102 protein-coding genes and 1 other RNA gene (2 of these 103 running past the window's edge) are annotated in these 115343 nt (G+C 40.1%); 41 read left to right on the top strand and 62 right to left on the bottom strand.

Going from position 1 to position 115343, the window contains the following annotated elements; all coding sequences use genetic code 11:
* The 3 genes in view from cysW to M1F26_RS07215 are tightly spaced (each overlapping or abutting the next) and all read right to left on the bottom strand, a layout consistent with a single transcriptional unit that may run on beyond the window.
* Nucleotides 1-341, bottom strand: partial view of a sulfate/thiosulfate ABC transporter permease CysW gene (gene cysW / locus M1F26_RS07225; RefSeq protein WP_140172327.1) — the 5' end (the start) only. Its footprint begins 520 nt before the window's first position; the window shows 341 of its 861 coding nt (coding positions 1-341); the start codon lies at nt 339-341; the stop codon falls past the left edge of the window.
* Complete coding sequence (cysT, locus tag M1F26_RS07220) at nt 341-1171, bottom strand: sulfate/thiosulfate ABC transporter permease CysT (RefSeq protein WP_004264883.1); 831 nt, start codon at nt 1169-1171, stop codon at nt 341-343. Before cysT ends, cysW begins: the two co-directional genes overlap by 1 nt.
* Nucleotides 1171-2193, bottom strand: a complete 1023-nt coding sequence (locus M1F26_RS07215; protein ID WP_140172326.1) for a sulfate ABC transporter substrate-binding protein — start codon at nt 2191-2193, stop codon at nt 1171-1173. Before M1F26_RS07215 ends, cysT begins: the two co-directional genes overlap by 1 nt.
* Before the next feature lie 322 nt (nt 2194-2515).
* Between M1F26_RS07215 and M1F26_RS07210 the strand changes: the two genes are divergently transcribed.
* Nucleotides 2516-2701, top strand: a complete 186-nt coding sequence (locus M1F26_RS07210; protein WP_094961724.1) for a type II toxin-antitoxin system HicA family toxin — start codon at nt 2516-2518, stop codon at nt 2699-2701.
* A gap of 49 nt (nt 2702-2750) precedes the next feature.
* Nucleotides 2751-3164, top strand: a complete 414-nt coding sequence (locus M1F26_RS07205; RefSeq protein ID WP_094961723.1) for a type II toxin-antitoxin system HicB family antitoxin — start codon at nt 2751-2753, stop codon at nt 3162-3164.
* Between the two features lie 65 nt (nt 3165-3229).
* Here M1F26_RS07205 and M1F26_RS07200 read toward each other — a convergent pair whose 3' ends face one another.
* From M1F26_RS07200 to M1F26_RS07190, 3 genes are all read right to left on the bottom strand, one after another.
* Complete coding sequence (locus M1F26_RS07200) at nt 3230-4129, bottom strand: Dyp-type peroxidase (protein WP_094961722.1); 900 nt, start codon at nt 4127-4129, stop codon at nt 3230-3232.
* A gap of 242 nt (nt 4130-4371) precedes the next feature.
* The gene (locus M1F26_RS07195) at nt 4372-4977 is read right to left on the bottom strand and encodes an RpoE-regulated lipoprotein (protein ID WP_140172325.1); all 606 of its coding nucleotides are present in this window, start codon (nt 4975-4977) and stop codon (nt 4372-4374) included.
* A 91-nt stretch (nt 4978-5068) separates the two neighbouring features.
* A complete protein-coding gene (locus tag M1F26_RS07190; RefSeq protein WP_109911483.1) occupies nt 5069-5500 on the bottom strand; it encodes a GNAT family acetyltransferase in 432 nt (143 codons plus the stop codon).
* Nucleotides 5501-5636: 136 nt separating this feature from the next.
* Here M1F26_RS07190 and hemF point away from each other — a divergent pair, with 136 nt between their 5' ends.
* Complete coding sequence (gene hemF, locus M1F26_RS07185; RefSeq protein WP_140172324.1) at nt 5637-6554, top strand: oxygen-dependent coproporphyrinogen oxidase; 918 nt, start codon at nt 5637-5639, stop codon at nt 6552-6554.
* 158 nt (nt 6555-6712) lie between these two features.
* Nucleotides 6713-7849, top strand: coding sequence for a M4 family metallopeptidase (locus tag M1F26_RS07180; RefSeq protein ID WP_180359534.1), 1137 nt, complete (start codon nt 6713-6715; stop codon nt 7847-7849).
* Between the two features lie 121 nt (nt 7850-7970).
* Here the strand turns inward: M1F26_RS07180 and rluF are convergent, their stop codons facing one another.
* The 24 genes from rluF to trmJ all read right to left on the bottom strand — a co-directional run bounded on the left by rluF (nt 7971) and on the right by trmJ (nt 37826).
* The gene (rluF, locus tag M1F26_RS07175; RefSeq protein ID WP_140172323.1) at nt 7971-8840 is read right to left on the bottom strand and encodes a 23S rRNA pseudouridine(2604) synthase RluF; all 870 of its coding nucleotides are present in this window, start codon (nt 8838-8840) and stop codon (nt 7971-7973) included.
* 181 nt (nt 8841-9021) lie between these two features.
* A complete protein-coding gene (gene der / locus M1F26_RS07170; protein WP_094961719.1) occupies nt 9022-10500 on the bottom strand; it encodes a ribosome biogenesis GTPase Der in 1479 nt (492 codons plus the stop codon).
* Nucleotides 10501-10629: 129 nt separating this feature from the next.
* The gene (gene bamB, locus M1F26_RS07165; RefSeq protein ID WP_094961718.1) at nt 10630-11802 is read right to left on the bottom strand and encodes an outer membrane protein assembly factor BamB; all 1173 of its coding nucleotides are present in this window, start codon (nt 11800-11802) and stop codon (nt 10630-10632) included.
* A 20-nt stretch (nt 11803-11822) separates the two neighbouring features.
* Nucleotides 11823-12446 (bottom strand): YfgM family protein, encoded by a 624-nt coding sequence (locus M1F26_RS07160; protein WP_004264893.1) that lies wholly within the window; start codon nt 12444-12446, stop codon nt 11823-11825.
* A 10-nt stretch (nt 12447-12456) separates the two neighbouring features.
* Nucleotides 12457-13734, bottom strand: coding sequence for a histidine--tRNA ligase (gene hisS, locus M1F26_RS07155; RefSeq protein ID WP_318837665.1), 1278 nt, complete (start codon nt 13732-13734; stop codon nt 12457-12459).
* Between the two features lie 219 nt (nt 13735-13953).
* The gene (ispG, locus tag M1F26_RS07150) at nt 13954-15072 is read right to left on the bottom strand and encodes a flavodoxin-dependent (E)-4-hydroxy-3-methylbut-2-enyl-diphosphate synthase (protein WP_140172321.1); all 1119 of its coding nucleotides are present in this window, start codon (nt 15070-15072) and stop codon (nt 13954-13956) included.
* Nucleotides 15073-15264: 192 nt separating this feature from the next.
* Nucleotides 15265-16209, bottom strand: a complete 945-nt coding sequence (gene rodZ / locus M1F26_RS07145; protein ID WP_140172320.1) for a cytoskeleton protein RodZ — start codon at nt 16207-16209, stop codon at nt 15265-15267.
* A 202-nt stretch (nt 16210-16411) separates the two neighbouring features.
* On the bottom strand, nt 16412-17593 hold the full coding sequence (locus M1F26_RS07140) for a bifunctional tRNA (adenosine(37)-C2)-methyltransferase TrmG/ribosomal RNA large subunit methyltransferase RlmN (protein ID WP_004912645.1): 1182 nt from the start codon (nt 17591-17593) through the stop codon (nt 16412-16414).
* A gap of 161 nt (nt 17594-17754) precedes the next feature.
* Nucleotides 17755-18180: a nucleoside-diphosphate kinase gene (gene ndk / locus M1F26_RS07135; protein WP_004264899.1), complete on the bottom strand. Its 426-nt coding sequence runs from the start codon at nt 18178-18180 to the stop codon at nt 17755-17757.
* A gap of 277 nt (nt 18181-18457) precedes the next feature.
* Entirely contained in the window at nt 18458-20779 is a 2322-nt protein-coding gene (gene pbpC / locus M1F26_RS07130) for a peptidoglycan glycosyltransferase PbpC (RefSeq protein ID WP_140172319.1), read from the bottom strand.
* Nucleotides 20780-20857: 78 nt separating this feature from the next.
* Nucleotides 20858-25897, bottom strand: coding sequence for an alpha-2-macroglobulin family protein (locus tag M1F26_RS07125; RefSeq protein ID WP_140172318.1), 5040 nt, complete (start codon nt 25895-25897; stop codon nt 20858-20860).
* A 316-nt stretch (nt 25898-26213) separates the two neighbouring features.
* Entirely contained in the window at nt 26214-26666 is a 453-nt protein-coding gene (locus M1F26_RS07120; protein WP_004264902.1) for an enhanced serine sensitivity protein SseB C-terminal domain-containing protein, read from the bottom strand.
* Between the two features lie 112 nt (nt 26667-26778).
* Nucleotides 26779-28074, bottom strand: coding sequence for an aminopeptidase PepB (pepB, locus tag M1F26_RS07115; RefSeq protein WP_036959049.1), 1296 nt, complete (start codon nt 28072-28074; stop codon nt 26779-26781).
* Between the two features lie 173 nt (nt 28075-28247).
* Complete coding sequence (iscX, locus tag M1F26_RS07110; RefSeq protein ID WP_004912658.1) at nt 28248-28448, bottom strand: Fe-S cluster assembly protein IscX; 201 nt, start codon at nt 28446-28448, stop codon at nt 28248-28250.
* Between the two features lie 70 nt (nt 28449-28518).
* Nucleotides 28519-29322: a helix-turn-helix transcriptional regulator gene (locus M1F26_RS07105; protein WP_140172317.1), complete on the bottom strand. Its 804-nt coding sequence runs from the start codon at nt 29320-29322 to the stop codon at nt 28519-28521.
* A 19-nt stretch (nt 29323-29341) separates the two neighbouring features.
* Entirely contained in the window at nt 29342-30547 is a 1206-nt protein-coding gene (locus M1F26_RS07100) for an MFS transporter (protein ID WP_140172316.1), read from the bottom strand.
* A gap of 847 nt (nt 30548-31394) precedes the next feature.
* Nucleotides 31395-31730, bottom strand: coding sequence for an ISC system 2Fe-2S type ferredoxin (gene fdx, locus M1F26_RS07095; RefSeq protein WP_004912660.1), 336 nt, complete (start codon nt 31728-31730; stop codon nt 31395-31397).
* Between the two features lie 2 nt (nt 31731-31732).
* Nucleotides 31733-33583, bottom strand: a complete 1851-nt coding sequence (gene hscA, locus M1F26_RS07090; RefSeq protein WP_140172315.1) for a Fe-S protein assembly chaperone HscA — start codon at nt 33581-33583, stop codon at nt 31733-31735.
* 12 nt (nt 33584-33595) lie between these two features.
* On the bottom strand, nt 33596-34117 hold the full coding sequence (hscB, locus tag M1F26_RS07085) for a co-chaperone HscB (RefSeq protein ID WP_094961711.1): 522 nt from the start codon (nt 34115-34117) through the stop codon (nt 33596-33598).
* 88 nt (nt 34118-34205) lie between these two features.
* Complete coding sequence (iscA, locus tag M1F26_RS07080; RefSeq protein ID WP_004264913.1) at nt 34206-34529, bottom strand: iron-sulfur cluster assembly protein IscA; 324 nt, start codon at nt 34527-34529, stop codon at nt 34206-34208.
* 201 nt (nt 34530-34730) lie between these two features.
* Nucleotides 34731-35117 (bottom strand): Fe-S cluster assembly scaffold IscU, encoded by a 387-nt coding sequence (gene iscU, locus M1F26_RS07075; protein ID WP_004264914.1) that lies wholly within the window; start codon nt 35115-35117, stop codon nt 34731-34733.
* Nucleotides 35118-35141: 24 nt separating this feature from the next.
* Nucleotides 35142-36356, bottom strand: a complete 1215-nt coding sequence (locus M1F26_RS07070; RefSeq protein ID WP_004264915.1) for an IscS subfamily cysteine desulfurase — start codon at nt 36354-36356, stop codon at nt 35142-35144.
* A 121-nt stretch (nt 36357-36477) separates the two neighbouring features.
* Nucleotides 36478-36975, bottom strand: a complete 498-nt coding sequence (gene iscR, locus M1F26_RS07065) for a Fe-S cluster assembly transcriptional regulator IscR (RefSeq protein WP_004264917.1) — start codon at nt 36973-36975, stop codon at nt 36478-36480.
* Nucleotides 36976-37094: 119 nt separating this feature from the next.
* Nucleotides 37095-37826, bottom strand: coding sequence for a tRNA (cytosine(32)/uridine(32)-2'-O)-methyltransferase TrmJ (gene trmJ / locus M1F26_RS07060; RefSeq protein WP_004264918.1), 732 nt, complete (start codon nt 37824-37826; stop codon nt 37095-37097).
* 123 nt (nt 37827-37949) lie between these two features.
* Here trmJ and suhB point away from each other — a divergent pair, with 123 nt between their 5' ends.
* Nucleotides 37950-38753 (top strand): inositol-1-monophosphatase, encoded by an 804-nt coding sequence (gene suhB / locus M1F26_RS07055; protein ID WP_004264919.1) that lies wholly within the window; start codon nt 37950-37952, stop codon nt 38751-38753.
* A gap of 102 nt (nt 38754-38855) precedes the next feature.
* Here suhB and M1F26_RS07050 read toward each other — a convergent pair whose 3' ends face one another.
* Complete coding sequence (locus M1F26_RS07050; protein ID WP_004264920.1) at nt 38856-39884, bottom strand: zinc-binding alcohol dehydrogenase family protein; 1029 nt, start codon at nt 39882-39884, stop codon at nt 38856-38858.
* A 132-nt stretch (nt 39885-40016) separates the two neighbouring features.
* On the opposite strand from M1F26_RS07050, the gene M1F26_RS07045 reads away from it, so the two are divergent.
* From M1F26_RS07045 to M1F26_RS07000, 10 genes are all read left to right on the top strand, one after another.
* On the top strand, nt 40017-40922 hold the full coding sequence (locus tag M1F26_RS07045) for a GntR family transcriptional regulator (RefSeq protein WP_004264921.1): 906 nt from the start codon (nt 40017-40019) through the stop codon (nt 40920-40922).
* Nucleotides 40923-41286: 364 nt separating this feature from the next.
* Nucleotides 41287-42732, top strand: a complete 1446-nt coding sequence (locus tag M1F26_RS07040; protein WP_180359533.1) for a tagaturonate reductase — start codon at nt 41287-41289, stop codon at nt 42730-42732.
* Nucleotides 42733-42783: 51 nt separating this feature from the next.
* A complete protein-coding gene (locus M1F26_RS07035; protein WP_004264923.1) occupies nt 42784-43788 on the top strand; it encodes a C4-dicarboxylate TRAP transporter substrate-binding protein in 1005 nt (334 codons plus the stop codon).
* A gap of 77 nt (nt 43789-43865) precedes the next feature.
* A complete protein-coding gene (locus M1F26_RS07030) occupies nt 43866-44345 on the top strand; it encodes a TRAP transporter small permease (RefSeq protein WP_140172313.1) in 480 nt (159 codons plus the stop codon).
* Nucleotides 44336-45613 (top strand): TRAP transporter large permease, encoded by a 1278-nt coding sequence (locus M1F26_RS07025; protein ID WP_004264925.1) that lies wholly within the window; start codon nt 44336-44338, stop codon nt 45611-45613. Before M1F26_RS07030 ends, M1F26_RS07025 begins: the two co-directional genes overlap by 10 nt.
* A 418-nt stretch (nt 45614-46031) precedes the next feature.
* Complete coding sequence (locus tag M1F26_RS07020) at nt 46032-46622, top strand: fimbrial protein (RefSeq protein WP_096863445.1); 591 nt, start codon at nt 46032-46034, stop codon at nt 46620-46622.
* Between the two features lie 49 nt (nt 46623-46671).
* Nucleotides 46672-47361, top strand: coding sequence for a molecular chaperone (locus M1F26_RS07015; protein WP_165119682.1), 690 nt, complete (start codon nt 46672-46674; stop codon nt 47359-47361).
* A gap of 107 nt (nt 47362-47468) precedes the next feature.
* Nucleotides 47469-49880, top strand: a complete 2412-nt coding sequence (locus M1F26_RS07010; protein ID WP_233618393.1) for a fimbria/pilus outer membrane usher protein — start codon at nt 47469-47471, stop codon at nt 49878-49880.
* A gap of 8 nt (nt 49881-49888) precedes the next feature.
* Nucleotides 49889-50971, top strand: coding sequence for a fimbrial protein (locus M1F26_RS07005; protein WP_180359532.1), 1083 nt, complete (start codon nt 49889-49891; stop codon nt 50969-50971).
* Between the two features lie 13 nt (nt 50972-50984).
* Nucleotides 50985-51689 carry a molecular chaperone gene (locus M1F26_RS07000; RefSeq protein WP_140172310.1) on the top strand — a complete coding sequence of 235 codons (705 nt, stop codon included), beginning with the start codon at nt 50985-50987 and terminating at the stop codon, nt 51687-51689.
* Between the two features lie 38 nt (nt 51690-51727).
* On the opposite strand, the gene M1F26_RS06995 is transcribed toward M1F26_RS07000, so the two are convergent.
* Nucleotides 51728-52879, bottom strand: a complete 1152-nt coding sequence (locus M1F26_RS06995) for a 3-phenylpropionate MFS transporter (protein WP_094961706.1) — start codon at nt 52877-52879, stop codon at nt 51728-51730.
* Nucleotides 52880-52960: 81 nt separating this feature from the next.
* Entirely contained in the window at nt 52961-54214 is a 1254-nt protein-coding gene (glyA, locus tag M1F26_RS06990; protein WP_140172309.1) for a serine hydroxymethyltransferase, read from the bottom strand.
* A 461-nt stretch (nt 54215-54675) separates the two neighbouring features.
* Here glyA and hmpA point away from each other — a divergent pair, with 461 nt between their 5' ends.
* The gene (hmpA, locus tag M1F26_RS06985) at nt 54676-55875 is read left to right on the top strand and encodes an NO-inducible flavohemoprotein (protein WP_140172308.1); all 1200 of its coding nucleotides are present in this window, start codon (nt 54676-54678) and stop codon (nt 55873-55875) included.
* A gap of 188 nt (nt 55876-56063) precedes the next feature.
* Here hmpA and glnB read toward each other — a convergent pair whose 3' ends face one another.
* The 5 genes from glnB to M1F26_RS06960 form a co-directional block, all read right to left on the bottom strand.
* Nucleotides 56064-56402 carry a nitrogen regulatory protein P-II gene (gene glnB / locus M1F26_RS06980; protein ID WP_004912721.1) on the bottom strand — a complete coding sequence of 113 codons (339 nt, stop codon included), beginning with the start codon at nt 56400-56402 and terminating at the stop codon, nt 56064-56066.
* Between the two features lie 12 nt (nt 56403-56414).
* On the bottom strand, nt 56415-58037 hold the full coding sequence (locus M1F26_RS06975) for an NAD+ synthase (protein ID WP_318837664.1): 1623 nt from the start codon (nt 58035-58037) through the stop codon (nt 56415-56417).
* An 88-nt stretch (nt 58038-58125) separates the two neighbouring features.
* Nucleotides 58126-59466 carry a two-component system response regulator GlrR gene (glrR, locus tag M1F26_RS06970; RefSeq protein WP_140172306.1) on the bottom strand — a complete coding sequence of 447 codons (1341 nt, stop codon included), beginning with the start codon at nt 59464-59466 and terminating at the stop codon, nt 58126-58128.
* Nucleotides 59463-60293, bottom strand: coding sequence for a two-component system QseEF-associated lipoprotein QseG (gene qseG / locus M1F26_RS06965; protein WP_140172305.1), 831 nt, complete (start codon nt 60291-60293; stop codon nt 59463-59465). Before qseG ends, glrR begins: the two co-directional genes overlap by 4 nt.
* On the bottom strand, nt 60293-61732 hold the full coding sequence (locus M1F26_RS06960; RefSeq protein ID WP_036959006.1) for a sensor histidine kinase: 1440 nt from the start codon (nt 61730-61732) through the stop codon (nt 60293-60295). The genes qseG and M1F26_RS06960 overlap by 1 nt, the downstream gene beginning before the upstream one ends.
* Before the next feature lie 1224 nt (nt 61733-62956).
* Between M1F26_RS06960 and M1F26_RS06955 the strand changes: the two genes are divergently transcribed.
* The 7 genes from M1F26_RS06955 (at nt 62957) to fbpC (ending at nt 72116) form a co-directional block, all read left to right on the top strand.
* Complete coding sequence (locus tag M1F26_RS06955) at nt 62957-63982, top strand: methyltransferase (RefSeq protein WP_004264946.1); 1026 nt, start codon at nt 62957-62959, stop codon at nt 63980-63982.
* Between the two features lie 157 nt (nt 63983-64139).
* A complete protein-coding gene (locus tag M1F26_RS06950) occupies nt 64140-64766 on the top strand; it encodes a response regulator transcription factor (RefSeq protein WP_004264947.1) in 627 nt (208 codons plus the stop codon).
* A gap of 7 nt (nt 64767-64773) precedes the next feature.
* On the top strand, nt 64774-66300 hold the full coding sequence (locus M1F26_RS06945) for an MASE1 domain-containing protein (RefSeq protein WP_140172304.1): 1527 nt from the start codon (nt 64774-64776) through the stop codon (nt 66298-66300).
* A 106-nt stretch (nt 66301-66406) separates the two neighbouring features.
* The gene (uhpC, locus tag M1F26_RS06940) at nt 66407-67732 is read left to right on the top strand and encodes an MFS transporter family glucose-6-phosphate receptor UhpC (RefSeq protein WP_036959008.1); all 1326 of its coding nucleotides are present in this window, start codon (nt 66407-66409) and stop codon (nt 67730-67732) included.
* 14 nt (nt 67733-67746) lie between these two features.
* Nucleotides 67747-68778: an ABC transporter substrate-binding protein gene (locus M1F26_RS06935; protein WP_140172303.1), complete on the top strand. Its 1032-nt coding sequence runs from the start codon at nt 67747-67749 to the stop codon at nt 68776-68778.
* A 202-nt stretch (nt 68779-68980) separates the two neighbouring features.
* A complete protein-coding gene (locus tag M1F26_RS06930; RefSeq protein WP_094961701.1) occupies nt 68981-71059 on the top strand; it encodes an ABC transporter permease in 2079 nt (692 codons plus the stop codon).
* Nucleotides 71060-71075: 16 nt separating this feature from the next.
* Nucleotides 71076-72116, top strand: coding sequence for a ferric ABC transporter ATP-binding protein (fbpC, locus tag M1F26_RS06925; protein WP_140172302.1), 1041 nt, complete (start codon nt 71076-71078; stop codon nt 72114-72116).
* A 153-nt stretch (nt 72117-72269) separates the two neighbouring features.
* Here the strand turns inward: fbpC and M1F26_RS06920 are convergent, their stop codons facing one another.
* The 4 genes from M1F26_RS06920 to ulaR all read right to left on the bottom strand — a co-directional run bounded on the left by M1F26_RS06920 (nt 72270) and on the right by ulaR (nt 75669).
* On the bottom strand, nt 72270-73142 hold the full coding sequence (locus M1F26_RS06920; RefSeq protein ID WP_196731758.1) for a DMT family transporter: 873 nt from the start codon (nt 73140-73142) through the stop codon (nt 72270-72272).
* Nucleotides 73129-73422 (bottom strand): 2OG-Fe(II) oxygenase family protein, encoded by a 294-nt coding sequence (locus tag M1F26_RS06915; RefSeq protein ID WP_140172301.1) that lies wholly within the window; start codon nt 73420-73422, stop codon nt 73129-73131. The genes M1F26_RS06920 and M1F26_RS06915 overlap by 14 nt, the downstream gene beginning before the upstream one ends.
* A 310-nt stretch (nt 73423-73732) precedes the next feature.
* Nucleotides 73733-74800: an L-ascorbate 6-phosphate lactonase gene (gene ulaG / locus M1F26_RS06910; RefSeq protein WP_140172300.1), complete on the bottom strand. Its 1068-nt coding sequence runs from the start codon at nt 74798-74800 to the stop codon at nt 73733-73735.
* A gap of 113 nt (nt 74801-74913) precedes the next feature.
* Nucleotides 74914-75669 carry an HTH-type transcriptional regulator UlaR gene (gene ulaR, locus M1F26_RS06905; RefSeq protein WP_164455448.1) on the bottom strand — a complete coding sequence of 252 codons (756 nt, stop codon included), beginning with the start codon at nt 75667-75669 and terminating at the stop codon, nt 74914-74916.
* A gap of 402 nt (nt 75670-76071) precedes the next feature.
* Between ulaR and M1F26_RS06900 the strand changes: the two genes are divergently transcribed.
* From M1F26_RS06900 to M1F26_RS06885, 4 genes are all read left to right on the top strand, one after another.
* The gene (locus tag M1F26_RS06900) at nt 76072-77826 is read left to right on the top strand and encodes a PTS ascorbate-specific subunit IIBC (RefSeq protein ID WP_140172298.1); all 1755 of its coding nucleotides are present in this window, start codon (nt 76072-76074) and stop codon (nt 77824-77826) included.
* Between the two features lie 72 nt (nt 77827-77898).
* Nucleotides 77899-78366 carry a PTS sugar transporter subunit IIA gene (locus tag M1F26_RS06895; protein WP_094961694.1) on the top strand — a complete coding sequence of 156 codons (468 nt, stop codon included), beginning with the start codon at nt 77899-77901 and terminating at the stop codon, nt 78364-78366.
* A gap of 50 nt (nt 78367-78416) precedes the next feature.
* Nucleotides 78417-79247 carry a Cof-type HAD-IIB family hydrolase gene (locus tag M1F26_RS06890; protein ID WP_140172297.1) on the top strand — a complete coding sequence of 277 codons (831 nt, stop codon included), beginning with the start codon at nt 78417-78419 and terminating at the stop codon, nt 79245-79247.
* Nucleotides 79244-79891: a 3-keto-L-gulonate-6-phosphate decarboxylase UlaD gene (locus M1F26_RS06885; protein ID WP_110591972.1), complete on the top strand. Its 648-nt coding sequence runs from the start codon at nt 79244-79246 to the stop codon at nt 79889-79891. Before M1F26_RS06890 ends, M1F26_RS06885 begins: the two co-directional genes overlap by 4 nt.
* A 115-nt stretch (nt 79892-80006) precedes the next feature.
* Here M1F26_RS06885 and purL read toward each other — a convergent pair whose 3' ends face one another.
* Nucleotides 80007-83894, bottom strand: coding sequence for a phosphoribosylformylglycinamidine synthase (gene purL, locus M1F26_RS06880; RefSeq protein ID WP_140172296.1), 3888 nt, complete (start codon nt 83892-83894; stop codon nt 80007-80009).
* Nucleotides 83895-84164: 270 nt separating this feature from the next.
* On the opposite strand from purL, the gene mltF reads away from it, so the two are divergent.
* The gene (gene mltF, locus M1F26_RS06875) at nt 84165-85829 is read left to right on the top strand and encodes a membrane-bound lytic murein transglycosylase MltF (protein WP_140172295.1); all 1665 of its coding nucleotides are present in this window, start codon (nt 84165-84167) and stop codon (nt 85827-85829) included.
* 40 nt (nt 85830-85869) lie between these two features.
* Here the strand turns inward: mltF and tadA are convergent, their stop codons facing one another.
* Together tadA and leuE are read right to left on the bottom strand one after the other, a co-directional pair.
* The gene (gene tadA, locus M1F26_RS06870; protein WP_004264969.1) at nt 85870-86352 is read right to left on the bottom strand and encodes a tRNA adenosine(34) deaminase TadA; all 483 of its coding nucleotides are present in this window, start codon (nt 86350-86352) and stop codon (nt 85870-85872) included.
* A 95-nt stretch (nt 86353-86447) separates the two neighbouring features.
* The gene (gene leuE / locus M1F26_RS06865; protein WP_140172294.1) at nt 86448-87101 is read right to left on the bottom strand and encodes a leucine efflux protein LeuE; all 654 of its coding nucleotides are present in this window, start codon (nt 87099-87101) and stop codon (nt 86448-86450) included.
* A gap of 184 nt (nt 87102-87285) precedes the next feature.
* Between leuE and M1F26_RS06860 the strand changes: the two genes are divergently transcribed.
* Entirely contained in the window at nt 87286-87735 is a 450-nt protein-coding gene (locus M1F26_RS06860) for a hypothetical protein (RefSeq protein ID WP_004264971.1), read from the top strand.
* 541 nt (nt 87736-88276) lie between these two features.
* Entirely contained in the window at nt 88277-88537 is a 261-nt protein-coding gene (locus M1F26_RS06855) for a YfhL family 4Fe-4S dicluster ferredoxin (RefSeq protein ID WP_036959019.1), read from the top strand.
* A gap of 87 nt (nt 88538-88624) precedes the next feature.
* Here the strand turns inward: M1F26_RS06855 and acpS are convergent, their stop codons facing one another.
* From acpS to rpoE, 11 genes are all read right to left on the bottom strand, one after another.
* Nucleotides 88625-89011 carry a holo-ACP synthase gene (gene acpS, locus M1F26_RS06850; protein WP_140172293.1) on the bottom strand — a complete coding sequence of 129 codons (387 nt, stop codon included), beginning with the start codon at nt 89009-89011 and terminating at the stop codon, nt 88625-88627.
* The gene (gene pdxJ, locus M1F26_RS06845) at nt 89011-89742 is read right to left on the bottom strand and encodes a pyridoxine 5'-phosphate synthase (RefSeq protein WP_140172292.1); all 732 of its coding nucleotides are present in this window, start codon (nt 89740-89742) and stop codon (nt 89011-89013) included. Before pdxJ ends, acpS begins: the two co-directional genes overlap by 1 nt.
* Before the next feature lie 288 nt (nt 89743-90030).
* Nucleotides 90031-90759, bottom strand: coding sequence for a DNA repair protein RecO (gene recO / locus M1F26_RS06840; protein WP_140172291.1), 729 nt, complete (start codon nt 90757-90759; stop codon nt 90031-90033).
* Nucleotides 90760-90770: 11 nt separating this feature from the next.
* Entirely contained in the window at nt 90771-91679 is a 909-nt protein-coding gene (gene era / locus M1F26_RS06835) for a GTPase Era (protein ID WP_004264976.1), read from the bottom strand.
* Entirely contained in the window at nt 91676-92356 is a 681-nt protein-coding gene (rnc, locus tag M1F26_RS06830; protein WP_004264978.1) for a ribonuclease III, read from the bottom strand. The genes era and rnc overlap by 4 nt, the downstream gene beginning before the upstream one ends.
* 302 nt (nt 92357-92658) lie before the next feature.
* Complete coding sequence (gene lepB, locus M1F26_RS06825) at nt 92659-93624, bottom strand: signal peptidase I (protein WP_140172290.1); 966 nt, start codon at nt 93622-93624, stop codon at nt 92659-92661.
* Nucleotides 93625-93641: 17 nt separating this feature from the next.
* Nucleotides 93642-95435: a translation elongation factor 4 gene (gene lepA / locus M1F26_RS06820; protein ID WP_036959062.1), complete on the bottom strand. Its 1794-nt coding sequence runs from the start codon at nt 95433-95435 to the stop codon at nt 93642-93644.
* 403 nt (nt 95436-95838) lie between these two features.
* Nucleotides 95839-96303, bottom strand: coding sequence for a SoxR-reducing system protein RseC (rseC, locus tag M1F26_RS06815; protein WP_004264981.1), 465 nt, complete (start codon nt 96301-96303; stop codon nt 95839-95841).
* Between the two features lie 3 nt (nt 96304-96306).
* Nucleotides 96307-97257: a sigma-E factor regulatory protein RseB gene (gene rseB / locus M1F26_RS06810; protein ID WP_004264982.1), complete on the bottom strand. Its 951-nt coding sequence runs from the start codon at nt 97255-97257 to the stop codon at nt 96307-96309.
* Nucleotides 97257-97880, bottom strand: a complete 624-nt coding sequence (gene rseA / locus M1F26_RS06805) for an anti-sigma-E factor RseA (RefSeq protein WP_004264983.1) — start codon at nt 97878-97880, stop codon at nt 97257-97259. Before rseA ends, rseB begins: the two co-directional genes overlap by 1 nt.
* 58 nt (nt 97881-97938) lie before the next feature.
* Complete coding sequence (gene rpoE, locus M1F26_RS06800) at nt 97939-98517, bottom strand: RNA polymerase sigma factor RpoE (protein WP_004912810.1); 579 nt, start codon at nt 98515-98517, stop codon at nt 97939-97941.
* A gap of 394 nt (nt 98518-98911) precedes the next feature.
* Between rpoE and nadB the strand changes: the two genes are divergently transcribed.
* Nucleotides 98912-100507 carry an L-aspartate oxidase gene (gene nadB / locus M1F26_RS06795; RefSeq protein ID WP_180359531.1) on the top strand — a complete coding sequence of 532 codons (1596 nt, stop codon included), beginning with the start codon at nt 98912-98914 and terminating at the stop codon, nt 100505-100507.
* Between the two features lie 30 nt (nt 100508-100537).
* Here nadB and trmN read toward each other — a convergent pair whose 3' ends face one another.
* Nucleotides 100538-101272, bottom strand: coding sequence for a tRNA(1)(Val) (adenine(37)-N(6))-methyltransferase TrmN (gene trmN, locus M1F26_RS06790; protein ID WP_140172288.1), 735 nt, complete (start codon nt 101270-101272; stop codon nt 100538-100540).
* A gap of 158 nt (nt 101273-101430) precedes the next feature.
* On the opposite strand from trmN, the gene M1F26_RS06785 reads away from it, so the two are divergent.
* The 4 genes from M1F26_RS06785 to srmB all read left to right on the top strand — a co-directional run bounded on the left by M1F26_RS06785 (nt 101431) and on the right by srmB (nt 106462).
* Entirely contained in the window at nt 101431-102162 is a 732-nt protein-coding gene (locus M1F26_RS06785) for an IclR family transcriptional regulator (protein ID WP_004912819.1), read from the top strand.
* Nucleotides 102163-102164: 2 nt separating this feature from the next.
* Nucleotides 102165-103082 carry a formimidoylglutamase gene (hutG, locus tag M1F26_RS06780; RefSeq protein WP_140172287.1) on the top strand — a complete coding sequence of 306 codons (918 nt, stop codon included), beginning with the start codon at nt 102165-102167 and terminating at the stop codon, nt 103080-103082.
* 643 nt (nt 103083-103725) lie between these two features.
* Nucleotides 103726-104931, top strand: coding sequence for a sodium/glutamate symporter (gene gltS / locus M1F26_RS06775; protein ID WP_036959023.1), 1206 nt, complete (start codon nt 103726-103728; stop codon nt 104929-104931).
* A 193-nt stretch (nt 104932-105124) separates the two neighbouring features.
* Complete coding sequence (gene srmB / locus M1F26_RS06770; protein ID WP_140172286.1) at nt 105125-106462, top strand: ATP-dependent RNA helicase SrmB; 1338 nt, start codon at nt 105125-105127, stop codon at nt 106460-106462.
* Nucleotides 106463-106494: 32 nt separating this feature from the next.
* Here srmB and M1F26_RS06765 read toward each other — a convergent pair whose 3' ends face one another.
* Nucleotides 106495-107940, bottom strand: a complete 1446-nt coding sequence (locus tag M1F26_RS06765) for an ankyrin repeat domain-containing protein (protein ID WP_140172285.1) — start codon at nt 107938-107940, stop codon at nt 106495-106497.
* A gap of 158 nt (nt 107941-108098) precedes the next feature.
* Entirely contained in the window at nt 108099-108482 is a 384-nt protein-coding gene (grcA, locus tag M1F26_RS06760; protein WP_036959024.1) for an autonomous glycyl radical cofactor GrcA, read from the bottom strand.
* Nucleotides 108483-108862: 380 nt separating this feature from the next.
* Between grcA and ung the strand changes: the two genes are divergently transcribed.
* The gene (gene ung, locus M1F26_RS06755; RefSeq protein ID WP_140172284.1) at nt 108863-109543 is read left to right on the top strand and encodes a uracil-DNA glycosylase; all 681 of its coding nucleotides are present in this window, start codon (nt 108863-108865) and stop codon (nt 109541-109543) included.
* A gap of 53 nt (nt 109544-109596) precedes the next feature.
* Here ung and grpE read toward each other — a convergent pair whose 3' ends face one another.
* The gene (grpE, locus tag M1F26_RS06750; RefSeq protein ID WP_004264998.1) at nt 109597-110190 is read right to left on the bottom strand and encodes a nucleotide exchange factor GrpE; all 594 of its coding nucleotides are present in this window, start codon (nt 110188-110190) and stop codon (nt 109597-109599) included.
* A 101-nt stretch (nt 110191-110291) separates the two neighbouring features.
* On the opposite strand from grpE, the gene nadK reads away from it, so the two are divergent.
* From nadK to bamE, 3 genes are all read left to right on the top strand, one after another.
* Entirely contained in the window at nt 110292-111191 is a 900-nt protein-coding gene (gene nadK / locus M1F26_RS06745; protein WP_140172283.1) for an NAD(+) kinase, read from the top strand.
* Between the two features lie 86 nt (nt 111192-111277).
* Nucleotides 111278-112939, top strand: coding sequence for a DNA repair protein RecN (gene recN / locus M1F26_RS06740; RefSeq protein ID WP_318837663.1), 1662 nt, complete (start codon nt 111278-111280; stop codon nt 112937-112939).
* 112 nt (nt 112940-113051) lie between these two features.
* Nucleotides 113052-113444 (top strand): outer membrane protein assembly factor BamE, encoded by a 393-nt coding sequence (bamE, locus tag M1F26_RS06735; RefSeq protein ID WP_004265001.1) that lies wholly within the window; start codon nt 113052-113054, stop codon nt 113442-113444.
* A 173-nt stretch (nt 113445-113617) separates the two neighbouring features.
* On the opposite strand, the gene M1F26_RS06730 is transcribed toward bamE, so the two are convergent.
* Both M1F26_RS06730 and M1F26_RS06725 read right to left on the bottom strand, forming a co-directional pair.
* Entirely contained in the window at nt 113618-113923 is a 306-nt protein-coding gene (locus tag M1F26_RS06730) for an RnfH family protein (protein ID WP_180359530.1), read from the bottom strand.
* Nucleotides 113907-114341, bottom strand: a complete 435-nt coding sequence (locus M1F26_RS06725; protein WP_036959027.1) for a type II toxin-antitoxin system RatA family toxin — start codon at nt 114339-114341, stop codon at nt 113907-113909. Before M1F26_RS06725 ends, M1F26_RS06730 begins: the two co-directional genes overlap by 17 nt.
* Before the next feature lie 153 nt (nt 114342-114494).
* Here M1F26_RS06725 and smpB point away from each other — a divergent pair, with 153 nt between their 5' ends.
* A complete protein-coding gene (gene smpB, locus M1F26_RS06720) occupies nt 114495-114977 on the top strand; it encodes an SsrA-binding protein SmpB (protein WP_004265004.1) in 483 nt (160 codons plus the stop codon).
* 48 nt (nt 114978-115025) lie between these two features.
* Nucleotides 115026-115343, top strand: a transfer-messenger RNA (tmRNA) gene (ssrA, locus tag M1F26_RS06715) (it continues 46 nt past the right edge of the window).

Genomic DNA, 115343 nt, shown 5'->3' with positions numbered 1-115343 from the left:
GGTGAAACCGCAAACGGGATATCTACCAAGGTGAGTAATAATTGGCGACCAGGAAATTGAAATCGTGTCACTAACCACGCCATCATGGTGCCAAAAACTAAATTTACAGGAACGGTAATTAAAGCAATTAATACTGTTAAACCAATAGCGTGTAGCATATCTGGGTCTGCCAAATTCAGTAAAACGGCATCTAACCCTTTTTGAAATGCAGTAATAAATATCCAAACAATTGGAATCACTAATAGTAAAAACGAAAACAATAAACCTATCGCAATTCGTAGCCATTTCCCCCAGTTAATTTGGATACGGCTAGTAGTGTGAATTGGTGTAATTTGCGCCATTACTTGCCCCCCAACCGTTTACCAAAGCGGCTTTGTACTAAATTAACACTAAATAGAAGTAACAATGAAACCGCTAAAATAACTGAGGCCACAGCACTGGCTGCCGGGTAATCAAATTGCTGTAGCTGACTAAAAATCATTAATGAGACAACTTCGGTTTGCCACGCAATATTACCCGCAATAAATATAATGGCACCAAACTCGCCTAAACTCCGCGTAAAGGACAAAACCGTTCCGGCTAATAAGGCCGGTGAAAGCTCTGGCAGTATCACTCGACGAAAAGTTTGCCAACGGCTCGCACCTAGGGTTTGAGCAGCTTCTTCGTATTCAGGGCCTAGCTCTTCCAACACAGGTTGAACCGTACGCACAACAAACGGAATACTGGTAAAAGCCATCGCAACCGCAATTCCCAGCCAAGTATTAACAACTTTAATGTCAAACTGGTGCAGATATTGCCCATACCAGCCCGAGGTTGCAAACAGGGTTGCCAATGTCAGCCCCGCTACCGCAGTAGGTAATGCAAAGGGTAAATCTACTAAACCATCTAAAAACAAACGCCCAGGAAAGCGATAACGCGTTAAAATCCACGCTAATAACATGCCAAACACCGCATTAAACAAACTTGCGACTAATGCAGACAGTAACGTCACTTTGTACGCGGCAACCACTTGCGGGTAACTAATGACAGCCCAATATTGCTGCCATGTCATTTCCGATAATTGGATCACCAAAGCGCTCATGGGTAATAGCAAAATCAAGCAGGTATAAAAAAGGCTGCTACCTAGCGTTAGCCCAAAGCCTGGCAAAAAACGCTTTCCTGAACGATTCATTAACGGCGCCCTTCAGCCATTAATTGGTCAAATTCCCCACCGGTGGCAAAATGAACGTCCATTACTTTTGGCCAGCTCTCAAATTGTGATTCAACCGTAAACAACTGAGTTTCTGGGAATTTTTCCTTATTCGCACTCATCACCGCTTTGTCATTCACTCGGTAATTGTACTGAGTGATGATTTCTTGGGCCTGTGGGCTATAGAGATAATTTAAGTAAGCTTTAGCGACATCTTCAGTACCATTTTTTTGTACATTTTTATCGACCCAAGCGACGGGAAACTCCGCTAAGATATCCACCGGCGGTACAATAACTTCGTAGTCTGATTCACCATACTGAGAGCGAATATTATTCACTTCTGATTCAAAACTAATAAGGACGTCACCGAGCCCCCGTTCAATAAATGACGTCGTCGCGCCACGCCCACCGGTATCAAATACTTCTACATTTTTCAGAAACTGTTTCATTTGCTCACGGGTTTGTGCTTTATCATCTTTATTTTCTTGATTAAAAGCGCCCCATGCCGCAAGGTAGGTATAACGGCCATTTCCTGAAGTTTTTGGGTTCGGGAAGATTAATTTAACATCTTCACGGACTAAATCATCCCACGTTTTAATCCCTTTAGGGTTTCCTTTACGAACTAAAAACGCCATTGTTGAATAATAAGGCGAGCTATTATTTGGTAAGCGAGCTTGCCAGTCTGCAGGGATCAAATTCCCTTTGTCATGCAAAATTTGCACGTCCGTGACTTGGTTATAGGTCACCACATCCGCTTTCAGCCCTTGTAAAATAGCCAGAGCTTGCTTTGATGAGCCGGCGTGTGATTGTTTAATTGTGAGTTTGTCGTCAGGGTGGGCTTCATTCCATTGTTTTTCAAATGAAGGGTTCAACGCCACAAATAATTCACGGGCAATATCATAAGAGCTATTAAGCAGTTCAGCTGCAACTAATGGTGAGCTTCCGAGTAATGATACCGTTGCCAAACTCGCTAGTGCTGTTTTTTTCAAAAATGATTTTTTCATTCCACACCTATTCGTAACTAAACCCAAATGGCTGACATTGGAACCACTGTATATGTTTTGGTTATAACTGTGTAGCTATCAATCACCTTTTTATATATCAAATTAGAATAACAAAGAAACGAACGTCATAAGCAGGAAAATTAACTGATTTTTTAATTAGTTAGTGATATGAATGCGTTTCATTTTTAAGTTTAGCGAAGCAAAGACACCTTAAACATTTTCCCCCTCTCTCTTTTTTATACACATAACACACACTTTAAATATTGTAAGCGCTCTTCAGAGTGTGTATTATGTGTATATCAGTTAACGAAATGGAGGGATCGTGCAAAGTTCGGAACTGATAAACATACTGCAAAAAAACGGTTGGAAACTTGAAAGAATAAAAGGAAGTCACCATCAGTTTTCCCACCCACATTTTTCAATTGTAATTACTGTTCCGCATCCACAAAAAGATTTAAAGATAGGCACACTAAATCACATTTTGAAGGCTGCGAAACTAAAACATTAAATAAGAAAAGCGTTCACGCATGAGCGCTATCTTTAATGGAGATAACCTAATGCTTTATACCGCCTTTATTGAAATTGATAATGATGGCAGCGCAAGTGGCTGGTTTCCTGATATTGAAGGATGTACATTCGCGGGCAGCAATATAGAAGAGGCTTACGCAGAAGCAAAATCAGCAATTGATGCTCATTTTGAATTATTGAGTGAAAAAGGCTTTGAGATCCCATTATCGAAATCTCAGCAAACGCTATTGAACCCAATACAACCTGAATATGCGCATGGGATATGGTTATTTGTGGATGTCGATATGGATAAATACGATGGCCGTACTGAGCGTATTAATATCACCTTGCCGCATCGTTTATTACATCGTATTGATGCTTTAGTGAAGGTTAATCCTGAATATGGTAGCCGTAGTGGTTTTATTGCTGCTGCAGCTCGTAAAGAATTAAAAAAAACCGATTAATACATTGAAAATAATAGATTACATAAATAATTATCAATCGCCGCATCCTTGCGGCAACTTATTGATCAAAGAGACGTCAATGTCTCAATCGACGGAGCATAGTAATAACTCCCCGAAACGGCTTTCGTCATACGCAGCAAATCATCGTATTTGCCGTCTTTTTCACCAAACATGCTGAGTAACTGCTGTTCAATATTGTGTAACCTTGCACAATAAGCGATAAAGAATAAGCCATGTTTGCCGCTTGCTGTACCATATGGCAAGCTGTGACGCATGACTGAAAGCTCTTCTCCCTCTTCTTCTATCACCACGCGTGAGACATGAGAGGTGACATTGCGCGCATCTTCATCTAATTCAACGCTATCTTTTTTAGTACGGCCAATCATTTTTTCTTGTTCATGTTCCGAAAAACGATCCCATTTTCGTAAATCGTGTTCATAGCGTTGGACTAAAACATAGCTTCCGCCTTTATCTTCACCGTCTTCGATTAATGTGACCTCTGCAATTTCTTCCCCTTGCGGGTTCTCTGTTCCATCAATAAAACCACTTAAATCTCTGTCATCTACCCAACGAAATCCATGAATTTCTTCAACCACAGAGATAGATTTACCAAATGCTTTTAAAGCAGCTTGTGCTAAAGAAAAATTAATATCGTGGCGCAGTGATTGAATATGAATAAACATATCCCGTTGAGTGGCGGGAGCAAGCCCTTTACCCAGAGTGCGAAATGGTTTCAATTCAGGAGCAGTATTTGCCTTACCGAGCTGTTTCCAGATATCAGAGCCAAACGCGATAACTGCACCAAGGCGATCATCTGGGTATTGCGCTTGTAATTTGGTTAAAGCCTCGACAAAGCTTTTACATCCAGACTTAACTTCATCCAGAGATCCCTCTTGCACTTGCGCTTCAATAAAAATACCAAAACGGCTATGTTCTTTCAAAATACCACTTTGAGAATGAGACATACGGTAAACCTCGTAAAATTAATATGTTATATAACCTATTTTTTATATAAGCGATTTTAATATCTTATCTTATCGCTATGATGTTCACCTTGTTTTAACGCAAGGGAATATAGGTTTCCGGTCTATTATAAGAAAGAAAATTTAAGAAAGGGTAAATTTCTTTGAAAACAAGGAAAAAGAAACACTAATGGAAAGATATCGCCAGTATAGATAGCCCTGACGATATTATTAACGAAATGAGATTATTTATGCCAAATAATTTGCGAGATTTTCCATGTTTTCAGGTCATCATCTGAAGGCATTAAATCTTCTGGCCCTTGCCACTTACCTGTAAAACGGTAAACCACTTTACTTGATTGCGGTGAATTACATTCAATGGTTGGAACGTCATTGACTCGCTCGCCTAGACCGCAAATACCGAATGCTTTTTGATAAATTTCACTAAATTCAGTACCCACTGTCGGCCCCCATTCAGTTGCAATATCCGGGTCACTCACTATAATTCGTGATACATAGCCGTGCTCTGGGCCAACTATTTCTAATTTTACTTCATTATCATCCATTCCTTGGAAAATTGTGACCACATCCCCATTTTCCATTTGCATACCGCTGCGTAATGTATAGCGGTCATCAAGTTGTTTCTTAATGATATCCGCTTGCATTGGTGTAAAACTAGTCACTTGACCAAGTCCTGAGCTAGAAACCACCAGTGGGCTGCTAAACCAAGTCGATGGCGAAAAGAATTTCACACCCGCACACCCTGATAACAGAACTGTTCCACAGAGTAGAGAAGCCTTCAACAACGGCGATAATCCATTATTACTGTTCAACTTTGCATGTTGGGACATATCATCCTCTTTTATGAGTCGCATAATGCATATTGTGACAATCTATTTACTAAAACATTCCCATAGAAAGTTAAATAAATAGTCAATTAACTTAAAAATCCGTTTCGTGCGTTAATTTTTTCGAATAAATTAAACGTTCAGGTTGTTCTTCTTCATACAACATTTTTTCAAACATACAAATAGCCGCATCAGACTCTTCACTCACTAATAACTCTATTCTTCCGCAGCCTCTGGCTATCAGTTTTTTTTCTAGTCGACTCACTAATGCATTAGCAATACCACGGCCACGGTATTCCGGGTGAACAGCAAGATAAACAGCTGTGCCACGAATGCCATCGTAGCCCCCCATAATAGTACCGACAATTTCACCGGCAACTTCAGCCACTAAAAATAAGTCGGCCCCACACTGTAATTTGCGTTCAATATCGAGTTCAGGATCACCTGAAAATTCATTGAGAGCACAACGCTCCCATAAGGTCAGGACGTCTTCATAATCACTTTGCCGAAAGACTCGTATTTCCATCTCATTTGCCTACTTAAGCTAATCTTTCTGCCATTATCTCTGCTTTTGCAACACAATCAATATTCAATATGCCTTTCTTCGAGTAAAAGGGTATACTTTAACCATTATTTTTTTGCTATGGTTCTATTATAAAACAATGAATTACCCAGATATTGATCGCGTAAAAGCCTATTTGCAGAACTTGCAAGAGACTATTTGCCAAAAAATTACTGAGCTAGATGGTAAGCAAACTTTTCTAGAACAAACATGGGAACGAACTGAAGGTGGTGGCGGTCGTAGCCGAGTACTAACCAAAGGGGCACTATTTGAACAAGCTGGGGTTAACTTCTCACATATTAAAGGAGAAAAGTTGCCAGCATCAGCCTCTGCACATCGGCCCGAGCTTGCTGGCCGTAGCTACCAAGCAATGGGCGTCTCTCTTGTTATTCACCCTCTGAATCCTTACATTCCAACTACCCATGCTAATGTTCGTTTCTTTATCGCTGAAAAAGAAGGTTGCGAGCCTGTTTGGTGGTTTGGTGGCGGTTTTGATTTAACCCCTTTTTATGGCTTTCATGAAGATGTCATCCACTGGCACACTGTTGCTCGTGATTTATGCCGCCCTTATGGTACTGATGTTTATCCTAAATATAAAAATTGGTGTGATGAATACTTTTTCCTGAAGCATAGAAATGAACCTCGTGGTGTGGGTGGGCTATTTTATGATGACCTTAACCAAGGGGGTTTTGAATCCTGTTTTAACTTCACTCAAGCCGTTGGTAATGGCTTTTTAGATGCCTATGTGCCGATTGTTGAAAAACGCAAAGATCATTCATGGGGTGAACGAGAGCGTCAATTCCAATTATATCGTCGTGGTCGTTATGTCGAATTCAATTTGGTATGGGACAGAGGTACATTATTTGGCTTACAAAGTGGAGGCCGAACAGAATCAATTTTAATGTCAATGCCACCACTTGTCCGCTGGGAATACGACTATCATCCTGAACCTAATAGCCAAGAAGCTGCTCTCTATACTGAATTTTTAATTCTAAATAAAGAGTGGGTTTCGCCATAATTAATAACATTAGTTTATAAATTAAGGTAGAAAGATAACCGTTCTACCTTTCTAATATAAAATAACAGAAATTGATTTTAAAGCTTATATATCAACTAGTTACAAAATTATCACAACAGATTATGATTCCATTTCACCCAACTGAATGGAGTTATAATATGAATCAAATTTTAGGCCGTTCTTTACTCTCACCTTGCTTATTAGCCAATTTAGTGACTAAAGCAGGTCATACTAACTTAAAATCAACGCTCACTCATATCAATGATATTATGAGCCGAACCTATTCACATGAAGATGCATTATTTCATCGCAATAATCTTTCATCTTGCCCTATAGATACGACAGGAAAGCGCTATAACCGTTTTATTCGTGATGCTCAGCGCCCTATTCCACATAAACATCACTGGCATTCTGACCTGCCAATTTGTGAACGTTCAGGGCTTTCTCCAGATAGTCATATGCCACATGATGACTATGCGGTAATTATGTGCGAAGAAGACACTCAAGCACCATCAAAACCCGCTGGGCAAGTATTTAATTCAATTGGTGTTATTCGTACCTTTTTCAAGGAAAAATTAAATATTGACCAAATTTTTGGCTGTTCTGCTGATATTAATGCGGTTATTCATTATGGAACAAACTACGCTAACGCATTTTGGAATTCTCAAGCTATTTTCTTTGGTGACGGGGATGGAATCGTTTTTGGCCCATTCTATAACGACATTGATATAATTGCTCACGAACTTGCTCATGGTTTTATTAGTTCAAAAGCTAATTTTAGATATTCTTTCCAGTCTGGTGCTCTTAATGAGTCTGTCGCAGATGTACTTGGGATTATGGTCAAGCAATATTTAAATAATGAAACAGCCAATACCTCTAATTGGCTACTTGGGGAAAATTTATTTATTGACCAAATAAATGCACCTGCCCTACGTTCGATGATAAATCCAGGCGACGCTTATTATCTTTCTGATGAGGTCAGAGATCCACAAGTTGGCCATATGTCTCAATATCAAGATTTACCTATTTTTGTTGATAATGGCGGCGTACATATTAATTCAGGCATTCCAAATAGAGCCTTTTACCTATTAGCTAAGAGCCTTGGTGGCTATACGTGGGATATCGCCGGTAAAATTTGGCTGGAAGCAGTGTCTGACAATAGAGTGACAAAAAAAGCGACATTTATCGAATTTGCTGATGCCACGATCCGTGCAGCTAAGAAACTGTTTGATGATAATATTGCGCAAAAAACACAGCAAAGTTGGTTAGATGTTGGGCTGATAGTAAACCTGTAAAAAAATATATTGCTAGATAGCATTAAACCATTTGAAATTAATTTTTCTGTAAAATACAAAGGCCGATACTAAAGAGCATTAATCAACTCTTTTATTCAGCCTTATTCATTAAACCTGCACGTTAACGTTTTTTCTTTTTTCTGCCTGGTTGTGTAAACTTTTTGCGTGTCGGGTTTTCTGGTTTTACTTTGGGTTTACTTGGCGAAGTCTGCTTTGTATTACTTTTGTTAGCAGAAGCTGACTTCTGTGGCTTTTTCGATTTTACGTCTGATTCAGATTTTTCCATCATATCAAATAATTCAATCAATTCATCATCGGTTAAATCACGCCACTCCCCGACAGGAATGCCTGTCAATTTAACATTCATGATGCGAACGCGTTCAAGTTTGGTGACCTCAAAGCCAAAATGCTCACACATACGACGAATTTGACGGTTTAGTCCCTGCACAAGCGTAATTCTAAAAACAAAAGGAGCCTCTTTCTTAACCTTACATTTTTTCGTCATTGTTCCAAGAATGGGTACTCCAGCACCCATTCCACGGATAAATTCATCCGTTACGGGTTTATTGACCGTGACTAAATACTCTTTTTCATGAGAATTGCCTGCCCGTAAAATTTTATTCACCAAATCCCCATGGTTGGTGAGAAAAATTAGCCCTTGAGAGTCTTTATCTAAGCGGCCAATTGGGAAAATTCGGGTACTGTGGTTAACATAATCAACAATATTATCTTTTTCACCACTCTCTGTCGTACTGACAATACCGACTGGCTTATTGAGTGCGATTAACACTAAATCTTCTTCATTGCGCGGTTCGATTAATTGCCCATTAACTTTTACCACGTCACCAGCAAAAACTTGGTCGCCAATTCCTGCACGCTTACCATTAATAAATACATTACCTTGTTCAATATAACGGTCAGCTTCACGCCTTGAGCAAATACCACTTTCACTAATATATTTGTTTAAACGTGTAGAAGAACGAGTGTCCATAATTTTCCTCAATCTTTGATTCTTACCCTTACGTTCATCATGATATATGCTAGTAACGTAAGGGCGATATTCATTCTTAAAGTATTATCCAGATAATATTAAAAAGCCGTAACATAATGACTTTGTTACGGCTTTTATGCGTTCAATAGGGCTAATTAAGCTTTCATCAGCGCCTTATTGACTAGCGTTTTTTCAAATGCTGCATTAAACGCTTACGCTTACGCAACTGGGTTGGCGTTAACTTATTTTTCTTATCTGCATAAGGGTTTTCTCCCTCTTTAAACAGAATTCGAATTGGCGTTCCCATCACTTGCAATGAACGGCGGAAGTAATTCATCAAATAACGCTTATAGCTATCTGGTAAATCAGAAACTTGGTTACCGTGGATCACCACAATTGGTGGATTGTGTCCCCCAGCATGGGCATACTTCATTTTAACACGACGACCACGAATAAGCGGTGGTTGGTGCTCATCTTCTGCCATCTTCATGATGCGCGTTAATAATGCCGTTCCCACTCGACGAGTTGCAGATTCATAAGCTTCTTGCACTGATTCAAATAGGTTACCCACGCCACTGCCATGCAATGCAGAAATAAAGTGAATTCGTGCGAAATCAACAAAACCAAGACGCAGTTCAAGCATGTCTTTTACGTGCTCGCGGTCTTCTGGCTTCATACCATCCCATTTATTGACTGCAATCACCAATGAGCGCCCCGCATTGAGGATAAAGCCAAGTAAAGATAAATCTTGGTCTGAAATACCTTCGCGTGCATCGATAACTAAGAGTACGACGTTCGCGTCTTCAATCGCTTGCAATGTTTTGATAACAGAGAATTTTTCCACTGTTTCTGTAACTTTTCCACGCTTACGCACACCGGCGGTATCGATTAAAATATACTCACGCTCATCGCGTTCCATTGGGATGTAAATGCTGTCACGTGTGGTCCCTGGCATATCAAACACCACAACACGCTCTTCACCTAAAATACGGTTGGTTAATGTCGATTTACCGACATTCGGACGGCCAACGATGGCTAATTTAATCGGTAATGTTGTTGGATCGAAGTCATCTTCTTCGTCTTCATCAAGCTCACCTTGAGCTTCTAACTCTGCCCAATATGCCGCATTTTCTTCTTCTTCGGTCAGTTCGACTTCTTCTTCATCTTCAGCAACAAAAGGTTTTAACGATTGTTCTATTAACTGAGTGACACCGCGGCCATGTGATGCAGCGATAGGATGAATTTCCCCTAAACCAAGAGAGTAAAAATCCCCGATTGCTGTTGTGACATCAATACCATCTGTTTTGTTTGCCACTAAATAAGTTTTTTTCTTGCGGCTACGAAGATGTTTGGCAATGCCTTCATCAGCGGGCATTAACCCGGCTCTTGCATCGACCATAAACAGAACAATATCTGCCTCTTCAATTGCTTGCAAGGACTGTGCGGCCATGTGCGTTTCTACGCCTTCCTCAGTCCCATCGATACCACCCGTGTCGATAATAATGAATTCGTGACCTTCAACTTCTGCACGACCATATTTGCGATCACGAGTCAGACCGGGAAAGTCCGCTACTAATGCGTCACGGGTACGGGTTAAACGGTTAAATAACGTGGATTTTCCTACGTTTGGACGCCCTACCAGCGCTACGACGGGTATCATTCTTAGATGCCTCACAACTTTTATTAACTAAAGGAATTCTGAGGCTTTAACTCAGAAAACAAAAAACGAAACGGCTCCTGTGTTCAGGAACCGTTGATTTTATCGATAAATTGGCGGTTTGTCAGAAAATTAACGTGTTAACAGGTAAACTGTTCCGTTTTTTGTCTGAACCATTAGTTTATCACTTGCAACCACTGGGCGACTGTGAATACCAGAGCTGTTTAGTTTGTTTTGTGCAACAAACCCACCCGTACTCATGTCTAACCAATGCAGATAACCCTCTTTGTCACCGACAACAAGATAGCCATTATACATTTCTGGTGCAGATAACCCGCGGTTTAGTAAGTCTTCCTGTGTCCACAGTGTCACACCATCGCTTTTACGAACAGACAATACGCGGTCACTTTGGTCAACGAGGTACAGGTTTTCACCTGACATTACCATATCATTGATTGAGCCCAGTTCACGTTTCCATAGGATTTGACCTGAACGCATATCCAGTGCTGCCAATGTGCCATTATAAGCAATCGCATACACTTTGCCGTCATCAATAATTGGTGTCATATCGACATCATTTAAGCGGCCGATTTCTGTAGAACTGGTCACTTGCGAAATGCGTTGCTGCCAAATTAATTGGCCTTGAGACAATAACACTGCACTGACACGACCGTTATCCCCCCCCACAATCGCAGCACCAAAGGCAACTGCTGGAGCAGATTCACCACGTAATGACAACGATGGGGTATCCATGTTAACAGTCCACTTGATTTCCCCGCTATTGACGTCTAAAGCTTGCAGTTGACCATTACTGGTATGAATAACAACAAGGTCATTACTCACTACAGGTTTAGAAAGGGCTTCACCTGCAACTTCGACATCCCAAGCGACTTGACCATCTTCTTTGTTAAGAGCGATAACTGTTCCACGCTCAGTACCCACAAAGATTTTGTCGCCATCAACGGTTAAACCACCGGATAATAATGCAGATAAATTAGCAGAAAGAAAACCCGTTCGTTTAGATAAATCTACTGACCATAGTTCTTTACCACTGTCGAGTTCAAAGGCTTTAACTAAACCTTTTCGGTCTGCTGCATAAACGGCTGAGCCATCCCAAACCGGTGATAATTCAGAATAAAATTGTTCAACACCATTTCCAACAGATTTATCCCAAACAATTGATGGGGTGAATTGATTTTCAACCTGTGGAAGTGGCGCCATAATAATAGAATCAGTTTCGCTGGAACAACCGGCAAGTAAAGCTGAAGCGACTAGGCCAACTAAAAGTGTTTTGCGCAACTGCATGTTTGTCGTTTCCTTTCTTCTTATGAATTAGATACGTTGTTCAATTTCAGAGTCAAAATACCTCTAATAGATTGAGAGCCTTCACTTTCTAACCCCTGAGTGTAAGCGGCTTTTGCGCCTGCTTTATCACCCTTGTGGAGTAAGGCATCGCCACGGACATCCTGTGCCGTTGCTTGCCATGACTTACTTTTAATATTTGCCACTGACGCTATCGCGCCATCAGCATTACCTTGAGCCAATTGTACTCGTGCTAAACGCAAGTTAATTAAATCTTGCATATCCACAGTTTTTGCTTTGGCTAATGCATTGGTCAATGCAGTTTGTGCGTTAGCTAAATCACCTTTATCCACTGCAATTTGCGCAAGCTCTAAACCCATCATCGCACTGTATACATCGTCAGTTTCAGCCGCAAATTTTTGCGCCGCAGCAATAGCCTGATCTGAACCCGAACGTAATTGGGCGTTTACTGTTTCAAATTTTTGTGCACTTTCTTGCAGTACATTGGTTTTATGGGACTGCCAGTAGTTCCAACCAAATACACCACCAACGCCAATGACGAGACCAATAACTAATGCCACGCCATTATTCGCAAAAAAGCGTTTAATCGCATCGACTTGATCATTTTCGTTTGTATAGACTTCCACTTGTCTCTCCTTAACCTAATAATTCGGCGATGCGTGACGCCATAAGTTGCTGCGAAATAGTTTCTTGTACGCCAGTACGTAAGTCTTTCACTGTGACTTGGTTATTTTTAATTTCATCTTCCCCCAAGATTAGTGCAATTTTAGCGCCTTGTTTGTCCGCTCTTGCTAACTGTTTCTTGAAGCTACCACCACCGTGGTTAGTCATTAACCGTAGTGTTGGTAGTGCATCACGGACTTTTTCAGCCACTAATATCGCTGCTTGTTGGCTATTTTCGCCAAAGGAAGCAAGATAAACGTCAGCGACTGAAGCATCCGCTGTAAATTCAGGGTTCACTTCTTGGACTAATAACACCATGCGTTCCATACCCATGGCAAAACCAACCGCAGGTGTTGCACGACCGCCTAATTGTTCAACTAGGCCATCATAACGGCCACCCGCACAAACTGTGCCTTGTGAACCCAGCGCCGTGGTTACCCACTCAAAAACAGTGCGGTTATAGTAGTCAAGACCACGAACTAAACGTTGATTTACGCGGTATTGAACCCCAGCAGCTTCTAACAACTTGCATAAGCCATCAAAGTGCTCACGTGATTCGACATCAAGGTAAACAAACAGTTCAGGTGCATCATTCAATAAAGCCTGAATTTCTTGATTTTTTGAGTCCAAAACACGTAAAGGATTTGTGTACATCCGGCGTTTGCAGTCTTCATCCAGCTTATCTTTATGCTGTTCTAAGAAAGCAACTAAAGCCTCACGGTAATTAGCTCGCGCTTCTAATGAACCAATCGAGTTCAGCTCTAATGTTACATGCTCACTAATTCCTAACGCTTTCCACCAGCGCGCTGTCATTAAAATAACTTCAGCATCGATATCAGGGCCTGCAAGACCAAAAACTTCAGCCCCTAACTGGTGAAATTGACGATAACGACCTTTTTGTGGGCGCTCATAACGGAACATTGGGCCTAAATACCACAAACGCTGTTCCTGATTGTACAGCAAACCATGCTCAATACCTGCACGCACACAACCTGCGGTATTTTCAGGGCGTAATGTCAGACTTTCATCGTTACGGTCATTGAAAGTGTACATTTCTTTTTCAACGACATCCGTCACTTCACCTATCGCTCTGCGAAATAGCGGGGTCTGCTCTACAATCGGGGTACGAATTTCACTAAAACCATAACCCTGTAAAATATTTTTTAATGTTGCCTCGATTTTCTGCCATACACGCGTGTCAGCTGGCAAGTAATCATTCATGCCGCGAATGGCTTGGATATTTTTTCCCACTTTATTTCTCTATTTTCAGAATTACATTAGTTTGATTATAAGAGCGAAATATCATCTGGTTCAATCAACAAACACCAATTACTGATACTAATCGGGATTTATCTGTTAATTTGTACGGTGAGCGACCGATTTTAGAAAAAAATGCGGATAATTGATATAGCGTTTGTTCTAAATACGCCAAACGACTCTATGAGTCGCTTGGCATTAGAATACACAAAATTAATCTTTTAAGTTGACTTCAATCCGCTTGCTTTCATCCATCATCGCTGCTTTTGCTCGAATTTTAGCCTCTAATTGGTCGATGATGTTGTCATTATCAAAGCGCTCTTTTTGACGTTTACCGTCTTCATAGAAACCACTCTTGGTTTTTGCGCCTGCAACACCTAGCGTAGAAACTTCCGCTTCACCGGGGCCATTGACCACACAACCAATAATCGACACATCCATTGGCGTAATGATATCTTCTAAGCGCTGTTCTAACTCATTCACCGTGCCTATCACATCAAATTCTTGCCGTGAGCAGGTTGGACAAGCAATAAAATTAATGCCACGCGAACGAATACGCAGTGATTTTAAAATATCAAAACCGACTTTAACTTCTTCAACAGGGTCTGCAGCCAAAGAAATACGCAGAGTATCACCGATACCTTCAGACAGTAACATTCCTAAGCCAATCGCTGATTTTACGGATCCTGCACGTGCGCCACCCGCCTCGGTAATACCTAAATGCAGAGGTTGATCAATTTTATTCGCTAATAAACGGTAAGAGCCGACAGCTAAAAATACATCAGAAGCTTTTACACTGACTTTGAATTGGTCGAAATTCAGCCTATCTAAGATGTCCACATGGCGCATTGCCGACTCAACTAAGGCTTCAGGTGTTGGCTCGCCGTACTTCTCTTGAATATCTTTTTCAAGGGAACCACCATTAACCCCAATACGAATTGGAATATTGTAGTGGCGTGCGCAATCAACAACTTGGCGAATACGTTCTTCGCTACCAATATTACCTGGGTTAATACGCAAGCAATCAACGCCGTATTCCGCTACTTTTAATGCAATACGATAGTCAAAATGGATATCCGCCACCAATGGAACATTAACTTGTTGTTTAATCAGTTTAAATGCTTCAGCGGCATCCATGGTAGGAACAGAAACACGCACAATATCAACACCCACGCGCTCAAGGGATTTTATTTGGCGAACTGTGGCTTCGACATCAGTTGTACGAGTATTGGTCATTGACTGGACAGCGATAGGAGCACCATCGCCTACAGGTACGCTACCTACATTAATACGGGTGGATTTACGTCTTTTTATCGGTGATTCATTATGCATTTTGGTTTAATTCTCCGAACGTCCATGTGCTCTTTGTTACCGTGGTACTTTTTGTGCCTATAGTACTCTTTGTTACCGTGGTATAGTTTTAACGATTATTTTTATACGCTCAACTATACACAAGAAAGCAAACCATAGCCTATCAAAAAAGATGTTTTCGGATATAGTTTGCTTCTTTTTGCCTATTTGTTTTTAGGCTTCAGGTAACTTCAATTTTGCTGGACGTTTCGCTTTAATAAAACGGCTTAAATCAACAGCGTTACCTTGGAACTGTACCGTCACATTCGCCGGCGCACCAATGTTCAGACGATAAGGTTGCGGACCATCAAGTTCCAGCTTATCCCCATTATTTTTGGTACCACTGAATAAAATTTTATTATTCGCATCACGAATTTCTAACCAACACTGCCCAGTAAAATTCAAGACCAGAGCTTGGCTACTCACTGCAACAGGTTCAGTCGTTTCTGTATTTTGTGTTCTATCTAATGCAACTGAAGATTGTGGTGCATTCGGTAATGGAATTGTTCTAACTGGCTCTGTAACAGAGTCAGCCGTTAATACGGGCTCTTGGCCTTGTAATTCAAGTGTATTTTCCTGTGTAACAGGCGCTGTATCCGTTGAGACTATCTCTGTTGAAGCCGGCAATTCAACGGGGGTTGTGCTGTTATCTTGCTGAGACAAAATCAAATCATTTTGATTTGCCATTGAAACTAATTCATCTTTTTGTGCGTTATGATCTTGCCACCACCATACACCAACCATTGCAATGAGGACGATCACAATCAACCAAGTCAGTTTCATTAACCAACCTTCGCGCTTTTTACGCTTTTTCCCTAAAGAATAGCTTTGCATAGGAGAAACTTTGGCTAATGTGACGGGCTCTTCCGTTTTCATATACGTTTTTAATTCGCTTTCTGATATGCCTACCATGCGTGCATAAAGGCGAATATAACCACGTAAAAATGTCGGTTCGACCCCAGCGGGTGCAATGTCTTGTTCTATCTCTTTTACCGTACTGATTTTAAGGCATAATCGTTCTGCAACAACATCTTGGGTTAGCCCCATGCGCTCACGTGCTTGCATCAATAATTGTCCGACTGTCGTCGTAGTCTGTTCGGTATTATTTTCGATAGTCATTTGCTGGCAACACTATTTCCAAGTTTAAAAGATATAAAGCAAACATTGAGCAGCTTTATTCGTCAATAATTTATCATCATGTTGAAACAACAATTAAATTTTTCTTATTGCTTCAACTATTGTAGGTGAACAAAGGCGTTTTGCCTAACTCTAAAACGCCCTAAATCATCACCTAATTCACTGATTCAAGCCTATTTATAAATCAGACTGTTTTTACCTTGATAGGTTCCCCTGCTAAGCGTTTTTTCAACGTTCGTTTTGTTCTGTCGATCACGTCGCCAGCAAGTTGCCCACAGGCAGCATCAATATCATCACCGCGTGTTTTGCGCACTATCGTGGTAAAACCATATCCCATCAATACTTTACAAAAACGGTCAATACGACTATTCGAACTTCTACCGTATGGCGCCCCTGGGAACGGGTTCCATGGAATTAAGTTAATCTTACTCGGTGTATTTTTTAAACATTCCGCTAATTGATGTGCTTGCTCAACACTGTCGTTAACGTGATCTAACATCACATATTCAACGGTTACTCGTCCTGCATTGGCATTCGATTTTGTTAAATAACGATTCACACTGTTGAGGAAGGTTTCAATATTGTATTTTTTATTAATTGGAACAATATCGTCGCGAATATCGTCTGTTGGCGCATGCAACGAAATCGCTAACGCAACATCAATCATATCGCCTAGCTTATCCAGTGCAGGTACAACACCCGATGTTGAAATCGTTACGCGACGCTTAGATAACCCAAAACCGAAGTCATCTAACATAATTTCCATCGCAGGAACGACGTTATTCAAATTCAGCAATGGTTCGCCCATACCCATCATTACGACGTTGGTAATTGGACGGCGTCCACTGGATTTCAGTGAACCAATAATTTTTGCAGCTCGCCAAACCTGACCAATGATTTCCGAAACACGTAAGTTACGGTTGAAGCCTTGTTGCGCCGTGGAACAGAATTTACACTCCAGCGCACAACCAACCTGTGAAGAGACACACAATGTTGCACGATCTGCTTCTGGGATATATACAGTTTCAACCAGTTGGTCACCCACTTTGATAGCCCACTTAATGGTACCATCTGATGAGCGCTGTTCGTCAGCGACTTCCGGTGCACGGATTTCCGCGACTTCTTTTAGTTTTGCTCTAAGAACTTTATTAATATCGGTCATTTGGTCAAAATCATCATAGCAATAATGATAGATCCATTTCATGACCTGATCCGCGCGGAACGGTTTTTCACCCATTTGAGCAAAGAACTCACGCATTTGCTTGCGGTTTAAATCAAGTAAATTGGTTTTTTGATTCGTTTTTTCTGGCGTGACAGAAATAGCAGAAGAAGTTGCACATTGTGCATCTGTTGTCATATCAGACATGGTGTATTGCCTCGTTGTTACACTTTCGGCAGTGCTAGTGGTGAGTATAGCACGACGTAATTTTTGCGGTCTTAAAAATATAATCGCCCCGCTAATCATAGCAGGGCGTCGCATTGTACAAACTTTATAACAATAATGCTAATGCATTAGTTAAAGAAGTCTTAGCGTGGGCAGATTTCATCAGCAGTGAAGAAATACGCGATTTCACGAGCAGCAGATTCTTCAGAGTCTGAACCGTGAGTTGCGTTTTCAGTGAAGCTGTCTGCGTAGTCTGCACGTAAAGTACCTGCTAACGCGTTATCTGGGTTAGTTGCGCCCATCAGGTCACGATGACGTTGGATTGCATTTTCACCTTCTAACACTTGCAGCATGATAGGGCCTGAAGTCATGAATTCAACCAGACCTTCAAAGAAAGGACGGCCTTTGTGTTCAGCGTAGAAGCCTTCAGCTTGCTCACGAGTTAAATGCATCATTTTAGCGGCGATGATTGTGAAACCCGCGCTTTCAAAACGGTTGTAGATTGCACCAATAACGTTTTTCTTCACAGCGTTTGGTTTAATAATAGAAAATGTACGTTGAACAGTCATAAATAACCTCTTAGCGATTCATTAGGCCTTTATTCTTTATTCTTCCCTGTAACTTAGGATGCAAGAACTTAAAATAGGCATGTTGTAGTTTTTTATATTATTTCTAATTCTATTGTTAGGCTTTTAAACTTCAAAAGCAACCATGTCTAGGAAAAAGAAAAATAAGGCGATGATTATAGGGGCTCTGATTACAATTTCCTACAGTCACAACAACATTTTGTTAAACTTTTTATAGCAAAAAACACTATTTTTTCGGGTAAGTCACGTTTTTCATCTATTACTTCACTCTAAAACTCATTGCCGTCACTTGGCCGCTTAAATCCAATACCGAAATTTGGTAGTTTCCACTTTTATCGAGTGTCAGCAAAATAGAACCATTTTGCTCTGTTGTGTTCACCTGTTCTCCATTTAAGAACCACCATTTCTGACCCTGCCCACCCTGTGTGACTAAACGCAAATCTAAACTGATTTTTCCTGGCAAGCGCTGTAATACTTCACCATCACGTATACCGGAAATCAATAATGGCGGTGTTTCTAATTTCAATGGAGGGCAAGCTAAATCTGCTTTAGGTAACCGATTTTCTCGTTTTTCACTACTCGGTAACCATGACTCCACCGTAATCGGCCATAAATGTACCTCTTTTTCCTGTGCATTCGGGCAATCTGCCGCCACTTGTAGCCCTTTGTTATTTACCCAGATTTTTTGTCTTAACCCTAAGAGTGACTCTTGGTCTCGTGCCATTAAAGTAGGCGGAATGGTATTATCCAAGATCCAACTTAGGCGCCTTTGGCGGCAATTATTATCATCTTTCAGTAATGCCGTTCCTCCCGGCCAGCAAATCACTGCTTGGCTAACACTGGCAGGCTTCACATCTTTCGGTAACGGTTCATGAGATAGGTAAATTTTGCTCAGTAACATTCCATTGATTTGATTCATAATCGGGATAGCAGTGGCAAAGCCTAGCTGTCCTGCAACAGGCGTTGCATCCGGTCGTCCGACCCAAACGCCGATGGTATAACGCGGATTAACACCAATCGCCCACGCATCTCGATAACCATAACTGGTTCCCGTTTTCCATGCTAAATTAAGTTGCCCTGATAAATTAGCCTCAGGAACAGGGCGTGCTTCCCCGCCCATAATACGGCGCACTATCCACGCGGCTCCCGGTGACATCAGCGCTCTATCGCGAATTTTATCGGTTGGTTTAAAACGTAGCGGCGACACATTACCTTTTCTCGCAAATGCGCTGTAAGCGGAAACCAAATCTTCCATCCGTGTGGCTGTGCCGCCTAAAATCAGCGACAAGTTTGGTTCACTCCCTAACGGAAAGCGCAGCTCAGTCCCAACATTACGCAGTTGAGCCGTAAATCGTTTACTACCATACACATCTAATAACTGAACTACGGGTAAATTTAATGAACGAACGAGTGCATCACTAACACTCACTGGCCCATTAAAACCACTGTCAAAGTTCCCCGGACGGTAATCATTAAAGCGCCTCGGTACATCTTGTAATAACGACTCCGCATGGATGAGCCCGTCATCCATCGCTAATGCATATAAAAAAGGTTTTAACGTTGAGCCTGGAGAGCGCCAAGCGCTAATCATGTCCACATGACCAAAACGGCTATCATCTTGGAAATCAATTGAGCCAATATAAGCTTTTACTGCCATATCCGTATGATCAACCACCAAAATCCCCAGTGAAGTTTGTTTTGGTAGTTGGTTTTTCCAATTCATTGCCATGTCTTCCAGTTGCCTTTGCAAACTGGCGTCGATAGTGGTTTCAATGATGGGGTCTTGCGTATTTTTAGTCACACGCCTTGCAAGCAAAGGAGCAGAATGCGGATTCTTCCGCGGTGCTAGCCAAATTTGTTCTTGTTTAATATCGGCAACTTTTTCAGGGCTCCAAACTTGGTATTCCTCTAACCTGTCTAACACCTTATCACGAGCGGCTTGTGCCCTTTGTGGATAACGGTCTGGCCTTAAACGGCTAGGAGCTTGAGGTAGAACAGCAAAGAGAGCCGCTTCACTCGCCGTCAATTTTGCTGGTGACTTATTCAAATATACCCAGCTAGCGGCTCCAATACCTTCAATGGTTCCACCATACGGAGCGCGGTTTAAATACATTTCTAAAATTTCATCTTTTGAGTAGTGATACTCAAGCTGAGCCGTACGCCAAAGCTGTTTCAGCTTACCGCCCAATGTTCTTTCATGGGGATCAATTAACCGTGCAACTTGCATCGAAATGGTACTACCGCCCGACACAATACGCCCTGAACTCACAAACTGCCCCGCGGCCCTAACTAGCGAAAACGGGTTTACCCCCGGATGGCGATAAAAATGGCGGTCTTCATACGTTAATAACGCTTCAATAAAATCAGGAGAAACCTCATCGAGTGTAACCGGAAAGCGCCAAATACCTTCTTTGTCTGCAAAGCGCCACAATGGTGTGCCATCCGCAGCAACCACAGTTCGAGCCATTTCAATTTGCTTAATCGGCAACGGCCATATTTTATCAGCCGCTAGAAAAGCCAGTGGCAAAATAATGACCAACAGAACCAGTGCAATGCCTGTGCGGCGTAACCATTTTTTCATTGATGGGAGTACCGAAAATAAATTAAAAGAGCCCTTATACTTTATATATCAATATATAAGGGCTCAGTTTAGCGGTGATTAACGAACGATTTCTAATTGGCCATCAGAATAGCCCGTCGCGCGCCAATCAGGGACATACATTGATTCAACTTGTGGTACTGGAATGCTATACACACCCGGTGTCACTGCACGTGCTAAGTAGACTAAGGTAGTTGGGCGATACTGCTGAACTTCAACGGCAGCCACAAAACGGTCATCACGGTATTCCATATGGCGAATTTGTGATTGCTGCATGTCATCAATCAGTTCTTGCAGGTTCGGCGCAGACTCACTCAAATTAGCGCTACTGTTCGCTAAATTTTGGTTTTCCAGTTCTAAGCCCGCTGGTAGTAAGTCAACCACTAGCGCATCTGGTACGCTTTGGGATGCTTGAACTTCCAATTTAACCACCACCATTTCACCGCTTCTTAGCCTATCTAACGAAATGCGGTTACCTTTCATATCATAGTAACTACGAGTGATACCCAGCACATTCGAACTTGGTTTCGGCGAATGTTGTGGATAACCCACCACGTTTAGGCGTGTGTATAGCGTATTGGTTCCCGTGTTTTCGATGCTATAACCTGTTTCTAATTGTGCTTTACTCAAGAACTCACTCACGGGTTTATCTGAAACCATCGGAGGTTCTTGGCCATTAATCGTTGCTTTCCATGGAGCTTCACTTTCATTTAAGTAGAAACGGCCCGCTAAGTACAACGCATTGCTCTCTTGTGTCGAGAAATAACGTTGAGAAGTCAAGTTATTAGACAAAGTTTGTAGTTTTTGGTCACGGGATTTTGGCATTAAATTATATTCATTTAATAGCGCAACAATCATCGCGTCATCACGGATCACCGAACCGTAATCCCCTACATAGCTGTAGCGGTTACGTTGTTTTTTCAGTCCGTCAATCACCGCGCTCTCACCACGTGATTTATCCCCCATCAAGTTCAATGCAACACCAAGCTGAACGAGCGGTAAACCACTAGCGGCATGATCTCTTTGGTTATAAAGTTGACGTAATGCACCTAGAGGTGCTTTTTGCTGTGACGCCAACACTAAGCCAGCGTATGCTTGAGTTGCGAAACGCGCACCTGCCTGATTTTCCGTATAAGGATAATTGATTTGGTTGCCATCTTGTAAATAGCTCAATAAGCGCGTGTTCGCGTTACTGATAGCGTCTTGCGGAACCGTAAACCCACGCTGATTCGCTTTATTCAAGAAATCCGCTGCATATGCGGTTAACCAATACTCTTCGCGGCCGTTTCTATCCCATAACGAGAAACCGCCATCATTACGTTGCATACTTAACAAATGCGGAATACCAATTTCAATCGCTTTATGGCGGTCTGCATCCGTTTGCGTTTTAATCCCTATCTTATTCAGCTCAGCTTGAGTTGAGAATAATGATGGATATAACCCGCTAATAGTTTGCTCTAAACAACCGTATGGGTAAGCAAATAGCTCTCTAATATAACGAGAAATATCTAACGGTGGACGGCTAGTTAATAGCACTTGCCCCTCTAGGGTATCGGGTTGTAACCCGGCAATTTGGTTAGTCGGCAACGCCCATGAGGTACCTGGCTCAATAGCAGTTGCAAAAGAAACAGTTTCTGCTGGTTGTGCCGGACGAACCCCGACTTTCCAACTATTACTGTAATCTTTATTGGCTTCGCCTTGAATTTTCACACCATTAATGGTCATTGACACTTCACCTTCACCGAAGCCGTAGTCTGCTCTGACAGGTAGATTAATCGTGGTACGTTTGCCTTTTGGTAACTCCAACTCACGGCTGCTGACACCATCAAGTTTCACCATTCCTGATGCCTTGAAGTTAACCGTCACATTTTGTGTGTTGTCCGTCATATTGGTCAAATCAAGCGCAAAGTAAGACTTATCACCGCCAGCCATAAAGCGTGGCATCGACATTTGTGTCACTAATGGTGCTGCGACAATTACTTTGCTATCCGCATGGCCGAACTCTTTTTCATTCCATGCTTGAGCCATCACACGTAATTCCCCGTTAAAATCAGGGATAGCAAGGCTAATTTCACCCTCACCGTCTTTATTTAATGTGACAGGTTTGGCTTGCTCTGCAATAATTTGCACTTCAGTGAGTGGCTTCATACCACCACGCTCTAATGCGGCATCCTCGCTGTCACCACCAAAGCGCAAGTTAGCAACCTTACCTTGTCCTTCAATTAAATGACCATAAACGTCATATTGGTCAACGCTATAACGCTTACGGCCAAAAAAGGCATCATACGGGTCTGGGGTTTTGAAATCTGTGATATTCAATACGCCAGTGTCAACCGCAGATAACAACACATTCACTTTTTCAGGTAACGGTTTGCCATCTTGTGCTGTCGCTTTAATTTTTACCGTTAAGTCTTGGTTTGGACGCATTTTATCTGGCGCGGAGAGTGCTAAAGCAATCTTACGGTTTTCATCTGCGATTGGTAAATGCAACACACCCACCGCACGTTTTACCGTTGCTTCTTTAGAATCGTCTCCTGGGCGCACCACAACTGCTGAGACGTACAAGTCATGACGAGCCCACTCTTTATTGACTGGGATTTCAACGTCTAAGCCTTTTTCTGGCACATCAATTTCTTCCCACCACAATGGACCATTGCTCGATTCGAGCAATATATACCCTTTACCGGCTTTAGGAGATTCAATGCGAACTTTAGCTTTTTCACCCGGTAAGTACGCAGGCTTATTCAGGCTGAGTTTCACTTGGTCAGGACGAACTGAGCCACTTCCCCCTGTGTTATCTTGCCATGAATACCCTGCCCAAAACTGGACGCTCGACACTAGCTGATTTTCTGGGTTAACAACTTCTAGGCGGAATGCCCCCCAATCCACAGGGAAAGACACTTTCGCCGTTCCGTCTTTGGCAATAGCAATATTTTCATTCGCCATAACGAGGTCTTTTTGGTCATAATTTGAAGACCAACCACCACTTTCAGACCAACTCCAGTAATAATCACGACGCTCATACACTAAACGCACGGTTAAGTTTTCTGCTGCCAGTTTGTTACCTGCGGCATCAGCCATGACTAATTCAAATTCTGCGAGTGAATTTTCATCCACATTGTGACGTTTTACATAACGGTCAGTGCGGTAATCATAAATTTCTTTTTTCGCAAATAATGGGCGAATACCGACCAGTTTTTCCGCAGGCCAAATGGCTTGCTCGGCACGGCGCGTCACAGGACGTCCGCCAGCCTCAAGCAAACTTGCTTGTAAAACAGCCGAAATAGGTGAACGTGTTGAACTCCAATTGCTATTTGGAATTGAAATCACGGTTTCACCATTGCTGTCCAGCGTCAAGTCAAACTCGTCCAACTTACGTGGTAAACCTTCTTCATTGACAGCACCAAATTCAAAACCAGGTAATTTTGCGACCGCTTCCCGAGCTGCTTTTAAGACAATTTGCCCTTGTAGCTGGTTATCAGCCGCTGGCGCACCGTATAAATAACGACCTTGAATATCAAAATCGACAGATTGACTTGTTAAACGAGGGACATCGCTGCCCTCAATTTCCAGAGCCATACGTTCTGGCATAAAATCTTCAACATTAAATTTGTAGTAACGCAGTGGTGAACCATCACCTAAATCAAAGCGAAGCGACCAACCACCCGTTTCTGCATTTTTAGGAATTTCAAATTGATATTGATATAAGCCATTTTGGTTTTCTTCTGGCTGCCAAACAAAACTGCGAACCACTTGCCCATCAGTTTTTAATACATCAACTTTAACTGGCTGAGTTTTGACTGGGTTACCATCGCCATCACGCAATAGACCATTTACTAGCAATAATTCACCTGGGCGATATAAATCGCGAGGACCGAAGGTGAAAAATTGTTTTGCGTAGCCTTCTGGCCCTGAAATATCGAATTCAGATAAATCAAGCGCTGGCTGAGTGAGGTCAATCATACTGGTTTGCCCTTCATGGGTTGCCAGCAATAATTTTCCACCCGCTAATTTATCTAGCTGAGCATGGCCATCGCCATCTGTCGTACCTTTTGTTACTAACTGGCCTTTTTCATCCAAAATACGCAGCTCAACGCCTTTAATTGCAGAGCCTTTCGCTAAGGATTGAGTGAAAATATCGACACGGTCTTGGTAACTGTGTAGTGATACACCAATATCACTCAATGTGAAGACAGTTGCAGGGAATTGATAACTATAGCTGCCTGCTTTTTGCATGATGGCCAAATACACGCCATCTTGCTGTAACTCTTTGACATCTTTCAACGGCAGTAAAATGGTTTGGCGGGTATTTTTATCTGGATTTAAGTCAAAGCGGCCGGTATAAGCCAGCTCCACTTTGTCGAGAAACTCTTCGGAATACCAATACTCATAATTACTACGATACTGCCACTGCGCTAAAAATTGTGGTAATTGCTTTTCATCCACACGGAAGAAATTAACGTCGACCTTATCAACGTTCAAGGCAATCACAGGTAAGCCTTGGGCAACCTTGCTAGGTAATAAAGAGCCTTTACTTGCAAAACCAACGGTTGGGATGATTTGTGCAGTGGTGAGTTTTTTCTCAAAACTTTCGGTCGTTGTACGCTCATTAACCGCTTTAATACCCGGGTTAATGGTTAAGTTTAACTCTTTAGATGGCGGAAGATGGCGAAAACGGAGTTCCATTTGGTTATCAGACAGTTCCCAAGCGCCATCTAACTTACCCGCTTTAACATCAATGAGGTTAATGTACTGGCCAAAGTCTTGGTTTGCTTGTAGTGGAACCGAGAATGTCACCACCATGGCACTCGCACCATCAAGCTGTAATTCAGACGCATCCAAAATAGTTAAATCTTTCCCTGCATATTTTTTTATCATTTCTTCAGTGGAAAGTTTCGGTGCTGCTTTTTTCTGTTCTGCAACTGGCGCTGTTTTGGTTTGATTTTCTGGCGCTGTGGTTGAAACATTTGGCTCATTTTTGGTTGTTTCATCTGTATTATCACAACCAGCCAATGCCACTACCGATGCCAACGCAAGTGCTAAATAACGCTTTTTGGTTTTGAGACCCGCCAATGAAGCCCAACTTGATTGTTGTTTCATTACCGCCCGCCCTTTAATTAGTTAAAATTGATTCTGTTTTTTAAGGTTTTAACAGGAGATTAAAACCCTCTACATACTTAGAAATGTTTAAAAACACACACAGATAAATACTGCTGATATTATTTCAATTATCGAAACAATTTAACAGAATGTGATTAGAACACCTATCAGACAAAACGGAAAAAATGATGGGAGAGAAAAACAGAGAAATGAAATAATATTTTTTAAATAGTAAGCAGAATATATATTTAATAAATGAGCAATATGCATTTTATGAGTGAGAAAAAATATTTCCCTCACTCTATACATGGAATTATTAGGTGTTTTTTACTGGGATTGTGTCCCGCAAGAAGCTACCAAGACGACGCTGGTAAAAAGGCTGAACGTGTTGAGTAATAAAATGGCTAACACCTTGTTCATTTTCATTCACCACACAAAAATCAATAGACTCGTCATCAGCTAAAAACTCACAAGCAAGCGTCCCAGCCCCATGGATAATTGAATCAATATTTTCTGCTCCTGTGGTAAACTCCAACGCTATCATTAAGATAGGCGCTTCTTTAGCAGAATCGCTCTCTGTTGCGGAGACCATGAAACCGCGTCTGACCACTTTGTGTTGTTTAAAAAATTCAGTAAGCGCGTCAACAATGGCTTGTGGCTGATCTTCTAACACACTTAATTTAAGTGATGAACCTTTCGGCACTGTTAATTCAGTAAATTGGATCTCAGTTTCTTGGTTAGAACTGTTATTATTCGATTGCTGCGACATTGCCAATCCCCTGTTATTAAAAAGAATCGCTTATTATACTCGCAAATACGTCAAGGTAAAAAAATAGGCACGAAAAGTCACCTTCCCGTGCCTGTTATCAATCAAACATTCGCTACTTTGATTTACTGATTAATAAGTTAGCTAATGTTCTTACACCTGTACCCGTTGCGCCTTCTGCCCATAAGCTAACTGCAGATTTACGGTAAGTCGCTGAGCAGTCAATATGCACCCAATTTTGACGATAATTTTCGACAAAATGCGATAAAAATGCCGCAGCGGTGCTTGCGCCTGCTGTGTGCGATGGTGCCGCAATATTGTTCAAATCCGCAAAACCAGACGGTAATTGCTGGCGATGGAACTCTGCCAGTGGTAAACGCCAGAACAGTTCAAACTCAGCGTCTGAAGCGCTCATTAAATCAGCAACTAACTTGTCATCGAAACTCAATACAGAATGGTAGTCATTACCCACGGCAGTTTTCGCTGCGCCCGTCAAGGTTGCTGCATCAATAATTAACGTTGGTTTTTCTTTGCTCGCATCAATCAGGCCATCGGCTAGGACTAAACGACCCTCAGCATCTGTATTCATTATTTCAACGGATTTACCATTGCGGTAACGAATAATATCACCCAATTTGAATGCATTGCCGCTAACCATATTGTCAGCAATGCACAAGAACATTTTCACACGTTTTTGTAAGCCACGTGAAATCGCCAATGCCAATGAACCTGCTAATGTTGCTGCACCACCCATATCGGCTTTCATTGAATTCATTGAGGATGATGGTTTGATGCTATAACCGCCTGAATCGAAAGTAATTCCTTTACCCACTAACGCAGCAAATACAGGGGCATTTGGGTTGGCTCCTGGGTTGTAATCCAACGCCAAAAATACAGGTGGACGACTTGAACCACGACCAACCGTATGAATACCGGTATAACCTTGTTCTAATAAATCATCACCTTTAATAATACGGTAGCTAATGTCTTGTGCGCCGACAGTGCAGAGTAAATCGATGGCGCGTTGTGCGAGTTGCTCTGGGCCTAACTCTTCTGCCGGTGCGTTAATCACATCACGTACCCAATCAATGGTACGAATACGGTTTTCTAACTCTTTGCGATCCGCTTCTGGCAGTACTGGCCATTCAATCGTTCTAGCCCCTTTTGGCGCACGAAAACCTTGCCAAAATGCCCAGCTTTTTTCTAAATCCCAGCCTTCGCCAGCCAAAGCTACATTGCGGATCCCTTGGCCATCTAATTTACGGCCAGCGCTTTGTACTGCACATAATTTACCTGCATGTTTCAGGTGGATTGTCATCCCTTTATCGCTAGAGCTTAACAATGCGCCTTCGCCCCAACAAGGTGCAGCAGGCTCACAAGAAATCATTACTGGCATAATTTGTTTTGTCATCGTTTTTCTCACTTTGTCTATTTTTGCAGACAGTAAAAGCCCATTTATTCTGTCAGCAGATGGCATTACCTTAACTGATAAATGCCAACAGGGATATCATTATAGTGCTGATATAAAATAAAAAACCGAGCACTATTTCTGACAGTCACTCGGTTTTTAGGGGAAAACCCTACTTATTCGAATTCATCCAGCCAAACTAACAAAATCGCTTCTAGGATTTTCTCGTTCGATTTTTGCGGATCATCATCAAATTCTTCTAAATCGCAAATCCACTGGTGCATATCGGTAAAGCGCACCGTTTTTGGATCAACATCTGGAAATGCGTCATACAGTGCTTCACCGATTTCACGGCTATTTGACCATTTTAAACTCATCATTTTCTCTCATTATATGAACAACTATTTTTCAAATTATAGTCCTTTGAATCATATCAACGGATCTTTTTCATCTATTCTTCATTATACTGTTTGTGAGAGGTAAATCGATAAGTGTTTCCAGACAAGCCAATGTAATGCCTTGCTCTTTTAATGCGGTAAACAAACCACTTGATGATACATAAGGGCAACCCAATTTTTCTTTGATATTTTGAATTCGTCTATTTTCACTGGCTTCTGAACAACCTTGAATATAACTGATTTCTTTTACCTTACAGTGCGAAAGCAGTAGGCGTATGGTTATCATCTCTTTTCGTGTAAAACGAATATGGCCAAAACGCATATATTTTTGAGGATTTAATAGTTCCGGTGCAACATTCTTTGTTTGCCCTAATAATTGCGCCTTTATAGGAATATTCGCTCTCATCGGTAAAGTAACGTCAGGATTTTTTTTCCAAAGCTGGTGGGCATACTCAGAAATCATGGGACGATGCTTATAAATAGATAACATTTCAGATAATGTGAGCTGCTTATTTGAATTTACAGTAGTAATTTCAAATGTACTCCCATATCTATTACAAAAATCAACTTTAAATTTACTTTTTTTCGATTTAGCTAGAATCTTCATGAAAACTTCCGGGTAATTATTCCAATATTGGATGCTCGATTTTAATCTTTCTTCCACCAAAAGATCCAACCCACTGTTTAAACTTATTAATTGCCATTCATAATTATTAGATGCTATATGCATTGTTTTATTTTTTAAATCAACACAGAAATAGGTAACATCAACATCATGCCAATCAAAAATATTTATAAATTCATTTTTAAAATTACCACATATATCTTCAAAAACTTGGCTTTCAGCATTCATATCAATTCCTTAATAAAATTTAACTTCCCATTTTTGTCTCTATTTCAAAATCTTTAGGTGGCTTTTTATAAATTAAAAATCGAAGTGCACCACACAGTGTTAAAAATAGCCCCACATAGGCTATATTAATATTAGCAAGATAAGTTGTAATCAAAGGTGAGACACCACCAAAAAGCATTGCTGTAAAGTTAAAACCTAACGCAAGTGTAACAACCTTTCCTTTTGCCGCTTTAAACAACATAAAGGGGGTCGTTGCTAAAATCATTGCTGCATATATATTGATAATTAATTGAGAAATAATAGTTAATATTATAGATTGGCTGCTAATTAATAAAAACATAGGAATTGATAAAAACACCATTCCTATCACACCGAGGTTATATACCTTTTCCAAAATATTATATTTGTCGGTAAGCCAGCCACAAATTAACATAAAAGATAGAAGTAAAATTGACAATAACAGTGCCCATACAGTCCTATCTTCTATCATTTGCATTTTTTCAAGAAACATAGCTGTTGAAACATGCTGCACAAAGAAGAGCACATTTCCAGGTATGGTTAATAAAAAAACAAAAAACATATCCATATAACTAATAGGTACTGATTTTATTTTTTCACTTGAATTATTAGGCAATTTCATTCTAAACCAAAAGCTAATAGCAATATTAAGCACTCCTAAAAACAGGGGAACTCGCCATCCAATACTTTGCATCATCTCTGGTTCTAAAAAAAATTCCAAAGCAAATACAACTGTAAGTGAAATAATAATACCGAATGCTGTACTGCCATTGATTATGGCTGATAACCTTGAGTTTTCATTATTCTTAGAGTTATTAAAAAGGTAAGTAATTAATGATGGATATTCTCCTGCAAAACTAAATGATAGTGCCATTTGCAAAATTAAAATGGCAATAGGAGTGTAATTCCCTAATAAATTAATAGGTAATAATGCCATGCATAGTGTAGCTGTCCCTGTTATAAAACTTGTTAAAACCAATGCGGACTTTTTACCAACACTGTCGGCATACCTCCCTATAATATAAGCACCAACAGGCCGAATAATAAAACGCAAAGCAAATATACCCCATACCATCTCTGTCGCTTGGTTATAGCCTAGCCGCTCTAATTCTGCGCTGAGATAACTCGATATTGCTGCAAAAACAGCAATATCATAATATTCAAGTGTATTACCAGCCACTGCGCCAAATCGATATTTCCATTTCATGATAGAATTCCTTTTTATCTCCAACTTTATTTAATTAGCATTTATATAAACATTGAATCATTGTATTTTAATCCAAAGGTAACTACTCAATATCGATGTTATCTATAACATAAAAAACAAAGCGCACAAAGTGATAATTTAATTACTAACTTTAAATCAGCAAGTAAATAAAACAAAAAATTTCATAATATATAAATAATTAATTTATTAAAATTAAATAAAATATTAAGGATTGCATTTCACTTTCAAAAAAAACAAAAGAAAATAATAAGGAAAATATTAAAATACAAAAAATCACTCTTATTACATATATGAATAAATATTAAGGACGATTTACTGTTATTTTTTAAATAATTCACATTGTAGCTAGACGGCAAATGAGAGTATTTTGGAGAGCATACAAAAGTATGTGACTAGGGTTAGCGAAAGAAGCCAACAACGCTACAGCGTGAAGCATAACATGTATTTTGATTTTTTAAATAATTCACGTTGTAGCTAGGCGGCAAATGAGCTAATCCCTAGGAGCATACACAAGTATGTGACTAGGGTTAGCGAAAGAAGCCAACAACGCTACAGCGTGAAGCATGACATGTATTTTGATTTTTTAAATAATTCACGTTGTAGCTAGGCGGCGATTGAGAGTAGCTTGGAAAGCATACACAAGTATGTGACTAGGGTTAGCGAAAGAAGCCCCCTACAACGCGAAATATAACAAACTATTCAATGCTCTAAATAGTTCGTGTTGTAGGTAGGCGGCAATTGAGAGTATCTTGGGGAGCATACAAAAGTATGTGACCCAAGTACTCGAAAGAAGCCAACACCCCTACAACGCGAAATATAACGAGCATTAGTGTTCGCGGGCGTGATTGATAGTATAACGTGGTATCTCCACCACTAAATCCTCATCCGTCACCAACGCCTGGCAACTTAAACGACTTTCTGGTTCTAACCCCCATGCTTTGTCTAACATGTCATCTTCGAGTTCACTACTTTCTTCTAGTGAGTCAAAGCCTTCGCGAACGATGCAATGACAGGTTGTACAAGCACAGGATTTTTCACAGGCGTGCTCAAGCTCAATACCGCTGCGTAATGCAACATTTAAAATAGACTCGCCTTCTTGTGCTTCAACGACAGCACCGTCTGGACATAAATCACTATGAGGTAAAAAAACTATTTTCGGCATAATTATATCTCATCCACAGAATGGCCTGACAACGCTTGTCGAATGGAGGTATCCATACGACGCGCTGCAAACTCCTGCGATTGCTTATCCAGTTGTTTAATGGCATTTTCAATTACGATTGGGTCAATGCCCTCAATCGCTTTAATTAACTCATTGACCGCACTATCAATTTCTGACTCTTCTTCTGGCGTCAGTAAATTGCCATCTTGGACTAATGCGCTCGTTAAACTTTCAAGCACTCTTGCAGCTTCAACTTTTTGCTCCGCTAAGCGGCGCGCATTTAAGTCATCTTGCGCGTTAGTCATTGAATCCTTAATCATGTTTGAAATTTCGTTGTCCGTTAACCCATACGATGGCTTAACTTGAATCGAGGCTTCTACACCAGTGGATTTTTCCATAGCACTGACACTCAACAGCCCATCAGCATCGACTTGGAAAGTGACGCGAATATGAGCCCCACCAGCTGCCATTGCTGGAATATCACGTAAGGTAAAGCGCGCTAACGAGCGGCAATTTGCCACCATTTCACGTTCACCTTGCACCACATGCACACTCATTGCCGTTTGGCCGTCTTTAAATGTGGTAAACTCTTGAGCTCGAGCAACTGGAATCGTCGTATTGCGCGGGATCACTTTTTCAACCAATCCCCCCATGGTCTCTAGACCAAGGGATAACGGGATCACGTCCAATAACAACATTTCGCTGTCGGGCTTGTTCCCTACTAAAATATCGGCTTGAATTGCGGCGCCAATTGCCACTACTTTATCTGGGTCGATGGATGTCAGTGGTGATTTACCAAAAAACTCCCCAACTTTTTGACGTACTAAGGGTACGCGAGTCGAACCGCCAACCATAACAACGTTCAGCACCTCTTGTGCCTCAACACCTGCATCTTTCAATGCACGACGACAAGCCATCAGTGTACGTTTCACGTAAGTTTCAATTAACGTTTCAAACTGCTCACGACGAATTTCCCCTTGCCAATTGGCAAGCTGAATAGCCACGGCATCTGCGTCACTGAGCGCAACTTTCGTTTCTGTTGCCACATTTAATAGTTGACGATTTAAATGATGATCGCCTTGTAATGAAACGCCTGCTTGCTCAGCAATCCACTGTGCCAGTACTTGGTCGAAATCATCGCCCCCAAGTGCAGTATCGCCGCCCGTTGCCAACACCTCGAATACACCGCGGCTTAAACGCAAAATAGAAACATCAAAAGTACCACCACCAAGGTCATAAACAGCAATCACGCCTTCTTGCCCAGAGTCCAACCCGTAAGCAATCGCAGCGGCAGTCGGTTCATTCAGTAAACGTAATACATGTAAGCCTGCAAGGCGCGCCGCATCTTTTGTACCTTGGCGTTGTGCATCATCAAAATAAGCCGGCACCGTAATCACTACGCCATCCATTTCGCCACCTAAGGTTTCTTCCGCACGTTTTGCTAATGTTCTTAGAATGTCAGAAGACACTTGGATTGGATCGACTTGGCCAGCCGCAGTTTGAATAAATGGCAAACCATTTTCACTGGCACTTAGTTGATAAGGTAAGTCAGGGTAGCGTTTTTGAATATCGACCAATGAACGCCCCATCATGCGTTTCACTGAAATAATGGTATTGACTGGGTCTTGCTCTGCAAGTTGCTTTGCATCCCATCCCACTAGTTTGCTTTCAGGCTGATAATTAACAATCGATGGTAATAAAAAACGCCCTTGATTGTCAGGCAAAGCCGCAGCTTCACCACTGCGCACTGTCGCAATCAAAGAGTGGGTGGTACCTAAATCAATGCCAGCAGCCAATTTGCGTTGATGCGGAGCTGCTGTCATACCGGGTTCGCTGATTTGTAGTAACGCCATAATCGTTTTCTCTTAAAATTCATCTAGTAACCGTTCTTCGAGTTGCTCAGCTTGCTGCTGAAGCTTATCGAGAAAACGTAGTTTACGTACAGTATCAGCGGCTTTTTCCCACTGCATGGCATCTAACTCTGTCACCATCAGTGCGCTTCGTGCTTGCTGCATTTGTTTGACGTTTTGCATAAATTTAGCCAATAAATCAAGTGCATCATCACTGTTTTCAATATTGTCTAACTCTTCACGTAGCTCAAGCTGCTCCATTAAAAATGCCGTATCATGCATGGTATGTTGTTCGTTATTAATATCAAAACCATGTAATGAAAGCATATATTCCGCGCGTTTTAGCGGATGACGAAGGGCTTGATAGGCAGCATTAATGGTTGCTGCTTTTTGCAGTGCTTGCATTTTTTCCTGTTCAGAACAGGTTGCAAACCGGTCAGGATGGTATTGACGCTGTAAGTCTTGAAAACGTAACGTCAGTTGTTCGCTATCGATGGCATAAGTTGGGGTCAACCCAAAAAGAGTAAAGTAATCCATAAGTGCTCAGTTTCTCGAACCGGTTACCAATGCCACTAACAAGTTAATATTAGTGAGATTGGCCGAAAATTAGGCTTAATTGAACGCATTATACGTGAAAACTTTCACCGCATCCGCATTCACTATTGACGTTAGGGTTATTAAATTTAAACCCTTCGTTTAAGCCTTCTTTAACGAAATCCAGCTCAGTACCATCAAGATAAACAATGCTCTTGCCATCGACGATGACCTTCACGCCTTTATCTTCAAAAACCGTGTCTTCTTCATTGATTATATCAGCGAATTCAAGAACATAAGCCATCCCTGAACAACCTGAAGTTCTTACACCTAAACGCAAGCCCTCGCCTTTTCCACGATTTTGCAGAAAGGATTGAATACGCTGCGCAGCACTTTCTGTAAGAGAAATAGACATTGCAAACCTCACTTTAGAAACAAACAAGGCAGATGCTACTCAAGAGTCGCATCCGCCTTCAAATTATTTTATACCCACCCTATTTCTAAGCTAAGAAACTCAGCGATGTTTAGCCTAGAAGGCATGAGTATTGTTCCAGTTATAGGACGATAACTTGTTGTTATTTATTAATATGGCTTGTCCTATAAACTGATTAAAAACTTATTTGCTTTGGCGTTTGCTTTTGTAATCAGCAATAGCAGCTTTGATTGCGTCTTCCGCTAGAATTGAACAGTGAATTTTCACTGGTGGTAGTTCTAACTCTTCTGCAATGGCTGTATTTTTGATTGACTCCGCTTCGTCCAAGCTTTTGCCTTTCATCCACTCAGTCACGAGTGAACTTGATGCAATTGCTGAACCGCAACCATAAGTTTTAAAGCGTGCATCTTCAATAATGCCGTCATCATTTACTTTAATCTGTAATTTCATGACGTCACCACAGGCAGGTGCGCCTACCATACCGCTACCGACGCTTGGGTCGCTGTTGTCAAACGAACCAACGTTGCGTGGGTTTTCATAATGATCGATAACTTTTTCACTGTAAGCCATTTTTAAACTCCTGAAACCGTCTGATTAATGGTGAGACCATTCGATGCTGTTAAGATCTACGCCGTCTTTAAACATTTCCCATAAAGGAGACAGCTCGCGTAAGTGGCCAATTGCGCCATGAATCATTTTGATTGCATAGTCAATTTCTTCTTCTGTCGTGAAACGACCTAAAGAGAAACGGATTGAGCTATGTGCCAGCTCATCATTCATCCCTAAAGCGCGCAGTACATAAGAAGGTTCTAGGCTTGCAGAAGTACATGCAGAACCTGAAGATACAGCCAAATCTTTTAATGACATCATCAGTGATTCACCTTCAACATAGTTGAAGCTGACGTTCAGAATGTGCGGCGCACCGTGTTCTAAATCACCATTGAGGTAAACTTCTTCGATATCTTTAATACCGTTCCACAAACGTAACCGTAAACCGCGTAAACGCTCAGATTCCGCAGCCATTTCTTCTTTGGCAATACGGTAAGCTTCGCCCATACCAACGATTTGGTGTACAGGTAATGTCCCAGAACGCATACCGCGCTCATGGCCACCACCGTGCTGTTGCGCTTCAAGGCGAACACGTGGTTTACGGCGGACATACAGTGCACCAATACCCATTGGGCCATAAAGTTTGTGCGCAGAGAACGACATTAAATCAACTTTTAACGCATTCAGGTCGATGGGCAATTTGCCCACGCTTTGAGTTGCATCGACGTGGAAAATAATCCCTTTGCTACGGCATAATTCACCAATAGCTTCGATATCCTGCACTACACCAATTTCATTATTAACATGCATAATAGAAATTAAAATAGTGTCTTCACGGATAGCGTCTTGTAGGTCTTGCATAGCAATTAAACCATTGCTTTGCGGTGACAGATAAGTCACTTCAAAACCTTCACGCTCTAATTGGCGGCAGGTATCTAAAACGGCTTTGTGTTCCGTTTTACAGGTAATAATGTGGTTGCCTTTCTTTTTATAGAAATTAGCAGCGCCTTTAATCGCTAAGTTATCAGACTCAGTTGCGCCTGAAGTAAACACGATTTCACGTGGGTCAGCGCCCACTAATTCGGCGATTTGATTGCGAGCAATATCTACAGCTTCTTCCGCTTGCCAGCCGAAACGATGAGAACGGGACGCTGGGTTACCAAAGTTCCCATCCATTGTTAAACATTGCATCATTTTTTCAGCCACACGCGGGTCAACCGGTGTTGTTGCTGAATAATCAAGATAAATTGGTAATTTCATTGCTCACTTACTCCAAAGGACAAGGTAACTTGCCTTTAATTTTTAAAGATACAAATAGCGGAAATTAGCTCTTCGTCTAACAACTCACCAAGATGTACCGACTGCAATTTTTTTAATATTTTTAAGCACGTACATTGATAATCGATTCAGGTGTAATCCCATTTGGCATGGTTTTACGCTGTTCGTTATCTTGTCTATCAGCAACAACCATGACTTCTTGGTTTTTAACCAGCTCATCAAGGCTAATGCTGCTAAGGAAACTTGTAATTCTATCGCTTAAATCGCGCCATAATGCGTGAGTTAAACAACGATCGCCATTTTGGCAACCTTCTTTATTACCCTGGCAACGGGTGGCGTCAACAGATTCATCTACCGCAGCGATTACTTCAGCAACAAAGATTTGGTCTGCGTCTCTACCAAGCAAATAACCGCCGCCTGGACCGCGCACACTCGAAACCAACTCGTTTTTGCGTAAACGAGAGAAAAGTTGCTCAAGATAAGAGAGGGAAATTCCCTGACGTTCAGAAATGTCAGCTAAAGGCACTGGACCTGACTGAGAGTGTAATGCGACATCTAACATCGCAGTTACTGCGTAACGCCCTTTGGAAGTGAGTCTCATAACATATTACTCCGTGGTAAATTATGGTCAGATTGTGACATTCCTGAGTAATTTAGTCAACTATTTACCTGACTAATTTACTCAAGTATTATTCACCTGCTTTTACCACGGATTTTGCCTCACTTTTTCGCCCATTTTTCCATTGATGTTAAGATACCCCGCAGGATATGTAACTCTTGGGTTTCGATATGCGCTCGAGTGAATAAACGGCGTAATTTATTCATAATTAAGCCAGGGTGGGCTTTACGTATAAAACCGGATTCATTCAATACGCTTTCAAGATGGACATAAAACCGCTCAACATCTTCTGACGGCGGGTATTCTACCTCATCATCTGCGGAAATTACCGTATTTTTTTCATTCATTGAAAGATACGCCATACGTATCTCATAACTCACCAACTGAACCGCCATCGCTAAATTCAAAGAACCGTATTCAGGATTCGTTGGGATATATAAATGATACTGACATTTTTGTAATTCTTCGTTGGTCAATCCTACTCGCTCACGACCAAAAACAATCGCAACTGGCGACTCTTTGGATTGCTCAACAGATTTAACGCCACATTCACGTGGCTCAACCATCGGCCAAGATAAAGTACGAGAACGCGCACTAGTGCCGATCACTAGTTTACAGCCTTCTAAAGCTTCATCGAGAGTTTTAACGATTGTCGCATTACCAATAACATCACTTGCTCCTGCAGAAAGCGCAATAGAGTGTGAGTCTGGTTCAACAAGAGGGTTAACAAGATAGAGATTAGAAAGCCCCATGGTTTTCATTGCACGGGCCGTTGAGCCCATATTACCAGTGTGTGAGGTCTCAACAAGAACAATACGGATATTATCTAACATGGTTTATACGTTTCATAAAAAAATTATCGCAATAGCTTAACACAAAATTGCTTATTGTGACGAACATCTATATACTTCGGCACTCAAGTTTTTCGTTCTTTAACATTCCAGTGGAAAAAGCCCATGCATCCGATGCTTAACATCGCCATACGTGCAGCACGTAAGGCCGGTAATCACATAGCTAAAAACTATGAAATGCCTAGCAATATTAAAGTCACTCAGAAAGGCACTAACGATTTCGTTACTAACGTTGATCAAGAATCTGAGCAACTGATCATTGAAATCATCCGCAAGTCATATCCAGACCACACTATTATCACTGAAGAAAGCGGTGAATTAATTGGTAAAGATGATGATATTCAATGGGTAATCGATCCACTGGATGGCACCACCAACTTCACAAAACGCCTCCCTCATTTTTCTGTTTCTATCGCTGTACGCGTTAAAGGCCGTACAGAAGTTGCTGTTGTCTACGACCCAATGCGTAATGAATTATTTAGCGCAGTACGTGGACAAGGCGCTCAGCTTAACGGTTATCGTATTCGCATTGATGAAAAGCGTGACCTTGATGGCGCTATCGTTGCGACAGGTTTCCCTTTCAAACAAAAACAGCACGCTGCGGTATATATGAATATCATGACCGCAATGTTCGACAAATGCGCTGATTTCCGTCGTACGGGTTCTGCGGCGTTAGACCTGTGTTATGTTGCTTCTGGTCGTGTTGATGCATTCTTTGAAATCGGCTTAAAACCATGGGATTTCTTAGGCGGCGAGCTAATCATGCGTGAAGCTGGCGGTATCATGACTGACTTTATTGGCGGCCATAATTATATCGCATCTGGTAACTTAGTCGCTGGTAGCCCACGTGTTGTTAGAGACATACTGTCCGTCATGAAAGATGAGTTATCGGAAGCATTAAAACGCTAATTCATTCAGACTAGAAATAAATTAGCGCCAAACAAAAACCCACTCTTATTGTGGGTTTTTGTTGTTATTTAAAATAAATGTTTGTTTAAAATAAATTGCTATTTAAAACAAAATAACACCTTTAATTAATTCACGATTATTAATGACATCACTTTCATAAACATCACCAATGGTATCAAAGTCAAATTGGTGTGTTAGCATCATCCCACTAGATAACTTACCTTCAGCCATTAATCTTGCAACTTTATTGAAGTCTTCAGGCGTTGCATTACGACTCCCCATCATTGTTGTCTCTTTTTTATGGAAATCGGGGTCTGGAAACGATAAATTACCTTTAAATAGGCCAACAAATACAATTAAACCACCATGACGAATTAAATTCACCGCGGTGTTCATTGCGTGTTGATTCCCCGTAGCATCAATGACTTTCTCAGCAAGCATGCCTGAAAAATGGCCTTCAATGCTTGATAAGTAATTTTCAGCCGCTGGGTCACACGTTTTTAAGCCTAAGACCTTTTCAACATGTTGGCGACGTGCCTCACTGGTATCAGCCACTAATACGTTAGCACCATCCGCTTTGGCAATTGCAGCAACGCCAAGCCCTATCGGCCCAGCCCCTACGACTAAAACAGTATCTTGCGCTTTAACTTGCGCACGCCTGACGGCATGAGCACTGATTGAAAATGGTTCGATCAAGGCGCCATCAATATCTGTGACAGTGTCTTCAATCGCTAATACATTTTTCTCTGGAACATTTAAATATTCACAAAAACCCCCGTCTTCGTGAACGCCAATAACTGATATTTTTTCGCAACAATTTGTTTTTCCTTCCTTGCATGCACCACATTCGTAACATGCGACATAAGGCATCACCGCAACACGTTGCCCGACTTTCCACTGCGTGATATCTGATGCAACCTCACAAATAGTTCCAGAAATTTCATGTCCTAATACTCGTGGATATTGAAAAAATGGCTGGTTTCCTCCCCATGCATGAATATCAGTTCCACATATACCAACCGCATGAATTTTTATTTTTACGTGCCCAGTTTGAACTGTAGGTTCAACAACTTGTTGATAGACTAATTGTTTAGGTTCTTGGCAAATCAATTGTTTCATATTTCCCTCCATCAATTTATCTGTCTTTTTTAATTTAAAAAACATAGACTAGATAATTAACAACCGAATTTTGTGATTAAATGTTTTTAAATCGGTTTTAAATCGGTCTTTAAAGAATAAAAATCAGATTCAAGGAGTATTTAAATGGTGAGGAGTAAAAATATACGCTATGGGTCAATTAATGAATTCTTAGATGCCATACATAAAAATTTATTAACATCCCCCTTCCCCTCACAATCTTCTTTAGCAGAGATGTTTAATATCAGTCGAACCACCGTGAGACATACCCTCGAATATTTATTAGAAAAGAAAATCATTGAAAAACAAGGGAATGAATATCATGTCATTCGCTATCCCAATAAAACTGATTTCTTTCCTGTTGAATCAAGTCTCCCTGATCAACAAATCGTCTTATTCGAAAAAGCGTTTTATCAAATGATTAAACGCAAAGAATTGATGCCCGGAGATACTTTTACTGAATTACAATTAGCAAAAAAAAGTCATGTAAGTTCTAGTGTTGTTCGGGAGTTCTTAGTGGAGTTTTCCCGTTATGGGTTAATTAAAAACACCCACCGAGGAAATTGGCATATGATGAAGTTTTCACGTGAATACGCAGAAAAACTTTTTGAGTTTAGGGAGTTACTAGAAACCAATGCATTGACTCATTTTTTAAATTTACCACCAGATGACCATCGTTGGATTTTAGCGAAAGAGCTATTACTCAAGCATAGAACACTGCGTGAAACCGTTACTATCAATTACCGCGACTTTTCTCAACTAGATTATGAACTACATAGCCTTATTTTATCGGGTGCCAACAACCCATTTTTTAATCAATCTCTTGAAATCATCACTGTGATATTTCATTTTCAATATCAATGGGATGAATCAGATTTAAAAGAAAGAAATGTACTGGCAATTGAAGAACACATGACCATTTTAAGTGCGTTAATTAGCCGTAATGATATTGTCGCGATGAATGAACTTAGACATCATTTAGATACCGCTAAACGAACTATGATCAACTCCATACAGCAAACTTATGAATAAATAACATTAGTTTACAAGGCCAATGGATGGCCAATGACGAATTATTTCTTTGGGTCGATAATGGTACACATCAAACAAAATCTGAATTTTTCAGTAAAAAAACAGCTTAATTATAAAATTATTATTATCAAAAATCATAGAAAATAAAATTATCACTATATTTCAATTAATTAAAAGACATATTTATTGAACAGATTTAATCTATCAATAATTCATCTGTTTTTAACTGATAAAAAACACATTAAAAACATCAAAAAGCCATTCATTCCACAAAATTGATGCAATTAATAGTCCATAGAAAAAAATACTTCTAGTCTGAATCAACACCAGATGATTAATACACATAATAACTAGAGGAATGGTCATGGATTACTTAAATAGACAGTCAATGGCTAATAAGCAATACCCAGAGAGAATTTTGCAATTCGGAGAAGGTAATTTTTTACGTGCTTTTATCGACTGGATGGTTGACCAACTGAATGAAAAGACAGATTTCAATAGTGGCATTACGCTTGTCAGGCCAATTGACTCATCCCATCCCTCAATTAATCAACAAAATGGACTTTATACTGCCATCACCAGGGGAATTAATGAACAAAAACAAAGCGTTTCTAATATAAGGATTATTAATTCGGTTAACCGTGAAATACTTATCTATTCAGAATATGATAAATTTTTAAAGTGTGCAGAAAATCCCGAATTACAATGGATTTTCTCTAACACTACGGAAGCAGGGATCGTATATAAGCACGACGTACGCTTAGAAGATACACCAGCAAGTAGTTTCCCTGCGAAACTTACTCAATTTTTATTTCACCGCTTTCAACATTTTAATGGCGATAGTAGCAAAGGGTTGTTCATCATCCCCTGTGAGTTAATTGACTATAATGGCGATAAGTTACAAGAGTTTGTAAATCAACATGCACAAGACTGGCAACTTCCCACAGATTTTATTGCTTGGCTAAATAGCAGTAATACGTTTTGTTCTACGCTAGTCGATAGAATCGTTACTGGCTACCCGAAAAATGAAATTGAAAAACTGGAAAAAGAATTAGGTTATAAAGACGATTTTCTCGTCACTGCTGAATATTTCTATTTATTTGTTATTCAAGGGCCAAAAATACTAGAACAGAAGCTAAAGTTAAATGAATTGCCATTAAATATCAAAGTAGTAGATGACATAAAACCCTATAAAGAACGTAAAGTTGCAATCTTAAATGGTGCACACACTGCGATGGTTCCCGTTGCTTATTTAGCAGGGGTTCGAACTGTTCGTGATGTCACTACCAACCCAATCTTTTTATCTTTCATCAAAGATTTAATTGATAATGAGGTTATTCCTGTTTTATCTCAAAGCCCTTCGGAGCTCATGGCTTTTGCCTCCGCAGTAATTGACCGTTTTAATAACCCATATATAGAGCATGAGTTACTTTCAATTTCTCTAAACTCGCTAACTAAATTTAAAACTCGTTTATTACCTCAATTAATCTCTTATGTTAAGCAATACAATAAAATTCCTTATTGCATTTCATTTTCACTTGCTGCGCTTATTGTTTTCTATCGAGGAAAACAGGGTGAACAACTCATTCCTTTAAATGATGATGATTATTTACTTGAACGCTTTAAAGCTTGGAATGAGCTCTATGACTCAAATGTAAAACAACTGACTGAAAATGTGCTAGCAATGTCTGATTTATGGGGATTAAACCTCAACGAAATACCACAATTACAGGATGATGTGAGCCAAAAAATCACAGATATTCTGAATTGTGGCACAGAAGCAATGCTACGCAAAAAATACATTGGTTAGAAAAAGAAACTAAATACTTAAAACAATAAATCCCCTACAGGAGATACCTTTATGAAACTGAGCACATTAAACGGAAAGACATTTCTTAGCTTAACACTCAGCACAATGCTATTAATGGGCAGCATGACAGGTGCCGCATTCGCCGATGCTAAATATAAGCTAAAAGTCGCTTATGAAAATAACCCCGGAGAGCCTTTTGACTTAGCTATCCACGAATGGGCAAAGAAATTCAATGAAAAAACTAATGGTGAAGGTGAGTTAATTCCTTACCCAAGCTCACAATTAGGTTCTAAAAAAGATGTCATCGAACAAATGAAGTTAGGTAGTCCATTAATTACCTTAGCAGATGGTGCCTTCTTTTCTGATTATGTACCTGATTACGGTATTATGTTTGGGCCGTACTTAGGGCTATCTTATAAAGATATTTTTAAATTAAATGCCTCACCTTGGTATGGTTCCTTAGAACAACAGTTAGATAAAAAAGGCCTTCATGTAGTTTCTAAAGATTGGTTATATGGTTCACGCCATATCTTAGCCAATAAAATGATCCAAACCCCAGATGACCTAAAAGGTTTAAAAATTCGCGTCCCCAACAATAAAATTCAAATTAAAGGTTTAGAGGCAATGGGTGCCACACCAACACCATTACCTTTAGCTGAAGTTTATACTGCACTTAATCTTAAAATTATTGATGGTGCAGAAAACCCAATTCCAGTGCTATATGGGCAAAAACACCATGAAGCTGCCAAATTCTTAATTCTAACGGGCCATGTAGAAAACGTAACCAACTTAGTCATGGGCAGCAAAACCTACGCTAAATTACCTGAAAATATTCAGCAGGCTTTAGTTGAATCAGGAAATGAAGCTGGGCAATTCTTAACAGATTTAGTCTTACAGCAAGAGAAAGAGATCATTGAGAAAATGAAAAGTGAAGGTGTTACTGTTGTTGAAGTAGACAGAGCGCTCTTCAAAGAAAAATCTAAGCCTTTCTATAATGAATTCCCTGAGTGGTCTGCGAATTTATATCAACAAACTCAAGATATTATTAATAATTAACCCTATAACTTGGCGGTTAACACCGCCAATATTTTTACAATACAAATGGTTGACTATTATTCTCGCAAGGATCTTTTATGTTTAAATTTCTGGGGAAATTAAGTGATATAGTGGCATCGCTTGCCGTTGCCGCTATCGTCATTATTACCATTCTTGCTGTATTCATGCGTTGGCTTCTTAATGACCCTTTAATGTGGAGTGAGGAAGTTTTAATTATTTGCTACATATGGTTGGTTATGATTGGAGCAGCATCCGCTGCGGGTAAAAGAATGCATGTCAGTATTGATGCTATTACCTCTTTATTTCCTGAAAAAGTACAATTAGGTATCGCGGTCATTACCCACATTATGGCCATTATTGCTTTATCAATTTTTGGGTATCTTGGATATGAACTCTCGATTATTGCAGAAGATAAAATAACACCAATTATTGGTGTTTCTTATTACTATATCGACCTTTCTGTTCCCATTGGCGCATCCATCATGGTGTTATTTTCTATCCAACATTTACTGGAAGACATGAGTAAATTAATAAAAGGAGATAAACCATGTCAGTAATTATCGCCTGTATTGTATTAATATTCTGCTTTTTAATTAATGTTCCCATTTTTTTAAGTGTGCTAATTGCATTACTCACTTATTTCTTTTCTGCTGGTGATATATCTCCTCTTATTGCAGTTCAGCGCATTATTGGTGCAGGAGAAAATGTCACGTTACTTGCTATTCCTTTTTTCATTCTGTTAGGTAACCTTTTGAATTACACGGGTATCACTAGCCGAATGTTAAAATTTACTGGCACACTGTCTGGGCACTACCCAGGGGGACTTGCCCAATCTAACGTATTATTAAGTACAATGATGGGTGGGCTCTCTGCATCTAACCTTGCTGACTGTGCCATGTTATCTAAAATGTTAGTACCCGAAATGACCAAATTAGGTTATGGGAAAAGCTTCTCTGCCGCTGTCACTGCTGCAGGATCATTAATAACACCTATAATTCCACCGGGTATTGCATTAATCATCTATGGATTTGTTGCCGATGTCTCTATTGGTAAGATGTTTATGGCTGCAATCATTCCTGGTTTAATGTGCTGCGTTGCTTTAATGGTTACAATTTATCTTATTGCCAAAAAACGTGGATACAAACCTGCTAGAGACAAAGCGCCTACATTTGCTGAAGTTTACCAAACAGGTAAAGGAGCAATGTCAGCTTTCCTCTTAGTCCTCGTTATTATTGGCGGAATTCGCTTTGGTATTTTTACACCGACAGAAGCTGGTGCTATTGCTGTACTTTACGTTATTGTAATTGGTACCTTCTTTTATCGTGAAATGAAGTTAAAAGACATTGCGGCCTCATTTTTAGAAACAGCTCGTTCAACAGCAAGCATAATGCTCATTATTATGACTTGTTCTGCGTTAGCATGGGTATTGACGAACGAGCAAGTGGCACAAGATGTTGCCAAAATGATGACAAGTTTCTCTGATAATCCATATGTCTTCTTAATGATTGTCAATGCGGTGCTTTTAATTCTAGGTATGTTTATTGAAGGTAATGCAGCAATTATTGTCCTTGTTCCATTATTAATGCCTACAGTAAAACTTTTAGGAATTGACCCTATCCATTTTGGCATTGTCATGATCCTTAATTTAGCTATCGGATGTTTAACACCCCCTATGGGAACGGTAATGTTTGTTGCCACATCGATTACTGGTGTACGTATTTCAGACTTTATTCGTGAGGTCATGCCACTATTCTTTGCATTAATTATCGTATTACTCTTAGTCACTTTTATGCCTGTATTTACGACTTTCCTACCTAGCTTATAAGATAAAATTATATCTCAATGGCAAGTCATTAACTATGACTTGCCATTTTATTATCAATTAATTTCTTATAAATTAAATTTCATTTAATTTCACAAATTAATATTACTTTTGTTTATTGTTAAGTTAATTGATCTTTATCCTTGTCACAATAACATGCACAACAAGAAATAATCAAAAAGATAAACTACCAACCATCAAAAATTACACTTATTACGAGTCAATATAAAGTAATTAGAAAAACAATATCACATTAAATTCATATATATAAAAAAGACATTAATCTCATTAAATATTTTTTTGATTTTTAATTTGAAAAAAATATATTTTATATCTAGCATAAAATAACACAGCTAATTTACATTCAGCTGTTAATCAAAGTTTTATCACTTTATTTTACTTTGACCTTATGGGGTTAATTATGTCTAGATATATACTACCTCTGTCTTTGCTTTCGTTATCTGTTATATCAAGTTCAGCATTTGCAATAACTAACAGTGCTGGAGGAATTATTTCAATTTCTGGAGCAATAAGCGATACAACTTGTACTATTAATGGCGGAAATAGTGCCGATATGACTGTTGTTCTTGACCCAATAACCGTAACAGATGCAGGGACCACTGCCGCGACGGTTATTTCTAAAAATCAAAAACAATTTTCTTTAACTTTCTCTGATTGTGCACCTGCGAGCACTCCTGTAAGTAATCTGAAATTACACTTTTATTCGTCAAGTAATATTTCCCCTTCCGGTTTGTATTTAGTGAATACTTCCGTCAATGAAAATGATGCTTCCGTTGCTAAAAATGTTGGATTTAGTTTATCTAAAACCAGCACTCCAACAACCGCAATTCCACTCAATGTGGCCTTTGATACTAACCTTACAGGGGCTGACACTGGTGGCGCGACAGGCGCTACACTCAATTTAATAGCCAGTTATTATAAAACTAATGCAACTGCTGCCAAAGTCGGTCTTTTGCAATCAAATGTAATATATACAGTTTCCTATTTATAATTATGACTTAGCCAGGCTTTTATTAGCCTGGCTTTAAATGGATACTATTATGAAAACTCTAGTTTTATTACTCACTATTTTATTTTCGAGCTCAACATTATCTAATGTTATTATTACAGGCACTCGAATTATATATCCTGCTGACGCTGATAGTATTACCGTACAATTAACCAATAATAGTAAAACATCGTCTCTTGTTCAGTCATGGATTGATAACGGTGATGAAAATTCCACACCTGAGAATTCTGAAGCGCCTTTTTATTTGTCCCCTCCTATTGTTAAAATTGAAGGTTTACAAGGTCAGCAATTAAAAATAAAAAAAATACCCGGAAAACTTTCTGACAATGTTGAAAGTGTATTTTTCTTAAATGTTTTAGATATTCCTAAAACTCCAGAATCTGCTAAAGGCAAAAATGCAATTCAGCTAGCCACACGCTCACGAATTAAAATTTTTTATCGTCCTATTGGTCTAACCGAATCCTCCGATGAAGTCATTAATCATGCGAGCTACCAGATTAAAAATAATAACATATTAGTTAAAAATAACTCGCAATACCATTTAACTATTGCAGCTATCACACCATCGGACGATAAAAATAATTCATTAATTGATTCTGCGATGATTGCCCCTATGTCTGAAAAAGAATTACCTATTAAAGGAACAATGAAAAGCCACGATCTTATTCTAATGTATGTGGATGACTATGGTGTTTTCAAATCTAAAAACATTAAACTTTAATAGAAGAAATCATCGTGAAAAAAGAAAACTATCTCTACCTCCTAATCTTAATAGGACTACAAAGTTATCTAAAGAACTCAATAGCGGACGAGTTTGAGACGTCCCTATTGGTAGGCAAATCTGCACAAGGAGATATTTCACGATTCTATACCGACAATAAAATTCCATCAGGTAAACAATTAGCCGATCTTTATGTAAATAATAATTGGAAAGGCCAATTTGAAATTGATATCAATAATGATGGTAAACTGATTAGCCTTGCTGCTGATGATGTGCAGAAATTAAACCTGAATTTATCTTCTGAGGTGATTGAACAAACCAAACAACAGCCATTTATTCCTATTGATGATTTAGCGGCCAATATAAAATATAAATTCAATATCAACGACCTACGACTCGATATTACCGTTCCTCAAGTCGCTCTGAAACAACTCGAAGCTAACTATGTTGACCCCAGTCTCTGGAATTATGGCGAACCTGCAATTATTTTTTCTTATAATACAAATTATTATAGTTACAAAGAGAAAAAAAACTCTAAAACCAGCAGTGACAATTTTTTTGCTACCTTAAATTCAGGCGTTAATTTAGGCGCTTGGCAATTTAGAGATGAATCCAGCTATCGACATAGCTCTCATAGTAGCCAAAAATGGAAAAACAATACCCGTTATATTTATCGTCCTCTTAGTACAATCAAATCCGGGTTGAAATTAGGTGATTTTTATACACCCGCAGCCCTATTTAATAGTATTCGAGTTCGAGGGATTGCATTGGCAACAGAAGCTAGTATGTTGCCAAATTCAAGTCAAAATTTTGTACCTATTATACGCGGTGTCGCTCAAACAAATGCCTTAGTCAGCGTGTACCAAAATAATAATCTGGTTTATCAAGAAAGCGTTCCCCCTGGTGAGTTTGCATTTAATGACCTTCAGCCTAGTGCTGGTGGAGGTGACTTATTCGTCGTTGTCCAAGAAGCTGATGGAAGGCAAGAAACCTTTACTGTGCCCTATTCTGCTGTACCTGACATGCTCAAACAGGGCGTTTATAATTACAGCCTTATTGCTGGGCAAACTAAAATCGACAATACCCATTATCAACCCAAATTTACTCAAGGTGAGTTTCACTATGGATTAAATAATTTAGTGACACTTTATGCAGGAATGCTATTTAGCGAAAAATACTATTCTGGCGTTATAGGGAGTGGTTGGAATTTTAGTTTTGGGGCCATTTCAGCTGACATTACGCAAGCAAATACTAAATTGGATTCCGGAAATCACAGTGGGCAAAGCTACCGCCTGACTTATAACAAATATATTAATGCAACATCGACCAATTTAACCTTGGCGTCATATCGTTATTCCACTAGTGGTTACTATAGCTTTATTGATGCCATTTATTCCCAAGATAATTATCGCGCTTGGAAAGCTTATCAAGACCAGTTATCAGAAAAACTCGGCAATAATATTCCACCTGAGCTTTCACTCACTAATTATGACGCTTTACGTGGCTCACGTGCTAAAAACACATTTACGTTGAATTTAAACCAACAATTAGCTGATGGTTATGGTTCGGTATTCATATCGGGTACACACCGTGATTATTGGAATGCAAACGGTAATAGCCGTGAATATCAAGCCGGTTATGCAAACAATTATAACGATATTTCCTATAGTGTGTCTGTTTCACGTGTTCGCAATTACGACAGCGAAGAAGAAACTCGTATTTATGCCAACTTTAGTGTTCCTTTTTCTTTATTTGAAAAACGCGCCAATATTAGTATGGGAAGCTATTTCACCGACTCTCGTTATCAACAAACTACGCTGAGTGTCAGTGGTATTGCAGGTAAAAATGACCAAGTCAATTATACGCTAACTGCAACGAACCAAAGCGGTGGTAATAACTTAGTTGGTGGGAACGTCAGCTATCAGCTTCCCTCTAGCACGCTTTCAGGATCTTACACAGAGGCCAATAATTACCGCCAAACGGGTTTAGGTGCCAAAGGAACTCTGGTTGCTATTCCTGGACATATTGTTTTTTCAGGGGAAACAGGACAGACCTACACCATCATTGATGCTCCAATGGCCAGTGACATGATGGTCAATGCCGATAAAACCACTTTAACTAATCAACAAGGTGTTGTTTTAGTCGCTAACTCCACACCCTATAGAACCAATACCTATACCTTGACAGATACAGAGAAAACCGCAGGCGCCGAGGTGCTCGGTAATATGGCAAATGTAAGTCCATATCAAGGGGCGGTAAATTACATCAAACTCGAGACCGATACTCGACAAACTTATATCATCCGTGGCGCTCTTGCTAATGGCGATAGCTTACCTTTTGGAACAGAAATCACAGATGCTAAACAACAGAGTATTGGTTATGTCGGCCAATCTGGCGTGATGTATATCAAAAGTGAGCAATTACCGATGGCATTGCACATAAAGCTTAAAGGGAAACAGACATGTGTTATTGAGCCGCTACTCAACACGATGGATAAGAACAAAAACCTCTGTCGATAAAGGAAAATATGATGAAAAAAATCACTTTAGCACTGATGTTTTCCAGTATATTGGCTTACAGCCAGTTTTCCTCAGCACATTGTAGACAAACTTCTACCGTGACGGCTCCCGCTCTTGCTTTTGATTTATCGACAGAGCTCACCAGTACATCGACTCAAGTTAGTAAAAATAGTAGAACCATCTACCCTGGAACTTTTACCTGTACTGCAAGAGGGATACTTTTTCCTAATTCTATTGGTATCGCATCTCCTTTCCAAGGCAGAACCGCCACTATTGGTTTTAATGGTGGAAAGCAGTTTGTCTCAATTACAGTCACTGCATTAGAAAAAGATAGGGTTATCGGCCTTACGGAAGGTGTACATCAAGGTAGTGAACTCGATACAAATTTTACCGTTCAATTTAATTTGCTTGCGACTAAACCCGGACCCAACTATGTCGAAGTATCAGGAAGTACCGCCACAGTTACCCCTATCGTACTCGCCTCTGATGCATCCAGCTTGGGAATTTTACAGTGGCTATTAGATATTGTATCTAAATTAGTCACTTTTCTGTTAACGCTGCAATGGCCAACTAGTGCTGATGATATCTACTTACAACCAATTACCTTAACTTATAATCCAATCCTCACTACCTGTAATTTTGCTAACCAAGGTTTAGTCGTTTCGCTACCCCCAGTAAGCATCAATGCAGTGAAAACTGCAACCAGAGCGGGCTACACGCCATTCACACTTAATTTTACTTGCCAAGACTTTTTAGCAGGCGGTAATGCTTCTCGTGATGTATCTATTTTTTTATCCAGTAGCAATTTGCTCTCAAATGATAAAACAACATTGAATAATACCATTAGCCAAGGTGCTAATGGCGTTGGCTTCCGATTAGTTAGTGCAGGTAATCTCAATACACCGTTAGTGCTTTCAGATAGCGTGGCAGCTAAAAATGGAGCGACAAATATTTTTACTGTCCTCAAGGGAAATCCAATCTCCCCTTCTTTTTCAGTAAATTTAGGTGCTTATTACTATGCATACAACACAAATAGTGTCACTCAAGGGCAAGTCTCAAGTACGGCAACAGTTGTGATGTCATATAATTAACAAGGAAAATACCATGGTGGGATTCATTAAAATTACAGGGTTCGCTACATTACTATTTTTTAGCTTCCAGACAAGTGCAAGTCTTGTTTTGCAAGGAACGCGAATTATTTTTCCTAGTGATAAAAAATCCGTCGGAATTCAACTTACTAATTACAGTGAACAAGCCACATTAACTCAAAGCTGGGTGGATGAAGGTAATCCGGACTCGACACCAGAAAAGACGAACGCACCATTTATTGTAACGCCCCCCGTCACTAAAATCGCAGCAAATGACGGAGTTCAATTACAAATACGTTTTATTGGTGACAAACTCCCTACGAATAAAGAGTCTGTATTTTATTTAAATGTATTAGACATTGCGCCAAAGCCAAAACAAATAAATAGTGCAAATATGCTGCAGTTCGCCATTCAAACACGGATTAAAGTTTTTTATCGACCAATTGCGCTTATAAATAAACCAGATGATTTAATCAATAACATTAAATTCCATTTAGCTAAAGATGGCATTATCGTCAACAACCCAACCCCTTATTTTTTAAGTATTGCCAATATCTATCTAGCTAATAATGAAAGCCGTTCTATTACAAAAAGTTCGATGATTGCGCCATTTTCATCACAAATCTTCCCTTCAACCACCACCATTAATCACGGAGAAAATATAACAATGATTTATATTGACGATACTGGAAAACAAATTCAATACCAAACCAAGCTATAAAATAGGCTTAACCGCTTCTATAACTTGGCAGGTGAATATTAAGATTGAGCCACCACTTTAGGGCGGATAAACACGGCAGGTACAGCGAGAAGAGCCATTAAGTAAAACACCACACCATGATGAGCAGGCACTCGCTCATAAATGTATCCGACAATAATAGTCAGTACGGCTAACCCACCACCAGTTGCGAGTGCGGAGTAAACACCTTGTAATGGGATAATTTCATTTTCTTTTCTTGCACTAATAAAGCGCATTGCGGCTAGGTGGCAAATTGTAAAAGTACCACTGTGAAGAATTTGTACCACGATTAATACCGGTAATGCAGTAAACGCTCCCATCAAGCCCCAACGAATAATTCCACAGAAGGCAGATAACAACAGTAAATTTCGAGCGCTCCAACGCCTAAATAAACGGTGGCTTAACATAAATACAATGACTTCAGCAACCACACCGAGCGACCATAAATTACCGATAACTAAATCTGAATAGCCGGCTTCTTTCCAAAATAGGGAAGCAAAACCATAATAAGCCGCATGAGCCCCTTGCAGTAACGTAACACAGATAAGAAACCTAACGACGTTTTTATCCGCAATCAATTGTTTAAACGTAACCTTATTACCACCATCCGCTTTCGCTGCCCCCATTGGCATAATTGCTGGTTTCAGCATTGCGCCTAGTAATAATGCTAAACAGCTTACTATCAAGGCCACCATGATGGCTTTATTTCCCCAAACACCGGCTAAATACCCCATCAGTGAGGAACCTATAATAAAAGCTATCGAACCCCAAACGCGAATTTTGCCGTAGTCAAAGGTAAATTGTTTTTGCCATGTCCCCGCCAGTGAATCACCCAGTGGAACCATTGGTGCAAAAAATAAGTTAAACCCAATCATTACAAACAACAGCCATGCCCAGTGAGAACCCAGAGCAAAACCGACAGAAAAAATAAGTGAAAGTCCTGCGAGTAAGCGTAGAGCAGTAATAAGTTTCGAGGGCTCTTTAACTAAAGGAGTAATAAACATCGCACCAAGGAAACGGGCTGCTAGCCCTACCCCTAACAAAACACCAATCATTTCTGCATCAATTCCCTCACCTTGTAACCAAACTGACCAAAATGGCAAGAAAATACTGTAGGCAAAAAAGTAGGTAAAATAATCAATAGCTAGCCAACGCGTTGATGGAATGACCATCACTCCTCCGTTTTTTCAATGCAAAAAACCCGCTCATACATACATGTAGAAGCGGGTTTCAGTAATTAATAATACGTTATGTTATGCGTAAACTGGGTATTTTTTGCAAATTGCTAATACTTTTTGCTTCACGCTCTCAATGGTCGCTTCGTCATTGAGGTTGTCTAGAATATCACACATCCAGCTAGCTAGCTCACCCGCTTCTGCTTCTTTGAAGCCACGACGCGTAATCGCAGGAGAACCAATACGTACACCAGACGTTACAAATGGGCTCTTAGGGTCGTTCGGTACACTGTTTTTGTTAACAGTGATATTTGCACGGCCAAGTGCAGCATCTGCATCTTTACCTGTAATGTCTTTATCAACCAAATCAACTAAGAATAAGTGGTTTTCAGTTCCGCCAGATACCACTTTGTAGCCACGTTTTTGGAAAACATCGACCATTGCCTTCGCATTCTTAGCAACTTGCTGTTGATAAACTTTGAATTCAGGTTCCATCGCTTCTTTTAGAGCAACCGCTTTACCTGCAATAACATGCATTAAAGGGCCACCTTGAGATCCAGGGAATACCGCTGAGTTGATTTTTTTGTACAACTCTTCGTCACCACCTTTAGCTAAAATTAACCCACCACGTGGACCCGCTAAAGTTTTATGCGTTGTTGTTGTCACAACGTGTGCATGAGGAACTGGGTTTGGATAAACACCCGCAGCAATCAAACCTGCAACGTGAGCCATATCAACAAACAGGTAAGCGCCAATACCATCTGCGATTTCACGCATTTTTGCCCAATCAACGACACCTGAGTACGCAGAGAAACCACCGATAATCATTTTTGGTTTGTGTTTTTCCGCTTGCGCTTTGATATCGTCGTAGTCAATTTTACCGCTTTCATCAATACCGTAAGGCACGATGTTGTACAGTTTACCTGAGAAGTTAACCGGTGAACCGTGAGTTAAGTGGCCACCATGTGCTAGGTTCATTCCCAGAACGGTATCACCAGGCTGTAATAACGCCATGTAAACTGCAGCGTTAGCTTGTGAACCTGAGTGCGGCTGCACGTTCGCATAGTCAGCACCAAATAGTTCTTTCGCACGGTCAATCGCTAATTGCTCTACCACGTCAACATACTCACAACCGCCATAGTAGCGTTTGCCTGGGTATCCTTCTGCATATTTATTGGTTAGCTGAGAACCTTGAGCCTGCATGACTCGTGGACTGGTATAGTTTTCAGAAGCAATTAATTCAATGTGTTCTTCTTGACGTTGTACTTCTTGCTCCATTGCTTCCCATAATTTCGGATCGTAGTCAGCAATATTCATTTCACGCTTTAACATTCGCTTCTCCTGCCTCAGCAATTCAATAGGTTGAAAATCGATTCATCGGAATGACACACAGTGTAAACTCTTTTTCTCTCTTGAGATAGCCCTAAAGAAAAAATATACGCAAACGATTGCATTAATTTTTTTCACTTCATTTGCTTCTGAAGGCTTCATTATAAAATAGCTCAAATTTTAATTTTTAACGGACAAACATCCAGATTTGCTATTCCCTTCTCATTATGTGCCTAAATCCACCCTATTTTTCTGTTTTGAGTCTTTACATAAACACGTAAATATTATAAGTTGTATTTAAAATGCATCTTTATAAATCACCTTCATCGTTCGCAAAAAATAGGGATTAGCTAAGATGAAATAAATTTATCTAACTAATCTACAAAGGAATATTTTTAGATCGCAAAAATTTGCCTTTTGCCATAACTATAATGAGAACATGAAAATAATTCAGGAGCACCTGTATGCTAGATAGCCAAACCATTGCCATTGTTAAATCAACCATTCCTGCCATTGCTGAAACAGGGCCAAAACTGACCGCGCATTTTTATGATCGGATGTTTAAACAGCATCCTGAATTAAAAGATATTTTCAACATGACTCACCAAGTGAATGGGGACCAACGAGAAGCCCTTTTCAACGCTATCTGCGCATATGCTGTGCATATTGAAACTCCTGAGGCTCTTATTTCAGCTGTCGAAAAAATCGCCCAAAAACATGTAAGCTTAAATATTAAACCTGAGCACTATCCAATCGTCGGGGAAAACTTACTCGCGGCTATTGATGAACTCCTCAACCCAGGCCAAGAGGTTCTTGATGCATGGGGAAGAGCTTACGGTGTTTTAGCCGATATTTTTATTGGTAGAGAAGCTGCAATTTACCAAGAAAATGCGGATAAAAATGGGGGTTGGGAAGGCTTACGTGAGTTTAAATTAGCGCAAAAACAACCACAAAGTGATGTGATTACAAGTTTTGAATTTGTTCCTGTCGATGGGCAACCTGTCGCTGATTACCGCCCAGGCCAATATATCACTATTTATGTCAACAACCAGGGATTTGAAAACCAAGAAATCCGCCAATACTCTCTGACCACTGCACCTAATGGCCGTAGCTACCGTATTGCGGTAAAACGTGAAGAACAAGGCTCCGTTTCTAATTTCTTACATCAACAATTAAATGAAGGTGATAGTGTACTGCTCGCCCCTCCATGTGGTGATTTCTTTATTGATGTTGATGGTCAGACACCTGTTACCTTGATCTCTGCAGGCGTTGGTTTAACTCCAATGCTGAGCATGTTAAATCATCTAACAGAACAAGGTCACAACGCACAAGTTAATTGGTTCCATGCCGCTGAAAATGGTGCTGTTCATGCCTTTAGGCACGAAATTCAACAACTATTAGCAAAACAGCAAACCAGCCAATCCGCGATTTGGTTTAATCAACCAAGAGAGGAAGATCGTCTCGGGTTTGATTACCAATATGAAGGTTTAATGAATTTAGAATTGGTACGTGAATGGATTGAGCAACCGAACATGCAATTCTATTTCTGTGGCCCTGTTGGTTTTATGCAGCACGTAGGCAAACAGCTAATTGCAATGGGTGTCGATGCCGATGCTATTCACTATGAATGTTTTGGACCACATAAAGTATTACCCCTCAATTAATGGATAAAAAATGCTCTTCTGTTTAGAAGAGCATTCTCTGAAACATATTAACTGAAGAAAATGGTTTAAATGGTTAAGTGTTTGCCATTTTTCTAAATTTAGCGGTAACGGACTCGCATAATAAATACGCAATTCTAATCCCATTCCTGTGTATTTTCCGTTACCGCTTTTTCACATAACGTAATTTATTAAATCGCTTCTTCATCTTGCTCACCGGTCCGAATACGGATCACTCGAGCTACATCATAAACAAAGATCTTCCCATCGCCAATTTTGCCCGTTTGGGCCGTTTGCATAATGGTTTCGACACAGTTTTCAACAATGTCATCAGGGACAACAATTTCAATTTTAACCTTAGGTAAAAAATCAACCATATACTCTGCACCACGGTAAAGCTCAGTATGCCCTTTTTGACGTCCAAAGCCTTTCACTTCAGTTACCGTCATTCCGGTAATACCCACTTCAGCCAATGCTTCACGAACATCATCAAGTTTGAATGGCTTTATAATTGCATCAATTTTTTTCATAAATAATTCCTGTTATGACCAGTTTTTACGGCCAAAACCTGAGGTGATCGGATAGCGGCGATCTTTACCGAAATTACGCATCGTAATACGTGGCCCAACAGGCGCCTGACGGCGTTTATATTCATTAATATCAACAAGACGTACAACTTTTCGTACCACGTCTTTATCAAAACCAAGTTTGATTAAATCATTAACTGACAAGTCTTTTTCCACGTAGCCTTCCAATAATGCATCTAACACATCATAAGGCGGCAAGCTGTCTTGATCTAATTGCCCTGGAGCAAGTTCTGCTGACGGTGGCCTATCAATCACACGTTGAGGAATTGCTGGAGATAATGTATTACGATATTTAGCTAACTCAAAAACAAGGGTTTTAGGCACATCTTTTAACACATCAAAACCACCTGCCATATCGCCATATAATGTTGAATAACCAACAGCAGATTCACTTTTATTACTGGTAGTCAACACTAAGCGACGACGTTTATTTGACATTGCCATTAAAATAACCGCTCGGCAACGTGCTTGTAAGTTTTCCTCAGTGGTATCAACCGCGGTTCCTTCAAACATCGGCGTTAACTGAGCCATAAAGGCATCAAACATCGGTTCGATGGATACGATATCGAATTCAACCCCAAGCAAATCAGCTTGTTCTTTAGCGTCGTGGATGCTCATCTCAGAAGTATAGCGGAATGGCATCATGACCGCTTGCACGTGCTCTTTCCCTATAGCATCAACCGCAATAGCCACCGTTAGCCCTGAGTCAATCCCGCCTGATAGCCCTAAAATAGCCCCATTAAAACCATTTTTATTGATGTAGTCGCGAGTAGACATGACTAAAGCTTGGTATACCTGCGCCACAGGGTCATTCTCAATAAATACACTACCTTCGCTCACCAATGCAAGTTCATCAAATTGCGCTGTGATAACCTGCTCTTTAAATTCTTCCAATTTAAAGGTTTGCTTGCCTTTGTTTGCAATGATTTTTGAGCCACCATCAAACACCAATTCGTCTTGTCCGCCAACTTGATTGAGATACACAATTGGCATATGAGTGCGTTTACAATGATCGACTAATAAATCAGTTCGAATATGTTCTTTATTAATATCATAAGGAGATGCATTGATTGTCAGTAATATTTCTGCGCCAGCCCCTTTTACTGCATCAACCGGTTCGTCATACCAAATATCTTCGCAAATCAATAAGCCGAGCTGATAACCTTTAAATTCAACAACACAGGTTTTTTCATCTGCGGTGAAATAACGAGGCTCATCAAACACGCCATAATTTGGTAATTCTTGTTTAAAATAACGTGCATGCAATTTGCCTTGATAGAAAAAAGACAATGCATTATAGATATCATCCCCTTCATACCATGGATGACCAACAATAATTGCCGTTTCTTGGCTGGCTTTTTGCAAACGGTCGAGTTGTACTAAACAGCGGTCCTCAAAATCAGCTCGGAAAATTAAATCCTCTGGTGGGTACCCTGTCAAAGACAGCTCTGAAAACATGACAATATCTGTGTTTGGTGCTTGTTCACTCACAACTTGCAACATGCGATCGCAGTTGCCTTCGATGTCACCGACTAACCAATTAAGTTGTGCTAGTGAAATATTAAGCTTACGGCTCATAAGGTGTTTTTTCTCCCGGAGCGTGAATATGAATTGCCTTATTCCACATAATGTAATCGATAACAACTATGTGGTAAATAATTCTTATTTATTCTTTAAAATCATTGGCTTCTAAATCGTGTCGACCAAGTAATTTGTAAAATTCTGTGCGGTTTCGCCCTGCCATTCGGGCAGCTTGGGTGACATTCCCTTTTGTCATTTGTAATAACTTACGTAAATAATTCAATTCAAATTGATTACGAGCTTCAACAAATGTCGGCAAGGCCGTATTTTCACCTTGAAGTGCTTGGCTGACGAGTGCTTCACTGATAACAGGAGACGTTGTTAATGCAACACATTGTTCAATAACATTAACTAATTGACGAACATTGCCCGGCCAACTCGCTGTTATTAAGCACTTCATGGCGTCACTGGAAAAACTACGCACGAAAGGTTTATGCCGTGATGCAGATTCACGCAATAGATGATTTGCTAATAATGGAATATCTTCAGAACGTTCATTTAACGCAGGAATACGCAGATTAACCACATTTAAGCGATAGTAGAGGTCCTCACGAAACTCATTTTTTTCCATCGCTTTAGGCAAATTACGGTGAGTTGCGGAGAGAATTCGCACGTCAATATCTAAATCGCGGTTACTACCTAAAGGGCGAACTTTGCGTTCTTGCAATACTCGCAATAATTTAACCTGCAATGGCATTGGCATATCGCCAATCTCATCTAAAAATAACGTACCACCGCTGGCTGCAAAGAATAACCCTTCGCGGTTACTTACTGCGCCGGTAAAAGCCCCTTTAGCATGACCAAATAATTCAGACTCTAATAATTGTTCAGGTAGTGCACCACAGTTAATGGCAATAAACGGCTTACGCGCCCTAGGGCTAGCTTTATGAATCGCTTGCGCTAAAACTTCTTTACCTGTACCACTTTGCCCATTAATTAGCACGCTAACATCAGATTGTGCCACCATATGCGCTTGTTCTAATAACCGAGTCATTAAGGGGCTACGCGTGACTATACCAGCGCTCCACTCCTCATCGCTAATCGGTGTCGAAGAGAGCGCGAGAGCTTCATCGATTGCTTTATATAATGCGTCTTTATCTACTGGCTTAGTTAAAAAACTAAATACGCCTCGTTGTGTTGCCGCGACGGCATCAGGGATAGAACCATGAGCAGTTAGTATGATAACTGGCATGTTTGGATGGGCTTTTTGTATCTCATCGAAAAGCGCCATACCATCCATTTCATCCATGCGTAAATCGCTGATCACTAAATCTAATTTTTCTTTTTGTAAGATTTTTAGTGCTTCAGGGCCGCTTTCTGCTGTAGTGACTTTAAAGCCTTCACTACTCAAACGCATACCTAACAGTTTCAGAAGACTTGGGTCATCGTCAACTAGTAACAAATTTGCTGACTTACGATTCGTCATTTTTGTTCATTCTCCGATGAATTTTGCTCTACTGGAGAAGATGCGCTGCTATCAGGCTTTGGCTCTTCTGAGGAAATAGGCTTATCTCCTTCAACCCCATTCTCTACATCTTTTTCGGTTTCGTTGGTGCTTTTCTTACGAGAAGAAAGCTGGCGTTCAATATCTGTTAAATTTTCAAGCTTACGGGAGGTCGTATTCAGTTCAAAAGCCAATTTAGCATTATCTTCCTTTAGACGGTCGAGTTTTGTATCCATTTCTTGCTGTAGGCGTTTATAACGAGCCCCCGCGTCTGACAGATTGATAATTTGTACTTGTTGCTCACGCCATAATTGTAATAATGGACGTACCGCAGTGGGAAAATTCAAACTGTACGTATTTATGCTATCAAGCATTTTACGGCGCTCTGCAATAGACGGGTCAGCAGAATTCAACAAAATATTTTGTTGAAATGCACTCGACCAATTTGTTACGTCTATTTTACCTGCATCTTCACGTGCTTGACTGGTTTCCGTGCGATCTGCGCAGTCCATCATTCGTAACCAAAATAATGCATTTTCCCGTGCAGTTGGCTGGTCATTGTTCCAAATAGATTCACATGATGTATAACGGTAGTCTGTGACTTTAACTTCAGGCACAACGACTTGCGCTAGAGTTTCGAGCGGTGACTGGCCATTTTTAGCGACACATCCACTTAAGATTAGGGAAAATAAGACCGCCCCAAAATTGAGCCCTGTACGTCTCATCACATAAGGTACTCTTCGATTATTTTTACTTAACGATGCGTTACGGTAAAGTACCGCCCAAACACCTGTAGACCGATTTACCATTATTCATTCTCTGCGGTTAGAGGCAGTTCAATTCTAAAACAGACATCTGCTGATTTGTTGGGAACGAGAGAAAGTTCTCCCCCCATTTGTTTAATACAATCTTGCGCAATACTCAGCCCTAGCCCACTTCCTTTGACAGCACCTTTTCTTTGTAGTGAACCTTGATAGAACGGCTCAAAAATCATACTTTGCTCAGACTCAGGAATTGGCGTCCCCGTATTCGCAACTTCAATCAGAAGCTTATTACCTGTTTGGCGACTAGAGATCCAAATATTACCTGATTCGCCACCATAGTGCACCGCATTGGAGTAGATATTATCAATAACTCGTCCTAAAAGTGAGGGTTCGGCTAAACAGCTGTCCACTTTTAAACGCACTTCTGTTTTAATATTTTTAGCCCGTGCCGGTAAATTATGTGCTTTAACAATATCTTCAATGAGTTTTTGTAAATCAACAATTTGTGCTTCTGGTGGGTCATCGACAAGCTTACGATTATAGTCAAGTAATTGCTCAATAAGTTGCTGAAGATGCTTACTGCTGTGATCAAGAATTTCTACAACTTCTTTTTGAGACACAGTTAATGGCCCTGCCACCTCATCAGCGAGTAATTCTGTTCCTTCACGCATGCTTGCAAGAGGTGTTTTTAATTCATGTGAAATATGGCGTAGAAATTCGTGGCGCTGTGATTCAAGCCATGCGAGTCGTTCACTTAACCAAATAATCCGCTGTGCGATTGTCCGTAGCTCCCTCGGGCCTTTAAAGCGTTCAATATTATTCGCAATTGTACGCCCAGTACCGAGACGGTTAATCATTCGTTCGATAGCTTTAACTGGGCCAATAATCATCCGAGTGAATAATGCCACTAGCAATGCGCTTAATAAGAATAAAATTAAGCTTTGCCAACCAAATAGTTGGCCTTTATTCGCAATCGCTTTTTGCAGCTGTTCCCCACGGCTAAAAATCACATCACGAGTTTCTTGCACTAATGAGGCATTTTCGGCAGAAAATTGTTCTAAAGCCCGTGTGATTTTTTCTGTCGGTTCATTGTTTTCACACGCAACCGTTTTAAGTACATCCAAAGTCTTAGTCAATGCAGAAGTGTCTGTCGAGGTAGGTAAGATCGTTCGCTGACGTTCAAACATTTGCTGGTAGTCTGCAAACTGTTTCTGATATTGAGTATGCAATGTAGCATCTTGCAAAACACAATATTGACGATAGCTCCGTTCCATTTCTAAGGCGAGGCTACTCATCACTTCACTACGCCGTGCGTCAAGCAACGTGGTTTTATTGATATTGGCAGCTTGGTTACTCAGTTGCTCTAGGCTTTGATATGCCTGATAGGCTAATACTAATAAAGGAAGTAATACAAGCCAGAATGCCATCACAACTAGTTGACGCAAGGAGCGAGGAAAAAAACGCCATTTACTCAATACATTCATCTCATACCCATTAAACGTATTGCAATGGTAGCAGAACTCCCTGTAATGCGAAAAGCACAATCCAAATTCTGTGTCCCATAGCGTTAAAATCAGACTAAGTATAACAGTGAAATAGCAATGAACGTGCCAAGTTTATTGGTAAAAAATGATAATTTTCAGATAGGTATGTTCATCGCTCCGGATGTTACTTTTTCGCATAAACGAAAGCATAAAAGAATCGATAGGTCTTACTAAATGAATTCTTTCGTCTTTTCTTTAAAAATAAAACACTAAGCTATGCCCTAAATAATTCGGATTGCAGCTAGGCGCCAAGTGAAGATATCTCTAGGAGCATACAAAAGTATGTGACTAGAGTGGCTGAACGCAGGTAACAACGCTGCGGTTCGAAGTATGACAGGCTCAGGGCGGCAAGAGAAGATATCTCTATGAAACATACAAAAGTGTGTGACTAGAGTGGCTGAACGCAGGTAACAACGCTGCGGTTCGAAGTATGACGGGCATAAAACAGGAAGGCGGGATGAAGTATTGACCTTCACCCCGCCAGCGATAACAACTTCTATAATGCTTTTTATATGATTATGTCTTTACATTAAAGATAATCATATAGGTGGTGCCTCACTCCACGTGTCGCCCTGTGTTTGATAAGGCCCGAAGGCGAATATCTATGCTGTTGGACGGTAGGCACCTTACTTTGGCGTCATTCTTGGTTTATGTGGTATGTACCCAACTAATTTTGGACCTACATAAGAAGTTGAATGAGCAACTGAATATTATTATGCACAAGCCGTGCCAACTTTTCAAGAAATTTTATATCTACATGATTAAAAACAAAATTTATTTTTAATCCCACTTTAGCTACTTTTTAATACACCGTACCCGCTTACTGTTTTTTCTTAAGTGTCGCTAATTTATGACACCCGATTAGCTCATTTTCAAATACCTTAAATATCAATAAGATAAATGTCGCCTTTTGGAGACACGGCTATAGTGTGTTTGTCTCTTATTTAAGACACTGTCGTTTAATCACACATTAAATATACACTTAATATAAATTAAATTAGAATAATTAATGATTTACCGTAAGGCACTAATTAAGATAGAGAGCAAGACAACAATATGTAATTGATATATTTGACTTTGGTTAAATCCATCTATAATAAAAACAGCAGAGATACTTTACCAATCATTATATTTTATTGTTACTTTCTTGTTTAAGGTGTATTTATGAATAAAATGCCCTCATTACCTATGCAGGATCTTCAACCAGCTTTACATATTTTAGAGCAATCTATTGGCTATTTATACCAAGCTGCACTACGTGCCGCGGTGAAACTGCGTATTGCAGAAGCATTACAATCAGGTTCCAAAACAGCTGAAGAACTCGCCAAAGAAACGGGAGCAAATCCCCGAGAACTCACTCGATTATTACGATTATTAGCCACTAAAGATATTTTTAAGCTAACCCCTGATAACAAATTTGACCTCACACCCGCCGCACAATATTTATCTGAAAAGAATACGTTTTCATTACGGCAAGCGGTATTGATGTTTACTGACCCTTCGTTCTGGTTACCCGCAGGCGAGTTACACCGCAGCGCGTTTGAACCCCATTTGTTTAACAGCATGTTTGGAATGAGTTTTTATGAATATTGGGATGAACGAATTACTGATAGTGATAATTTCCACGAAGGCATTTCGTCTGTAAGTAAATTAGAAAATGCATTTGTCGTAGAAAGTTATAGTTTCCCAGATAACGCTCTCGTTGCAGACATTGGCGGCGGCTGTGGTGGGTTACTTTTAGAGGTTATGAAAGCAAATTTAACATTAAAAGGCATATTATTTGATAAAGCCCAAGTATTAGAAAAACATATTCTTAATCAACTAGATGCCCCCCCCCGTTGGAGCATCCAAGCTGGCTCATTTCTTGAAGCCTGCCCTGAAGCTGATATTTATTTACTCAAGTATATTACTCATAATTGGTCAGATACTGTTGCAATAAAGATACTTAAAACAATTAGAAAGTCGATGAGTCCTAACTCTAAGTTACTAATCATTGAAAATATTGTTACCAACGACAATCACCCCCACTTCAGTAAAAATATGGATTTAGTACAGATGGTTTTATTTGATGAAGGCCATGAACGCACAGAAACTGAGTTCAATTCACTGCTAAATCAAGCAAACTTACAATTAAAACAAATTATTTCAACACAATGTCATATTTCCATTATTGAAGCATACCCCATTTAACGTCCGCTATCCTGCTTTATACAATCAAAGCACTAAAGCAGGATAATTAAAGAAAATACCTGATGAATATCAGAATTTTAAATTATGTTAGTAGCTTATCCCTGTTCGTCTTGCTATAAGATTTGCCAATACCCTACTCATCAAATTGATAAAAAATATGATAAAAATCGCGTTAGTTGATGACCATATCGTTGTGCGTTCTGGCTTCGCACAACTATTAACACTTGAACCTGATATTTCGGTTGTCGGGCAATATGCTAATGCTCAAGAAGCTTGGCCTAATTTGCTTAATTTAGATATTGATGTTGCCATCATGGATATTTCAATGCCAGATGAGAACGGCCTGCAACTTTTATCACGGTTGCGCCAAAAAAAGCCGGATTTTCGCACCATTATCTTGAGTATTTATGATACCCCCGCTTTTGTGCAAAGTGCTTTAGATGCTGGAGCCAGTGCGTATTTAACTAAACGCTGTGGCCCTGAAGAATTAGTGCAAGCGGTTCGCTCAGTGCACCAAGGAGGCTGCTACCTATGCGCCGATGCCATGAGAGCGTTACGCCACTCACCCCAACAGCAGCAAAGTCTACAAGAACTCACGCCTCGGGAACGGGAAGTGTTTGATTTATTAGTTGCTGGCTTGAGTGTAAAAGTGATCGCAGAGCAACTTGAATTAAGCCATAAAACTGTGCATGTGCATCGTGCAAATATATTAGGCAAATTACAATGCGAAAATACCATCGACCTTGTTCATTACGCGTTAGAGCATAACCTAATATCAAGGTAATTTCGGCATGAATAAAAGCTTACGTTTAACACTGCAGTCCATCTTTCTATTTTTTACCTATTCTCTGTTATGGATAGGGTTGTGGATCATCGGCTTTTATTTAAGTCAAAACAGTTTTCAAGCAACTTTATTTCTTCCGCAAGGCTTGCGCCTAGCATTGATGATTATCCTGTGGCGACGTTACTGGCCAACACTACTACTCAGCGAAGGGATATTAAATTTTTGGTTATCATCAGAGCAACTGCTCTTCCAACCTGTTTTACTGTTATCTCCATTATTGAGTCTCGGTGTTGCCTTCGTCATTCAAAACATTTGGTGGCGCTATACGTTATATTGGCAACGATTACTATTATTACTCGCAGGTGTCGCCGCAAATAGTGTATTACATGCTTTATTATTCAGTGGGTTATCATCTTATTCCATTAGCCAATTATTCCTAACAACATTCACCGGAGGAATGCTACTCTCTCCTTTTGTTTACCTTATTTATGAATATCTCCACGAGCAGCACTACCAAATGCTCCTTGATTATGGAACGCCAGATAAACAATTACGAACCTCTTTAATAGTTTGGTGTTTTCTATTCTGTGTCGTTGGGTTGAGTGCCCAAGTCTTTTTTGCCCCCGAAATTGAGCGGTTAATTGTCCTACTCGTCTTTATTCCTAATGTTTTTATGGCTTATCGCTATGGTTGGCAGGGCGGCGTACTTTCTGCATTATTAGGCAGTTTAATTATTACTTTTGCACGGCAATTTCACGGTGCCTTTGTTGATTTAGAAGAGCTAGAAATGTTTCTCAGTTCCCAAGCCTTAATTGGCATTGGGCTTGGGATAGCAATTAGCCGACAAAAACAACTGGCGAGTAACCTACAACGCTACCGACAACGCTTAGAGCAAGAGCTAAAAGCGCGACGCGACTTAATGTTACAACTCGTTCATACCGAGGAAGATATCAAAAAAGCGATTGCTCGCGAGTTGCATGATGAAATTGGGCAAAATATTACTGCCATCCAAATTCAGTCAATGCTAGTGAAAAAAACAGCATCTGACGACATCAGCCACCAAGCAGCAAGTCAAATAAATGAACTAGCTCAGCAAATTCACCAATCTACGCGGCAATTATTGCGCCAATTGCGCCCTCCCGTATTGGATGAAATGTCCCTTGAAAATGCACTTAAGCACTTAATTACTGAATTTTCTTTTCCACAGAATAATATTCAATGTCACTTTCATTATGGCTTACAAGAAACGCCGATCAATGAAACGGTTTTATTTACACTTTATCGCCTCGTCCAAGAATTACTTAACAATATCAGTAAACATGCAAAAGCCACACAAATTCACATATCTCTTAAGCAAATAGGTGACTCGATCCAGCTAGTTGTTGATGACAATGGCGTTGGCATTCCATTTAGCAAACGCACGAGTGGCTTTGGTTTACGCGGTATTGAGGAGCGAGTTCGAGCCTTAGGTGGTGACTGGACATTGACCACACAAAACGGAACACAAATAAGTGTTAACTTGCCCACATTTTGAGATAAAACATTGCAAAACTAGGAATAATTCCTAGTCCCCTAATACCTTCTCTCATCCTTTTTGTTAAAAACTTGATTACATTTTGCCTAACAAGAGAAACCGCCCTATGACAGGTAAAGACACCTTGAGTCTGGATAACACGTATCGTTTTTGGCGTCGCCGCTTAATGCTATCAATGATTATTGGTTATGCCACTTTTTACCTTACGCGAAAGAGTTTTAACTTCGTGATGCCTGTCATGCAAAACGAGCTGTTTCTCGATAAAAGCGATATTGGCTGGATAGCGACTGCATTTTATTTAACCTACGGTATTTCTAAGTTTTTATCGGGAATTTTCCACGATATCACCGGATACCGTTGGTTTATGGGTGTCGGCTTAGTGATGACAGGGCTACTAAATATTATTTTTGCCTATTGCTTATCGTTTCCGGCGTTATTAATCGTGTGGACACTAAATGGCTTTTTTCAAGGCTGGGGCTGGCCACCTTGCGCACGCATTCTAACGCACTGGTATTCACGCAATGAACGTGGGTTTTGGTGGGGGCTGTGGAATATTTCCATCAACCTAGGGGGAATGTTACTGCCTCTGCTAACGGCATTATTGGCAACCCAGTACAGCTGGCAAATGGCATTAATTGTCCCTGGCGTTATTGGAGTCATCATTGGGTTATGGCTGTGCCGCCAATTACGTGGCACACCACAAGAAGAACAGCTTCCAAGCGTGGGGCAATGGCGACAAGATGTGTTGGAGTTACGCCAAGAGCGTTTGTCCCCTCCCATGCCGATGTTAACGATTTTAAAAGATGCCATTATTTTTAACCGTATGATTTGGTTACTGGGTTTCTCCTATATTTTGGTTTATCTCATTCGCATGGCGATAAACGATTGGGGGAATTTATGGTTAACAGAGAAACATGGCACTAATTTACTCAGTGCAAATGCAACATTATCGTTATTTGAATTGGGGGGATTATTAGGTGCTCTCTGCTCTGGCTGGGGCTCTGATATCCTATTTCGCGGCCAACGAGCGCCAATGATCCTACTGTTTTCTTTGGGGCTTTGTGTCTCAGTTAGCGCCTTATGGTTAACGCCAATTCATCACTACGCTTTATTGGCTGTATGTTTCTTTGCTATCGGATTTTTTGTGTTTGGACCACAAATGTTAATCGGCTTAGCTGCAACAGAATATTGTCATAAAAAAGCAGCTGGGGCGGTAACGGGCTATCTTGGATTGTACGCCTATTTAGGGGCGGCAATTGCGGGATGGCCGCTCTCTCAAGTCATTGCACATTATGGTTGGTCAGGAATGTTTTCTTTACTGGCCAGTGCCGCGGCTTTGATGGGATTACTGCTAATGCCTCTATTGATTGCCAATGTCAGCAAGCGAGAGCATTTAGCAGGCACTGTTTCACCCTCTGATAATAAAACCTGAATAAAGGACTGAAAATGAAACTGAAAACTCTCTCTACGCTTATCGCTGCTGGTTTATCACTAGCGGCTATTTCTACCACTGCAAATGCTGCGGGCCGTTTGGTTGTTTACTGTAGCGCCACTAACGCCATGTGCGAAACTGAAACGCAAGCTTTTGCGAAAAAATACGATGTCAAAACCACATTTGTACGTAATGGTTCTGGCAGTACTTTAGCCAAAATTGAGGCCGAAAAACGTAACCCACAAGCTGACGTGTGGTATGGCGGTACATTAGACCCTCATTCACAAGCAGGAGAAATGGATTTACTTGAGCCATACAAGTCGCCAAATCTGTCTGAAATTATGCCGCAGTTCCAAGACCCAGCAAAACGTAAAGGTAACTATTCTTCCGCAGTTTACATCGGTATTTTAGGGTTTGGCGTTAACAAAGACCGCCTAAAAGAGAAAGGGTTACCTATCCCAACTTGCTGGAAAGATTTAACCAAACCTGAATATAAAGGCGAAATTCAAATTGCAGACCCACAAAGTTCAGGAACTGCTTATACCGCATTAGCCACTTTCGACCAATTATGGGGTAATGAGCAAGCCTTTGATTACCTGAAAAAATTAAACTCAAATATCTCTCAATATACTAAGTCAGGTATTGCCCCAGCACGTAACGCCGCTCGCGGTGAGTCCGCCATTGGTATTGGCTTTTTACATGATTATTCATTAGAAGTGGAAAATGGCGCGCCATTAGAGCTTATCGCACCATGCGAAGGTACTGGCTATGAAATTGGCGGGATCAGTATCCTGAAAAATGCACGCAATATGGATAACGCCAAATTATTCGTTGATTTCGTCTTATCGAAAGAAGCTCAAGAGCTGAGCTGGAAAGAAGGGAAATCTTACCAAATCTTAACCAACACAACGGCAGAATCCTCGCCTATTTCATTAAAACTCAATGACTTGAACCTAATTAATTACGATATGGATAAATACGGTGATGCTGACGTCCGTAAAAACCTTATCAATAAATGGGTTACTGAAGTCAAAATGAGCAAATAGCATTAAGTGCGGCGTTTACTCGCCGCACTGAGCACTTACTTAACTAAAATAAAAAATTAATTTAATTAAGCTTCAAATTATGAGTGTTGTCACTAGGCGGCAAGTGACGTTATCCCTAGGAGCATACATAAGTATGTGACTAGGGTAACGGAGTGAAGCCAATACCGTGACAGCGCAAAATATGACGAGCTTAGGGGGAACTATGTCTCAAACCCTAACCTTATCGACCCCAACCAAAAAGGATAGCATATTCTTTTGGTTGCTGATTGCATGGCTAGGTTTCGCGTTACTACCTTCTTGGAGCCTAGACTATGGCGTACTTGATTCAACACAAGACGAGATCATAGCGGCTTACGGTTGGAGTAGCCTAAACATTAGTTGGCTTTGGTATTTATTACCTTCTATTTTATTTATTCGCCCGTTAACACCAGCGGATCGTTATCATAAAACACGGCATTACGTCGATATTGGCGTGGCTGTTATCACCGCCGCCGTGGTGATCTTAACCTCCTACTTTGAAGGAAAAGGGTTAGGTTACTCAGCTATTGTGCTATTTATCGCCTTGGGAATGGTGATGACATTGGCGTTAACCCGCCTTGAGTGGCTCGGTGGAGACCAGTTTGTTATTGGCTCACTGATCACCGTTGTTGCTTTAATAACCCTGTTTATTGTGTTCCCAAGTGTCGCTATTTTTATCCCGATGTTTACTGATGGAAACGGAGACTTTGCGCCATTCGCCTTTGTGGCAATTTTGACACAATCGCATATTGTCCAAGTTATTATTAACTCTGTATTTTTATCGTTAGCAGTAGGGGCTGGCTGTACTTTCTTTGGTTTAATTTTAGCCATTTATACGACGCGTATTGCTAAACGCTCCGCCATCATTGGCCGTGTTTTTTCTATTTTGCCTATCGTCACTCCCCCATTTGTCGTCGGTCTAGGGGTCACATTGATGATGGGGCGTTCAGGGTATATTACCGAATTCCTTGCTACTTATATGGGCCTTGAAAATACCAACTGGCTATATGGCTTTACGGGAATTTGGTTAGCGCAAGTGCTAGCATTCACCCCGATGTCATTCATGATTTTAGATGGTGCGATTAAAACCATTCACCCATCTTTAGAAGAAGCGTCTTATACATTGCGTGCCAACCGTTACCAAACTTTCTTTAATGTATTTATGCCATTACTGAAACCTGCTTTGGCAAACGCATTTTTAATCGTCATAGTGCAATCATTGGCTGACTTTAGTAACCCATTAGTTTTAGGTGGTAACTTCGACGTACTCGCGACGCAAATTTACTTCTATATCACTGGGTCGCAGTTAGATTATCAAGCCGCCAGTACCTTGGGTGCGTCACTACTAGTGTTCTCACTTTTAGTCTTCTGCGTTCAGTATATGTGGATAGGCAAACGCTCCTATGTCACTGTGTCCGGGAAATCTTACCGTGGTGATGTTCAGCCGTTACCAACATCGTTAATTGCCACTGTAACAGCCTTCTTAGCTATTTGGGTTGCATTTAACATATTGTTATACGGTAGCATTTTCTACGGTAGCTTTACCGTGAACTGGGGTGTTGATTACACCTTAACCTTAGATAATTTTATTAAATTATTTGGTCAGGGTATGAGTGATGGTGCATGGCCGTCACTGTTAGATACGCTTCTGTATGCAGGTATTGCGGCACCTATTACCGCGATCCTTGGTTTACTAATTGCCTATATCGTAGTTCGCCAAGACTTCCGTGGTAAAAAGACCATCGAATTCACGACGATGTTGTGTTTTGCGGTTCCAGGTACCGTGGCAGGTGTGTCATACATTTTAGCCTTTAACGACTCACCGTTTTATTTAACGGGAACGGCTGCCATCGTCATTATTTCAATGACCATGCGTAACGTCCCTGTGGGTATCCGTGCTGGTATTGCAGGTTTAGGGCAAATTGATAAATCATTGGATGAAGCGTCACTCAGCTTACGAGCGGGTTCAATGCGTACCATCTTCTTTATCCTATTACCCTTGTTGCGCCCAGCCATTTTATCGGCGCTGATTTATAGCTTTGTCCGTGCGATCACCACTGTCAGTGCGATTGTATTCTTGGTTACTCCAGATACTCGCGTCGCAACGGCTTATATTTTGAACCGTGTTGAAGACGGTGAATATGGCGTTGCCATTGCCTATGGCTCAATCCTGATTGTCGTAATGTTGGCAATTATTTTCTTATTTGACTATTTGATTGGCGAAGCCCGTGTTTCACGTTCCAAAGCCAAAAATGCACAGTAATCATGGAGTAACTGACATGACACAACATCATTTTGTTGAACTAAAAAATGTGACTAAACGCTTTGGCAACAATACCGTCATCGATGATTTAAGTCTTTCAATTCCGCAAGGTAGCATGGTGACCCTACTCGGCCCATCAGGCTGCGGTAAAACCACCGTATTGCGTTTAGTGGCTGGCTTAGAAAAACCGACTGAAGGCCGTATGTTTATTGACGGTGAAGATGTGACAGACCGTTCCATTCAACAACGCGATATCTGTATGGTTTTCCAATCTTATGCCCTGTTCCCGCATATGTCCTTGGGGGACAACGTGGGTTATGGCTTAAAAATGTTAGGATTACCCAAAGCCGAAATAAAAAAACGAGTTGACGAGGCATTAGAATTAGTGGATTTAGCAGGTTTTGCTGGCCGCTTTGTCGACCAAATTTCTGGGGGACAACAGCAACGAGTTGCCTTAGCTCGCGCATTGATCCTTAAGCCAAAAGTGCTGTTGTTCGATGAGCCATTAAGTAACTTGGATGCAAATTTACGTCGTAGCATGCGTGAAAAAATCCGTGAGTTACAGCAGCAGTTTAATATCACCTCTTTGTATGTTACCCATGACCAAAGCGAGGCCTTTGCGGTTTCGGATATGGTGTTGGTCATGAATAAAGGGAAAATCATGCAACTCGGCTCACCGCAAGAGCTCTACCGCCAGCCAGCGTCAAAATTTATGGCCAGCTTTATGGGGGATGCCAATATTTTCCCTGCGACGCTCAGTGCGGATTCCGTGGATATTTTCAATTATCGCTTACCACGCCCAGAACAGTTTGTTACTGATAAAACCGCGGTAACTGTGGGGGTTCGTCCCGAAGCTATCACGCTGAGTTTACAAGGTGAAGACAGCCAACGCTGTACAGTGACTCACGTCGCTTATATGGGGCCTCAATATGAAGTCACTGTTGATTGGCATGGTCAATCAATGTTGCTGCAAATTAATGCCACTCAATTACAACCTTCTGTCGGGGAAAACCTCTATTTGCAGATCCACCCATACGGCATGTTTATTCTTGAGTAATATCCCACTCTTTGAATAATACAAAATGTCATTAGGTAACAAGGGAAACTTAGCATTGTGAATAGCACATTCTCCCTTCACCCATAAGGGCGGAGGGGGAATGTGCCCCATAAGAAAATAATCACTAAAAGCATATTATCGGTGACTTCAATATCAATTTTTATTTTTTTCTGAAAGTACAATTAACATACTTAACAAAATAAATAACATACCGATTATCATCGAAATTGTCATTGTCTCATCTAAAAGATAGGATGAAATCATCACACTAATGATTGGTGAAATAAGAATTGAGTATGATGAAAGCTTTGCGCCACCATACTCTATCATATAATACCAAAGAACATAAACAATCACGCCATTAGCTATCCCCATATAGATAATTGGTATATATACACTCATAAAAAATTCAGAATGTATATTACTCAATATGTTTAAATCAACATTTAAAAATGGAATTAATAAAATAAAAAAAACAAATGATACTATATTTTGATAAAATACTTTTGAAGTTAGGTTTATTTTCATGGTAATTTTTTCAGATAAAATAGTTCCTAGTGCCCACATAAATGCACTTAATAAAATTATCATTTCACCAATACTTATACCAACTGGTGATATAAAGATAAAAATACCACTAATGCATAACAAAGATACAAATACTGACCGAGTTTCAATATGTTTATTTATTACACCCAATACAACTGTTGCCATTACTGGCATTGTATAAACAAGTACAGATGCCTTTACCGCTTCTGTATACTTTAACGCCAAACTATTTAATATAGGAACTAAAAAAACATTTAAAAAACCAAGTGGGATACTGTTTACAAACTCTCGAAAATTAAACCGACACCGACTAAAAAAGAAAAAAACAAAGCACAAAAAAATAACTGAAATAATTAGGGAGTAGATTCTAAAAGCCCAAACACCTACTTGGTCAATCGCTAGTTTTGATATAGGAAATGCACTCCCCCATATGAATGATATTAAAATAGCACAAAGAAGTACTTTAATTTGCTTCATTATACCTCACAACTAATGCCATTCTTTTACTTGTTCTATTAGATGTCACTGTGGAAACGAAATGTGGGATTTTTCTTTTTTTTGTATCAAAAATTAAAATATTTAAATATGACGGGATAAAAGTATCTAAAATTGTCTTTTTATCATTATCTAAAATCATCGTTAACCCTCCATAATTTGCTTCCCATTCCTTTGTTAGGTTAATTACAATACCTATCCCATCATCGGAGTCACAATGTGTAGTTAGAAAATCATCTTTATCAAACTTGCTTAAGTACATGTTTGATATAACATTTACTTTACTTCCTGTTAGGTTTTCTAAAAAGTTTTTAAATTTAACATCATTAACAACTGAAATTAAATCAGCAAAAATTATTTTTATTGAATCAGATAAGTTATCTACATTGATAACACTAACATTAGAAAATATTAAATTAAGACAGTCAACGTCTGTAGATTAATAAAAAATAATGCCACATAGATAATAAATATATTGGCAATACATATTATTTGAATATATATATTTTTTAAATAAAATAAAAAAACAGCGTCTAAGTTTCCTTAAACGCTGCTTTTAATAGCAGGATTAATTATAAAAACGCTTTATATGGCAATTCAGGTTCATTTTTGAAAATATCACTAAAGCCGCGGAAATGTTGATAATGCATGCGGTCTTTATCTGTTGGATAAGTATATTTCCCACCCACTTGCCAGAAGAACGGGGCAAATTTATATTGCAAACGCTCTTTTTTCATATTCCACAAGACTTCAATTTCCCGCGGATCATTTTGGAAGTTTGCCCAAATATCATGGTGGAATGGAATAACACGCTCACAATCTAATGACTCTGCTGCACGTAAAATATCCGATGACGTCATTTTATCCGTCACACCACGTGGGTTTTCGCCAAAAGAAAGCAGTGCGACATCAATATTGTAACGGTTACCATGCGCCGCATAATAGTTTGAATAATGTGAATCGCCGGAATGATAAATAGAGCCGCCAGTTGTTTCTATCAAGTAGTTCACCGCACGAGAATCCATGCCATCTAAAATTTGCTTATCATAAGAAGAAACACCCTGTGGCAATGTCACCAATGCTGTGCGGTCAAATGAATCTAACACACGGATTTTCATATCCCCCACTTCCAGTACATCACCGACTTTGGCAACAACGCAACGTTCGGTTGGTACTCCCCATTTTATCCATAAATCCACACAAGCTTGAGGGCCAATAAATTTAACGTGGTCACCACAGTTTTGCATTACCGCAGCAGCGACATTGACATCGATATGGTCAGCATGGTCATGAGAGGCCAAAATCGCATCAACTTCTTTAATCGCAAACGGATCTAAAGGGAAAATCGCAGTACGTAAGTTTGGTTGTAGCGCTTCAACACCGCCCATACGCATCATTTGGTGTTGCTTATTCATGAGTGGATTTTTTTGCGTTTTTTTCCCTGTTCCACACCAAAAATCGATACAAACATTGGTATTTCCCTCACTCTTTAACCAAATACCTGTGCACCCCAGCCACCACATTGAAAAGGTATTGGGTTCAACAACCGTTTTTTCAATTTCTTCATTTAGCCACGTTCCCCACTCAGGAAACGTACTTAAAATCCAAGATTCACGTGTGATTTCATTTACTTTGCTCATAGTAACAATACCTTTTCTAGAATTTTAGATGTAGGGAGCCTGATGCCTTAATCGAGAAATTAAGGCATGGCAGCTGAATTTGTCTATATTAAAAAATCAGGTATTCGACGGAATTAAACCAGTATCACTCGCGTGCCCTGCTCGGCAATCGCTTTGATAACCTCAGCATTGGCATTTCTTCCAGTGATAAGAACATCTATCTTATTAGCTGGGCAAAATAACATTCCCGTTCGATGACCCACTTTGGAACTGTCTACAACAACGACTAATTTATCAATTTGATCAAGCATTTGCTGCTCTGCTACCGCAGTTAACATATCCGCTTTGTATAAGCCAGCTTCCGTTAATCCTTTACCTGAAGTAAACATCCAGTTACCGGCATAGCCCATTAACGTGTTCAAAGCAGGATTCAAAAAAATGTTTTGTGCTTTGTTATACTGCCCACCGATTAAAATGACGTCATCATGGTCTTGGTCAATCAAATAACTCGCTAATGGAAAATAATTCGTCACAATTTGCACGTTTTTACCGCACAACTGCTGCCCTAACATAAACGCGGTTGAACCACAGTTAATTACAGCGCTTTCTCCCGGAAGACAAAGTTCTGCCGCTTTAATTGCGATTTCAGACTTTTCTTCATAGTGCTCAGTACTATTGATGTTTAACGGTGTCCACTTACGCTTTTTATTTTCAATACGTTCTGCGCCATTACGGACTTTTCGCAATTTACCTTGCTCATCTAACTTTGAAATATCACGACGAGCAGTTGCAGGAGACACACTAAATTGTTCGGTTATATGAGAAACATTGATCACTCGATGCGTTTCCAATAACGACAATATTTCATTGTGTCTTTGCACTTCATTCATAATCATCGCCTTATTAGTTAATAATCACGACCATGATGACACATGACTCAAAATGATTACTAGTGATTAGTTTTGATTCTATTTATCTCATCTAATATTGTCAACCTTTGCTTATGCAAAAAAACAATATTTGATTCAAGTAAAAATATCACATTGATATACATGAATATTTTAAATTTTACGTGATCAGGTCGCCATTTATTTATTTTTTTACTGGTAAAAAAACAGACAAATGCAAACAATCATAAAAGAGCAATTCATGATTACATATGATCACATTTGATTTTTGCAGGATTGTTTAACCCCTTTAAATGATTATATCGCAATAACACCAGATACGATCAATATGAATCATCTCTGACCCAGATAAATTACAAATACAATTTGATTAGAGGTAAAAATATGGATTTTTTATACGACGCTTTCTATATTTTTTACAGCCAAGTAATGACAAAAGCGCCTCTATTATTAGGCTTAGTCACATTTATTGGTTATTGGCTATTAAAACGCGATGGCACGACAATCCTCAAAGGGACAATCAAAACGATTGTTGGTTTTATGCTAGTTGGCGTTGGAGCCAGTACTTTAGTTTCCAGTTTTAAACCCGTAATAGAAAAAATGTCTGAATACCATGGACTTACGGGCTCAGTTATTGACCCATATACGTCAATGATGGCGACAATGGAAGCCATGGGTGATAACTATTCTTGGGTGGGCTATACCGTTTTATTAGCTCTCGCAATTAATATTGTTTTAGTCCTTTTTCGCCGCGTCACGGGTATTCGTACCATTATGTTGACAGGGCATATTATGTTTCAACAAGCAGGCCTAATCGCTGTTTTCTATTTTGTGCTCGGCTCAAGCATGTGGGAAACCATTTTGTATTCTGCGGTATTAATGGCGCTGTATTGGGGAATTTCTTCCAATATTATGTTTAAGCCAACGCAAGAAGTCACTGGCGGTGCCGGTTTTTCTATCGGCCACCAGCAGCAGTTTGCCTCATGGATAGCAACCAAAGTTTCCCCGAAATTGGGGGATAGAAAAGACAGTGTTGATAATTTAAAACTGCCCAAATGGCTGCATATCTTCCATGACAGTATTTCCGCTACTGCCATTGTGATGACCTTATTCTTTGGTGTGATCTTAATTTCCTTTGGTATACCTAATCTGCAAACCATGGCAGGGACCACCCACTGGACCATTTATATTATTGAAACAGGTTTAAAATTTGCCGTTGCTATCCAAATCATTGTAACGGGTGTGCGAATGTTTGTTGCCGAGCTTTCTGAGGCCTTTAAAGGGATCTCCGAACGTGTCATTCCCAACGCTGTACTCGCTATCGATTGTGCAGCAATCTACGCTTTCTCACCTAATGCGATGGTATTTGGCTTTATGTGGGGGGCAATTGGGCAATTTGTTGCCGTTCTGGGTATGTTGGCATTTAACTCGCCAATTATGATTATTCCTGGTTTTATCCCAATGTTTTTCTCCAACGCCACTATTGGTATCTTTGCAAACCATTTTGGCGGCTGGAAAGCGGTTATGAAAGTCTGTTTTGTCATGGGCGTTATCGAGATATTAGGTTCCGCTTGGGCCATTGATCTTATCAATCGACAAGGTACTGAATTTAGCGGTTGGATGGGAATGGCCGACTGGGCATTAGCTTTCCCTGTCATTATGCAAGGTTTGTCTTTCTCTAAAATGTTCTTCTTTGTGGTTGTCGCCCTCTCCTTTGTCTATATGTACTTTGCCGCAAAAAAATTACGCGCTGAAGAAGACGCACGAAGTCCAACCGAAGCTGAAAGTGAGGTCAATGAGAAAGCTGAAGCAGCCCCACTTGAAAATAGCGGCGCTAAACCTGTACGTATCTTAGCAGTTTGCGGTAATGGACAAGGCTCGTCAATGATGATGAAAATGAAAATTGGCCAGTATCTTGAGAAAAAAGGGATCCCACACACCATGGACTCCTGCGCCGTATCTGACTATAAATCAAAATTAACAGCCACTGATATTATCGTTTCCTCTAAGCATTTAAGCTCAGAAATGGACCCCGGTGATGGGAAATTTGTGCTTGGCGTACAAAATATGCTCAACCCTAACTCATTCGGTGATGAACTACTCGATATCATACATACTAATTTTATCGGAAATAAATAGCCTAAGTCATAGGAATAGATATCGCTCATAACGGTATCTACCCCCTTAACGTTGAAAAATAGGAAGGCAATGATGGGATTTAAACAATCACTAATCGACAATAATTCGATACAGCTACAAGCATCCGCTGATAACTGGCGTGATGCTATTAAGATAGGTACAGACCTGCTCATCGCTTCGGGGGCGATAAAACCCAGTTATCATGAGGCAATCATCAGCAGCGTCGAAAAACTTGGGCCTTATATTTGTATCGCGCCTAATTTGGCCCTTCCCCATGCAAGACCTGAAGATGGTGTACTAAAAACAGCCTTTGCTTTAGTCACTCTAGACAAACCCATTATTTTTGATGGCGAGGATGAACCCGTTGATGTGCTGATCACCTTAGCGGGTAGCTCATCAGATGAACATATGGAAGGCTTGATGGAAGTGACTCGCGTTCTCGATGATGAAAACAGTGAAACCGGTGTCGACCTTGATAAATTACGTCGCTGCCGCACCATTGATGATGTTTATCAGGTTATTGACCAAGCATTATGCTAATTTAATGATAATAAAAAAGAATCATTAATTAGCAATAGAGGTAATCAACTATGTATAACGTATTAGCGCTTGATTTAGATGGCACAGTTTTAACTCAAGAACACACTATCCACCCAGCCGTCAAACAAGCCATTCACAAAGCAGCAAAACAATGCCATGTCATGATAGTCACGGGTCGCCATCATACCGCAGCTCGCCCCTATTATGATGAGCTTGGTTTAACCACGCCAATTATTTGTTGCAATGGTACTTATATCTATGATTACCAAAATGAAAAAGTTCTCACACACAATGCTCTCACCAAAGAGAACGCGCTCACTTTTATTGAACTGGCGCAACAGGACAAACTGAAAATGGTGATGTATATCACCGATGCCATGGTGTATTCAAAAATCGATCCCATCGATTACATGAGCGCGATGGAGCAATGGGCTAACGTCCCAACCATGGCCCATCCGCCAAAAATTTATCGCATTGATTCATTTGAAGAACAAGTCCAGCACGCTGACTATATTTGGAAATTTGTCGTCGAAGGTGAACCGGCTACGTTAGAGCGCTTCTTAAACTCACCTTGGATAAAACAAACTTTTAATGCAGAAAAATCATGGTCAAACCGTTTCGATTTTGCTGCTAAAGGCAATAACAAAGGAACGCGTTTAGCTGAGTATCTTCATTCTCTGGGTTATGACTCGAAGCAAGTTATTGCTGTTGGTGATAATCACAACGATATCTCCATGATTAAGCTAGCAGGCTTAGGAGTTGCAATGAAAAATGCTGATGACACCGTGAAGTCCCATGCGGATTTCGTTTGTGCTACCGATAACAATGGTGATGGCCTTGCGCGTCTCATACATGAAAATATTTTAGGACAATCACAATGACAAAGCCTTTGATCCAAATAGCTCTAGACCAAACCAACTTACCGGCTGCACTCGAAGTGGCTGAAAATGTACACACTTTCGTTGATATTATTGAAGTGGGCACAATCTTAGCTTTTGCAGAAGGCATGAATGCAGTCGCGACTTTACGTCAAAAATATCCCAACCACATTCTAGTTTGCGATATGAAAACCACGGATGGTGGAGCCATTTTATCGAAAATGGCATTTGAAGCGGGAGCAGATTGGATCACAGTATCAGCGGCGGCACATATTGCCACTATAGCTGCCTGTAAAAAAGTTGCCGATGAGTTTAATCGTGAAATCCAAATTGAAATCTATGGTAATTGGACTTTTGACGATGCTAAAAATTGGGTTGAACTTGGCATTTCGCAAGCTATTTACCATCGTTCCCGTGATGCAGAACTCGCTGGTATTGGCTGGACCAATGAAGATATCGAAAAAATGCGCAAGCTGTCTGATTTAGGACTAGAACTCTCAATTACAGGCGGGATAATTCCAGAAGACCTGCATTTATTTAATGGTATCAATGCAAAAGCCTTTATTGCTGGCCGTGCGTTAGTGGGTGAAAAAGGCCAAAAAACGGCGGAAGCACTAAGGGAACAAATTGACCGTTTTTGGAAATAGTAATTAGGAATAATTCTGACTCAAAAACCGACCTTTCCGTTTAAAACTCACTCGATTAAAATTCAGGCCAGCAAAATAGCTGGCCTTTTCAACAATCTATCGAACTTGTGATTTATTAACCTAATTGCTTACGTGCGTTACGGAAAATGCGCATCCACGGGCTATCTTCTCCCCAATTTTCAGGGTGCCATGAATTACTCACAGTGCGGAAAACACGCTCAGGGTGCGGCATCATGATCGTTGCTCGGCCATCTTTCGAGGTCACCGACGTAATACCATTAACTGACCCATTCGGGTTAGCTGGATATTGCTCAGTTACCTGACCGTAGTTATTCACGAAGCGCATTGCCACCAGCCCATTATCTTCTAATTGCTGTAAATGTGCGGCTGCACGGGTTTCCACTTGCCCTTCCCCATGAGAAACCGCTATCGGCATACGAGAACCTGTCATATCTTGCAGTAACAGTGATGGGCTTTTTGCTATTTCAACTAAGCTAAAGCGTGCTTCAAAACGTTCAGAACGATTACGTACAAAACGAGGCCAGAATTCAGCACCTGGGATAAGCGTATGTAAGTTCGACATCATCTGGCAACCATTACATACCCCCAGAGATAAAGTATCAGCACGGTTAAAGAATGTCTCAAATTCATCACGGACTTTATTGTTGAATAAAATAGATTTTGCCCAACCTTCACCCGCACCTAATACGTCACCATAAGAGAAACCGCCACAAGCCACTAATGCTTGGAATTGTTCCAAAGACAAGTTACCTGCGAGTAAATCACTCATATGCACATCAATTGCATCGAAACCAGCACGGTCAAAGGCTGCCGCCATTTCCACATGTGAGTTCACACCTTGTTCACGTAAAACAGCTACTTTAGGACGTACACCTGACAAAATAAATGGCGCAGCAATGTCTTCTTCAATGTCATAAGTCAATTTCACATTCAAACCTGGGTCTTGGTTATCCTGTTTCATTGTATGTTCTTCGTCGGCACACACTTCGTTATCGCGCAAGCGCTGCATTTGCCAAGTCGTTTCAGCCCACCATTGGCGCAATAAACTGCGAGATTCGCGGTAAACAACCGTATCTCGGCTATTGATGATCACGGCATCATCTTGTATTGCAGAACCTAAATAATGAACACAGCCTGCAAGCCCTGCTTGTGCAAAACATTCTGCCACATACTCTCTATCGGCTTCATTAATTTGAATGACAGCGCCTAACTCTTCGTTGAATAATGCTGCGAGCGTGTCTTCATCAAAAGAGCTAATATCAACATTAATACCGCAATGACCTGCAAAAGCCATTTCCACTAAAGTGACGAATAAGCCGCCATCTGAGCGGTCATGATAGGCTAATAATTTTTGCTCGGATAATAACTTCTGAATGGTATTAAAGAAGCCAAGCAATACTTCAGGGCTACGTACATCAGGGGCTTTATTACCTAACTGACGATATACCTGTGCGAGTGCAGAACCGCCCAGCGCGTTATGGCCTTGCCCGAGGTCAATTAATAACAAGGCATTATCATGACCTGTTTTTAACTCAGGTGTCACTGTTAAGCGGACATCTTCAACACGGCCAAATGCACTAATCACCAAGGAAAGTGGCGACGTCATTTCACGTTCTTCACCATCCTGCTGCCAACGGGTTTTCATTGACATGGAATCTTTACCAACTGGGATAGTTAAACCTAACGCAGGGCACAGTTCTTCTCCTACCGCTTTAACCGCTTCATATAGACCTGCATCTTCACCAGGGTGCCCAGCTGCTGCCATCCAGTTAGCCGACAATTTAACGCGTTTTAAATCTTGCACATAAGAACATGCGATATTAGTTAATGCTTCCCCAACTGCCATTCGTGCTGATGCAGCAAAGTCCACCAATGCTACTGGTGTTCTTTCACCAATTGACATGGATTCCCCATAGTAGCTATCTAAGCTAGCAGTGGTTACCGCGCAGTCAGCAACAGGAATTTGCCATGGGCCAACCATCTGATCACGCGCCACCATACCCGTCACTGTGCGGTCACCAATGGTGATTAAGAATGTTTTTTCAGCTACTGCAGGCAAATGTAGAACACGCTTCACCGCTTCATTTAAATTAATCGCTGTTCTATCTAATGAATCGGGCTCTGCCTTTAATGTTGTTACATCACGCAGCATTTTTGGTGTTTTACCCAGTAAAACATCCAAAGGCATATCTATAGGTTGGTTAGAAAAGTGTTCATCATTCAGTGTTAAATGACGCTCTTCAGTGGCTTCCCCAATCACGGCAAATGGCGCACGTTCGCGCTCACAAATTGCGGTGAACACAGGAAGCTGCTCTGGTGAAACGGCCATTACATAACGTTCTTGAGATTCGTTACACCAGACCTCCAATGGGCTCATTCCTGGCTCATCATTGAGAATCTTACGTAACTCAAAGCGCCCACCACGGCCACCATCACTGACCAATTCTGGCATTGCGTTCGACAAACCGCCTGCGCCTACGTCATGGATAAATAAAATTGGGTTATCATCACCAAGTTGCCAACAGCTATCGATGACTTCTTGGCAACGGCGTTCCATTTCGGCGTTATCACGTTGTACCGAAGCAAAATCGAGATCTGCGTCTGATTGGCCTGATGCCATTGATGATGCAGCCCCGCCACCTAACCCAATGTTCATTGAAGGGCCACCGAGTACAATCAGTTTTGCACCAACCGTAATATCGCCTTTTTGTACGTGATCTGCACGGATGTTTCCGATACCACCCGCTAACATAATAGGCTTATGGTAACCACGTAATTCTTCACCATTGTGGCTGTTAACTTTTTCTTCATACGTTCTGAAATAACCTAATAGCGCAGGACGACCAAATTCATTATTGAATGCCGCCCCACCTAATGGCCCTTCCATCATAATATCCAAAGCCGTCACAATGCGCTCTGGTTTACCAAAATCTTCTTCCCAAGGCTGTTCAAAACCGGGAATGCGTAAGTTAGAAACAGAAAAACCGACTAAACCAGCTTTTGGCTTCGCGCCGCGCCCTGTTGCGCCTTCATCACGAATTTCACCGCCAGAGCCTGTTGCTGCTCCCGGCCATGGTGAAATCGCTGTTGGGTGGTTATGAGTTTCCACCTTCATTAAGATATGAGCATCTTCTTGGTGGTAGCGGTATGTACGTCCTTCAGGTTCAGGAAAAAAGCGGCCAACAGACGAACCTTCCATAACGGCGGCATTATCTTTATAAGCAGATAAAACATGGTCAGGTGTTTTTTCAAACGTATTTTTAATCATTTTAAACAGTGATTTAGGCTGTTTTTCACCATCAATTACCCAGTCTGCATTAAAGATTTTATGGCGGCAATGTTCTGAGTTTGCTTGCGCAAACATATAGAGCTCAACATCCGTTGGATTACGTTTTAACCCAGTAAATGCCTCTAACAGGTAATCAATTTCGTCATCAGCCAACGCTAGGCCCATTTCCCTGTTTGCTGTTTCCAATGCAAGGCGGCCACCCGTAATCACATCAATGGACTTCATTGGTGCTGGCTGTTGCTGCACAAACAGTGCGCTCGCTTGTTCAAAAGAAGAAAAAATGCTTTCCATCATGCGATCATGCAAAATAGCGATCACTTCATGCCACTGTTCTTGGGTCAATGCATCACCTTGAACATAATAAGCAATCCCGCGTTCGATACGCTTTACTTGGCGAAGACCACAGTTATGTGCAATATCGGTGGCTTTTGAAGACCACGGAGAGATAGTTCCCGGACGAGGAGTGACTAAAATAAGCTTACCGAATGGCTCGTGCTCAGCCAGAGAAGGACCATACTTTAACAAACTGCTCAGTTTGCCTTGCTCACTATCACTCAACGGCGCTGATAATTCAGCAAAGTGCATATACTCAGCATAGATATCCGTGACAGGAAGCTGTTTTTCTGTAAACAGCGCCAAAAGGCGGGTAATACGAAATGCTGATAGAGCAGGTGAACCACGCAAAATTTCCATCGTCTTAATTTCTCTCTTTTAAACGCCAGCCCTGAACATGAAAGCAGGGAAACCGGAACACATTATAGAGCAATGTTCATCAATACGAAACCGTTTGCGTGATTAAAAATAAAGCGATTAGTTAAATATTATTCTGTGCTAAATACGATAATATAGGTTGCACCGTTCCTAAATGTTGAGCAAAATAGCCGACTACTGGAATTATAACCATTACTTAGCCATACTCTTTTATGGACATACAGCACCAGTCAATGCACGAGAAACTATTATTTGAATAACTTAAAAGTTAACTATTTAATTGTCGTGGTCATCGCGCTACTGGCTACTATGGTCATCGGTTTTAACGTCCGTTGGCCCAATACGCAGAATTCACAAATTAATAAAATTATTTCTCAAGGTGAATTACGTATTAGTGCCGTTAGCTCGCCACTTATCTATATTGATGAGCAAAAACAGCTGCGTGGGTTTGACTACGAGCTGGCTCAAGGCTTTGCCTCATACCTAGGAGTTAAACTCAAGATAACCATCCGCCCAACATTCGAGCAAATATTCGATGACCTTGAAAATGGCGATGCCGATATCGCGGTTGCGGGTTTACTGTATAACAAAGACCGTTTAGCCAAAACAAAAACTGGTCCAAGTTATCTTAATGTCACTCAACAACTTGTCTATCGCAAAGGAACAAATCGCCCCAAAAACTTCAATGAAATAACGGGTAAATTATTGGTAACAGCGGGTACGGCGCATGCAAGTACCTTGAAGGAACTCGCCAAGGAATACCCAAACCTAAAGTGGGAAGAAACCTCAAAATACAATACCAATCAAATCCTTGAAATGGTTGCCGATGGTGAGGTTGACTACACATTAGAAGACTCTATTGCCGTTGCACTACAGCAACGTATTCACCCGCAATTAGCGGTTGCTTTTGATTTATTGGATGATCATGCTGTTACTTGGTATATGCGTCGTAGTAAAGAAAACAGTTTAGATGCTGCGTTGCTTGATTTCTTCAACATCAGCCATGAAAGCGAATTACTTGCACGTCTTAATGAAAAATATTTCAGCCATGTAGAGTCTTTCGATTATTTCGATACAATGGCATTTATTAAAGCCATTGATAATAAACTCCCCGAGTATCAACCTCTATTTGAAAAATATGCTCAGGTAATTGACTGGAAATTATTAGCGGCTATTGCATGGCAAGAGTCCCATTGGGATCCTTTAGCGACCTCACCTACGGGGGTACGCGGGCTAATGATGCTAACAAAGCCAACCGCAACAACAATGGGTATTGCGGATAGGTTAGACCCGGAAGAAAGCATAAAGGGCGGCGCCGCTTATATTGCTTATATTATGGAGCGTTTACCTGAAACCATCGAAGAGGATGACCGTATCTGGTTTGCCCTTTCCGCCTATAATATGGGGTATGGGCATATGCAGGATGTCCGTAAATTAACTGAAATGTTAGGTGGAGACCCTAACCGGTGGTTAGATGTGAAAGCCCGCTTGCCTTTATTGACACAGAAAAAATATTACTCACAACTCACTTATGGTTATGCACGTGGCCACGAAGCTTATCGTTACGTTGAGAATATTCGTCGTTATCATCAAAGTTTAGTTGGTTACTTACAAAGCCAAGAAAGAAAACAGCATGCACTTGATATTGCACAAAAATCACTTATTTATTTAATTTCACCAGAAAACCTGACAGCAGCTGAGTCTCAAACGATTCAAAATCAGTCCCCTATTCCTGAAAAAGTGAGTACTACACATTTAGGGAAAATGAGTTCTGCAACGCAACCACCTAAAACACTTGAAGAAAAAAGACTACCATTAGGAAAGTATTTGCTTTCACTACATCCATCGCAAAATACCGATGAAACCGATGATAAAACGCCCATCACACCACTAAAAGCACCTGAGAAGCCGTTATAAATCATGCTGAAATAAAATGGGAGCGCTAAAATTTACCATATTAGCGCTTTTGTTCTTTTTTTTGGGCTCTACGCAGCTTAAAAAAAGCACTCAGCATTGAAGAACATTGCTGTTCTAGAACACCACCAGTAACATCCACATAATGATTTAACCCTGCTTGCCCCATGATATCTAGGTAAGAACCACAAGCTCCAGTTTTAAAGTCCTTAGCACCATAAACTACACGGCTAATACGGCTGTGGATCATTGCACCTGCACACATAATACAAGGCTCTAACGTGACATATAAGGTGGTATCTAATAACCGATAATTTGATAGCTCTTGCCCTGCTTGTTGCAAAGCCATAATCTCAGCATGTGCAGTCGGATTGTGGTCAATAATAGAACGATTCCACCCCGAGGCAACCAAATGGTTATCTTTCACTAAGACCGCACCGACAGGAATTTCGCCAAGATCTTGTGCTTTTAGCGCAAGTTCAATGGCTTGTTGCATCCAATACTCATCAATTTCTATTTGTGTCACTCTTACCTCTAACCAATGCGTTTACACGTGATTATCCTTAAATGTTAGAATGACCGCAATTAAAATGCTTTTGCCTTTATAATAACAACCTAATTTTAATTGCTAAAAATCGCTAATTTAGCTGCAAAACCCATAAAGAAAGCGCCTACCGTACAATTTCCAAGTTTTGCAAGGAGCTGCTTTTCACGTAAAAAACGAGCTATCAAGTAACCACTAAAAATCAATAAGCTTAAGTATAAAAAACTGACTAATTCTAAGATCGTCGCGAGTACAAGATAAGGCACCCATGCATGAGAGTAATTAAAATCAACAAATTGTATAAAGAAAGAAATATAAAATAGAATTGCTTTCGGGTTTGTTAAGCTCAGCACTAAGGCTCGAGTAAAATGGTTTTCTGTTTTAGTTTTAATTGAAATAGTGTCAGTGCCGTCTTGATTCGACTTCTTATGCATAAATGTGCTATATAAAATCTTACAACCTAAATATAGTAAATAAGCAGCCCCTAAATAGCGCACTATCATAAATAATGTTGGAGAAGCTTTGATTACCGAAGCTACACCAATGAATGACAGGAAAATTAATATCCCATCCCCAGTAAATACCCCTAGAGCAGCCCGATAACCAAACCGAGCCCCACTCGAAGTGCTTGTTTTTAATACATATAATGAATTAGGCCCTGGCACGATAATGATTAAAACAAGCCCAGCTAGGTAAGTCCAAAAGTTAAGAACACCAAGATTTTCGAACATATTTTCAACCCTTTATCTTTTTTATTATTTTTATCACAACTTTCAATCTTTGTGAATATTTATTCTATTTATTAGATATATGAAATGAACTAATAATAAAGATTATTTTAAATCTAACTTATTTATTTATGATAACTAGGCAATCAAATTATTATTCATTATTAATAGTAAAAGGAATAAATATATGGCTATCATTAGAAGATTGGTACAAGACGGTTCATTTGAAGAGTTTTATCCAACAACAATGACATTCAATGCCGCAAAGCGTAATTATTTTTTAGGCCATTCAAAAGATAAAACTTACGTTGTCTATGCCATGGCTGATAACGGTAAAATTGAACCAAATGCTCCTGCGCAAAAAGGAAAATTAAGATCCTACCTTGGTAATATTCAAGCATTTTATGATACAGTAGATAATAAACAATACTTATATGGATATAATTTAAGCGAGAAAATCGTCGAATTATATGAAATTGACGATAAAGCTGGCATAAAACTACTCTATGTTGATGAATTTACTGTTGGAAGTACAATTCAATCGGCAACTCTATTTATCGCCAATGGCCTTATCCATATATTCAGTCAAGCTGAAAAAGATAAAAGCTGGAAAACCCATAGCTATAGCATCATATAATACCTTCCTTATATTACGTATATTTTATGACACCTTAAATTAGTCACAAGGGGTATTAATTTGCCCCTTATTTAAATAATCAACTTTAAAATCATATTTTAATAAAGAAAGAAAAGCGGTATAAGATCATCAACATTAAAACTTCACCACACTATTAACATTAGGTCTATTTAAATAAATAATCTTATCTTTCACCCTAGTTTCGATTATTTAGCATAGGTATATTTACATTCTTATCTTAATTCACTTTATTATTACATTCTAGTTTACTGATTATTTAAAAATAGAAAATAACGATCCAGATGTGAATACAATAACAGAAAAGGATACCAATATTCTGGTATAGCAAAAAATTGAACACTAAAAACACAAATTTATCATTTAAATGATGTAAAACATCTACACTATGATTTGTTGTTACTTTTTTCAGGCTTTGCAGGTAAAATACATGGCATAAAAATATAAAAACCAAACGAAAGTAACGAATAGGTGCAAGGTATAAGTTACTAGTTTTTAACTTAATACAATGTAAATCACTGATATGTCTTTATTAATTACAAAACGCTGTATCAATTGCGATATGTGTGAACCCGAATGCCCAAATGATGCAATATTTATGGGTGACGAAATTTACGAAATTGACTCAACACTATGTACTGAATGTGTAGGCCATTACGACAAACCTACTTGCCAGTCCGTTTGCCCAATTACTAATACAATCATCACAGATCCTCAACATATCGAAACTGAAGAACAGCTTTGGGATAAGTTTGTTGCAATTCATCACGCCGATAAAATTTAGGTTTAACTTCACTTATATCCAATTATTTATCTAGTTATCCTTAAATGCTGCCAGTGATTTTTACTGGCAGCTCGGTATTACATTGATTCAAGAAATACTTTCTATGATAACTGTAGCAGATGCATAGTGACGTTCATCGGTAATAGAAACATGGTAATGCGTAACTTTTAACCGATTCGCCAGCTCCAATGCCTCCCCAGTTAAACTTAATAATGGTTTCCCCAATTTGTCATTGGTTACTTCAAATTGGTTAAAGGCCAAACCATTACGGATCCCTGTTCCTAATGCTTTTGCTGCCGCTTCTTTAACTGCAAAGCGTTTTGCTAAAAAACGAGCTGGCTTTGATTGCTGTTGATATTGGGCTAATTCATTCTCAGTTAGAATTCTTTTCGCCAGACTATCACCGGTTCGTTCAAGCACCGACTCAATTCGAGCAATCTCAACAATATCCGTTCCTAATCCAACAATGGCCATTATTTACGTGCTTCTAATAAGATTTTTTTCATGTCAGTAACCGCTTGAGCTAACCCACTAAACAAAGCACGGCCAATAATTGCATGGCCAATATTAAGCTCATAAATTTCAGGTAACTGTGCAATACGTTGAACGTTATGGTATGTCAAACCATGACCCGCATTAACTTTAATACCTTTACTCGCCGCATATACGGCACCATCACGAATACGGCGAAATTCTAACTCTTGCTCTTGTTCTGATTTAGCATCAGCATAAGCCCCTGTGTGAATTTCAATAAATGGTGCACCACACTCTTGCGCAGCATCAATTTGTGCGTGGTCTGCATCAATAAACAATGAAACTAAAATACCCGCTTCTGTGAGGCGTTTTACAGCATCAGCCACTTTCTGTTTTTGGCCCGCAACATCTAAACCACCTTCAGTGGTTACCTCTTCACGCTTTTCTGGCACTAAACAGCAGAAAGTAGGTTTGATGCGGCACGCAATTTCAACCATTTCATCGGTTACCGCCATTTCAAGATTCATACGTGTTTGAATAGTTTCATTCAACAGAGTGATATCTCTATCTGTAATATGGCGTCGATCTTCGCGTAAATGCACTGTAATGCCATCAGCGCCTGCTTGCTCCGCAACAAATGCAGCTTGTACAGGGTCTGGATATTGAGTTCCTCTTGCATTTCTAACCGTTGCAATATGGTCGATATTTACGCCTAACAAAAGCTCTGCCATTTTTTATTCCCCATTAATAAACACTAACAAACTCATCTACCTACTATCCTACTGTAATTTTCTCCTTTGAGGGAATAAATCTCTCACCATTCGAAGCAAATTCCAATCTGTATATCCTGTTTCAGTATTTGTATTTTATTTTTGCGAAGCGCTTCGTAAGATTTTGTACCAGTGAAATAAATGTATTGTCTGAAAGAGCCAGTTCCGCTAAAAAGACACATGAGAAAAGGATATATTGTAGTAATCGAGGTGTAACAAACTAGATAAAAAATAAAATGAAAAACAATTTTAGCTCTGTTTGTTATGTGTAACTGGCGAGTAAGTAAACTGTCGAAATAATTCTCTGCTTTTTAAAGGTTTACCGCCTAAATATGGTTTTAAAGCAAGTCGGGTAAAACGTTTTGCTGCTTTGAGCGTATCTGCGTCAGGAAATTCTCGACTCGCCAATGACTTAAGTTGTTTACCCGTAAAACTAAGCTGGTCAACAACCAAGCTACCAATAAACCCTTTTTCTTCTCTATACCGGTAAGTCATTGTGTCAGAAACGGGCTCTCCGCTGCCAGCGCAATGTAAAAAATCAACACCATAACCAAGGTAAGAAAGCAGAGCCAATTCAAACCGACGCAATGCAAATTCAGGGGTGTGCTCACTTGCGGCAAGGATCTGTAAGCATGAAAGGTAATCAAAAAATAGTGAGGAATATGGTGTACCAAATTCTAATACACGTGCGGTTAATTCATTAAGGTATAAACCACTATATAGAACGGTTCCCGTTAAAGGGAGAGCCAAAGACACAGGGTCGGCATTGATTAAGGTTTTGATTTCACCTTTGCCCCCCCAACGGATTAACAAAGGTGTGAAGGGCTGTAAACAGCCCCTTAATGGTGAACGATTACGGCGAGCGCCTTTTGCAAGTAAGCGTATTTTTCCTTCGCCTTCAGTAAAAAAATCGAGCAATAAACTCGTTTCACTGTAAGGCCTTGAATGGAGTACAAACGCACGCTGCCAACCACTCACTTTGCCACCTACTATTTTAGGTCGTCAACATAACCCAGGCTACGTAATGCTCTTTCGTCATCAGCCCAGCCAGATTTAACTTTAACCCAAAGCTCAAGGTGCACCTTGTTATCAAACATTCTTTCCATATCGATACGCGCTTCGGTACCGATGGTTTTCAGTTTGCTACCTTTGTTACCAATAACCATTTTCTTTTGGCCTTCACGCTCAACAAGAATCAAGCCATTGATATGGTAAATACCCGCTTCTGTTACCTTAAATTGTTCAATTTCAACCGTCACCGAATATGGTAGCTCATCACCTAAGAAACGCATGAGCTTTTCACGGATAATCTCAGATGCCATAAAACGCTGAGAACGGTCAGTAATATAGTCTTCAGGAAAATGATGAATAGCTTCAGGTATATGTTGTTTAACAATTTTAGCAATTGTATCCACACCAGTACCTTTTTCTGCACTGATAGGAACAACATCTAAAAAATTCATTTTCTGACTGATCATACTGATATGTGGCAACAGTATGGTTTTATCAGTCACATTATCAATTTTGTTAATTGCCAATATAACAGGGCAACGCAAGCTAGATAACTTAGTCAGTACCATTTCATCATCAGCGGTCCAATTAGTTCCTTCAACAACAAAAATAACTAATTCAACATCACCAATTGAACTGGATGCAGCGCGATTCATTAAACGGTTAATTGCACGTTTTTCTTCAATATGAAGTCCTGGGGTATCAACATAAATAATTTGGTAATTATCTTCTGTGTGGATCCCCATAATACGATGGCGAGTCGTCTGTGGCTTTCTCGAAGTAATCGAAACTTTTTGCCCCAGTAATTGATTCAATAATGTCGATTTACCGACATTTGGCCGTCCAACTATGGCAACAAAACCACAGTGGGATTGTAATTCACTCATTCAAGCTCCAAAATTTTCAATGCTTGCTCTGCTGCTGCTTGCTCCGCTTTACGACGGCTTGAGCCAACGCCATTAATCGGTTGGTCAATACCACTGACTTGGCAGTGGATCGTAAATTCTTGATCGTGAGCTTCACCTTTGACCTGAACAACCAAATAATTAGGTAGTGGTAAATGGCGCCCTTGCAGATATTCTTGTAACCTTGTTTTCGGGTCTTTTTGCTTATCACCCGGACTGATCTCAACCAGTCTACTTTGATACCAATCTAAAATAATTCTTTCGATCGTTTGGATATCACTATCTAAAAAAATACCACCGATCAGTGCTTCAACAGTATCAGCAAGGATAGATTCGCGACGAAAACCACCACTTTTTAATTCCCCCGGTCCTAAACGTAAACATTCACCGAGTTCAAATTCGCGTGCGATTTCTGCTAATGTATTTCCGCGTACAAGCGTTGCTCGCATACGACTCATATCCCCCTCGTCTACCTTTGGAAAACGGTGGTATAAGTCATTTGCAATCACAAAACTCAAAATCGAGTCACCTAAAAATTCTAGGCGTTCATTATGTTTGCTGCTTGCACTTCTATGTGTCAATGCTTGGATTAATAACTCGTTCTGTTTGAATTGATAACCAAGCTTACGTTGTAATCTTTCTATTAAAGAGGGGTTCATGTGCGCCCAACCATTTTTATTTGATAAAAAAGCACACGCAACAGACCTGTAAAATTCACCATTTTACAAAACTGTTGCGTTTGCACTGACTCCTTATGCTTCCATATATTTTACAGCTCAGTGAAACTAATTATAAAAATCCATTAGTTACAATAAGTTAAAATGGGAGAGTTAATAATTGGGGAGCCAATAATATTAATTAATCTATATTGTACACTGGGTAAAACAATAATGCTTCGGATAATACGGGTTTTCAAACGAAAACCCGTATTTGTAGCATTTAGCTAGACCCACTAACCAAATTATAGTGGACCAATTCGACTAAAGCGAATACCTGTCGGCCATTCATTTTCTTGCTTATCAAGACTTAACCAAATAAATACCGCGCGACCAACTAAATTCTCTTCCGGCACAAAGCCCCACATACGACTGTCAGAGCTATTATCCCTGTTGTCACCCATCATAAAGTAGTGCTTTTCAGGAACAATCCATTCATTCTTCGGCATACCTGGTTGCAAATATTTTGCTTCCGTAATTGCTTGACGAATAATCAAAATTTGATGCTCAACCGTATCCAATTTTTCACTACGTTCGTATTGACGCAATGCATTTCTTGGTAGAGGTTGGTCTAATGGAATTTCATAATTGCCCTTTTGGTTATCAACAACAGAACCGATATCAAGGAACATTGTCCATTCACTCGGCGCCAGAGGACCATAAACAATAGGTAAGGTCTCTGTACATTTGTTATCTGCACAATTAGGGTAAATTGTGAGTTCCTTTGCATCTGGGTTATAAATAATTTTATCACCCGGCATTCCAATAACTCGTTTTACAAAATCAACATTAGGATCTTTAGGGTATTTAAAAACTGCGATATCACCACGTTTCGGTTTACCTGTTTCGATTAATGTCGTTTGTGTGATTGGATCTTTCAAACCATAAGCAAATTTCTCAACCAACATAAAATCGCCAACTAACAACGTTGGCATCATTGACCCTGAAGGTATTTGAAATGGCTCATAAATAAATGAACGCACAATCAGTACAATCGCTAACACAGGGAAAATAGACGACCCTGTTTCAAGCCAAGATGGACGGCGGACAGCATTCGCCATATCCGCCTCACTCACTGCGCCATTTGTTGCATCCTGTAACTGTTTAAGTTTTGCTTTACGCGCAGGTGCAAATTTAAACTTGTCTAAACACCATATAATCCCAGTGATTAATGTTGCCAGTGTTAGGATCAAGGCAAAGGTGTTAGCCATTGAGACTCCTTGTAAACTTAGTCTTTACCAACATGCAATATAGCAAGGAACGCTTCTTGTGGTAGCTCAACGTTACCAACTTGCTTCATGCGTTTCTTACCATCCTTTTGCTTCTGTAACAGTTTTTTCTTACGGCTAACGTCACCGCCATAACACTTAGCAAGTACGTTTTTACGCAGTTGTTTAACTGTAGAACGAGCAATAATGTGGTTACCGATCGCAGCTTGAATCGCAATATCGAACTGCTGACGCGGGATCAACTCTTTCATTTTTTCAACCAGTTCACGGCCGCGATATTGAGAATTCGCACGGTGAGTGATCAAGGCCAAAGCATCTACACGCTCATTGTTGATAAGAACATCAACACGCACCATGTCTGATGCTTGGAAACGTTTAAATGCATAATCTAAAGATGCATACCCACGAGACGTTGATTTTAAGCGGTCGAAGAAATCCAATACCACTTCTGCCATTGGGATTTCATAAGTCAACGATACTTGATTACCATGATAGACCATATTGGTCTGAACGCCACGTTTCTCAATACAAAGTGTAATAACGTTACCTAAATATTCTTTAGGCATCAGCATATGACACTCTGCGATTGGTTCGCGTAATTCTTCAATATTGTTCAATGCCGGTAGCTTAGATGGGCTATCGACATACACGATATCACCATTGGTCTGCTGCACTTCATACACTACAGTTGGCGCAGTGGTAATCAAATCAAGGTCATATTCACGTTCTAAACGTTCTTGAATGATTTCCATGTGCAGTAAGCCAAGGAAACCACAACGGAAACCGAAACCTAGCGCAGTAGAAGTTTCTGGCTCATAAAATAAAGACGCGTCATTTAGACTTAACTTACCTAGTGCATCACGGAATGATTCATAGTCATCAGAACTGACTGGGAATAAACCAGCGTAAACCTGTGGTTTAACCTTTTTAAAACCAGGTAATGCTTTATCCGCTGGATTACGAGCCCCTGTTAGCGTATCCCCAACTGGGGCACCAGTGATGTCTTTAATTGCACAAACTAACCAGCCCACTTCACCGCAACTCAAAACATCACGGTCGATTTGCTTAGGTGTGAAAATACCGAGGCGATCTGCATTATATACTTGCCCGGTGCTCATCACTTTAATTTTATCGCCTTTTCTCAATGTTCCGTTTTTAATACGGATCAATGAAACAACGCCTAAATAGTTATCAAACCACGAGTCAATAATAAGTGCTTGCAAAGGCGCATCCGCATCCCCAATCGGAGGTGGGATCTCTTTAACAAGGCGTTCAATCACATCTTGAACACCAATACCTGTTTTTGCAGAGCAGCGAACTGCATCATGCGCGTCAAGGCCAACAATATCTTCTATTTCATCAGCAACACGCTCAGGATCTGCAGCGGGTAAATCAATTTTATTTAAAACCGGAACCACTTCTAAATCCATTTCGATAGCGGTATAGCAGTTTGCCAAGGTTTGAGCCTCAACGCCTTGCCCTGCATCAACCACCAGCAAAGCACCTTCACAGGCTGCTAATGAACGAGATACTTCATAAGAGAAGTCTACGTGACCCGGGGTGTCAATGAAGTTTAATTGGTAAGTTTCACCATCTGACGCCTTATAATCAAGCGTCACGCTCTGTGCTTTAATAGTGATCCCACGCTCACGCTCTAAGTCCATCGAGTCTAAAACTTGTGCCGCCATTTCGCGGTCGGTTAAGCCACCACAAATTTGAATAATGCGATCTGACAAGGTCGACTTACCATGGTCGATATGAGCAATGATGGAAAAGTTTCTTATATTATTGATTTTCAAGGTAATATCTTCTTTTAAATTGCCTTACAAAATCAGCTTTGTGCAAGTATCGCGACAAAACTAAAATGCTATGATTATCACAAGATTGTTAATTAGCAGCATTTTACATATAAGAACCCGCTAACACAAAGATTCAATGTAAAACAACTGTAAACCTGCATCAGGTTAATAGGTTAGTCGTCATAATTCATCATTAATACAAACCACATCAACCACGCTTATAGCCATAATCAATCTATTGTAATTTCTAACTCAAAACAGACAAAATATGTTAATGACTTTATTAGCCATAATACTATTTGTATGTTAATTAATTCTAATCCACAAAAAAGGGAAACATATGTTCCCCTTTCAATTGATAATATCAAATTAACCTTCTAACTCAACATATTGAAATTTAGCAATTAATTTGTACTGAAAGCTCGCTCGGAGGCAACCCTATCTGTAAAACAACAGGTTGAAAAGCTTCATCATCGCGCAAATTTGACGCTAGCCTACGCGCAACATAAAAACCAATAATACCACCAATTACACCTGAAATCGCTATCCAGAACTGCTCAAAATCAAACGCCTGCGCTAAGCCAGCAAAAATAAACAACCCCAAAATGGGTGTTAAGTAAACTAACAGCGCTGAGCGAATTAAACTCCCCTCAGGGATGCCCACTTCAATTTTCTGCCCTTCAACTAGTGGTTGTTCAATTGCGATTTCTAATTCATGTTCCGTATTTGGCCCAATTTTGCTTAAAGCATAAGAACCACAGGTTTTACGAGCACCGCAACTACCACAGCCGGATGAAGAACCATAGCGCAATAAAGCCCTACCGTTTTGCCAACGGACTACTGTTGCCCACTCTTTTACCATAATTTACTCCCGAAACTGAATACTACCTGCTACCACTTGTGCTGTTGCTAATGGTAATTCACCAATGATAGTGATGACATTTTGCTTTTGCGTCATTGTGTAAATAGTTCGACGCCCATTTTGAAGCGGTTGATCGAGTAACGGGCCTTTAGTCGATTTTGTCACATTTACAGAAAAGGTAAATAAACCATCACTAAACATTGCGGTTTCTACCACATCATCTTCAGCTAATTTTCGCGAAGAACGGGATATTTCTTCAAAACCAGGTGGTAACATGCCAACTTGCCACTTAAAGGAAGGATTTCCATTTTTAGGGGAAATCAATAATGGCGGCATATTCACTTTACTTAACGCAAGTAATGAATCCTTAACTGTTTGGCTATCTAGCACCGTCGAGATCACACGAAATTGTTCTAATGTTTGGCTATTATTATCGAGAAGGTCGATACGTAATGGCAATTTCGTTTCTTCATCGATCAATACTACATAGTTAAACCGAGAATTGTCTTTCGATATTATGCGAATTACTAATGCTGGCCTATCGCCAATGTGGGTCCGCCCTGCATCAATAAAATTATAATAAGGTTTAATCTGTTGATAATTAGCAAAAACTACTGATGGTAAATTATCAACTATATATTTACCATTTAAGCTGAATGCATCAAAACCAGGTTCAAAGTAACTGATGCTATTGCCTTTTTGAACAATTTCACGACGCGATGAATCCATTTGGATCATTTGTGAAACAGGTTCACCATTAATGATGGCATGGCGGTAACGTACAGGTGTTATTGATTGCGGACTGAATGTCATATAAGACATTTCGTAAGAGAGGTTCTGGGCAGCATTTCCCATTTCTTTAAAAAGAACATCGGCATCTAGTTCAGATGCCGAAGCTTGATTAGAAATAATCAGGCTGCCCGTCAGGCAGATGACGGATAACCATTTGTTCATTATTGCAATTTAACTCCTGCTGAAGACGCAGGTTTTACAGACTCTTGATATTGCTGGTTAAGCATCGAGCGTCTTTCAATTTCATACTGTTGCAGCATCGCATTAATACGTTGATTTTGTTGCTCAACTTGTTGAATTTGCTGCTCATTACCAAATAATTGATTATCTGAGATATTTAAGCTAACTGGCGCCCCGCTGCCAACAGGAATAGTATTAAACATTGGCTCATCAACCGGTGAGTCAACGGTATTACTTTGGTTGTATTGTTGAACCCCAACAATAACCGCCAAAGACACACAAGCTGCAACACCAATTTGAGTCAGCTGGCTCGCCCAAGGACGAATTTTACCCCAGAATGGGAAAGCCCCCCAAGTCGCAGGCTCTGGCTGCGATTCGACAACTACCTGAGGATTAATACGCACAGCTTCATTCTCTAATGCTGCCGCAACTTTACTTGCAATATCGAAGTGCATGACTTCATTAGTATCGTTACGCAGAGTATCACGAATAAGATGATAGCTCTCCCAACGTTGTTTTAACGTTGAATCACGTGAAATAGCGTTGACCAGTTCTAAGTCTAGTACTTCGCCATCCATCATTGCGGAAAGTTTCTCTCTTTGCATGCCCAATTACCTTCAGTTAATTGCATCACAATTATATTTAATTGACTGATTTAACAGACTAATACTGTTGAATCAGAGGCTGAACTTTATTATCAATCGCTTCCCTTGCCCTAAAAATACGAGAACGTACGGTGCCAACAGGGCAATCCATTATTTCTGCGATTTCTTCATAGCTCAAACCATCTAACTCGCGGAGAGTAATTGCCATTCTAAGATCTTCTGGCAGCGATTCGATGGTCCGGAAAACAACTTTCTTTAATTCATCAGACAACATTAAGTTCTCTGGGTTCGAAATTTCTTTTAAGGCACTCGCGGTTTCAAAGTTTTCTGCATCACTCGCTTCCAAGTCCGACGCAGGTGGGCGTCTATCTTGGGCAACTAAATAATTTTTAGCTGTATTTACCGCAATCCGATAAAGCCAAGTATAAAATGCGCTGTCACCACGAAACGAACCAATGGCGCGATAAGCTTTTATAAATGACTCCTGCGCAACGTCAGGCACATCTGCTTGCGGTACATAGCGGGATACTAGGCTTGCGACTTTATGCTGATATTTTATCACCAATAAGTTGAAAGCTTGTTGATCGCCTTTTTGTACCTTTTCAACCAAAATCTGGTCGGTCAGTTGCTCGCTCATTCCAGGAAGTATCTCCCGAATTCAGGCCGATAATATGTTAACTTGATCATGTTCTCCCTTCCTAAAGCAAGCACTACTTTGAGTAGTAGAACTCGTTGAAGTTCAATTTAATCTAAAAAAATAGTCAAAAATTTACAAAACTGATAAAAAAATTACTGAGATGATCTTAAAGATCCTTATTAAAACAACTGCCTATAATATTCTTTCAGGCCTATAAGACAGCATACAGATTTTAGGCGCGAATGCGATAGCTATCACACTAAAAGCATTTGAATACGTAAATAGCGCTAGGTCAATATACTGTGCCTTAACAACCATCCACTCATAGCAATAGGACACTCGATAGGCTAACATAAAAAACTCAATACATACTATTATATACATGCAAACACTTATGAACGAATCCACACAGCATTACACTGATATTTTAATCATTGGGAGTGGTGTCGCAGGACTTTCAGCTGCCTTACGGCTCGCCCCTTTTCATCAAGTGACCATTCTCAGTAAAAGCAGCCTCAGCGAAGGGGCATCATATTACGCACAAGGTGGTATTGCCGCCGTTTTTGATGACACTGACAGCATCGAATCCCATGTAGAAGATACCCTAATTGCTGGTGCAGGTATCTGCCAGAAAGAAGCTGTTGAGTTTATTGCCTCCAATGCGAAACATTGCGTGCAATGGCTTATTGACCAAGGTGTTTTATTCGATACTGAAATTACCGAAAGCGGTGAAACACAGTATCATTTAACCCGTGAAGGTGGCCATAGTCATCGGCGGATCCTCCATCATGCTGATGCCACAGGAAAAGAAGTTGAAACCACGCTAGTTGACCTCGCTTTTGCCCACCCAAACATTCATATTAAAGAACGCTATAATGCCGTCGACCTTATCCTTTCTAATGAGGCTGAATCGCCACGAATTTTAGGCGCTTACGTATGGAATCGCCAAAAAGAGCAAGTTGAAACCATTCGAGCGAAAACGATTGTTCTAGCAACGGGCGGCGCGGCTAAAGTTTATCAATATACCACTAACCCTGATATTTCTTCTGGTGATGGTATCGCAATGGCGTGGCGGGCTGGCTGCCGTGTTGCTAACCTTGAATTTAATCAATTCCACCCAACGTGTTTATTTCACCCACAAGCACGCAATTTCTTATTAACTGAAGCATTACGTGGTGAGGGGGCTTACCTCAAGCGTCCTGATGGTAGCCGATTTATGCCAGATCACGACGATCGCGGTGAACTTGCCCCTCGCGATGTTGTTGCACGAGCTATTGACCATGAAATGAAACGCCTTGGTGCTGATTGCATGTATTTGGACATTAGCCATAAGCCTAGCGATTTCGTTAAAAACCATTTCCCGACTATTTATGCGAAATTGATGACTTTAGGGTTAGACCTCACTCAAGAGCCCATCCCTATCGTCCCAGCGGCCCATTACACATGCGGTGGTGTAATTGTCGATGAAACGGGTATGACTGATATCAAGAATCTCTATGCAATTGGCGAAGTGAGCTACACTGGCTTACATGGTGCAAACCGTATGGCATCCAATTCACTATTAGAATGCTTGGTATATGGTTGGGCGGCGGCAGAAAATATTAATAAAACGATTAAACAGATCGGCGAAATCCCCTATTTATCTGAATGGGATGAAAGCCGAGTACATAACTCAGATGAACAGGTTGTTATTCAACATAACTGGCATGAATTACGCTTATTTATGTGGGATTACATGGGAATTGTGAGAACCACAAAACGGCTTGAGCGCGCACTGCGTCGCATCCATCTATTGCAGCAAGAAATTCACGACTACTATGCAAATTTCCGCATTTCAAATAACTTACTTGAATTACGTAACCTAGTTCAAGTCGCTGAATTAATGGTTCGTTGTGCATTAGAACGCAAAGAAAGCCGTGGATTACATTACAACTTGGATTACCCAGAACCACTTCCTAATTCAGGCCCCACTATTTTAAAACCTGAATAACGTGAGCTAGGGCCGGCCTTTGAGCCGGCTTTAATATTTCACATAAAATGGCTGAATTAGTTTACGAAATTCATCGGTATACTCACCCTTTTCATCTTTGAGTGCCAGCGATGTCACTTGTGTTTGTATCTCTTGCAGTTGAATGCCCAATAGCATGCGATGGTAGACCGTTGTAGGTTTATCACTAACATTGACGCGAAAAGCGGTAAACCAACCTGAATTCTCAGCCATCTTCTGTATTTTTTCACCAACTTCATAGGGCAGCACTAAACAAAATAGTCCATGAGATGTAAGACAGGATTTTGCACTTTCGAGTAATACATCATGAGTTAATGTTGCGGTATATCTCGCTTGGTCTCGTTTTTCATCCCGACACGCAACCGCAGGTTCAAAGTAAGGTGGGTTACTAACAATCAAATCATATTGAAGCGATAACAACTGGCTGTAACTCACAATGTCTTGATTGATGACATGTAAACGATCCGCCCATGGGGATTCAATAAAATTTTCTTGTGCTTGCACTGCCGCGTCACTATCTAACTCGACGGCATCAACACATAACATTGCATTTCTTTGTGCTAGCATCAATGCTATTAGCCCACTACCGCTACCAATATCCAATACAGACTGAACACCGTCTACAGGAGCCCAAGCCCCCAATAGCACACCATCCGTCCCCACTTTCATCGCACATCGGTCATGAGCCACAAAAAACTGTTTAAACGTAAAACCGCCTTTACGGTAATTCTTTTTTTGCTTACACATGCAAACACTCTAATTGGCTAATACTTGTTCGAACATTCTCATACTAAGCAAATAAAAGTCATAATTTAACCTATTTGCTACAATATAATTCTCATAATATGAGAATTATATTTGAGACAAAAAAAATTTACTGATAAGTTCGAAAAAAAGGAGATGCCATGAACAGTATAAATAGAACCTTAGACATCTTGTCTTACATCACAACTTGCGCATCTCCAGTGACGCCACAGTCTATCTCATCAGCGTTAGAGATCCCATTATCAACCGTCTATCGTTTACTAACAATTCTCATAGATTGGGAATTTGTATCTCACGCAAAACAATATGGAACATACTGTGTTGGCTCGCAGAGTATCAAAAATCAAGAAAAATACTATCACCACAGTTTATTGATGAGCGCGTCTAAACAAGAACTGCAAACTTTAGCGAAAAAAACCCAAGAAACCGTGGCGATTATCACCTCAAATTTACGAGAGACCATTTGTGTCGACATGATTGAGAGTGAACAAGCGCTGCGCTGCTCTTTTATTATTGGCCGGGGCAATACTTTAGTTAAAGGAGCAAGTGCGAAAACATTGTTAGCTTTTCGTCATGAACTCTATCAAAACCAAGTACTTGAAGCTCATACAAAGCAGTTAACCACTGAACAACAAAAAATAAAGCTACAACAAGATTTACAACAGATACGCAAACAAGGTTACGGCATGTCTGTGAGTGAAATCGATGAAGGCGTACTGGGTGTTTCTGCACCGATTTTCAAAGGTAATGATGTGTTAGCTGTCGTTTCAGTTATGGCACCTGAATTTCGCTCTACACATCGCGTGGATGAATTTATCACGCACACCTGCCAAACAGCGCATAACATCACTAAATTAATTAACTTGGAGTAACTATGACACAACCTTTCCAATGGCAAGGGCGCACAGATGGTGAAACACAAGAACATTTGCGCATCCACCAAGTCATTAATAAACACACACCTGCCAAGTTTGCATTAATTGGTTTTGCTTCTGATGAGGGCGTTCGACGCAATAAAGGCCGCCAAGGTGCAAAAGCAGGCCCTGATGCAATTCGTCATCAACTGGCAGGGTTGCCTATTCATCAGCCGATTGCAATCAAAGATGCCGGTACAATTCGCTGTGATGATGACAATTTAGAAGCAGCACAGCGCCGTTTATCCGACCAACTTATCGTCCTCCTCGCTGATAACCAAAAACCGATTGTCCTTGGCGGCGGTCATGAAGTTGCATTTGCGAGCTTCCAGGGCCTGTTTGACTACGTTGAACAACATCAAGCGGGTAAAACGATTGGTATTATTAACTTTGATGCACATTTTGATTTGCGTGAAGCCCCTGTTGCCACTTCTGGCACTCCATTTTTACAATCTGCCATGTTGTGCCAGCAACACCAACGCTCTTTCAAATATTTATGTCTAGGTATCGCAGATCATGGCAATACAAAAGTATTATTCGATACCGCAGATACGCTAGGTTGCCAATATATCCGCGATAAAGAACTCGCTTATTCTAAGCTACCTCAAGCGATTGAAAAAATTAAAAAATTTATTGACGAAGTAGACTATTTATATGTCACCGTTGATTTAGATGTCTTTTCCGCCGCTATTGCACCGGGCGTTAGTGCACCAGCACCAAAAGGCATTTCTACTGAAATTTTTGATGAATTGTTTGCCATTATCAAGAGCAGCCAAAAAATTGCGGTTTTTGATATCGCAGAATGTAATCCTGAATTTGATATTGACAACCATACCGCCAAACTCGCGGCTTATTTGATATACCAATATTTATTCTAATAAACAACACAACAACTCGACTGATAAATACACTGTTTCTCACGCTGTTAAGATTATTAATTTTCAAACACCACAATAAAAATAGCTTTGAAGTTGATTATCAAACTAGCCGTAACACAATAACTTAATGGTTTTTAACTATTGAATTTCGCGTTACAGCTAGGCAGCAAGTGACGTTATCCCTAGGAGCATACAAAAGTATGTGACTAGGGTGGAGCGCGGCCAACAACGCTGTAGCGCAATAACTTAATGGTTTTTAACTATTAAATTTCGCGTTACAGCTAGGCAGCAAGTGACGTTATCCCTAGGAGCATACAAAAGTATGTGACTAGGGTAACGGAGCGCGGCCAACAACGCTGTAGCGCAATAACTTAATGGTTTTTAACTATTGAATTTCGCGTTACAGCTAGGCGGCAAGTGACGTTATCCCTAGGAGCATACAAAAGTATGTGACTAGGGTAACGGAGCGCGGCCAACAACGCTGTAGCGCAATAACTTAATGGTTTTTAACTATTGAATTTCGCGTTACAGCTAGGCGGCAAGTGACGTTATCCCTAGGAGCATACAAAAGTATGTGACTAGGGTAACGGAGCGCGGCCAACAACGCTGTAGCGTGAAAGACAACAGTTAAAAAGGGAAAAATATGATTCTACACCTCGACACACTCTCCACCCTCTTCCTAACGGTGATCTGCTTACTCATGGGGATCCACTTGAAGAAACGTATCGAATGGCTACAGCGCTTTTGTATCCCTTCTCCCGTCATTGGCGGCTTTCTGGTTAGTTTGATTATTTGGGGGCTCAAATCATTTAATCTGGCCGAAATCAATTTTGATACCAGTTTACAAACCTTCTTAATGGTCGCTTTCTTTACCACTATTGGTATTGACGGCAGCTTCCGTATTTTAAAAAGTGGTGGTCGGTTACTCTTTATCTACCTGTTTATCTGCTGGTTTGTGGTTATTTTCCAAGACACCTTTGGTGCAGGCCTTGCTCATTTACTCGGTGTTGATCCCGTTATTGGTATCATGGCTGGTGGCGTTTCTCTTACTGGGGGACATGGTGGTGCAGCAGCCTTTGGTGGCATGGCTGAGGGCCTTGGCGTGCAATCCGCAACGGTTGCCGCAATTGCCGCAGCAACATTCGGCCTAATTACAGGAAGTTTACTTGGTGGTCCGATTGCAACATTCTTAATTAAGAAATTTAACGTGCAGATTAAAGCTGATGAAAATGTTGAGCGAGTTCAAGTTCCTGAAACCATTGCTGGAAAAATTGAATCCATCGATGCTCACGCCTTTTTAAAAATGCTAGCACTTGTTCTTGGAATTATGGTTATTGGTCAATTCGCTTCAGCGCAATTTACCAAAGCAACCGGGTTTTCTTTGCCGAGCTATGTTGGAGCAATGATCATTGCGATTGTTATTCGCAATATTAATGACCAAGTAGAATTATTCCGTATTAACCAAAAGTCGGTTGACCTTATCTCTGAAGTTTCGCTTGGCCTATTTTTGACTATGGCGATGATGTCATTGAAAATATGGGAGCTAAAAGCTGTTGCTTTGCCATTATTCACCATTCTATTGGCGCAAGTGATTATTTTAATTCTATTAGTTGTCTTTGTCATTTTCCGCTTATTAGGCAAAAACTACGATGCCGCAGTAATGTGTGCAGGCCTAATGGGGCACGGCTTAGGTGCGACGCCAAATGCAATGGCGAATATGTCCTCTGTTTGTGAACGTTACAAACAAGTGTCAATGAAAGCTTTCATGATTGTGCCACTCAGTGGTGCCGTGCTCATTGACTTAGTTGGTATTCCTTATCATACATGGTTAATTAATATACTTAGCTAAGTTAGATAAGCATATAAAGGAGGAAAAGCTCTTTCCTCCTTCAATTATTTATCTTCTCTATATTTCACTCACATACATTGATATATCGCTCCCTGTCCACAGTGAAAACAGTTACACTTGAGCAAAGCTGATTTTTTCAGGTGAACAATTTTGCTAACCTGTTTATAATCAGCGCCCCAAATAGAGGTATATCATGACTGCATCCACTTTTACTGAACTTGAACTTGATGAAAGCCTAATTGATGCGCTTTCAGATAAAGGCTATCAACGTCCAACCGCTATTCAAGCGGCAGCTATTCCTGCTGCAATGGATGGCCGCGATGTATTAGGTTCAGCCCCGACAGGTACAGGTAAAACAGCCGCGTTTTTACTACCTGCGATCCAACATTTACTTGATTTCCCTAGAAAGAAATCAGGGCCGCCTCGCGTTCTAGTTGTCACGCCAACTCGTGAATTAGCCATGCAGGTTGCTGACCAAGCAAAAGAATTATGTGCCCATAATCACCTCGATATTGCAACAATCACGGGTGGTGTTGCTTATATGAATCACGCTGAAGTTTTCAGCGAAAATCAAGATATTGTCGTCGCAACAACAGGCCGTCTACTCCAATATATTAAAGAAGAAAACTTTGACTGCCGAGCAGTTGAGATTTTGATCCTTGACGAAGCTGACCGCATGCTCGACATGGGCTTTGCCAATGACATAGAAACAATTGCAGGCGAAACACGCTGGCGCAAGCAAACTATGCTGTTTTCTGCCACTCTTGAAGGCGAAGCTATTCGTGACTTTGCTGAGCGTTTATTAGAAGACCCAATTGAAATTGACGCCGACCCTTCACGCCGTGAACGTAAAAAAATTCAGCAATTTCATTACCGTGCTGACACTCTAGAGCATAAAACAGCATTACTGTGCCATTTGTTAAAACAGGATGAAGTCACCAAAGCTATCGTATTTGTGCGTAAGCGTGAGCGTTTGCGCGAATTAGTCCAATGGTTACGTGAAGCAGGTATCGAACCTTGTTATCTTGAAGGTGAAATGCCACAGGCTAAGCGTAATGAAGCGGTACGTCGCCTAGTTGATGGCCAAGTTAAAGTACTCGTTGCAACAGATGTTGCTTCCCGTGGCTTAGATATCGAAAACGTTAGCCATGTTTTTAACTTTGACTTACCTAGAACTGCAGATGTGTATTTGCACCGTATTGGCCGTACCGGCCGAGCTGGACGTAAAGGAACCGCAATTTCCTTAGTCGAAGCGCATGACTTCCCATTATTGGGTAAAATTACTCGTTATATTGAAGAACCTATCAAAATTCGTGTGGTTGATTCTTTACGTCCAACAACTAAAGCCCCTTCAGAAGCGATGCTAAATAAGCCAAAACCGTCGAAGAAAGTGCTTGCTAAGCGTAAAGAAAAGAAAAAAGAAGAACAAGCCAAGAAAAAAGAAAAAGTACGCCATCGCGACAAGAAAAATATTGGGAAACGTCGTACTCCTGCTAGCCATTCCGTATCAATAGATAACGACAAAAGCTAGGCACTAAAAACGGGTTTAGGCCCGTTTTTTATTTAGCTCATCATTTGAAAAGCTTTATCTCGCATTTGTTTGCCTTCAGGCGTTAATAAATCATATTTAATAATATGGTTACCAAGTATATCCTTACAATCTAAGCCTTTATTATTTTTAATACGCCAATCAGCCCCATTCTCCAATAATAATGCGGCAACATCGAGAGCATGACTATTTAAAGCATCATGTAAAGGGGTATTCCCCAAACTATCCTTAATATTAACTGTTAATCCATTTTTTAATAACAGTTGTGACTGTACAAAACAACCATTTTGCGCCGCTAAATGTAAAATACTTTTTTGTTCTCTTGATTGAAACATTTTAATTGATTGGCCATAACGGGATTCAATTAAAATTTTCATAAATTGCCCATTAGCTGTTCTCACTGAGTGCTGAGCAAGAAAATTAATGTCGCAAGGTTTATGGTCTAATGATAAAAGTGCTGAAAACTCCGTTATATTTCCTTTTTTGATAGCACTTTCACAACATTCCTGCCAACTCATTTCCTGTTTTTCTTCTTTAGTTGGAAATATTTCTAGTGGTATTTCTTGTACCTTATTATATTCACCTGTGATTGCATTCCAATTATTCCATGGCTTATGTTTGCACATAACCCTAATAATTTTAAGCATTGAATGAGCAATAAAACTTCTTGTTAATAAACGGGTGGGTAACCAATTTTTCCAAGAGCTATGTTCGCTATAAGCCATTTTAATACAATTTCCCAACGCAGAAGGGATCGGTAAAGAGTTTTGTAATCCATCGAGCCAATCATATTGCACCGTGTAATAACGTATCAACCCTTCTTGTGCCATTTTTTCAGCAACGTGATAATCAATCCCAATATTATTAATAGTATTTTTTGCCAGCCCTGCAGGACTGAATGCGATACAGGGTGATTGACTCGCTAACGCCGCTATTGATGCCAATCCTCCACCTAATGAGTGCCCTGTACAAATTGTGTTTCCATTAACTGCATTGAATAAAACATTCATCAAACCAACAGCTTGAAAATATTGAGACTCATAAAAACCAAGGCCTTGACGAATATTACTGTAAAAATCGATAATATCGTTAGTACCAGCAAAACAAAGAATATATAAATCATTAAATCGACAGATATTAGCTTGAAAACCTGTTTGCTCGTCGTTTAATAGTTCTGCATTAACTCCGAGATCAAAAATCTCTTTATTACTTAATCTTTCAACACCCTGAATATTCCGCCAATTTTTATGATAAGCACCTTGCGCTAATAGAGCCAAAATATAGTCATTTTGTTGTGCATGACCTCCTAAGAAGTCTTCTCTTAATATCTCTTTAGGCCATAAATCTGTTATACAAGGTTTAATTTCTTGATGTTGGTGCTGCAAATAAATATTTAAGTTTTCTCTAACAAAAATATATTCATCTTTTTTTGATAATGTTTGTAGTGTTGGTAGTGACATGAATTCTCCCTAACAAGTGTATTTGTTGGAAGAATATTGAAATACAAATAACCAAGGTGGGAAATAATCAACTTTATTAGGAACAAATAAAAAGCCATTGGTAACAATGGCTTTAGAATTTATTATGCATTACTAGATGTAATTACATTTAATATTTATTACAAGCTTTCAGTGAAAGTACGAGTAATAACATCACGTTGTTGTTCAGGCGTTAATGAATTAAAACGCACTGCATAACCAGAAACACGGATTGTTAATTGTGGATATTTTTCTGGGTTTTTAACTGCATCTTCTAATGTTTCACGACTTAATACGTTAACATTTAAGTGCTGACCACCTTCAACACGTACAGTTGGTTTCATTTCTAAAGGAACTTCACGATACTCAAAAGCACCTAATTCGTCTTTAGCAACGATTTGCCCTTCGTTATAATCGGCTTTCGCACAAACACAACGAGCTTCATTTTTTTCGTCATCCAGTAACCAAAACGAATTCATCAATGCTGCATTATCAGTTTTAGTAATTTGAATACCTGTAATCATGTCGACCTCCACGTTCGAGCTAGATTGCATTCGATTTGCTTAATAAATCGAAGCTACATTAACCATCAATCTTATGAAAACTTGTAATTGGATATTTGGTCTAACCAATGTATATAGGTATTTTATACCAGCTAGATCCCCTATTTTCTTTGATATTTATCAATTATTCCGCTTAGTAACTAATTCAACCAACCCAACATTATGATTTAAATCAAAATTCATAATTCACTTTTTTAACTATTTTTATATATTTTCAATTTTTTTTAAAGATTAATACTCAATATCAGGGCTTTATCTCTCCCTCATGAACCAGTAAGCTTATAGCTATCAACTGGTTCATATAATTGTTCCTTCTTAAATTCATTGTTATGGAATATTTCATGTCAAACTCCATTACGTGGCACGATGTTATTGGCCCTGAAAAATCAAAACCTTATTTCAAAGAAACGTTGGCTTATGTAGCAGAACAACGCAAAAATGGTAAAATTATCTATCCTGCTCAAGACGACGTTTTTAATGCATTTAGGTATACCGAGCTTTCTGATATTAAAGTTGTTATCCTTGGGCAAGACCCTTACCATGGGCCAGGGCAAGCTCACGGCCTCTCTTTTTCCGTACTCCCAGGAATTAAGCCACCACCATCATTAGTCAATATGTATAAAGAGCTAGCAAAAGATATTAGTGACTTTCAAAGGCCTAATCATGGGTACTTGCTCAGTTGGGCTCAACAAGGTGTTTTACTCCTTAACACCGTCCTCACCGTCGAGCAAGGCAATGCCCATTCCCATGCACATTTAGGTTGGGAAACATTTACAGATAAAGTTATTGAAGCAATTAATGAAAATACCGAGGGCGTGATCTTTTTACTCTGGGGCTCTCATGCCCAGAAAAAAGGTAAAATTATTGATACTAAACGCCATCATGTTCTGAAAGCCCCACATCCCTCCCCACTTTCTGCTCATCGCGGGTTTTTAGGTTGTGGGCATTTTTCACAAACAAATGAAATTTTAGCTCAGCAAGGCAAAAAACCTATAGATTGGACACCTGTAATTAGCGAATAATTTCAAATTGCGGACAATAAAAAATGGGATACTCACGTATCCCATTTCATCGATTATTTAGACACAATAACCATTGCAGGTCTGAGTAAACGGTTATTTAACGTGTACCCTTTTTGCATCACATCAATCACATGATTAGCTTGGTGATCAGGTGACTCAATCATCGTCATCGCTTGATGAACTTCAGGGTTGAATGGCACATTCACTTCACTGACAGGCTCAATACCGAACTTAGCCACTGCATCTAAAAAGGTTTTTAACGTTAAATTTAAACCTTCTAACATCGCTTTAGACTCTTCACTTTCGTGATCAGCAGCTTCTATTGCACGTTCCAAGTTATCAATCACTGGCAATAATTCATTTGAGAATTTTTCCAGTGCAAATTTATGTGCCTTTTCGATATCTTGCTCAGTCCTACGACGAATATTTTCAATTTCTGCGTGTGCACGTAACATCGCTTCACGTTCAGTTTTTTGTGAAGCTTCTAACTGTTGCTCAAGCTCAGCAATACGCGCGGCTAACGCTTGTTCGTCTGCTTGTAACTCATCAGCTTGTTGAACGCTGGCTTCTTGCTCAGCTTGAACTTTTTGTGATTCATTTTGTTCAAAAGCTTGCTCATCATGCATGTTTTGGTCTTTACTACTCATGAATATCTCCGCGTATTTAGCATTAATCCCATATATGAGAGTATTATGGGGATCTAATACAGGGATTCAAGGGAAGTCATACAATCAGAGGCCAAAAAAGTATGCGAAAGGACAATAATACAGCACTACCACATTTTAAAACGATAGGCATTGTCGGGCACCCTAGGCATCCTGAAGCATTGGCAACTCATGAATTAATATACCATTGGTTAATTTCAAAAAATTATCATGCCATTATCGATAAACAAGTTGCTAAAGATTTAAAATTATCTAATGCCAACACTGGTACATTAACTGAAATAGGCCAACAGGCTGATTTAGTTGTCGTCGTTGGCGGGGATGGCAATATGCTTGGCGCTGCTCGTATTTTATCCCGGTATAATAATAAAGTGATCGGTGTAAATCGTGGTAATCTCGGTTTTCTTACTGATTTAGACCCTGATAATGCATTGCAACAACTTTCAAGTGTTCTTGAAGGAAAATACCGCGAAGAAAGACGTTTTTTACTAGAAGCACAAGTCATTAAAGCTAACCAAAAAGCCCGTAAAAGCACCGCAATTAATGAGATTGTTCTGCACCCAGGCAAAGTTGCGCATATGATCGAATTCGAGGTTTACATTGATGAAAAATTTGCCTTTTCTCAACGTTCTGATGGTTTGATTATCGCCACACCAACAGGTTCTACAGCTTATTCTCTTTCCGCAGGTGGCCCTATTTTAACCCCAAACTTGGATGCTATTGTATTAGTTCCAATGTTTCCACATACCTTATCCTCCAGACCACTGGTGATTAGCAGCAACAGCAGTATTCGGTTGAAGTTTTTACGAACAAATATTGATTATGAAGTCAGCTGTGACAGCCAAATTATGCTCCCTATTCAGGATGGAGAGGAAGTTATTGTTAAACGTAGTAATAAAAATCTTAATTTAGTTCATCCACAAGATTACAATTATTTCAATACATTAAGTTCAAAATTAGGCTGGGCTAAAAAAACTTTTTAATTTTTTCATTCTGCCTCTTTACTGTATAAAAAAACAGTCATACACTGTATTAAAACACAGGTGTGTATTTTTACAGGAGAGCGCAGATGCTTACCCAACTAACAATCAATAATTTTGCAATCGTACGTGAATTAGAAATTGATTTCCGTAATGGTATGACAGCCATAACCGGTGAAACAGGTGCGGGTAAGTCCATTGCTATTGATGCTCTTGGCCTATGTTTAGGTAATCGGGGGGAAGCCAATATGGTACGCCCTGGTGCACTGCGTGCTGATCTTTGTGCCCGTTTTTCCTTAGTTGATGCTGAGATGGCTGCTAATTGGCTTATTGAGCACCAACTTGATAACCAAAATGAGTGCTTATTACGTCGGACTATCTCTCCTGACGGCCGTTCCCGAGGTTTTATTAACGGCGTTTCTGTACCTTTATCACAACTTAGAGAACTCGGTACATTACTGATCCAAATTCATGGCCAGCACGCGCACCAACTCTTGCTAGATAACACTCATCAAAAGTCCCTGCTTGATGCCTATTCAAACCAGCAAGAACTACTTGCTCAAATGAAAAAAGCATGGAAAACATGGCACGACTCCTGCCAACAATTAGCCGTATTTCAAAAAGAGATGCAAGAGCGTGAATCTCGACAACAGTTGCTGGAATATCATCTAAAAGAACTGAACGAATTCCTTCCTGTTCAAGGAGAATTTGAAGAGATAGACCAAGAATATAAACAACTCGCTAATCATGGGCAATTTTTATCTATTGGTCAAACAACCACGCACATGCTATCTGAAAATGATGATGCGAACGTCATTAGTTTATTAAATATGGCAAAAAATGAATTGACTGATCTCGTTGCTCTCAATCCGAAATTTTCAGAACTTCTCAATATGCTTGAAGAAGCATCAATACAAGTCAGTGAAGTCAGTGATGAAATAAAACATTATTGCGATCAATACGAACTTGATCCCAACCGTTTATTTGAACTTGAGCAACGTATCTCTAAACAAATTAGCTTAGCTCGAAAACATCATGTTAGCCCCGAGGCACTACCTGAACTATTTCAACAGTTATTGACTGAGCAAGAACAAATTGCTAATCAAAACGAAGATTGTGAAACTTTAAACGAGCAAGTTGCTATCGATCATCAAAAAGCATTAGCTTGTGCAGAGCGTTTACACCATGTGCGACTGCATTATGCCCAAGAGTTAAGCACACTAATTACCAACAGTATGCATCAACTTTCAATGCCTCATGGTCTGTTTACTATTGATGTGAAATTTATACCAGAACAATTGCAGGTTGATGGTGCATGTAAGATAGAGTTCAATGTTACAACGAACCCAGGCCAGCCACATCAGGCGCTCGCTAAAGTTGCTTCAGGTGGTGAACTATCGCGTATCGCACTAGCTATTCAAGTTATTACCGCTAAGAAAATGGATACTCCAGCGTTAATTTTTGATGAGGTCGATGTGGGTATTAGCGGACCAACAGCCGCTATTGTTGGTAAGTTATTACGTGAGTTAGGTGAATCAACTCAAGTCATGTGTGTAACGCATTTACCTCAAGTTGCAGGTTGTGGACATCATCATTTTTATGTAAGCAAAGAAACTAATGGAGTTGAAACTGAAACTCATATGCAGCTATTAGATAAAAAATCTAGATTACAAGAGCTTGCGCGCCTTTTGGCAGGTTCAGAAGTCACCAAAAATACACTAGCCAACGCAAAAGAGTTACTTGCAGCATAATTTTTGACAACTTTTTTACGCTCATGTGGTCTTAGAGTCGATAAGGAAGGTTTTAAATTGTATCAATGTCGATTATCATTGATGTTCTGACTCCAAAAGGAATGAGATATCCATGCGTTATAAATTGTTAACTGCTGCCGCACTATCACTCGCATTAATGTCTACGGGCTGTTCAATGATGGAACGTCTTGTCTATCACCCGGACATTAACCAAGGTAATTACCTCACAGCGAAAGATGTTGCTAAGATCCAAAAAGGAATGACACAGCAACAGGTCGCTTATACTTTGGGCACGCCAATGTTATCTGACCCGTTTGGTACTCAGACTTGGTATTATGTTTTCCGCCAAGAACTAGGGCATGACCCAGTTCAGCAAGAAACTTTGACTCTGATTTTTGATCGCAATGGTATTCTTACTGACATCAAAAACGAGAAAAATCTTGCCGCGCAGGAATCAATGGAAGCTGCTGAAACAAAAGCATCAGAAACTAAAACAGCTGACTAACCACAAACACTAAGAACCACCTAGTGTGATAGTAACAACCTGTTTTATGAAGGACTTATTCAGGCGGGTTGTTATTATGAGTATCTTTATTAAAAATTTATTTAGACTCAACTTGTATAAATAAATTTAAAGACAAAAACCGAGCTTTGCTCGGTTCGCTACGTATAATCGGTTTACTTATTTTTAACTTCTTTAAACTTTTCCGCTCGTTTGCGACGTAATTCTTTTGGGTCTGCAATCAAAGGTCGATAAATCTCAACACGATCCCCATCTTGCACTAAATCTGTCAATTTAGCAGGGCGACTATAAATACCAATCTTATTTTTTTTAAGATCAATATCATCTCTAAGAGCTAAAATACCAGAAGCTAGTATTGCTTCTTCTATTGTCGCCCCCTCTTTCACTTTTACTGATAGCAAAAATTGCTTTTCAGGAAGCGCATATGTCACTTCAATATTCAGCTCAGACACTGTATACATCCTTTGCTCTTAAAGTGAAGGCTTGAACCATATTATTAGCTAATTCCTTAAAAATTTTGCCAAATGCAAGTTCTATCAATTTATTTGTAAATTCAAAATCAAGGTGAAACTCGATTTTACAAGCATCAGGGCTTAAAGGAATAAATTTCCAACCACCAGCTAATTTACTAAATGGCCCTTCCACAAGTTGCATATGAATGCACTTGTTATCCTCTAGCACATTTTTTGTGACAAAAGTTTTGCTAATGCCTGCTTTTGACACTTCAACAGAAGCGGTCATTTCTTCAGAACTATGACTAATAATTCGGCTACCCACACACCCCGGCAAAAAGCTCGGATATGAAATAACGTCATTAACGAGTTTATACATTTGTTCTGCGCTAAAAGGGACCAACGCAGAGCGACTAATCTGTGGCATATCAATTCCTATCCCCAAAAACTGAGCGTATAATACCATCTTTGATTGGTTAAACAAAAAACAAAACCCACATAGGGCAAGATTTGCACAATCAAAAAAATATCAGCTTAGAAAGATTTCTTTCAACTCAGCTTACAGTATAATGATTGCACTATGACAAAGAAAAAACCATATAAACCCGGTTCAGCAACAATTGCTATGAACAAGCGTGCTCGCCACGAATATTCTATCGAAGAGGAGTTCGAGGCGGGTCTATCCCTACAAGGTTGGGAAGTCAAATCACTCCGTGCAGGCAAAGCCAACATTGGAGATAGCTACGTTCTTTTAAGGGACGGCGAAGCTTATTTATTCGGTGCAAACTTCACACCGCTGACTGTTGCATCATCGCACGTTGTGTGCGACCCAACTCGTAGCCGAAAATTACTTTTAAATCAACGTGAATTAGATACACTCTACGGTAAAGTTAACCGCGAAGGTTATACCGTTATTGCACTTTCTCTCTACTGGAAAAATGCATGGTGTAAAGTTAAAATCGGCGTTGCCAGAGGTAAAAAATCTCACGATAAGCGTTCTGATATTAAAGAACGTGAATGGCAACTCGATAAAGCACGTATAATGAAACATTCTAATCGCTAACCTCTAGCTTTATAGAGTATTTTTCTGTTATACTGCGCTCAACAACTTGGGGCTGATTCTGGATTCGACGGGATTTGCGAAACCCAAGGTGCATGCCGAGGGGCGGTTGGCCTCGTAAAAAGCCGCAAAAAAATAGTCGCAAACGACGAAAACTACGCTTTAGCAGCTTAATAACCTGCTTAGAGCCCTCTCTCCCTAGCCTCCGCTCTTAGGACGGGGATCAAGAGAGGTCAAACCCAAAAGAGATCGCGTGGATGCCTTGCCTGGGGTTGAAGCGTTAAACTTAATCAGGATAGTTTGTTGGTGGCGTGTCTGTCCGCAGCTGGCAAATGAATTCAAAGACTAGACTAAGCATGTAGTACCGAG

Source organism: Providencia sp. PROV048 (assembly GCF_033688165.1).
In the GTDB taxonomy this organism is placed as follows: Bacteria; Pseudomonadota; Gammaproteobacteria; order Enterobacterales; family Enterobacteriaceae; genus Providencia; species Providencia hangzhouensis.
Note: the sequence above shows the minus strand (reverse complement) of the source record. Positions and strands in the feature narration are given on the sequence as shown.

Excerpts from the sequence above, each read along its gene's own strand:
- pbpC (WP_140172319.1), bottom strand. The coding sequence starts at position 20,779 with ATGAAAAAATGGTTACGCCGCACAGGCATTGCACTGGTTCTGTTGGTC.
- ung (WP_140172284.1), top strand. The coding sequence starts at position 108,863 with ATGTCAAACTCCATTACGTGGCACGATGTTATTGGCCCTGAAAAATCA.
- M1F26_RS07050 (WP_004264920.1), bottom strand. The coding sequence starts at position 39,884 with ATGGAGGGAAATATGAAACAATTGATTTGCCAAGAACCTAAACAATTA.
- glrR (WP_140172306.1), bottom strand. The coding sequence starts at position 59,466 with ATGACGAATCGTAAGTCAGCAAATTTGTTACTAGTTGACGATGACCCA.
- M1F26_RS06730 (WP_180359530.1), bottom strand. The coding sequence starts at position 113,923 with ATGTATACAGTGTCTGAGCTGAATATTGAAGTGACATATGCGCTTCCT.
- ndk (WP_004264899.1), bottom strand. The coding sequence starts at position 18,180 with ATGACTGTTCAACGTACATTTTCTATTATTAAACCAAACGCTGTGAAG.
- der (WP_094961719.1), bottom strand. The coding sequence starts at position 10,500 with ATGATACCCGTCGTAGCGCTGGTAGGGCGTCCAAACGTAGGAAAATCC.
- rseB (WP_004264982.1), bottom strand. The coding sequence starts at position 97,257 with ATGAACAAATGGTTATCCGTCATCTGCCTGACGGGCAGCCTGATTATT.
- M1F26_RS06765 (WP_140172285.1), bottom strand. The coding sequence starts at position 107,940 with ATGTCACTACCAACACTACAAACATTATCAAAAAAAGATGAATATATT.
- hscB (WP_094961711.1), bottom strand. The coding sequence starts at position 34,117 with ATGGATTACTTTACTCTTTTTGGGTTGACCCCAACTTATGCCATCGAT.
- M1F26_RS06975 (WP_318837664.1), bottom strand. The coding sequence starts at position 58,037 with ATGAGCCGTAAGCTTAATATTTCACTAGCACAACTTAATTGGTTAGTC.
- M1F26_RS07045 (WP_004264921.1), top strand. The coding sequence starts at position 40,017 with ATGGTGAGGAGTAAAAATATACGCTATGGGTCAATTAATGAATTCTTA.
- M1F26_RS06930 (WP_094961701.1), top strand. The coding sequence starts at position 68,981 with ATGTCTCAAACCCTAACCTTATCGACCCCAACCAAAAAGGATAGCATA.
- ispG (WP_140172321.1), bottom strand. The coding sequence starts at position 15,072 with ATGCATAATGAATCACCGATAAAAAGACGTAAATCCACCCGTATTAAT.
- M1F26_RS06945 (WP_140172304.1), top strand. The coding sequence starts at position 64,774 with ATGAATAAAAGCTTACGTTTAACACTGCAGTCCATCTTTCTATTTTTT.
- ulaG (WP_140172300.1), bottom strand. The coding sequence starts at position 74,800 with ATGAGCAAAGTAAATGAAATCACACGTGAATCTTGGATTTTAAGTACG.
- M1F26_RS07030 (WP_140172313.1), top strand. The coding sequence starts at position 43,866 with ATGTTTAAATTTCTGGGGAAATTAAGTGATATAGTGGCATCGCTTGCC.
- hutG (WP_140172287.1), top strand. The coding sequence starts at position 102,165 with ATGACACAACCTTTCCAATGGCAAGGGCGCACAGATGGTGAAACACAA.
- M1F26_RS06920 (WP_196731758.1), bottom strand. The coding sequence starts at position 73,142 with ATGAAGCAAATTAAAGTACTTCTTTGTGCTATTTTAATATCATTCATA.
- gltS (WP_036959023.1), top strand. The coding sequence starts at position 103,726 with ATGATTCTACACCTCGACACACTCTCCACCCTCTTCCTAACGGTGATC.
- M1F26_RS07000 (WP_140172310.1), top strand. The coding sequence starts at position 50,985 with ATGGTGGGATTCATTAAAATTACAGGGTTCGCTACATTACTATTTTTT.
- trmN (WP_140172288.1), bottom strand. The coding sequence starts at position 101,272 with ATGTGTAAGCAAAAAAAGAATTACCGTAAAGGCGGTTTTACGTTTAAA.
- M1F26_RS07100 (WP_140172316.1), bottom strand. The coding sequence starts at position 30,547 with ATGAAATGGAAATATCGATTTGGCGCAGTGGCTGGTAATACACTTGAA.
- ulaR (WP_164455448.1), bottom strand. The coding sequence starts at position 75,669 with ATGAATGAAGTGCAAAGACACAATGAAATATTGTCGTTATTGGAAACG.
- M1F26_RS07105 (WP_140172317.1), bottom strand. The coding sequence starts at position 29,322 with ATGAATGCTGAAAGCCAAGTTTTTGAAGATATATGTGGTAATTTTAAA.
- M1F26_RS07180 (WP_180359534.1), top strand. The coding sequence starts at position 6,713 with ATGAATCAAATTTTAGGCCGTTCTTTACTCTCACCTTGCTTATTAGCC.
- glyA (WP_140172309.1), bottom strand. The coding sequence starts at position 54,214 with ATGTTAAAGCGTGAAATGAATATTGCTGACTACGATCCGAAATTATGG.
- pepB (WP_036959049.1), bottom strand. The coding sequence starts at position 28,074 with ATGACAAAACAAATTATGCCAGTAATGATTTCTTGTGAGCCTGCTGCA.
- cysT (WP_004264883.1), bottom strand. The coding sequence starts at position 1,171 with ATGAATCGTTCAGGAAAGCGTTTTTTGCCAGGCTTTGGGCTAACGCTA.
- rodZ (WP_140172320.1), bottom strand. The coding sequence starts at position 16,209 with ATGACTATCGAAAATAATACCGAACAGACTACGACGACAGTCGGACAA.
- purL (WP_140172296.1), bottom strand. The coding sequence starts at position 83,894 with ATGGAAATTTTGCGTGGTTCACCTGCTCTATCAGCATTTCGTATTACC.
- rseA (WP_004264983.1), bottom strand. The coding sequence starts at position 97,880 with ATGCAAAGAGAGAAACTTTCCGCAATGATGGATGGCGAAGTACTAGAC.
- nadK (WP_140172283.1), top strand. The coding sequence starts at position 110,292 with ATGCGAAAGGACAATAATACAGCACTACCACATTTTAAAACGATAGGC.
- M1F26_RS06855 (WP_036959019.1), top strand. The coding sequence starts at position 88,277 with ATGTCTTTATTAATTACAAAACGCTGTATCAATTGCGATATGTGTGAA.
- M1F26_RS07190 (WP_109911483.1), bottom strand. The coding sequence starts at position 5,500 with ATGGAAATACGAGTCTTTCGGCAAAGTGATTATGAAGACGTCCTGACC.
- M1F26_RS06895 (WP_094961694.1), top strand. The coding sequence starts at position 77,899 with ATGGGATTTAAACAATCACTAATCGACAATAATTCGATACAGCTACAA.
- M1F26_RS06890 (WP_140172297.1), top strand. The coding sequence starts at position 78,417 with ATGTATAACGTATTAGCGCTTGATTTAGATGGCACAGTTTTAACTCAA.
- suhB (WP_004264919.1), top strand. The coding sequence starts at position 37,950 with ATGCATCCGATGCTTAACATCGCCATACGTGCAGCACGTAAGGCCGGT.
- M1F26_RS07195 (WP_140172325.1), bottom strand. The coding sequence starts at position 4,977 with ATGTCCCAACATGCAAAGTTGAACAGTAATAATGGATTATCGCCGTTG.
- M1F26_RS06900 (WP_140172298.1), top strand. The coding sequence starts at position 76,072 with ATGGATTTTTTATACGACGCTTTCTATATTTTTTACAGCCAAGTAATG.
- smpB (WP_004265004.1), top strand. The coding sequence starts at position 114,495 with ATGACAAAGAAAAAACCATATAAACCCGGTTCAGCAACAATTGCTATG.
- M1F26_RS07020 (WP_096863445.1), top strand. The coding sequence starts at position 46,032 with ATGTCTAGATATATACTACCTCTGTCTTTGCTTTCGTTATCTGTTATA.
- trmJ (WP_004264918.1), bottom strand. The coding sequence starts at position 37,826 with ATGTTAGATAATATCCGTATTGTTCTTGTTGAGACCTCACACACTGGT.
- bamB (WP_094961718.1), bottom strand. The coding sequence starts at position 11,802 with ATGCAGTTGCGCAAAACACTTTTAGTTGGCCTAGTCGCTTCAGCTTTA.
- iscX (WP_004912658.1), bottom strand. The coding sequence starts at position 28,448 with ATGAGTTTAAAATGGTCAAATAGCCGTGAAATCGGTGAAGCACTGTAT.
- rseC (WP_004264981.1), bottom strand. The coding sequence starts at position 96,303 with ATGGTAAAAGAGTGGGCAACAGTAGTCCGTTGGCAAAACGGTAGGGCT.
- hmpA (WP_140172308.1), top strand. The coding sequence starts at position 54,676 with ATGCTAGATAGCCAAACCATTGCCATTGTTAAATCAACCATTCCTGCC.
- fbpC (WP_140172302.1), top strand. The coding sequence starts at position 71,076 with ATGACACAACATCATTTTGTTGAACTAAAAAATGTGACTAAACGCTTT.
- M1F26_RS06785 (WP_004912819.1), top strand. The coding sequence starts at position 101,431 with ATGAACAGTATAAATAGAACCTTAGACATCTTGTCTTACATCACAACT.
- acpS (WP_140172293.1), bottom strand. The coding sequence starts at position 89,011 with ATGGCCATTGTTGGATTAGGAACGGATATTGTTGAGATTGCTCGAATT.
- iscR (WP_004264917.1), bottom strand. The coding sequence starts at position 36,975 with ATGAGACTCACTTCCAAAGGGCGTTACGCAGTAACTGCGATGTTAGAT.
- grpE (WP_004264998.1), bottom strand. The coding sequence starts at position 110,190 with ATGAGTAGTAAAGACCAAAACATGCATGATGAGCAAGCTTTTGAACAA.
- rluF (WP_140172323.1), bottom strand. The coding sequence starts at position 8,840 with ATGGACACTCGTTCTTCTACACGTTTAAACAAATATATTAGTGAAAGT.
- M1F26_RS07125 (WP_140172318.1), bottom strand. The coding sequence starts at position 25,897 with ATGAAACAACAATCAAGTTGGGCTTCATTGGCGGGTCTCAAAACCAAA.
- M1F26_RS06960 (WP_036959006.1), bottom strand. The coding sequence starts at position 61,732 with ATGAATGTATTGAGTAAATGGCGTTTTTTTCCTCGCTCCTTGCGTCAA.
- M1F26_RS07205 (WP_094961723.1), top strand. The coding sequence starts at position 2,751 with ATGCTTTATACCGCCTTTATTGAAATTGATAATGATGGCAGCGCAAGT.
- iscU (WP_004264914.1), bottom strand. The coding sequence starts at position 35,117 with ATGGCTTACAGTGAAAAAGTTATCGATCATTATGAAAACCCACGCAAC.
- M1F26_RS06995 (WP_094961706.1), bottom strand. The coding sequence starts at position 52,879 with ATGGTCATTCCATCAACGCGTTGGCTAGCTATTGATTATTTTACCTAC.
- nadB (WP_180359531.1), top strand. The coding sequence starts at position 98,912 with ATGAACGAATCCACACAGCATTACACTGATATTTTAATCATTGGGAGT.
- M1F26_RS06915 (WP_140172301.1), bottom strand. The coding sequence starts at position 73,422 with ATGTACTTAAGCAAGTTTGATAAAGATGATTTTCTAACTACACATTGT.
- M1F26_RS06955 (WP_004264946.1), top strand. The coding sequence starts at position 62,957 with ATGAATAAAATGCCCTCATTACCTATGCAGGATCTTCAACCAGCTTTA.
- qseG (WP_140172305.1), bottom strand. The coding sequence starts at position 60,293 with ATGGTAAATCGGTCTACAGGTGTTTGGGCGGTACTTTACCGTAACGCA.
- era (WP_004264976.1), bottom strand. The coding sequence starts at position 91,679 with ATGAGTGAATTACAATCCCACTGTGGTTTTGTTGCCATAGTTGGACGG.
- hscA (WP_140172315.1), bottom strand. The coding sequence starts at position 33,583 with ATGGCGTTACTACAAATCAGCGAACCCGGTATGACAGCAGCTCCGCAT.
- M1F26_RS07215 (WP_140172326.1), bottom strand. The coding sequence starts at position 2,193 with ATGAAAAAATCATTTTTGAAAAAAACAGCACTAGCGAGTTTGGCAACG.
- M1F26_RS07070 (WP_004264915.1), bottom strand. The coding sequence starts at position 36,356 with ATGAAATTACCAATTTATCTTGATTATTCAGCAACAACACCGGTTGAC.
- iscA (WP_004264913.1), bottom strand. The coding sequence starts at position 34,529 with ATGTCTATTTCTCTTACAGAAAGTGCTGCGCAGCGTATTCAATCCTTT.
- M1F26_RS07140 (WP_004912645.1), bottom strand. The coding sequence starts at position 17,593 with ATGTCTGATATGACAACAGATGCACAATGTGCAACTTCTTCTGCTATT.
- M1F26_RS06860 (WP_004264971.1), top strand. The coding sequence starts at position 87,286 with ATGGCTATCATTAGAAGATTGGTACAAGACGGTTCATTTGAAGAGTTT.
- grcA (WP_036959024.1), bottom strand. The coding sequence starts at position 108,482 with ATGATTACAGGTATTCAAATTACTAAAACTGATAATGCAGCATTGATG.
- M1F26_RS06885 (WP_110591972.1), top strand. The coding sequence starts at position 79,244 with ATGACAAAGCCTTTGATCCAAATAGCTCTAGACCAAACCAACTTACCG.
- M1F26_RS07015 (WP_165119682.1), top strand. The coding sequence starts at position 46,672 with ATGAAAACTCTAGTTTTATTACTCACTATTTTATTTTCGAGCTCAACA.
- srmB (WP_140172286.1), top strand. The coding sequence starts at position 105,125 with ATGACTGCATCCACTTTTACTGAACTTGAACTTGATGAAAGCCTAATT.
- glnB (WP_004912721.1), bottom strand. The coding sequence starts at position 56,402 with ATGAAAAAAATTGATGCAATTATAAAGCCATTCAAACTTGATGATGTT.
- hemF (WP_140172324.1), top strand. The coding sequence starts at position 5,637 with ATGAATTACCCAGATATTGATCGCGTAAAAGCCTATTTGCAGAACTTG.
- M1F26_RS06935 (WP_140172303.1), top strand. The coding sequence starts at position 67,747 with ATGAAACTGAAAACTCTCTCTACGCTTATCGCTGCTGGTTTATCACTA.
- M1F26_RS06725 (WP_036959027.1), bottom strand. The coding sequence starts at position 114,341 with ATGCCACAGATTAGTCGCTCTGCGTTGGTCCCTTTTAGCGCAGAACAA.
- M1F26_RS07200 (WP_094961722.1), bottom strand. The coding sequence starts at position 4,129 with ATGTCTCATTCTCAAAGTGGTATTTTGAAAGAACATAGCCGTTTTGGT.
- recN (WP_318837663.1), top strand. The coding sequence starts at position 111,278 with ATGCTTACCCAACTAACAATCAATAATTTTGCAATCGTACGTGAATTA.
- pdxJ (WP_140172292.1), bottom strand. The coding sequence starts at position 89,742 with ATGGCAGAGCTTTTGTTAGGCGTAAATATCGACCATATTGCAACGGTT.
- M1F26_RS07025 (WP_004264925.1), top strand. The coding sequence starts at position 44,336 with ATGTCAGTAATTATCGCCTGTATTGTATTAATATTCTGCTTTTTAATT.
- M1F26_RS07035 (WP_004264923.1), top strand. The coding sequence starts at position 42,784 with ATGAAACTGAGCACATTAAACGGAAAGACATTTCTTAGCTTAACACTC.
- M1F26_RS07040 (WP_180359533.1), top strand. The coding sequence starts at position 41,287 with ATGGATTACTTAAATAGACAGTCAATGGCTAATAAGCAATACCCAGAG.
- bamE (WP_004265001.1), top strand. The coding sequence starts at position 113,052 with ATGCGTTATAAATTGTTAACTGCTGCCGCACTATCACTCGCATTAATG.
- M1F26_RS07005 (WP_180359532.1), top strand. The coding sequence starts at position 49,889 with ATGATGAAAAAAATCACTTTAGCACTGATGTTTTCCAGTATATTGGCT.
- uhpC (WP_036959008.1), top strand. The coding sequence starts at position 66,407 with ATGACAGGTAAAGACACCTTGAGTCTGGATAACACGTATCGTTTTTGG.
- rnc (WP_004264978.1), bottom strand. The coding sequence starts at position 92,356 with ATGAACCCCTCTTTAATAGAAAGATTACAACGTAAGCTTGGTTATCAA.
- lepB (WP_140172290.1), bottom strand. The coding sequence starts at position 93,624 with ATGGCTAACACCTTTGCCTTGATCCTAACACTGGCAACATTAATCACT.
- M1F26_RS06950 (WP_004264947.1), top strand. The coding sequence starts at position 64,140 with ATGATAAAAATCGCGTTAGTTGATGACCATATCGTTGTGCGTTCTGGC.
- fdx (WP_004912660.1), bottom strand. The coding sequence starts at position 31,730 with ATGCCGAAAATAGTTTTTTTACCTCATAGTGATTTATGTCCAGACGGT.
- leuE (WP_140172294.1), bottom strand. The coding sequence starts at position 87,101 with ATGTTCGAAAATCTTGGTGTTCTTAACTTTTGGACTTACCTAGCTGGG.
- M1F26_RS07120 (WP_004264902.1), bottom strand. The coding sequence starts at position 26,666 with ATGTCGCAGCAATCGAATAATAACAGTTCTAACCAAGAAACTGAGATC.
- rpoE (WP_004912810.1), bottom strand. The coding sequence starts at position 98,517 with ATGAGCGAGCAACTGACCGACCAGATTTTGGTTGAAAAGGTACAAAAA.